This window comes from Luteococcus sp. Sow4_B9, assembly GCF_052116585.1.
Classification (GTDB): Bacteria; Actinomycetota; Actinomycetes; order Propionibacteriales; family Propionibacteriaceae; genus Luteococcus.
On record NZ_JBQKKT010000009.1, the window covers coordinates 1 to 112,059 of the forward strand.

The 112,059-nt window shown below is 66.8% G+C and carries 106 protein-coding genes, 1 tRNA gene and 1 pseudogene (1 of these 108 only partly in view); 68 read left to right on the plus strand and 40 right to left on the minus strand.

Annotation, left to right across the window (positions count from 1 at the left end):
• Nucleotides 1–81 precede the first annotated feature (81 nt).
• From ACTQ49_RS07375 to ACTQ49_RS07390, 4 genes are all read right to left on the minus strand, one after another.
• On the minus strand, nt 82–876 hold the full coding sequence (locus ACTQ49_RS07375) for an amino acid ABC transporter ATP-binding protein (RefSeq protein WP_441827308.1): 795 nt from the start codon (nt 874–876) through the stop codon (nt 82–84).
• Nucleotides 877–899: 23 nt separating this feature from the next.
• A complete protein-coding gene (locus ACTQ49_RS07380) occupies nt 900–1,811 on the minus strand; it encodes an amino acid ABC transporter permease (protein WP_441827203.1) in 912 nt (303 codons plus the stop codon).
• Nucleotides 1,808–2,704, minus strand: coding sequence for an ABC transporter substrate-binding protein (locus ACTQ49_RS07385; RefSeq protein WP_441827204.1), 897 nt, complete (start codon nt 2,702–2,704; stop codon nt 1,808–1,810). Before ACTQ49_RS07385 ends, ACTQ49_RS07380 begins: the two co-directional genes overlap by 4 nt.
• Before the next feature lie 270 nt (nt 2,705–2,974).
• Nucleotides 2,975–4,174, minus strand: a complete 1,200-nt coding sequence (locus tag ACTQ49_RS07390; RefSeq protein ID WP_441827205.1) for a YihY/virulence factor BrkB family protein — start codon at nt 4,172–4,174, stop codon at nt 2,975–2,977.
• Nucleotides 4,175–4,309: 135 nt separating this feature from the next.
• Here ACTQ49_RS07390 and ACTQ49_RS07395 point away from each other — a divergent pair, with 135 nt between their 5' ends.
• The 11 genes from ACTQ49_RS07395 to ACTQ49_RS07445 all read left to right on the plus strand — a co-directional run bounded on the left by ACTQ49_RS07395 (nt 4,310) and on the right by ACTQ49_RS07445 (nt 16,445).
• On the plus strand, nt 4,310–4,801 hold the full coding sequence (locus tag ACTQ49_RS07395; RefSeq protein WP_441827206.1) for a DUF948 domain-containing protein: 492 nt from the start codon (nt 4,310–4,312) through the stop codon (nt 4,799–4,801).
• A complete protein-coding gene (gene alaS, locus ACTQ49_RS07400) occupies nt 4,801–7,485 on the plus strand; it encodes an alanine--tRNA ligase (protein WP_441827207.1) in 2,685 nt (894 codons plus the stop codon). Before ACTQ49_RS07395 ends, alaS begins: the two co-directional genes overlap by 1 nt.
• 3 nt (nt 7,486–7,488) lie before the next feature.
• Nucleotides 7,489–7,953, plus strand: coding sequence for a Holliday junction resolvase RuvX (gene ruvX, locus ACTQ49_RS07405; RefSeq protein WP_441827208.1), 465 nt, complete (start codon nt 7,489–7,491; stop codon nt 7,951–7,953).
• Nucleotides 7,950–9,074: an endolytic transglycosylase MltG gene (mltG, locus tag ACTQ49_RS07410; protein WP_441827209.1), complete on the plus strand. Its 1,125-nt coding sequence runs from the start codon at nt 7,950–7,952 to the stop codon at nt 9,072–9,074. Before ruvX ends, mltG begins: the two co-directional genes overlap by 4 nt.
• Nucleotides 9,071–9,892, plus strand: a complete 822-nt coding sequence (locus ACTQ49_RS07415; RefSeq protein ID WP_441827210.1) for a shikimate dehydrogenase family protein — start codon at nt 9,071–9,073, stop codon at nt 9,890–9,892. Before mltG ends, ACTQ49_RS07415 begins: the two co-directional genes overlap by 4 nt.
• 13 nt (nt 9,893–9,905) lie before the next feature.
• Nucleotides 9,906–11,099 carry a chorismate synthase gene (gene aroC, locus ACTQ49_RS07420; RefSeq protein ID WP_441827211.1) on the plus strand — a complete coding sequence of 398 codons (1,194 nt, stop codon included), beginning with the start codon at nt 9,906–9,908 and terminating at the stop codon, nt 11,097–11,099.
• Nucleotides 11,092–11,646, plus strand: coding sequence for a shikimate kinase (locus ACTQ49_RS07425; protein ID WP_441827212.1), 555 nt, complete (start codon nt 11,092–11,094; stop codon nt 11,644–11,646). Before aroC ends, ACTQ49_RS07425 begins: the two co-directional genes overlap by 8 nt.
• Complete coding sequence (gene aroB, locus ACTQ49_RS07430; protein ID WP_441827213.1) at nt 11,646–12,743, plus strand: 3-dehydroquinate synthase; 1,098 nt, start codon at nt 11,646–11,648, stop codon at nt 12,741–12,743. The genes ACTQ49_RS07425 and aroB overlap by 1 nt, the downstream gene beginning before the upstream one ends.
• A gap of 33 nt (nt 12,744–12,776) precedes the next feature.
• The gene (locus tag ACTQ49_RS07435; RefSeq protein WP_441827214.1) at nt 12,777–13,733 is read left to right on the plus strand and encodes an L-lactate dehydrogenase; all 957 of its coding nucleotides are present in this window, start codon (nt 12,777–12,779) and stop codon (nt 13,731–13,733) included.
• A 93-nt stretch (nt 13,734–13,826) separates the two neighbouring features.
• Nucleotides 13,827–15,533, plus strand: a complete 1,707-nt coding sequence (locus tag ACTQ49_RS07440) for an NAD-dependent malic enzyme (RefSeq protein ID WP_441827215.1) — start codon at nt 13,827–13,829, stop codon at nt 15,531–15,533.
• The gene (locus ACTQ49_RS07445; protein ID WP_441827216.1) at nt 15,534–16,445 is read left to right on the plus strand and encodes a 3-methyladenine DNA glycosylase; all 912 of its coding nucleotides are present in this window, start codon (nt 15,534–15,536) and stop codon (nt 16,443–16,445) included. It begins immediately after the preceding gene.
• 76 nt (nt 16,446–16,521) lie between these two features.
• Here ACTQ49_RS07445 and ACTQ49_RS07450 read toward each other — a convergent pair whose 3' ends face one another.
• A complete protein-coding gene (locus tag ACTQ49_RS07450; RefSeq protein WP_441827217.1) occupies nt 16,522–19,122 on the minus strand; it encodes an ABC transporter permease in 2,601 nt (866 codons plus the stop codon).
• Nucleotides 19,123–19,127: 5 nt separating this feature from the next.
• Nucleotides 19,128–19,910: an ABC transporter ATP-binding protein gene (locus ACTQ49_RS07455; RefSeq protein WP_441827218.1), complete on the minus strand. Its 783-nt coding sequence runs from the start codon at nt 19,908–19,910 to the stop codon at nt 19,128–19,130.
• A gap of 404 nt (nt 19,911–20,314) precedes the next feature.
• On the opposite strand from ACTQ49_RS07455, the gene ACTQ49_RS07460 reads away from it, so the two are divergent.
• A complete protein-coding gene (locus ACTQ49_RS07460) occupies nt 20,315–21,283 on the plus strand; it encodes a L,D-transpeptidase family protein (RefSeq protein WP_441827219.1) in 969 nt (322 codons plus the stop codon).
• A gap of 47 nt (nt 21,284–21,330) precedes the next feature.
• Here ACTQ49_RS07460 and ACTQ49_RS07465 read toward each other — a convergent pair whose 3' ends face one another.
• Nucleotides 21,331–21,990, minus strand: a complete 660-nt coding sequence (locus ACTQ49_RS07465; protein ID WP_441827220.1) for a hypothetical protein — start codon at nt 21,988–21,990, stop codon at nt 21,331–21,333.
• Nucleotides 21,991–22,131: 141 nt separating this feature from the next.
• On the opposite strand from ACTQ49_RS07465, the gene ACTQ49_RS07470 reads away from it, so the two are divergent.
• The 7 genes from ACTQ49_RS07470 to holA all read left to right on the plus strand — a co-directional run bounded on the left by ACTQ49_RS07470 (nt 22,132) and on the right by holA (nt 31,935).
• Complete coding sequence (locus ACTQ49_RS07470) at nt 22,132–23,136, plus strand: DUF4192 family protein (protein WP_441827221.1); 1,005 nt, start codon at nt 22,132–22,134, stop codon at nt 23,134–23,136.
• Between the two features lie 4 nt (nt 23,137–23,140).
• Complete coding sequence (locus ACTQ49_RS07475; RefSeq protein ID WP_441827222.1) at nt 23,141–23,962, plus strand: hypothetical protein; 822 nt, start codon at nt 23,141–23,143, stop codon at nt 23,960–23,962.
• Between the two features lie 9 nt (nt 23,963–23,971).
• Nucleotides 23,972–24,706, plus strand: a complete 735-nt coding sequence (locus tag ACTQ49_RS07480; RefSeq protein WP_441827223.1) for a helix-turn-helix transcriptional regulator — start codon at nt 23,972–23,974, stop codon at nt 24,704–24,706.
• Between the two features lie 94 nt (nt 24,707–24,800).
• Nucleotides 24,801–27,446: a multicopper oxidase domain-containing protein gene (locus ACTQ49_RS07485; RefSeq protein ID WP_441827224.1), complete on the plus strand. Its 2,646-nt coding sequence runs from the start codon at nt 24,801–24,803 to the stop codon at nt 27,444–27,446.
• Between the two features lie 139 nt (nt 27,447–27,585).
• Complete coding sequence (locus ACTQ49_RS07490) at nt 27,586–28,530, plus strand: helix-hairpin-helix domain-containing protein (protein WP_441827225.1); 945 nt, start codon at nt 27,586–27,588, stop codon at nt 28,528–28,530.
• Between the two features lie 73 nt (nt 28,531–28,603).
• Nucleotides 28,604–30,910 carry a ComEC/Rec2 family competence protein gene (locus ACTQ49_RS07495; RefSeq protein ID WP_441827226.1) on the plus strand — a complete coding sequence of 769 codons (2,307 nt, stop codon included), beginning with the start codon at nt 28,604–28,606 and terminating at the stop codon, nt 30,908–30,910.
• A gap of 86 nt (nt 30,911–30,996) precedes the next feature.
• On the plus strand, nt 30,997–31,935 hold the full coding sequence (gene holA / locus ACTQ49_RS07500) for a DNA polymerase III subunit delta (protein ID WP_441827309.1): 939 nt from the start codon (nt 30,997–30,999) through the stop codon (nt 31,933–31,935).
• 134 nt (nt 31,936–32,069) lie between these two features.
• Here holA and rpsT read toward each other — a convergent pair whose 3' ends face one another.
• The 5 genes from rpsT to ACTQ49_RS07525 all read right to left on the minus strand — a co-directional run bounded on the left by rpsT (nt 32,070) and on the right by ACTQ49_RS07525 (nt 36,312).
• The gene (gene rpsT / locus ACTQ49_RS07505; protein ID WP_441827227.1) at nt 32,070–32,330 is read right to left on the minus strand and encodes a 30S ribosomal protein S20; all 261 of its coding nucleotides are present in this window, start codon (nt 32,328–32,330) and stop codon (nt 32,070–32,072) included.
• A gap of 133 nt (nt 32,331–32,463) precedes the next feature.
• A complete protein-coding gene (locus ACTQ49_RS07510; RefSeq protein WP_441827228.1) occupies nt 32,464–33,069 on the minus strand; it encodes a response regulator in 606 nt (201 codons plus the stop codon).
• A 5-nt stretch (nt 33,070–33,074) separates the two neighbouring features.
• Entirely contained in the window at nt 33,075–34,331 is a 1,257-nt protein-coding gene (locus tag ACTQ49_RS07515) for a sensor histidine kinase (RefSeq protein ID WP_441827229.1), read from the minus strand.
• Nucleotides 34,332–34,410: 79 nt separating this feature from the next.
• Nucleotides 34,411–35,301, minus strand: a complete 891-nt coding sequence (locus ACTQ49_RS07520; RefSeq protein WP_441827230.1) for an ABC transporter permease — start codon at nt 35,299–35,301, stop codon at nt 34,411–34,413.
• Between the two features lie 69 nt (nt 35,302–35,370).
• The gene (locus tag ACTQ49_RS07525) at nt 35,371–36,312 is read right to left on the minus strand and encodes an ABC transporter ATP-binding protein (protein WP_441827231.1); all 942 of its coding nucleotides are present in this window, start codon (nt 36,310–36,312) and stop codon (nt 35,371–35,373) included.
• Nucleotides 36,313–36,472: 160 nt separating this feature from the next.
• Here ACTQ49_RS07525 and lepA point away from each other — a divergent pair, with 160 nt between their 5' ends.
• The gene (gene lepA, locus ACTQ49_RS07530) at nt 36,473–38,317 is read left to right on the plus strand and encodes a translation elongation factor 4 (RefSeq protein WP_441827232.1); all 1,845 of its coding nucleotides are present in this window, start codon (nt 36,473–36,475) and stop codon (nt 38,315–38,317) included.
• Nucleotides 38,318–38,459: 142 nt separating this feature from the next.
• Here lepA and ACTQ49_RS07535 read toward each other — a convergent pair whose 3' ends face one another.
• Nucleotides 38,460–39,950 carry an alanine/glycine:cation symporter family protein gene (locus tag ACTQ49_RS07535; RefSeq protein ID WP_441827233.1) on the minus strand — a complete coding sequence of 497 codons (1,491 nt, stop codon included), beginning with the start codon at nt 39,948–39,950 and terminating at the stop codon, nt 38,460–38,462.
• A gap of 134 nt (nt 39,951–40,084) precedes the next feature.
• A complete protein-coding gene (locus ACTQ49_RS07540) occupies nt 40,085–40,588 on the minus strand; it encodes a rhomboid family intramembrane serine protease (protein ID WP_441827310.1) in 504 nt (167 codons plus the stop codon).
• A gap of 281 nt (nt 40,589–40,869) precedes the next feature.
• Here ACTQ49_RS07540 and ACTQ49_RS07545 point away from each other — a divergent pair, with 281 nt between their 5' ends.
• From ACTQ49_RS07545 to ACTQ49_RS07560, 4 genes are all read left to right on the plus strand, one after another.
• The gene (locus tag ACTQ49_RS07545) at nt 40,870–41,973 is read left to right on the plus strand and encodes a C1 family peptidase (protein WP_441827234.1); all 1,104 of its coding nucleotides are present in this window, start codon (nt 40,870–40,872) and stop codon (nt 41,971–41,973) included.
• 106 nt (nt 41,974–42,079) lie between these two features.
• On the plus strand, nt 42,080–42,625 hold the full coding sequence (locus ACTQ49_RS07550) for a hypothetical protein (RefSeq protein WP_441827235.1): 546 nt from the start codon (nt 42,080–42,082) through the stop codon (nt 42,623–42,625).
• 37 nt (nt 42,626–42,662) lie between these two features.
• Complete coding sequence (locus ACTQ49_RS07555; RefSeq protein WP_441827236.1) at nt 42,663–43,124, plus strand: DUF1801 domain-containing protein; 462 nt, start codon at nt 42,663–42,665, stop codon at nt 43,122–43,124.
• Nucleotides 43,125–43,235: 111 nt separating this feature from the next.
• Nucleotides 43,236–44,588 carry a GntP family permease gene (locus ACTQ49_RS07560; RefSeq protein ID WP_441827237.1) on the plus strand — a complete coding sequence of 451 codons (1,353 nt, stop codon included), beginning with the start codon at nt 43,236–43,238 and terminating at the stop codon, nt 44,586–44,588.
• A gap of 3 nt (nt 44,589–44,591) precedes the next feature.
• Here the strand turns inward: ACTQ49_RS07560 and ACTQ49_RS07565 are convergent, their stop codons facing one another.
• Genes ACTQ49_RS07565 through ACTQ49_RS07575 form a run of 3 tightly spaced genes read right to left on the minus strand, consistent with a single transcriptional unit; the run spans nt 44,592 to nt 47,646 of the window.
• Entirely contained in the window at nt 44,592–45,428 is an 837-nt protein-coding gene (locus tag ACTQ49_RS07565) for a carbohydrate ABC transporter permease (protein WP_441827238.1), read from the minus strand.
• Complete coding sequence (locus tag ACTQ49_RS07570) at nt 45,425–46,357, minus strand: carbohydrate ABC transporter permease (protein WP_441827239.1); 933 nt, start codon at nt 46,355–46,357, stop codon at nt 45,425–45,427. Before ACTQ49_RS07570 ends, ACTQ49_RS07565 begins: the two co-directional genes overlap by 4 nt.
• Entirely contained in the window at nt 46,357–47,646 is a 1,290-nt protein-coding gene (locus ACTQ49_RS07575; RefSeq protein WP_441827240.1) for an ABC transporter substrate-binding protein, read from the minus strand. Before ACTQ49_RS07575 ends, ACTQ49_RS07570 begins: the two co-directional genes overlap by 1 nt.
• 101 nt (nt 47,647–47,747) lie before the next feature.
• On the opposite strand from ACTQ49_RS07575, the gene hemW reads away from it, so the two are divergent.
• Complete coding sequence (gene hemW / locus ACTQ49_RS07580) at nt 47,748–48,923, plus strand: radical SAM family heme chaperone HemW (protein ID WP_441827311.1); 1,176 nt, start codon at nt 47,748–47,750, stop codon at nt 48,921–48,923.
• Nucleotides 48,924–49,003: 80 nt separating this feature from the next.
• Here the strand turns inward: hemW and ACTQ49_RS07585 are convergent, their stop codons facing one another.
• From ACTQ49_RS07585 to ACTQ49_RS07595, 3 genes are all read right to left on the minus strand, one after another.
• Complete coding sequence (locus tag ACTQ49_RS07585; RefSeq protein ID WP_441827241.1) at nt 49,004–49,321, minus strand: type II toxin-antitoxin system PemK/MazF family toxin; 318 nt, start codon at nt 49,319–49,321, stop codon at nt 49,004–49,006.
• A 1-nt stretch (nt 49,322) separates the two neighbouring features.
• Nucleotides 49,323–49,556, minus strand: a complete 234-nt coding sequence (locus ACTQ49_RS07590) for a YlcI/YnfO family protein (RefSeq protein ID WP_441827242.1) — start codon at nt 49,554–49,556, stop codon at nt 49,323–49,325.
• Nucleotides 49,557–49,629: 73 nt separating this feature from the next.
• Nucleotides 49,630–50,742 carry an alkene reductase gene (locus tag ACTQ49_RS07595; protein WP_441827243.1) on the minus strand — a complete coding sequence of 371 codons (1,113 nt, stop codon included), beginning with the start codon at nt 50,740–50,742 and terminating at the stop codon, nt 49,630–49,632.
• 307 nt (nt 50,743–51,049) lie between these two features.
• Between ACTQ49_RS07595 and ACTQ49_RS07600 the strand changes: the two genes are divergently transcribed.
• Together ACTQ49_RS07600 and ACTQ49_RS07605 are read left to right on the plus strand one after the other, a co-directional pair.
• The gene (locus ACTQ49_RS07600; RefSeq protein WP_420175212.1) at nt 51,050–51,256 is read left to right on the plus strand and encodes an antitoxin MazE-like protein; all 207 of its coding nucleotides are present in this window, start codon (nt 51,050–51,052) and stop codon (nt 51,254–51,256) included.
• A gap of 11 nt (nt 51,257–51,267) precedes the next feature.
• A complete protein-coding gene (locus tag ACTQ49_RS07605) occupies nt 51,268–51,579 on the plus strand; it encodes a type II toxin-antitoxin system PemK/MazF family toxin (RefSeq protein ID WP_441827244.1) in 312 nt (103 codons plus the stop codon).
• An 84-nt stretch (nt 51,580–51,663) separates the two neighbouring features.
• Here the strand turns inward: ACTQ49_RS07605 and ACTQ49_RS07610 are convergent, their stop codons facing one another.
• Nucleotides 51,664–51,984 (minus strand): Imm51 family immunity protein, encoded by a 321-nt coding sequence (locus ACTQ49_RS07610; RefSeq protein WP_441827245.1) that lies wholly within the window; start codon nt 51,982–51,984, stop codon nt 51,664–51,666.
• 220 nt (nt 51,985–52,204) lie between these two features.
• Here ACTQ49_RS07610 and ACTQ49_RS07615 point away from each other — a divergent pair, with 220 nt between their 5' ends.
• A complete protein-coding gene (locus tag ACTQ49_RS07615) occupies nt 52,205–53,056 on the plus strand; it encodes an alpha/beta fold hydrolase (protein WP_441827246.1) in 852 nt (283 codons plus the stop codon).
• Between the two features lie 117 nt (nt 53,057–53,173).
• Here ACTQ49_RS07615 and ACTQ49_RS07620 read toward each other — a convergent pair whose 3' ends face one another.
• Entirely contained in the window at nt 53,174–53,551 is a 378-nt protein-coding gene (locus ACTQ49_RS07620; RefSeq protein ID WP_441827247.1) for a hypothetical protein, read from the minus strand.
• Between the two features lie 93 nt (nt 53,552–53,644).
• Here ACTQ49_RS07620 and ACTQ49_RS07625 point away from each other — a divergent pair, with 93 nt between their 5' ends.
• Complete coding sequence (locus tag ACTQ49_RS07625; RefSeq protein ID WP_441827248.1) at nt 53,645–54,493, plus strand: DUF3097 domain-containing protein; 849 nt, start codon at nt 53,645–53,647, stop codon at nt 54,491–54,493.
• A 23-nt stretch (nt 54,494–54,516) separates the two neighbouring features.
• Here the strand turns inward: ACTQ49_RS07625 and ACTQ49_RS07630 are convergent, their stop codons facing one another.
• Nucleotides 54,517–55,665, minus strand: a complete 1,149-nt coding sequence (locus ACTQ49_RS07630; protein WP_441827249.1) for a YbfB/YjiJ family MFS transporter — start codon at nt 55,663–55,665, stop codon at nt 54,517–54,519.
• Nucleotides 55,666–55,734: 69 nt separating this feature from the next.
• Between ACTQ49_RS07630 and ACTQ49_RS07635 the strand changes: the two genes are divergently transcribed.
• Nucleotides 55,735–56,580, plus strand: a complete 846-nt coding sequence (locus ACTQ49_RS07635; RefSeq protein ID WP_441827250.1) for a LysR family transcriptional regulator — start codon at nt 55,735–55,737, stop codon at nt 56,578–56,580.
• Between the two features lie 57 nt (nt 56,581–56,637).
• Entirely contained in the window at nt 56,638–57,414 is a 777-nt protein-coding gene (locus ACTQ49_RS07640; protein ID WP_441827251.1) for an inositol monophosphatase family protein, read from the plus strand.
• 9 nt (nt 57,415–57,423) lie between these two features.
• Here ACTQ49_RS07640 and ACTQ49_RS07645 read toward each other — a convergent pair whose 3' ends face one another.
• Entirely contained in the window at nt 57,424–58,296 is an 873-nt protein-coding gene (locus ACTQ49_RS07645) for an MBL fold metallo-hydrolase (RefSeq protein ID WP_441827252.1), read from the minus strand.
• Between the two features lie 114 nt (nt 58,297–58,410).
• On the opposite strand from ACTQ49_RS07645, the gene hrcA reads away from it, so the two are divergent.
• The 5 genes from hrcA to ACTQ49_RS07670 are packed head-to-tail and all read left to right on the plus strand — an operon-like array spanning nt 58,411 to nt 63,714.
• Complete coding sequence (gene hrcA / locus ACTQ49_RS07650) at nt 58,411–59,433, plus strand: heat-inducible transcriptional repressor HrcA (RefSeq protein ID WP_441827253.1); 1,023 nt, start codon at nt 58,411–58,413, stop codon at nt 59,431–59,433.
• An 11-nt stretch (nt 59,434–59,444) separates the two neighbouring features.
• A complete protein-coding gene (dnaJ, locus tag ACTQ49_RS07655) occupies nt 59,445–60,632 on the plus strand; it encodes a molecular chaperone DnaJ (RefSeq protein ID WP_441827254.1) in 1,188 nt (395 codons plus the stop codon).
• Entirely contained in the window at nt 60,632–61,474 is an 843-nt protein-coding gene (locus tag ACTQ49_RS07660) for a 16S rRNA (uracil(1498)-N(3))-methyltransferase (protein WP_441827255.1), read from the plus strand. The genes dnaJ and ACTQ49_RS07660 overlap by 1 nt, the downstream gene beginning before the upstream one ends.
• On the plus strand, nt 61,471–62,745 hold the full coding sequence (tgt, locus tag ACTQ49_RS07665; protein WP_441827256.1) for a tRNA guanosine(34) transglycosylase Tgt: 1,275 nt from the start codon (nt 61,471–61,473) through the stop codon (nt 62,743–62,745). The genes ACTQ49_RS07660 and tgt overlap by 4 nt, the downstream gene beginning before the upstream one ends.
• A 24-nt stretch (nt 62,746–62,769) precedes the next feature.
• Nucleotides 62,770–63,714, plus strand: a complete 945-nt coding sequence (locus tag ACTQ49_RS07670) for a PAC2 family protein (RefSeq protein ID WP_441827257.1) — start codon at nt 62,770–62,772, stop codon at nt 63,712–63,714.
• Between the two features lie 5 nt (nt 63,715–63,719).
• Here ACTQ49_RS07670 and ACTQ49_RS07675 read toward each other — a convergent pair whose 3' ends face one another.
• Nucleotides 63,720–64,055, minus strand: a complete 336-nt coding sequence (locus ACTQ49_RS07675; protein WP_441827258.1) for a hypothetical protein — start codon at nt 64,053–64,055, stop codon at nt 63,720–63,722.
• 283 nt (nt 64,056–64,338) lie between these two features.
• On the opposite strand from ACTQ49_RS07675, the gene ACTQ49_RS07680 reads away from it, so the two are divergent.
• The 4 genes from ACTQ49_RS07680 to ACTQ49_RS07695 are packed head-to-tail and all read left to right on the plus strand — an operon-like array spanning nt 64,339 to nt 67,007.
• Entirely contained in the window at nt 64,339–64,518 is a 180-nt protein-coding gene (locus tag ACTQ49_RS07680; protein ID WP_441827259.1) for a hypothetical protein, read from the plus strand.
• A gap of 9 nt (nt 64,519–64,527) precedes the next feature.
• Nucleotides 64,528–64,893 carry a hypothetical protein gene (locus tag ACTQ49_RS07685; protein ID WP_441827260.1) on the plus strand — a complete coding sequence of 122 codons (366 nt, stop codon included), beginning with the start codon at nt 64,528–64,530 and terminating at the stop codon, nt 64,891–64,893.
• Complete coding sequence (locus ACTQ49_RS07690; protein WP_441827312.1) at nt 64,883–65,938, plus strand: GMC oxidoreductase; 1,056 nt, start codon at nt 64,883–64,885, stop codon at nt 65,936–65,938. Before ACTQ49_RS07685 ends, ACTQ49_RS07690 begins: the two co-directional genes overlap by 11 nt.
• A 46-nt stretch (nt 65,939–65,984) precedes the next feature.
• Nucleotides 65,985–67,007 (plus strand): nucleoside hydrolase, encoded by a 1,023-nt coding sequence (locus ACTQ49_RS07695; protein ID WP_441827261.1) that lies wholly within the window; start codon nt 65,985–65,987, stop codon nt 67,005–67,007.
• Between the two features lie 4 nt (nt 67,008–67,011).
• Here the strand turns inward: ACTQ49_RS07695 and ACTQ49_RS07700 are convergent, their stop codons facing one another.
• A complete protein-coding gene (locus ACTQ49_RS07700) occupies nt 67,012–67,713 on the minus strand; it encodes a queuosine precursor transporter (RefSeq protein WP_441827262.1) in 702 nt (233 codons plus the stop codon).
• Between the two features lie 168 nt (nt 67,714–67,881).
• Between ACTQ49_RS07700 and ACTQ49_RS07705 the strand changes: the two genes are divergently transcribed.
• From ACTQ49_RS07705 to ACTQ49_RS07760, 12 genes are all read left to right on the plus strand, one after another.
• On the plus strand, nt 67,882–68,322 hold the full coding sequence (locus ACTQ49_RS07705; protein WP_441827263.1) for a DUF5709 domain-containing protein: 441 nt from the start codon (nt 67,882–67,884) through the stop codon (nt 68,320–68,322).
• 95 nt (nt 68,323–68,417) lie between these two features.
• Nucleotides 68,418–69,335 carry a prolyl aminopeptidase gene (pip, locus tag ACTQ49_RS07710; RefSeq protein ID WP_441827313.1) on the plus strand — a complete coding sequence of 306 codons (918 nt, stop codon included), beginning with the start codon at nt 68,418–68,420 and terminating at the stop codon, nt 69,333–69,335.
• 133 nt (nt 69,336–69,468) lie between these two features.
• Nucleotides 69,469–70,659 (plus strand): hypothetical protein, encoded by a 1,191-nt coding sequence (locus ACTQ49_RS07715; protein WP_441827264.1) that lies wholly within the window; start codon nt 69,469–69,471, stop codon nt 70,657–70,659.
• Between the two features lie 7 nt (nt 70,660–70,666).
• On the plus strand, nt 70,667–72,334 hold the full coding sequence (locus tag ACTQ49_RS07720) for an ABC transporter transmembrane domain-containing protein (RefSeq protein ID WP_441827265.1): 1,668 nt from the start codon (nt 70,667–70,669) through the stop codon (nt 72,332–72,334).
• 359 nt (nt 72,335–72,693) lie between these two features.
• On the plus strand, nt 72,694–72,870 hold the full coding sequence (locus ACTQ49_RS07725) for a hypothetical protein (RefSeq protein WP_441827266.1): 177 nt from the start codon (nt 72,694–72,696) through the stop codon (nt 72,868–72,870).
• On the plus strand, nt 72,857–74,338 hold the full coding sequence (locus ACTQ49_RS07730; RefSeq protein WP_441827267.1) for a sensor histidine kinase: 1,482 nt from the start codon (nt 72,857–72,859) through the stop codon (nt 74,336–74,338). Before ACTQ49_RS07725 ends, ACTQ49_RS07730 begins: the two co-directional genes overlap by 14 nt.
• Nucleotides 74,335–75,009, plus strand: coding sequence for a response regulator transcription factor (locus ACTQ49_RS07735; protein ID WP_441827268.1), 675 nt, complete (start codon nt 74,335–74,337; stop codon nt 75,007–75,009). Before ACTQ49_RS07730 ends, ACTQ49_RS07735 begins: the two co-directional genes overlap by 4 nt.
• A 221-nt stretch (nt 75,010–75,230) precedes the next feature.
• Nucleotides 75,231–76,208 (plus strand): PhoH family protein, encoded by a 978-nt coding sequence (locus ACTQ49_RS07740; protein ID WP_441827269.1) that lies wholly within the window; start codon nt 75,231–75,233, stop codon nt 76,206–76,208.
• Nucleotides 76,205–76,663: an rRNA maturation RNase YbeY gene (gene ybeY, locus ACTQ49_RS07745; RefSeq protein WP_441827270.1), complete on the plus strand. Its 459-nt coding sequence runs from the start codon at nt 76,205–76,207 to the stop codon at nt 76,661–76,663. Before ACTQ49_RS07740 ends, ybeY begins: the two co-directional genes overlap by 4 nt.
• Before the next feature lie 4 nt (nt 76,664–76,667).
• Nucleotides 76,668–77,981: a hemolysin family protein gene (locus ACTQ49_RS07750; RefSeq protein ID WP_441827271.1), complete on the plus strand. Its 1,314-nt coding sequence runs from the start codon at nt 76,668–76,670 to the stop codon at nt 77,979–77,981.
• Complete coding sequence (gene era, locus ACTQ49_RS07755) at nt 77,974–78,996, plus strand: GTPase Era (RefSeq protein WP_441827272.1); 1,023 nt, start codon at nt 77,974–77,976, stop codon at nt 78,994–78,996. Before ACTQ49_RS07750 ends, era begins: the two co-directional genes overlap by 8 nt.
• Nucleotides 78,997–79,104: 108 nt before the next feature.
• A complete protein-coding gene (locus tag ACTQ49_RS07760; RefSeq protein WP_441827273.1) occupies nt 79,105–79,668 on the plus strand; it encodes a hypothetical protein in 564 nt (187 codons plus the stop codon).
• A 69-nt stretch (nt 79,669–79,737) separates the two neighbouring features.
• Here the strand turns inward: ACTQ49_RS07760 and ACTQ49_RS07765 are convergent, their stop codons facing one another.
• Complete coding sequence (locus ACTQ49_RS07765; protein WP_441827274.1) at nt 79,738–80,589, minus strand: META domain-containing protein; 852 nt, start codon at nt 80,587–80,589, stop codon at nt 79,738–79,740.
• 434 nt (nt 80,590–81,023) lie between these two features.
• On the opposite strand from ACTQ49_RS07765, the gene leuA reads away from it, so the two are divergent.
• The 3 genes from leuA to ACTQ49_RS07780 all read left to right on the plus strand — a co-directional run bounded on the left by leuA (nt 81,024) and on the right by ACTQ49_RS07780 (nt 84,261).
• Nucleotides 81,024–82,703 carry a 2-isopropylmalate synthase gene (gene leuA, locus ACTQ49_RS07770; protein ID WP_441827314.1) on the plus strand — a complete coding sequence of 560 codons (1,680 nt, stop codon included), beginning with the start codon at nt 81,024–81,026 and terminating at the stop codon, nt 82,701–82,703.
• A gap of 118 nt (nt 82,704–82,821) precedes the next feature.
• Nucleotides 82,822–84,132, plus strand: a complete 1,311-nt coding sequence (locus ACTQ49_RS07775; RefSeq protein WP_441827275.1) for a PIN-like domain-containing protein — start codon at nt 82,822–82,824, stop codon at nt 84,130–84,132.
• A 9-nt stretch (nt 84,133–84,141) separates the two neighbouring features.
• A complete protein-coding gene (locus ACTQ49_RS07780) occupies nt 84,142–84,261 on the plus strand; it encodes an alpha-isopropylmalate synthase regulatory domain-containing protein (RefSeq protein WP_441827276.1) in 120 nt (39 codons plus the stop codon).
• 63 nt (nt 84,262–84,324) lie between these two features.
• Here ACTQ49_RS07780 and ACTQ49_RS07785 read toward each other — a convergent pair whose 3' ends face one another.
• The 4 genes from ACTQ49_RS07785 to ACTQ49_RS07800 form a co-directional block, all read right to left on the minus strand.
• Complete coding sequence (locus tag ACTQ49_RS07785) at nt 84,325–85,158, minus strand: isoprenyl transferase (protein WP_441827277.1); 834 nt, start codon at nt 85,156–85,158, stop codon at nt 84,325–84,327.
• Nucleotides 85,159–85,216: 58 nt separating this feature from the next.
• The gene (locus ACTQ49_RS07790) at nt 85,217–86,812 is read right to left on the minus strand and encodes an FMN-binding glutamate synthase family protein (protein ID WP_441827278.1); all 1,596 of its coding nucleotides are present in this window, start codon (nt 86,810–86,812) and stop codon (nt 85,217–85,219) included.
• Between the two features lie 66 nt (nt 86,813–86,878).
• Complete coding sequence (locus tag ACTQ49_RS07795; RefSeq protein ID WP_441827279.1) at nt 86,879–87,229, minus strand: DUF2200 domain-containing protein; 351 nt, start codon at nt 87,227–87,229, stop codon at nt 86,879–86,881.
• 23 nt (nt 87,230–87,252) lie between these two features.
• Nucleotides 87,253–87,408, minus strand: coding sequence for a hypothetical protein (locus ACTQ49_RS07800; protein ID WP_441827280.1), 156 nt, complete (start codon nt 87,406–87,408; stop codon nt 87,253–87,255).
• A gap of 52 nt (nt 87,409–87,460) precedes the next feature.
• Here ACTQ49_RS07800 and recO point away from each other — a divergent pair, with 52 nt between their 5' ends.
• The gene (gene recO / locus ACTQ49_RS07805) at nt 87,461–88,201 is read left to right on the plus strand and encodes a DNA repair protein RecO (RefSeq protein WP_441827281.1); all 741 of its coding nucleotides are present in this window, start codon (nt 87,461–87,463) and stop codon (nt 88,199–88,201) included.
• Between the two features lie 15 nt (nt 88,202–88,216).
• Here the strand turns inward: recO and ACTQ49_RS07810 are convergent, their stop codons facing one another.
• The 4 genes from ACTQ49_RS07810 to ACTQ49_RS07825 are packed head-to-tail and all read right to left on the minus strand — an operon-like array spanning nt 88,217 to nt 91,377.
• Nucleotides 88,217–88,648, minus strand: coding sequence for a Fur family transcriptional regulator (locus tag ACTQ49_RS07810; protein WP_441827282.1), 432 nt, complete (start codon nt 88,646–88,648; stop codon nt 88,217–88,219).
• Complete coding sequence (locus ACTQ49_RS07815; RefSeq protein WP_441827315.1) at nt 88,635–89,609, minus strand: metal ABC transporter permease; 975 nt, start codon at nt 89,607–89,609, stop codon at nt 88,635–88,637. Before ACTQ49_RS07815 ends, ACTQ49_RS07810 begins: the two co-directional genes overlap by 14 nt.
• Nucleotides 89,609–90,412 (minus strand): metal ABC transporter ATP-binding protein, encoded by an 804-nt coding sequence (locus ACTQ49_RS07820; protein WP_441827283.1) that lies wholly within the window; start codon nt 90,410–90,412, stop codon nt 89,609–89,611. Before ACTQ49_RS07820 ends, ACTQ49_RS07815 begins: the two co-directional genes overlap by 1 nt.
• A complete protein-coding gene (locus tag ACTQ49_RS07825; protein WP_441827284.1) occupies nt 90,409–91,377 on the minus strand; it encodes a metal ABC transporter substrate-binding protein in 969 nt (322 codons plus the stop codon). Before ACTQ49_RS07825 ends, ACTQ49_RS07820 begins: the two co-directional genes overlap by 4 nt.
• 26 nt (nt 91,378–91,403) lie before the next feature.
• Between ACTQ49_RS07825 and ACTQ49_RS07830 the strand changes: the two genes are divergently transcribed.
• Entirely contained in the window at nt 91,404–91,754 is a 351-nt protein-coding gene (locus ACTQ49_RS07830) for an antibiotic biosynthesis monooxygenase family protein (RefSeq protein WP_441827285.1), read from the plus strand.
• A 108-nt stretch (nt 91,755–91,862) separates the two neighbouring features.
• On the plus strand, nt 91,863–93,242 hold the full coding sequence (locus ACTQ49_RS07835; RefSeq protein ID WP_441827286.1) for a glycine--tRNA ligase: 1,380 nt from the start codon (nt 91,863–91,865) through the stop codon (nt 93,240–93,242).
• Nucleotides 93,243–93,317: 75 nt separating this feature from the next.
• Here the strand turns inward: ACTQ49_RS07835 and ACTQ49_RS07840 are convergent, their stop codons facing one another.
• Complete coding sequence (locus ACTQ49_RS07840; protein ID WP_441827287.1) at nt 93,318–93,881, minus strand: LURP-one-related/scramblase family protein; 564 nt, start codon at nt 93,879–93,881, stop codon at nt 93,318–93,320.
• A 159-nt stretch (nt 93,882–94,040) separates the two neighbouring features.
• On the opposite strand from ACTQ49_RS07840, the gene ACTQ49_RS07845 reads away from it, so the two are divergent.
• Entirely contained in the window at nt 94,041–94,667 is a 627-nt protein-coding gene (locus tag ACTQ49_RS07845; protein WP_441827288.1) for a hypothetical protein, read from the plus strand.
• 60 nt (nt 94,668–94,727) lie between these two features.
• On the opposite strand, the gene ACTQ49_RS07850 is transcribed toward ACTQ49_RS07845, so the two are convergent.
• Both ACTQ49_RS07850 and ACTQ49_RS07855 read right to left on the minus strand, forming a co-directional pair.
• A complete protein-coding gene (locus ACTQ49_RS07850) occupies nt 94,728–100,274 on the minus strand; it encodes an ATP-binding protein (protein WP_441827289.1) in 5,547 nt (1,848 codons plus the stop codon).
• 163 nt (nt 100,275–100,437) lie between these two features.
• Complete coding sequence (locus ACTQ49_RS07855) at nt 100,438–101,907, minus strand: DUF222 domain-containing protein (RefSeq protein ID WP_441827290.1); 1,470 nt, start codon at nt 101,905–101,907, stop codon at nt 100,438–100,440.
• A 376-nt stretch (nt 101,908–102,283) separates the two neighbouring features.
• Between ACTQ49_RS07855 and dusB the strand changes: the two genes are divergently transcribed.
• The 3 genes from dusB (at nt 102,284) to ACTQ49_RS07870 (ending at nt 105,214) form a co-directional block, all read left to right on the plus strand.
• Nucleotides 102,284–103,456: a tRNA dihydrouridine synthase DusB gene (gene dusB / locus ACTQ49_RS07860; RefSeq protein WP_441827316.1), complete on the plus strand. Its 1,173-nt coding sequence runs from the start codon at nt 102,284–102,286 to the stop codon at nt 103,454–103,456.
• A 109-nt stretch (nt 103,457–103,565) separates the two neighbouring features.
• Nucleotides 103,566–104,633, plus strand: coding sequence for an HD domain-containing protein (locus tag ACTQ49_RS07865; protein WP_441827317.1), 1,068 nt, complete (start codon nt 103,566–103,568; stop codon nt 104,631–104,633).
• A 119-nt stretch (nt 104,634–104,752) separates the two neighbouring features.
• Nucleotides 104,753–105,214, plus strand: a complete 462-nt coding sequence (locus tag ACTQ49_RS07870; RefSeq protein WP_441827291.1) for a hypothetical protein — start codon at nt 104,753–104,755, stop codon at nt 105,212–105,214.
• Between the two features lie 42 nt (nt 105,215–105,256).
• Here the strand turns inward: ACTQ49_RS07870 and ACTQ49_RS07875 are convergent, their stop codons facing one another.
• Nucleotides 105,257–106,015 (minus strand): ABC transporter permease, encoded by a 759-nt coding sequence (locus ACTQ49_RS07875; protein WP_441827292.1) that lies wholly within the window; start codon nt 106,013–106,015, stop codon nt 105,257–105,259.
• A gap of 66 nt (nt 106,016–106,081) precedes the next feature.
• Here ACTQ49_RS07875 and dnaG point away from each other — a divergent pair, with 66 nt between their 5' ends.
• From dnaG to ACTQ49_RS07895, 4 genes are all read left to right on the plus strand, one after another.
• Nucleotides 106,082–107,956 carry a DNA primase gene (gene dnaG / locus ACTQ49_RS07880; RefSeq protein ID WP_441827293.1) on the plus strand — a complete coding sequence of 625 codons (1,875 nt, stop codon included), beginning with the start codon at nt 106,082–106,084 and terminating at the stop codon, nt 107,954–107,956.
• 145 nt (nt 107,957–108,101) lie between these two features.
• A complete protein-coding gene (locus ACTQ49_RS07885; RefSeq protein ID WP_441827294.1) occupies nt 108,102–108,950 on the plus strand; it encodes a sigma factor in 849 nt (282 codons plus the stop codon).
• 15 nt (nt 108,951–108,965) lie between these two features.
• On the plus strand, nt 108,966–109,511 hold the full coding sequence (locus ACTQ49_RS07890) for a hypothetical protein (protein ID WP_441827295.1): 546 nt from the start codon (nt 108,966–108,968) through the stop codon (nt 109,509–109,511).
• A gap of 39 nt (nt 109,512–109,550) precedes the next feature.
• Nucleotides 109,551–109,626: transfer RNA gene (locus ACTQ49_RS07895), tRNA-Asn, on the plus strand.
• Between the two features lie 51 nt (nt 109,627–109,677).
• Here the strand turns inward: ACTQ49_RS07895 and ACTQ49_RS07900 are convergent.
• Nucleotides 109,678–110,546, minus strand: a pseudogene (locus ACTQ49_RS07900) (oxidoreductase).
• 118 nt (nt 110,547–110,664) lie between these two features.
• Between ACTQ49_RS07900 and ACTQ49_RS07905 the strand changes: the two are divergent.
• On the plus strand, nt 110,665–111,177 hold the full coding sequence (locus ACTQ49_RS07905) for a GNAT family N-acetyltransferase (RefSeq protein WP_441827296.1): 513 nt from the start codon (nt 110,665–110,667) through the stop codon (nt 111,175–111,177).
• Between the two features lie 86 nt (nt 111,178–111,263).
• Nucleotides 111,264–112,059, plus strand: the 5' portion of a protein-coding gene (locus ACTQ49_RS07910; protein ID WP_441827297.1) for a pirin family protein. The gene runs 131 nt beyond the window's last position; only the first 796 of its 927 coding nucleotides appear in the window; it begins with the start codon at nt 111,264–111,266; its stop codon lies off the right edge, out of view.

A 112,059-nucleotide genomic window follows, 5' to 3' on the forward strand; every position in this document is an offset into this window, starting at 1 on the left:
CCGCCCGCCCCCCCCCCCCCCCCCCCCCCCCCCCCCCCCCCCCCCACACTCTGCCTCGTCCGCGACCCTCTGCGGGGGGCGTCAGTGCTTGACGCGACCCAGGAAGGCCTTGGTGCGTTCCTCGCGAGGATGGTCGATGACCTGGCTTGCCGGTCCCTGCTCGACCACCACGCCGCCGTCCATGAAGATCACGCGGTCCGCCACCTCCCGGGCGAAGGCGATCTCGTGGGTGACCACGATCATTGTCATGCCCTTGGCCGCGAGGTCCTTCATCACGGTCAGCACCTCGCCCACGAGCTCCGGGTCCAGTGCGCTGGTCGGCTCGTCGAAGAGCATCAGGTCGGGCTCCATGGCCAGCGCCCGGGCGATGGCGACGCGCTGTTGCTGACCGCCGGACAGGTGGCTCGGATAGGAGCTTTCGCGGTCTGCAAGGCCCACCTGGGCCAGTAGCTCGCGGGCGCGGGCCTCGGCCTGGGGCCTGGCGACCTTCTTCACCACGATCGGGGCTTCAGTGATGTTCTCCAGCACTGTCTTGTGCGGGAACAGGTTGAAGCGCTGGAAGACCATGCCGATGCTGGAGCGCTGCCGGGCGATGTCCTTGTCAGTGCGCTGGTAGAGCTTGCCGTCGCGCTCCTCGATGCCGATCAGCTCGCCATCGACGTAGATGCGGCCCGCGGTGATGGTCTCCATCTGGTTGATCAGCCGCAGGAAGGTGGTCTTGCCGGAACCGGACGGGCCCAGCAGGCAGACCACCTCACCGCGATCGACCTCGAGGTTGATGCCCTTGAGCACCTCCAGCGAGCCGAAGGACTTGCGGACGTCGACGGCGCGCACCTGCACGTCGGCCTTGGTGGCGGAGCCCGTGTCCACGGTCACGGGGGGATTTGCTGGGGTGCTCATCAGTGGTCGCCTCCGGTGTAGTTGAGGGGTGCGTGGCCGCGGCCGAAGCGCTTCTCCAGCCAGCTCTGGCCGATCATCAGGATGGTCGTGGTGATCAGGTAGTAGAGGCTGGCCGCCATGTAGACCGGGATCATCTTGTAGTAGTTCGTGCCGATGCTGCGCAGCTGGTAGAGCATCTCGCCCGCCAAGGGGAGGGCGATCAGCAGCGACGTGTCCTTGAACATGGCGATGGTCTCGTTGCCCATCGGGGGGATGATCACGCGCATCGCCTGCGGGAGGATGATGCGACGCATGGCCTGCCCACGGGTCATGCCCAGGGCCGTGGCAGCTTCCATCTGCCCCTTGTCGACGCTGATGATGCCGGATCGGGCGATCTCGCTGAAGTAGGCGGCCTCGCTCATGGCCAGACCCAGGATGGCGCCCAGGTAGCCGGTGAACAGGCGATTGGCGTCCAGGGTGGCGATTCGCAGCGTCCCGTCGATGCCGAACAGCGCCATGATCTCGCGGTCATAGGGGATGCCGATGCCCACGCCGTCGGGGAAGAAGGCGCCGGCGGCACCCAGGATCGAGAGCAGCACATAGCGTGGGATGGATCGGAAGAACCAGGCATAGGCGAAGGCGACGCCGCTGAGCAGCTTGTTCTCGCTCATCCGCATGATGGCCAGCAGGATGCCGCCGACCACGCCCAGGATCATGGCACCGATGGTGACCATGATCACGCCGAGCCAGAAGCCCTTGGCAACCGGGACCTGACGCATGGCGTCCAGGGTGAAGAGCCAGTCGAAGGCCGGGTTGGTGATCAGCTGGTGGACGATCATCACCAGGGCGAGTCCGACGACGACCGCCGCGACGGTGCGCCAGGGATGGCGGACGGGGATGACCTCGACCTGCTCGGGGCTGGTGCTGCTCATGACGGGTTCACCTCGAATGCGTCGATGGCACCGTCGGTCTGGTTCCAGGTGGCCAGGATCTGGTCGTAGTGTCCCGATGCCTTGAGGTCGTCGTAGGCCTGACGGACCGCTTCCGCGAACTCGGGCTGGTCCTTGCGCAGGACGATGCCGTAGGGGGCGGTGTCATAGCTCTCGCCGAGCGGCTCGAGGGTGTCGCCGGACATCTTGATGGCGTACAGGCTGATGGGGGAGTCGGCAGCCATCATGTCGGCGCGTCCGCTGATCAGGGCCGTGGTGGCCTCGCCCTGGTCGGTGAAGCTCAGCAGATTGATCTTCCTCGAGCCGCACTTGGCCTGCATTGCCTTCATCTCCATCTCCTGCACGACGCCGATCTGGACGGCGACGGTGCGGCCGCACGGCGGCTCGTTCGGCGTCACCTGCTTCGGGTTGCCCTTCTGCACCACCCACAGGGAACCGGCGTTGAGGTAGCTGACCATGTTCACCGTCTTGGTTCGCTCCGGCGTGACGGTGAAGGCGGAGACACCGGCGTCGTACTTCTTGGCCTGGATACCGATCAGGATCTGGTCGAAGGGGCTCTCCTTCCACTGCACGCTCACGCCCATCCGGGCGGCGGCGGCATTGAACAGGTCCACGTCCAGGCCACTGACCTTCGAACCCTCGAGGAATTCGACGGGCTTGTAGTTGGGGCTGGTGCCCACGGTGATGGTCTTGCGGGCGCGCACCCCTGCAGGCAGCTTGTCAAAGAGCTCCTGGCTTGCCTCGACGGGCGGCAGGTTCTGCTCCGCCGAGGTGGTGGGCAGCCCGGAGCCACTCAGGTTGGTTGCACAGCCACTGGCAAGCAGTGCGGTGCCGATGGTGGCGGCGAGCACCGACACCCCGAACGGACGCTTCATGCGCGAATTCCTCCCGAATCGAGACAGACGAGACATTCTCCCACCGCAAAATCTTCGGCGCCAAACGTGTCCACCATGGACGGTCAGGAGGCACGCCCGGCTCGGGTGTGCAGTGCCGGTTGCTGGACGCCGACTGCTGGACAACGGAGGGGCTTGCAGAATGACGTGGGCCCCACCCGGATCCGGGTGGGGCCCACGTGGGCAGGCAGTCGGCCTCATCCTGACGCTGTCTGGGGCCTCATCCTGACGCTACCTCGGGCAGGAGTCGGCTCACTCCACGAAACCGTCCTCGTCCAGCTGCTTCTTGCCGGCGTCCTTGCGTCGGCGCTCGGCGATGGCGTCGGGATCACCGCTGGCCTGCAGGCGGATGGCGCGGGCCTCGGCGACGGCCTCGGCCTCCTTCCCCTCGGCCTTGATGATGCCGGTGTCGTCGCGGGGCGGGAGCTGCAGGCTCTCCTCGGCGCGGATCCCAGCCTGCAGCTGGCGGGCCCGCTCCAGCTCGGCATCAACCTGGGCGCCGAACAGCAGGGCCAGATTCGTGAGGTAGATCCACAGCAGCATCACGATGACGCCGGCCAGGGCGCCGTAGGTCTTGGAGTAGTTGCCGGCATTGGTCACGTAGAGGGCGAAGGCGCCGGAGGCGAGCAGCCAGACCAGCAGGGCAACACCCGCGCCCACCGAGAGCCAGCGGAACTTGGGCTGACGCACATTGGGGGTGAAGTGGTAGAGCACGGCAATCATGAGGATGACCAGCGCCAGCATCACCGGCCACTTGGCCCAGCCCCAGACGGTGACGGCGGTGCTGCCCAGACCGACGACGCTCCCGATCGCCTCGGCCACGGGGCCGGAGACCACCAGCGCCACCAGCATCAGGGCGGCCGAGAGCACCAGGAAGAGGGTGATGGCCAGATTGGTGCCGCGCAGCTTCACCATCGGGCGGCCCTCTTCGACCTCGTACACCTTGTTCATGGCCCGTCCGAAGGCGCCCACATAGCCGGAGGCCGACCAGAGTGCGGAGGCGAGACCGATGAACAGCGCCAGACCGGTTCCACGCGAGTTCACCATCTGCTTCAGCGGGCCTTCGATCTGCTGCATCGCGTCCGCCGGGGCGAGTTGCCCCACGACGTCCAGGAGCGCCTGGATGCCTCCCTCGGACTGGCCGAACAGGGCGAGCATGGAGACGATCGCAAGCAGGCCGGGGAAGAGCGCGAGGACGCTGAAGTAGGTCAGGGCAGCACCCAGATCGGTGCAGCCGTCCGCCTGGAATTCTCGAAGCGCATTCTTGAAGGTGAACTTCCATCCGGGCTTGGTGATCTCCGGAGGCGAGGACGGCTTCTTCGGATGGTCCGGGGAAGGCGCGTCGTCGTGCTTCCTCTTCGTCTCGTGGTTGAGGTTCTCGTCGGTCATGGTGGCCTCCGGTGTGCTGGTGCGGCCGGCGCGTGACGACGGGCCACGGCCGCTGGAATTCATCGTCACAGTAGCCGTGGCAACGACCGGACACGCTGTCCGCAGCCGCAGTTTCGCTCAGGACGGATTGAACGGTGCAGTAGGGTTGCCGCGGTCGAGAGGCCGTCCGCGGTGGACGGTTGGTGAGGTGGTGGGCAGATGACCTGGGGTGAGATCGCGGGTCTGGTTGCAGCCGCCGCGGCAGTGGTCTTCGTGGCCTTGAGCGCCATCCCGCTCTGGAAGCTGGGCGGTGTGATGGACGAGCTGCGGCTGGCGGTGCGCAAGCTGGGGGACGGGACCACGCCGATCCTGGACGAGCTGAAGGGCACCGTGAGCACCACCACGGAGGAGATTGCCCGGCTGAGCCTGGTCACCGAGGAGCTGGCGAAGATGAGCCACAATGCCACCACCATGACCGAGCAGGTCGCCAGCGTCTCCACGGTGGTCAGCACACCGCTGGTGAAGACGGCCGAGGTGATGGGCCGTACGGCGACGGCCGCACGAGATGTCGGGCGACGGGTGCAGCAGCGTCGCCCCCGGCGAGACCCGCAGGACCCCAGGGCACTCGCAGCGCAGGGAGCGTCGGATGCACCCGATAGTCTGGGCCGCACCTCAGAACATGATCTGGACCACGAGCAAGGACAACTTTGATGAAAGCCGCTGAGATCGGTCGTCGTTACCTCGACTTCTTCGTAGGCAAGGAGCACGCCGTCGTGCCCAGCGCCTCGCTGCTCTACAACGACCCCACGCTGCTCTTCGTCAATGCCGGCATGGTCCCCTTCAAGCCCTTCTTCACCGGCGAGGAGCCGGCTCCCTGGAAGCGAGCGGTGAGCAACCAGAAGTGTGTCCGCACCCTGGACATCGAGGAGGTGGGCAAGACCACCCGCCACGGAACCTTCTTCCAGATGCTGGGCAACTTCTCCTTCGGTGACTACTTCAAGAAGGAGGCCATCCAGTACGCGTGGGAACTGGTCACTTCGGAGCAGCACAATGGCGGCCTGGGATTCGACCCGGCAAAGGTCTGGGTGACGGTGCTGGGGCCCGGATTCCACCCGGACTACCCCGACGGCGACAAGGAGGCCATCGAGTACTGGCTCGAAGCGGGCATCCCACGCGAGCACATCCAGGGCCGCAGTCTCAAGGACAACTACTGGAACATGGGCGTCCCGGGTCCGGGTGGTCCCTGCTCTGAGATCTACATCGACCGTGGTCCCGAGTTCGGCGCCGACGGGGGTCCCGAGGCCGACGAGGATCGCTTCCTGGAGATCTGGAATCTGGTCTTCCAGCAGGAGGATCTCTCGGCAGTGCGTGCCAAGGATGACTTCGACATCGCCCGTCAGCTGCCCACCCAGAACATCGACACCGGCGCGGGCCTGGAACGCATCGCCTACCTCTTGCAGGGCAAGAACAACATGTACGAGATCGACGAGGTCTTCCCCGTCATCGAACGTGCCGCGGAGATGGCCGGCAAGACCTATGGCAAGGATGCCGAGGACGACGTCCGTCTGCGCGTGGTGGGCGACCACGTCCGCTCCTCGCTGATGCTGATGACCGACGGTGTCACGCCCGGCAATGAGGCTCGCGGTTATGTCCTGCGACGGCTGCTGCGCCGCTCGGTGCGGTCCATGCGTCTGCTGGGTGTCACCGAGCCGGTGCTGCCGACGCTGCTCGAGGTCTCCAAGACTCTGATGGAGGTCTCCTACCCGGACGTGACCGACCAGTGGAGCCGCGTGCTCCCGGTGGCCACCAATGAGGAGGAGTCCTTCCGTCGCACTCTCACCCAGGGAACACAGCTCTTCGACATGGCCGTGGCCGACGTCAAGGGTGCGGGGTCGAGCAAGCTGGCCGGTGACAAGGCCTTCCAGCTGCACGACACCTACGGCTTCCCGATCGACCTGACCCTGGAGATGGCCTCCGAGCAGGGCCTCGACGTGGACGTCGAACAGTTCAAGAGCCTGATGGCCGAGCAGCGAAACCGCGCCAAGGCCGATGCGAAGGCGAAGAAGGGCGGTACCGTCTCCACGGAGGGCTACCGCCAGCTCCGTGAGCAGGGCGAGACACCCTTCCTCGGCTACACCGAGCTGGACCTCCCGACGACGCTGCGCGGCATCATCGCCGACGGTCACGTGGCGGATCGGGCCACGGCCGGCCAGACCGTCGAGCTGGTGCTCGCGGAGACCCCCTTCTATGCCGAGTCCGGTGGCCAGGATTCCGATGCCGGAACCATCGTCGTGGACGGCGTCGGTCTGGACGTGCTGGACGTGCAGCGTCCGGTTCCCGGACTGGTGGTGCACAAGGTGCAGGTGCCCGAGGGGGTCGACTTCGGCGCGGGGGCCCAGGTGCGCGCCACCGTGGACGCCCTGCACCGGCTGGGTGCCTGTCAGGCCCACACCGCGACGCACGTCCTGGGCGCGGCCCTGCGTGAGCTCGTGGGGCCAACCGCAACCCAGGCTGGCTCGTACAACAAGCCCGGATATCTGCGTTTCGACTACTCCAGCCAGCAGTCGATGAGCGAGGCGATGCGTCTGGAGATCGAGGAGCGGTGCAACCAGGCGATCGTGGAGAACCTGGCTTTCAGCGCCACGGAGCTCCCGCTGGCCGAGGCCCGGGCGCGTGGGGCGCAGGCGATGTTCGGCGAGAAGTACCCGGAGATCGTGCGCATGGTCGAGCTGGGCGACGGGAACTGGAGCCGTGAGCTGTGTGGTGGCACGCATGTGGCCGGAACGGCACAGATCGGGATGATCGACATCCTGGCTGAGCAGTCCATCGGGTCCGGAGCCCGCCGTTTCGAGGCGCTGGTGAGCACCGACGCGTTCAAGCACATGGCGGGGGAGCGTGCGCTGGTGCACGGCCTGACCGACATCCTCAAGACCCGACCCGAGCAGCTCACCGACCGTGTGCAGAAGCTCGTGGCAGACCTCAAGGCCGCGGAGAAGCAGATCGCGGACCTGAAGGCCCAGCAGCTGATGGCCGGCATCGGTGACATCCTCGCCAGCGCACATGACGTGAACGGCTACACCGTGGTGACCAGGCAGGTTGCCGGGGTGGGCGGCAACGAGCTGCGCAACCTGGCCACCGAGCTGCGCGGGCGCCTGGGAGACGTTCCCAGCGTCGTGGCCCTGGTCGGCGGAACGGACGAGAAGCCGGCGCTGATCGTTGCGACCAGCCCGGCGGCCCGCGAGAAGGGCGCCAAGGCCGGAGCGCTGGTGCGCGTCGCTGCCGAGAAGCTGGGCGGCAAGGGCGGCGGCAAGGATGACCTGGCCCAGGGTGGTGGCAGCGACGGCACGGCGGCGCCGCAGGCGCTGGCGGCCATCGAGGCAAGCCTCCGGGGCTGAACCGTGGCCTCTCTGACCACTTCGTACGGGGTCCTGCTGGCCCTCGACTGGGGCAAGGCCAGGATCGGCGTTGCTGCCTGTGACGCGCAAAGAATCCTGGCCTACCCGGTGGAGACCGTGCAGAACACCCCGAAGGACCCTGCACAGGTGATGCGTCGCCTGCGCGATCTGGTGGCCGAGTACGAGCCGGTCGAGCTCCTGCTGGGGCTGCCGGTCTCCCTCCAGGGAGACGAGGGCATTGCGGCGCAGGCGATGCGTGAGGTGGCGGAGCGTCTGACCCAGGAATTCGGGGACTTGCGGGTCACACTGGTGGACGAAAGGCTCACGAGCGCAACCGCACACCAGCGGCTAGCTCAGGCAGGCAAGAATTCGCGTCAACGGCGCGGCATGATCGACCAGATGGCGGCAGTTGCCATTCTGGAACAGGCCCTGGCCGAGGGGTCGACCACACCAACGGAGGAATCTTGAGCGGGTTGTTCATGGACAACGACGGCAATCGCGACTGGAAGAAGATCGCCTATCACGCGCGCAGCGCCTTCGCCGTCCTGCTGAGCCTGGCCATTCTTCTGGGCGGGTCATGGTTCGTCTACGACAAGGCGAGTTCCGCGTACAGCGACTGGAAGACCTCCGAGGACTACGCCGCCGGTGCGGGGGTGGAGGACGTACAGATCACCATCCCCGAGGGGGCCAGCGGTAGCGAGATCGGTGGCGAGCTCGTGGACAAGAATGTCGTCAAGTCCCGAAAGGCCTTCCTCAAGGCCTTCAACCGCAATGAGAAGGCACAGAGCATCCAGGCGGGCACCTACAAGCTGCGCACCCAGATCTCGTCCTCCCAGGCGGTGGAGATGTTGCTCGACCCGAAGTCCGTGGTCCGCAACCAGGTCACGATCCCCGAGTCCCTGCGGATGAAGGACCAGTTCGCCCTGCTGAACAATAAGACCAAGATCCCGGTTGCCCAGTTCGAGGCAGCCGCGAAGAATCCGCAGGCCCTGGGGCTGCCGAAGTATGTTGAGAGCGCGGAGGGTTTCCTCTTCCCCCAGACCTACGAGATTGGTCAGCAGCCCACGGCCAAGTCGATCCTGACGCTGATGGCCAAGCAGTACAACACGGTGGCCAAGGACCTGAACCTGGAGGAGGGTGCCGAGGAACTGGACCGTGATCCCGTGGAGATCATGACGGTTGCCTCGATCCTCGAGGCCGAGGCCAGGGCCAAGGACATGCCGATGGTGGCGGGCATCATCTACAACCGGTTGGACAATGGGGAGCGTCTGGAGCTTGACTCGACCAGCTACTACGCCACCGACACGCCTCTGGGCAAGCCCTTGCCGAAGGGCTTCAAGGAGCAGGACAGCCCGTACAACACCTACCGCTCCTACGGACTGCCGCCCGGCCCGATCGGGGCCCCCGGCGCCACCGCCATCAAGGCCGCGCTCAATCCCGTCGAGAGCGACAACAAGTTCTGGGTGACCGTCAACTACGAGACCGGCGAGACGAAGTTCGCCGAGACCTACGACGAACACCTCAAGAATGTGGCGGAGTGGGAGAACTGGTGCAAGACGGCCAAGGACAAGTCGGGTTGCCCGGCGTGACCGTTCGAACCACCTGCGCAGTGATCGGCCACCCGGCCGGTCACTCGCTGTCTCCGGCCCTGCACCGAGCCGCCTATCGGGAGTTGGGGCTCGACTGGGACTATCGTGCGATCGACGTGGCGCCGGCAGATCTGGAGGCCTTCGTCACCGGCCTGGGACCCGAATGGCGCGCGCTGAGCGTGACCATGCCGCACAAGGCGGCGATCCGCCGGTTTGGTGCCACGGACGAGCTCGTTGACCTGGTGGGTGCCGGCAACACACTCCTCCTCGGGGCTGAGCCCATGGTGCGCAATACCGACGTCGGCGGCTTCCTGCTCGCGCTGTCCGTGGTGGGCATCGAGTCGACCGATTCGGCCACCATCATCGGCAATGGCGCCACCGCCACGTCCGCGGCTGTTGCCCTGCGCGAACTTGGCGTCGAGCGCGTGACCGTGCTGGCGCGCCGTCCGGAGCGTGCCAAGGGTCTCAGGACCTTCTGCACCACGACGCTCGGCATGCTGTGTGACGTTCGTCCGTTGGAGGCGGCTTCCGTCGTGCCCGGCGACATCGTTGTCTCCACGGTGCCGGAGGGCGGGGCGGACCACATCGCCAACGAACTGGCCGAGCAGACCCAGGTTCTCTTCGACTCGATCTACGATCCCTGGCCCTCGGCGCTGGCGCTGGCGGCGGAGGCCCGGCGGCGCACCGTGCTCAGTGGACTCGACCTGTTGGCCGGTCAGGCCGTCGAACAGGTGCGCTTGATGACCGGGGGTCAGGTGGCATTCGAGATGTTGAAGTCTGCTGGGCAAGAAGAGCTCAACCGGCGCGCTGGACTCTGAGAGACTAGGGCGCATGTTGCGCTACCTCACCGCCGGTGAATCCCATGGCCAGGCCCTGATCGCCACGATGGAGGGCATCCCGGCCCATGTCCAGGTGTCCACCGATGACATCCGCCAGGCCCTCGCCCGTCGTCGTCTGGGGGCCGGACGCGGCGCCAGGATGAAGTTCGAGGCCGACGAGGTGACCCTGGTGGGCGGTTTCCGTCACGGTGAGACCCTCGGTTCTCCGGTGGCGATCATGGTGGGCAACACCGAATGGCCCAAGTGGACGGAGGTGATGAGCCCCGACGTGGTGGACCAGGAGGTGCTGGACGCCCAGGCCCGCAATGCCAAGCTCACCCGTCCCCGCCCCGGCCACGCAGACCTTGCCGGCATGCAGAAGTACGCCTTCGACGAGGCCCGCCCGCTTCTGGAGCGCGCCAGCGCTCGGGAGACCGCAGCCCGTGTGGCGATTGGCCAGGTGGCGAAGAACTTCCTGCAGCAGGCCTGCGGCATCACGGTGCTCAGCCATGTGGTGGAGCTCGGTCCGGTGAAGGCGCCGCAGACCTTCCCAACCATCGACGATCTGGACCGGATCGATGCCGACCCCCTGCGGTGCAATGATCCGGAGGCGAGCACGGCGATGCAGGCGGAGGTGGAGGCCTGTCACAAGGAGGGTGACACGCTGGGCGGCGTCGTCGAGGTGCTGGCCTGGGGACTGCCCCCGGGTCTGGGCTCCCACTCGCAGGGTGACCGTCGTCTGGACGCCCGGCTCGCCGGGGCCCTGATGGGTATCCAGGCGATCAAGGGCGTGGAGCTGGGCGACGGCTTCGAGCTGGCGCGGGTGCGTGGTTCACAGGCCCACGACGAGATCGCGCCCGGTGCTGACGGCATCCGGCGGCTCACCCATCATGCCGGTGGCACGGAGGCAGGCATGAGCACCGGAGAGGTGCTGCGGGTCAGGGCGGCGATGAAGCCGATCGCGACGGTCCCCAAGGCGCTGCGGACCATCGACGTGACGACTGGCGAGGAGGCCCGGGCCCACCACCAACGCAGCGACGTTTGCGCGGTGCCGGCGGCTGGCGTCGTGGCCGAGGCGATGGTGGCGCTGGTGCTGGCCGAGGCGGTGCTTGAGAAGTTCGGCGGAGACTCGGTGGCCGAAACCCGACGCAATCTCCAGGCCTACCTGGCCGACGTGGCCGAGAGGGGACTGCAGATCCATGACTGACCCGGTCCCTGACACCATCGTGCTGGTCGGTGCGCCCGGTGCCGGCAAGTCAACCGTGGGCAAGCGGCTCGCAAGGGCACTCGGCACGGACTTCGTCGACGTGGACGCCCTGGTGGAGGAGCGCACCGGCATGCCGATCAGCGAGATCTTCCTGACCCAGGGCGAGGCCGCCTTCCGGGAACTGGAGCGTGACCTCACCCTGGAATGCCTCCAGCGGCCCGGGGTCGTCAGCCTGGGCGGTGGTGCCGTGATGGACGACACCACCCGCAGTGCGCTGCGCGACCGCTTCGTCATCTGGTTGAAGGTCAGCGCCCAGCAGGCCAGCCGACGTGTGGGACTGACCGGCAATGACCGGCCGCTGCTGGCGACCAATGTGCACTCCACCATGGTGAAGCTGATGCGTCAGCGGCAGCCGCTCTATGCGGAGGTGGCGACTCTTGAGCTCGACACCGACGGCATGAAGCCCGCCGCGGTGGTGCGGGAACTCCTGCCCCGCTTCGGGCTGGACGCGGGGGTGCCCGATGGTCTCGACGTGGAGGAGGAGTGATGGCGACCCTGACCGTACAGGCCGAGAAGCCCTACGAGGTGCACATCGGACACGGTGTCCTGGACCGGTTGGAGTCGCTGCTGGACGGCGCCTCTCGGGCAGTGGTCATCCACCCCGCCGCGATGGCCGACCGTGCCCAGCAGATCGCCAGCCGAGTGGCGAACCGCGGCCTGCAGGCACACACCGTCGAGGTGCCCGAGGGCGAGGCGGCCAAGACGGGCGGCACCCTGCAGGATTGCTGGGACGAGATGGCTGCTGTCGGCATGACGCGCAATGACCTGGTGATCGGTCTGGGCGGCGGTGCCACCACTGACCTTGCCGGTTTCGTGGCCGCCACCTGGCTGCGAGGTGTGGACTTCATCAGCATCCCGACCACGGTGCTGGCCATGGTGGACGCTGCCGTGGGTGGCAAGACCGGCATCAACATCGACGCTGGCAAGAATCTCGTCGGGGCCTTCCATGAGCCTCGTGGGGTGCTGTGTGACCTGGACCTGCTGGTGACCCTTCCCAGCGCCGAGGTCGTCTCCGGCCTCGCGGAGGTCATCAAGTGTGGGTTCATCGCCGACGAGCGCATCCTGGAACTGGTGGAACAGGATCCGCAGGAGAGTCGGGACGTCACGAGTGTGCGTTTTGCGGAGCTGGTGCGACGCGCGGTGGCGGTCAAGGCGAAGGTGGTCTCGGCGGATCTGAGGGAGTCGACGAGCAGTGGCGATCAGGTCGGCCGAGAAGCCCTGAACTATGGCCACACGCTGGGTCACGCGATCGAGAAGTACCAGCGATTCACCTGGCGCCACGGTGAGGCTGTGTCCATCGGGATGGTCTTCGTGGCAGAAGTGGCCGCACAGACACATGGCCTGGATCCCGCGGTGGTCGAGCGTCATCGTCGTGTCCTTGCCTCGGTGGGTCTTCCCATCCACTACAACGCGGGGGAGTGGGGTGACCTGCGCGCCACCATGAGTCTGGACAAGAAGGCGCGCGGCTCGGCACTGCGGCTGGTGGGGCTGCGGGACGTGGCCGATGTGACCATCATCGAGGCGCCGCCAGAGGAGGTCCTCGAGCAGGCCTGGCACCGGCTGGACCCTCAACGGACGTCGTGAATGCCCGACGGGTGGCGGGTCTAGGCTGGGTGCATGCCGAAGTCGACTCGTCACCCGTCCAAGCTGTCCATCGTCGGTGCCGGGGCGGTGGGCACGTCCCTGGCCTATGCCGCGCTGATTCGCGGATCTGCCAGCGTTGTGAGCCTGTACGACATCGCCACCAAGAAGGTGGAGGCCGAGGTCAAGGACCTGGCGCACGGCACCCAGTTCACCAATTCAGTGGTGATGGGCGGCGACGACATCTCGGTGGTGAAGGACTCCTCCGTCGTGGTGATCACGGCGGGTGCCAAGCAGAAGCCCGGCCAGACCCGGCTGGAGCTGGCGGCGACGAATGCCAAGATCATGGAGTCGATGATGCCGGAGCTGCTGAAGCAGGCTCCGGAGGCTCTCTACGTGCTGGTGACCAATCCGTGTGACGTGCTGACCGTCGTGGCGCAGAAGATCAGCGGTCTGCCGACCGCGCAGATCTTCTCGACGGGCACCATGCTGGACACCTCTCGACTGCGCTATCTGATTGCCCAGCGCACCAAGGTGGCCCAGCGCAATGTGCACGCCACCATTGTCGGTGAGCACGGTGACAGCGAGTTCCCGGTCTGGTCCAGCGCGAACATCTCCTCGGTGCCCATTCGTGACTGGAGCTATGCAGGCAAGAAGGTCTTCACCGACGAGGTGCTCGCAGAGCTGGCCCATGAGGCGGCCTTTGCCGCCTATGACGTGATCGAGGGCAAGGGCGCCACGAACTATGCGATTGGCCTGGCAGGCGCTCGGCTGGTGGAGGCGCTGCTCTCGCCGACGCGTACCGCCCTGCCGCTCTCGAGCGTCCTGCACGGCTACTACGGCATCCACGACGTCGCCCTCTCGCTGCCCACCCTGGTCAGCTCGGCTGGCATCGAGCGGGTCCTGGAGATCCCGATGGATCCCACAGAGGTCTCGTCGCTGCACCGCTCTGCTGAGCAGCTGCGCACCAGTCTGGCGGCCCTCGGCTACTGAGACCCGCCCTCGGCCGGAAAGTCCAGGGGATGGTCGAGGACCGCGGGTCGGCCCGGCAGCCATCGCCCGAGTCCGGGGTCATACGCTTGGCCCATGGCCAACTTCAGCTATGTCAGGGCGTCGGACGGAACCTACACGCTACGGATCGGCGCTCGTGGACGTGAAGTACTGACCAATCCACTGTCGAACTTCGGCACGGCCTTCACTCGAGAGCAGCGGATCGACCTGAACATCAATGGTCTGCTGCCCACCACGGTGACGACCATGGACCAGCAGCTCAAGCGGGTCTACGCGCAGTTCCGCGGGGAGCCGGACGACCTGGCCAAGTACGTGTACCTGAACACGATGCTGGACCGCAATGAGACGCTCTTCCACCGACTGCTGATGGAGCACCTCGACGAGATGCTGCCCATCGTCTACACACCCACGGTCGGCAAGGCGATCGAGACCTACAGCCACTGGTTCCACCGGCCACGCGGTGTCTTTCTGTCCATCGCCGACCCAGATGGCATCGAGCCCGCCCTGCGCTCCTATGGGCATGCTGCGGAAGACGTCGACCTGGTGGTCGTGACCGATTCCGAGGGCATCCTGGGCATCGGGGACCAGGGCGTCGGCGGCGTGGCCATCGCCGTCGGCAAGCTCGGCGTGTACACGGCTGCCGCGGGCATCCATCCGAGCCGGGCGATTCCTGTTGTGCTGGACGTCGGTACGGACAACATCGACCTGCTCAACGACGAGAGCTATCTCGGCTACCGTCATGCCCGGGTGCGCGGCGACGTCTACGACGCCTTCATCGATCGTTTCGTCCGGGCAGTCACGGAGCTCTACCCGCACGCCATGATCCACTGGGAGGACTTCGGGGCCAGCAATGCACACCGCATCCTGGATCGGTACCGCGATGAGGTCTGCACCTTCAACGATGACATCCAGGGCACGGCAGCCGTCGTCGTGGCGGCCATCCTGAGCGCTGTCAGGCGCCAGGGACAGCGGCTCGTGGACCAGCGCATCGTGGTGCACGGGGCCGGGACGGCGGGCATCGGCATCGCAGATCTGCTGGTGCAGCGCATGGTGAATCGGGGCATTCCACGCGAGCAGGCGCTGGCCTGCTTCTGGGGGCTGGGTTCCCGGGGCCTGTTGCGCGAGGGCATCACGATGCGTGACTTCCAGGAGCCCTATGCTCGCGGGGCGGAGGAGCTGCAAGGCTGGCGGCTGGATGACCCGTCGACGGTGGGACTGGCCGACGTCGTGCGCAATGTGCACCCGACGATCATCATCGGGACCTCGGCGCAGCCAGGTGCCTTCGACGAGTCACTCGTGCGTGAGATGGCGGCCCACTGCGAGCACCCGATCATCATGCCCCTGTCCAATCCGACGAAGAAGGCAGAGGCACAACCTGCCGACCTGCTGGAGTGGACCGACGGCAAGGCGCTGATTGCCACTGGTTCGCCCTTTGCCCCCGTGCGGCATGGCGGCACAACGCACGAGATTGCGCAGGCCAACAATGCCCTGGTCTTCCCGGGACTGGGTCTTGGTGTGGCCGCGAGCCGAGCGACGAGGGTCAGCGATGCCATGATCCTGGCTGCGGCGGAGGCCGTGGCCAAGGTTGCCGCGTCGAAGAAGAAGGGCGCCTCCTTGCTCCCCGGCATCGACAGGTTGAGGGCTGTCTCCGCGCGCGTGGCCATCGCCGTGGCCAAGCAGGCGATGTCCGAGGGACTGGCCACCGTCGATCTGGACAACTTGGTCCAGGACATCCACGAGCGCATGTGGCAGCCCGACTACCCGCGGGTGGAGGTTGTCTGAGTGGCAGCGACAGTACTGCCGAGCGATGTCTGGCACGAGTTGGCAGACACGCATCGGGAACGCGCCGGGAAGCTGCTGGCAGGCGTGCAGGAACGGCGCCGCAAGGGTGAGCGCCACCCCGTGGAGGACTTCCTCTTCGACTACTACAACCTGCGTCCGGGCGAGCTGATCGCCTGGCATCCCGGCGTGGGGCAGGCACTGGAAGACCTCGGGGGCGAGTACGCGGGGCGGAGGTTCTACCAGCACGACGGTGGAGTCTCCTGGGCCGACGGGGTGGCCTTCCTCAGCCGTCGACGCTCCACGGTGGAGTGGATCCAGACACTGCTCTCCCGGACCGCGAGCAATCCGTCACGGTTCGGGTGCTTCGGCATGCACGAGTGGGCGATGGTCTACCACCTTGAGCCGGGGCAGACCCGCCACGCCTACCTGCCCTTGCGTTTCCCGCCGGAGCGTATTGCGAAGGTGGTGGAGGAGGTTGGGCTGCGATGCAGCCACTTCGACGCCTTTCGCTTCTTCACGCCCGACGCCGAGCCCCTGAACGAGCTGCAGCCCACGCGGGAACTCCAGCCCGAGCTGGACCAGCCCGCATGCCTGCACGCGAACATGGACCTCTACAAATGGGCGAGCAAGCTGGTTCCGATGGTGGATTCGGCCCTCTTGCTGGACACCTTCGTGCTGGCGCGGGACATCCGGGAGATGGACATGCGCGCGAGCGCCTACGACCTCTCCGACTGGGGCTATCCCGCGGTGCCCGTGGAGACCGCAGCGGGACGTGCCGAATATGTCCGGCACCAGCGCGCCTTCGCACAGCGCGCCGAGGTACTGCGTGAGCGGTTGCTCGCCCTGGTGAACACCGTCCTGCGGGAAGATCCCGCACTGGTGGTAGGTCGGGAGGGGTCCACCGCTCGCTGAGCACGGCATTGGCCCGTCCCCCACGACGAGGGGACGGGCCAATGTTCGTCGACGCGGCCGAGAGCCTGCCGTGGCGCTATTCGCTCGCGATGGCGCGCAGGACATCGGTGCTGGCCGCGCGATGGGCGGGCCAGACGGCGGCCAGCACACCGACGACTCCGGCGGCCACGACGAACAGGGCCAGTTGCCCCCAGGGAATGGACAGCATGTTGATCCCGTCATCGGCCATCAGGCGCTGCAGGACGATGCCGAAGACCGTTCCAAGACCGACGCCGACCACGGCGCCCAGCAGGGCGATCACCACTGACTCAAGGGTGATCATCCGGCGTACCTGGGCTCGGGTCAGGGCGATTGCCCGCAGGAGTCCGATCTCCCGGGTCCGTTCGACGATGCTCAGGCCCAGCGTGTTGACGATGCCCAGCACGGCGATCAGAACGCTGAGCGCCAGCAGGGCGTAGAGCACGGCCATGGTCCGGTCGACATTCTGCAGGATCGTGTCGGTGTACTCCGAGACGTCCATGACGCTGACCAAGGGCATGTCCGACAATGCCTGGTCGAGGTCGGCGCGGGCGGTAGCCGTGTCGGCCCCTGGCTTCAGGTAGATGGCCAGGAAGGCGTCCTTCTGCCCGAGTCCCGCATCGGTGAGCGTCTTGGTGGAGACCCACTTGTCCATGATGGTCTGGCCGTCGCCGGGGGAGTAGATTCCCACCACCTTCACGTCCACGATCCGTTGGGATTCGGGTGCGAAGAGCTTCTGGGTGTGACCCAGTTGGATGCCCTCCTCCTTCGCGGTCTCTTCCGCGACGACCATCTCGCCCTCGCCGGTGAACATCCGACCCTGCACGATCTGCTGCGGGAAGATCTTGTTCACCGATTCCAGTTCCATTCCGCCCAGCGCGACCCAGTACCGGCCGGTGACATCGTTGAAGGCCTCGGGCGTCGGCATCGACCGTCCATCCGGGATCTCCAGGAAGGTGCCGATCTTCATGGCGTGGACCTTGTCCACGGAGTCGACCTTGCCGATCTTCTCCCGGACGGCCAACGGGAACTCCTTGAATCCCTGTTGGCCGATGAGGTAGTTGCCGCGCACGGTGTTCTCGATCTGGGCGGTGACCGATCTGGTCGCGGAACTGCCGAAGATGGCGAGCATGGAGACCAGGGTGAGACCCACCATCAGGGCCGAGGCCGTCGCGGCTGTCCTTCGGGGCTGGCGGATGGAGTTCAGTTCGGCCAGTTTGCCGATCTCGCCGAAGACCACCCGGTTGATGCGACTGACCGCCCAGACGACGGGTCGTCCCACCAGGGGCGACGCGATGGCGACCCCGACCATGGCCAGGGCCATGCCCAGGCCCGACCACACAACGGGCTGTGGCACCTCGGTGAACAAGCCGAGGAGGATGCCGACCACACCGAGGAGGGCCAGGACCACTCCCACGACGGCTCGTCGCCCGAGGCCCTGGTCAGTCTCGGTGCGAGCTGCGGTCATCGCCTCGATGGGGGAGATCCGGGTGGCACGTCGCGCCGGGCCCAGGGCGGCGAGCACGGTGACCACGGTTCCCGTGAGCAGGGACGCGACGATGGCCGGGAGGCCCAGCGTGATTGGGGCGCTGCCCAGGTCCCAACCGCCGGCTGCCATGCCCTGCTTGATCAGCACGGCGATGCCGACTCCCAGGAACAGTCCGATGACGGAGCTGACCAGACCCACGATGAAGGCTTCTGCCAGGACGGTCTGACGCAGCTGGCGCTTGCTGGCGCCCATCGCTCGGAAGAGGGCCAGCTCCCTGGAGCGTTGGGCCACCAGGATCGTGAACGTGTTCACGATCAGGAAGGTGGCCACGAGCAGCGAGATGCCTGCGAAGACCAGGGGGAAGGCATTGACGAACTTGAGCGCGTCGCCAATCGACCCGCTCGTCTCGTCGGCCACCAGTTGTCCGTCCTTGGCCTCGTATCCCCGGGGCAGAACCTTCTGGATCTGGCTGGCCACGGCTGCGCGGTCGGCCTCGGGCGTGGTGACGACCCAGAAGGAGCTGTAGCTGGGAGACCCGTCCAGGAAGATCTCCTGCGCGCGTTCCGTCGTGAAGAAGACATAGCTGGCGCCGGCGGAACTGCCCTCGCCGAAGGTTCCGGTGCCGACGATCGTGAACTGGAGGGTCCCCTTGGTGGGCGTGATCACCTTTGCTCGGTCACCCACCTGGTACCCGGACTTCTTGAGGGACTGGGGATCAACCACCACCTCGTCGCCCGAGCGGGGTTCACGACCCTCGATGATGTTGCCGCCCTTGTTGCCCTTCAGGGCGGGAAGATCGATCCAGCTGAAACCCATCTGGGGCGGGCCGAAGCTGGTCAGGGCCTTGCCATTCTTGCCGATGAGGATCGCGTCCATTCCATAGACGGAACCCCCTACCTCGGACACGCCATCGACGGCCTTGATCTTGGCTGCCACGGCGTCGTCCAGTTTGCTCGTGTTGGCGGCCCCGTCCGTGACCGCTTCGTCGGTCTTCTTGACGACATCGACGTCGGAGACGGTGCCACTGACGATCTGGTCGAAGGAGCCGGTCATCATGTCGCCGAAGATCATCGAGCCGGAGACGAACGAGACGCCCAGGATGATCGCGAGCATCGACATCGCGAGGCGAAGCTTGCGACTCCACAGTGAGGTGAATGTTGCCTTCCACATCGTGATCAGGCCTCTCGGGTCTCGAGGCGATGGGTGGCGTCGAGCTGTTGGCGGGTGCGACGTGGGTCGAGGCGTCCCATCGTCTCCAGGACCTGCTCATGGGTGGGATCGGGGATGTCGTCGACGATGCGGCCGTCGGCGAGGAAGAGGGCACGATCGGCATAGGAGGCGCTGACCGGATCATGGGTGACCATCACGACGGTCTGCCCGAACTCCTCGACACTGCGACGCAGGAAGCCCAGGACCTCGGTGGCGCTGGTGGAGTCGAGGTTGCCGGTGGGTTCATCGGCGAAGACGATGCTCGGACGGCCGACGAGCGCGCGAGCGCAGGCCACACGCTGCTGCTGGCCACCGGACAGCTCCGACGGCTTGTGACCGAGACGGTCCTCGAGATTGACGGCCGAGATGACCTGGTCATACCAGTCCTGGTCGGGCTTGCGCCCGGCGATCGCCAAGGGGAGGAGGATGTTCTCACGGGCGGTCAGCGTGGGGACGAGGTTGAACTGCTGGAAGATGAATCCGATCCGATCACGACGCAGGCGGGTGAGTTCTGCATCCTTGAGGGAGGCGACATCGGTCTCGCCGATCAGGGCGCGACCGGAGGTTGGACGGTCCAGGCCTGCCATGCAGTGCATCAGGGTCGACTTGCCGGAACCGGAGGGGCCCATGACGGCGGTGAGCTGGCCGGGGAACACCTCGACGCTGACATCGTCGAGTGCCTTGACCTGCGCATCCCCCTTTCCATAGGTCTTGACGAGGTGGTGGGCTGTGGCAGCTGCGGTGCTCATCGCGGTGTCCTTCTCGAGGTGGTCTTGACACCCATCGCACCAGCCAAAAGGGTGAGGCGGGCGGCTTGACACCCGGATGTTTCCCTGACCGTCAGCCGGAGGGAGCCCTGAGGGATCGATGCATGATGCATGACATGACAGCCGCGGCACCCCTAAGCTGTCCGGGTTGCAGTCGGCCCCCGCCGGCTGGTTCATGCAAAAGGAGCACGGTGATTCCCCCGAAGCACATCAGCGCTGCGCTGTCCGTCCTGTGTCTGTCCGGTCTGGTTGCCTGCGCAAAGACGCCGCCGGACGCGGTGCCCGGTGCCAGTGAGCAGTCCACGGCGCCGTCGAGCGGCGCCACCAGACAATCGTCGAGTACCTCGGCCCATCCTTCGGTGAGCGCCTCACCGACCCCTTCCTCCATGACGTCCACATTGCCGACGGCCACACCCACCGCGACGGTCACGCACACGCCGAGCGCCACCCCCACCGCCACTCCAGCGCTGCCTGCCCGCTTCAAGCAGGGCGATGAGGGCGACGGCGTCCGGGAGCTGCAGCACCGGCTTCAGCAGCTCGGATGGTTGGAGGGCAAGACCACGGGCCGTTACGGAGAGGCGACGGTGGCCGCGGTCCGCGGCTTCCAGGCCAAGCGAGGCCTGCCCACCACCGGTGCTGTCGATGATCCGACCTGGCAGGCGCTCGTCGAGCGAACCAAGAAGCCCACGCACGACGAGATGTACAACATCCTGCGCCCGGGGCCGGCCCTGTTGAAGGAAGGGGCCAAGGGCGACCTGGTGAAGGACCTGCAGGCGCGCCTGAAGCAGATCGGCTGGTTCTCGGGGAAGGTGACCGAGAACTACGGTCCCACCACGGCTGAGGCCGTCAAGGCCTTCCAGACCAAACGCGGGATCCCGGTCACGGGCGAGGTCGATGCCCGGACCCGGGATCTGCTCAACGGGATGACTCGCAAACCCACCAAGGACGAGTTGGACAATGTCCAACCGAAGGTGGAGACCCCGAAGCTGGACCCACGCTGCATGACGGGCCGTGCCATCTGCATCTCGAAGGCCACCCGCACCTTGAGCTGGGTGGTGGACGGTCAGGTTCGCTCCACCATGGATGTCCGTTTCGGATCGGAGCTGACACCCACCCGCGAGGGCAGTTTCCAGGTCAACTTCAAGTCCCGGGACCACGTCAGTACGCTGTACCACACCAAGATGCCGTTCGCGCTGTTCTTCTCGGGCGGTCAGGCCGTGCACTATTCGGCAGACTTCGCCGCGCGAGGGTACAACGGTGCCTCCCACGGATGCGTCAATGTTCGCAACTACGACGCCGTGGCGGCACTTTTCGACCAGGCACAGCCGGGTGACAAGGTGATCGTCTATCGCTGAGTTCTCGGCGGCGGACCTGTCAGGGCCCGCGTGGAGGGCAGGTTGCCTCAGCCCTCGACGGTGAGGGCCGCAACCTGTCGTCCCGAACTGCCGGAGAGGAAGACCGTGGTGTCGCCGGGCTGCTTGGCGAAGAAGACGGTCCCCGTCACGGTCTCCCCGGCGGTGATGCTGCGACCCTCAAGATCGTCGTCGCCATGACGCGACGGGTTGAACTGTCGTGCGGTCGGTCCATTGTCCAGGGCGAAGAATCCGAGTCGCTGGGATCCCCTGTCGAGGCTCACCTGAACGGTGAGGACGAGCCCCTGTGGTGTCCACCGGTGGCGCAGGATTCGAAAGGTTCCGGCGCTGCCATCCCCGGCATTGGTGAAGGGAATGGAGCTGCGAGCGCCGGTCGCGGGAGTTTCGCGGGAGCCGACCGTCTGGCCGGGGTCGGGGGAGACCTCGACCGTGGCGCTGGGGGTGGACATGGCCAGCGGGTCATCGTCGCCTGCGCTGGAACCCATCCTGAAGGCCAGTGCGATCAGCATGGCGACCAGGGCCAGGACCCCGAGGGAGAGCCACAGCGGGCGGCGACTCGGGGGTGGCGGTGCGAACTGCTCCGCGCTCGTCCGGGGCAGGCTCTGCTGACCGAAGGGCTGGTGGGGATCGCGCTGTGCGGGCGATCCGAACGGCATCCGAGGATCTCGAGGTGGGGGCTGCTGGCTCATGGTGTCACCACAGTACCCAGCCCGCTGGTGGGGTCGGCGGCTGGCGCAGCGAGTTGTCCACAGTTCGTCCTCATGGCGTCAGGCGTAACGATCTGTGGACAGGTGAACATCTGCGCCGGCGGATTTGGACACTGCAGGTGCATGAGCGAAAACCACCTCGCGGTCACGCGACTGCGTCTGAAGGACACACCCGACTTCCTGGCCCTGGCCCCCTACCTGTTGGGTTACGAGCCTGCGGAACAACTCGTCTTCATGGTCGTCGATGACGGACGCGTCGTCCTGACTGGGGCGTTGCCCCTCTCGGCCCTCATGGCTCCAGAACAGGCAGGAAAGTCCCTGGTGGCGGCCGTTGACCGCTTCGAGCATCCGATGGTGCTGCTGGCCTGTTGGTCCGGCTCGGATGCCACCGCGGATGATGCGCTGGCCCTGGCCGAGGTCTGGATCGGACCGGAACAGGTGCTGGACTCGGTTCACGTCGGGCCGCAGCGGTGGCACTCACGGACGGGTCCCGGCGCCGGGCACGGAGGTTCGCGTTCGGAGCTGGAACATTCACCGGTGGTGGCCCAAGCGGTGGTGGCGGGTCTGGAGCGAAGCGAGAGCCGGGCCCTGCGGGTCGCCGTGGTCCAGGGACCGGCCGCGGAGGAGGCTGAGGTGCAGGAGGCGCTGTTCGACGCCGAGCAGGACGAGCTTCGGGGCGTCGACTGGAACGGTTGGCAGGCCGAGGCGCGACATCTGCAACTGCGGCTCATGACATCCGCACACCAGGACTGGCGAGAGGAGGAACTCGCGAGGCTGGGCGTTCTCAGCTCCGACGAGCTCACGCGAGACGATCTCTGTCTGGCGCTGGGGCGTCGCAATGCCCAGAAGGCATACGCCGTCTGGGCGGGGGTGGTCTCCTGTGCTCCCGCCCGATGGGCTGCAGGGCCCCTGTTGATGTTGGCCTTCGCGGCGTGGCTCAACGGAAATGGAGCCATCCTCGTCGCGGCGATCGAACGAGCTCATGCCCTGGGCGATCGAAGCGACCTGCTCGCCTGCCTGGACGGGATCAACCGTGAGGCCGTTCCCCCGTCAGCGTGGGAGGAGGTTCGCGCCCGAGAGGTCTTCGGGGTCGGCATGGAGAGTGCGGAATCCGGCCGGGTAGCGTGAGGGCATGCGATTCGTCGTCTGCGGCGTGGTGGGGGACATGGACGTCCTGGAATGCGAGGCGCCGAAACGGGCCACCGGAAGCCTTGGAGTAGCCATGGCTCTGGCGGAACGCGGAGCGTCGACACATTTCGTCGCCAGACTCGGTCAGGACCACGTGGCAGCCAGGGCTCTCGAGCTGCTGGCGGACGCCGGGGTGGGCAGCGAGTGGTGCGTCCGTACTGAGGGCGCCACCAGCGAGGCGATGTTGGGCTGGCGCCGTCCAGAGCCACCAAGGCTGTCAGAAGACGACTGGCTGCACGTCAGTGGTCCAGTGGCACTCGGGGAACCGGGTCATTCAGCCGTGCTGGGGCGGTTGTCAGGGACGGAGGCGACGATCTCCTGCGACCTCACCCTCGACCACCTCGACGGGCCGCCCGAAGACCTCTGGGAAGAGCTCGATCGCCTGCTCCACGTGGTCGGTGGAGCCGGTGGTCTGGTGATGACCCACCACGTGTCCCTCGGGCTTCTGGGGGGCCTCGACCCGCTGGCCGAGGAGGACCTCAGGGAGCTCGCGCGCTGCTGGGCAGAGGCGTATGGGATCGCACTGGTGGTGGTGGTCTGGCCCCACTACGTCGAGGCCATCAAGGCAGACGGTCGCGTCGTGCACGTGTCGCGGACCAGCATGGATCCGAATCGCCTGAGCGAGGAGTTCGTGGCGGACTTCCTGCGCCGCTATGCGTCCTGCCCGGCGGCCCTTGAAGATGCCCTGAGCCCGCGGCGAGAAGACAAGGCGCTGGCTGAGCCTGTAAGGGGGACCGGAGAAATTTCCACAGGGCACCTCTTGTAAACTTGGCACATGTCTGTCCAAGGTCCGGCGGGGCCCCCGGAGATCCCCACGGCGCTGTCCATGTCGACAGCGCGAGCCGCGGTGCTCGAGGCCGTACGCTCCAGCGGTCGGCTCTGCTCCGTTCGGGAGATCGCTGATCAGTTCCACCTTCACCCGAACACGGTTCGCGAGCACCTTGACTCGTTGCTGGCGCAGGGACTCGTCGCCCGAGAGGCATCCTTACCGACTGGACGTGGCCGGCCCGCGCTGATGTATCGGGCCACCAGTGCCACCCAGGACGTGGCACGTGACTACGAACTGCTGACCGAGGTTCTCGCCGAACAGATCGCATCGATGCCGGACTCCCACGAGATCGCCCGCTCTGCCGGTCGATCCTGGGGCCAACGAACAGCAATGTCCGACGGCGCGCTCAAGGTTGAGGAGATCCACGGTCACGTGGCGCGGCTCGGATTCGACCCAACCGGTCCGGAGGCGGATGGCACCGTCGTCCTGCGCAGCTGCCCCATCCTGGCCGCAGCCAGGCTGCACCCAGACGTGGTGTGCACGGTCCACCTGGGTTTCGTCCAGTCGCTGCTGGAGCGGGCCGGTGCGGACTCAGAGGATGTCGAGCTCCTGCCCATGGCACATGAAACAGGGTGCATCCTGCGCGTCGGGGCCCTGGCGAGCCCTGCCTCTGACGAGGCAGCCACCATCGAGCGTCCGGAGAACAGGCCAGCAGGGGGTGTCGAGGACTCCGTCGCCTGAGGGGCCGGCGGTGGGGCCGCCACGGTCACCAGCTACCGTTTAACACGTTATGTTCAGTGTTAATGGTTTGGCTGGGGTTCAGGGCTCCGACCCGGTGTTGACTCGCCGTGGATGGCATTCGCGCGCGGCGCTGCCGATGCTGTTCTGGATGGTGGCGCTGGTGGGACTCGTGTTGTCCCATCGCTGGGTGCCCAAGGCCACCTGGTTGATGGTCCATCTGGTGACCGTGGGAGTGGCGAGCAATGCGATCGTCGTGTGGAGCAACCACTTTGCTGATGCCGTCCTGCGCACGCAACCACGAGGACACCGCCGTGAGATCGTGGCGCTGACCCTCCTGAACGCCGGTCTCGTGTTCCTGGTGGGTGGAGTGCTCGCGCAGTCGGCGTGGCTGCTGTGGCCTGGCGTGCTGGGGATCGCCCTGGCCGCCGTCGCGCAGCTGGTCGGACTGGCGCAACAGGCCCGCGCCAGCCTCCCGGCGCGTTTCGCGGTGGTGGTCGGGTGGTATCGGTGCGCTGCGGCCTGTCTGGTGGGGGGAGCCATCCTGGGGGGTCTGATGGCGGCGCCCTTCGGAGGAGCCGCCGACGCACTCCTTGCCAGCCATCTGGTGCTCAATGTCCTCGGCTGGGTTGGAATGACAGTCTGGGGAACTCTGGTGACGCTGTGGCCCACGATGCTCCGGACCCGGGCAGCCGAGGGCGCCGGGGAACGGGCTCGGCGCACCTTGCCCTGGGTGATGGTGTGCATCGTGGCAGCCGCCATCGCGCCGGCCCTCCACACGGTGGCACCGCACGGCTGGCGGATCATGGGAGCCCTCGCGCTCGGATGGCTGCTGGTCATCCTCATGGACAGCTGCCTGTCTGGTTTGCGCACCTGGCGTGGTCGCGGAACGCGTTCGTTCGCCGTCCTTTCCGTGGCGGCGGGTCAGCTGTGGCTGCTGGGGTGGCTCGCATGGGCCGTCTGGCAGTGGATGGCCGCCGCGAATCCTGCTGGTCTGGTTGCCGCGCTTCGTGACGGAGTCGTGGTGCTGGTGGTGGGTTTTCTGCTGCAGACCGTGCTGGGGGCGCTCTCACACCTGGTCCCTGTGGTCCTGGGAGGCGGTCCGGCCATGGTGCGCCGCACGAGCGCGGTCTTCGAACGAGGGGGGATTGCCAGGCTCACGGTGGTCAATCTGGGTCTGGTCATCTTCCATCTCCCGATCACTTCGGTGTGGAAGGTCACCAGTTCCACGGCGGTCTTCATCGCACTGGCCCTGTTCATCGGGTGCCTGGTACGTGCGTGGCGAGTGCGCCGCCAGGCCGGCGCAGAGACCGCCCAGCCGGTGGCCTCGCCGAACTCCCTGAAGCGCGGTCTTGCCTGGGGAATGGCATGGTCCGTCTTTGCGGCAGCGGTGGCCGCCGGTGTGGATCCAGTGGCCTTCCGGGCGATGGCAGGCCGTTCCGCTGGGCCGACATCGTCGATTGGTGCGCAAGCCACCACGGAGGTGCGGGTTGTCGCTCGGGACATGCGATTCATCCCCGACACGATCATGGTGCCAGCCGGGAACAGGCTCGTGGTCACTCTGGTCAATGAGGATTCGGGCCTGGTCCATGACCTCATCCTGGACAACGGAGTCACCTCGGGACGCCTGGGCCCGGGGGAGCAGGGCGTCGTCGACGTGGGGATCATCGATGCCCCCACCCAGGGGTGGTGCTCCGTGGCTGGGCACCGGGCCATGGGCATGGAGCTGACCATCGAGACCACGGGGACCGCAACCTCGCACGCCCAGCACCAGGACAACTCGACGCCAACACGGGAAGGCAGCTTCCCATCCGATGGGGACGCGGATGTGCCGACGCCCCAGCTGGACCTGTCGACGGACTACACGCAGGACTGGTCCCCGCGCGACGCGAGCCTGCCACCGGCGCCACAGGGTCGTCTGCACCGCCACACTCTGCGAGTCACTGACGAGGTGGTGGAGGTGGCACCGGGAGTTCGTCAGACCCTGTGGTTGTTCAACGGTCAGGCGCCCGGGCCGGTACTGCGGGGTCGAGTTGGCGATGTCTTCGAGATCACGCTGGTCAATGACTCAGGCATGGGGCACGGGATCGACTTCCACGCCGGTGCGCTGGCCCCGGATCGTCCCATGAGGACCATTGCCCCCGGTGAGCGTCTGGTCTATCGCTTCACGGCGGGCCGCGCCGGGATCTGGCTTTACCACTGTTCCACGGCGCCCATGAGCCAGCACATCGCCAATGGGATGTATGGCGCCGTGGTCATCGACCCACCAGACCTGGAGCCAGTGGACAAGGAATTCCTCATCATCCAGTCGGAGCAGTTCTTTGGCGCGGAAGAGGGGGGAAGACCCGGTGTGGCCGACATGGCGAAGATCCAGGCGGAACAGCCGGACGCCGTGGTCTTCAATGGGCACGCGGGCCAGTACGCCCGCCATCCCCTGGAGGCTCGGGTGGGTGAACGTGTCAGGTTCTGGGTGCTGGATGCGGGTCCGAGCAGGGCGCTTGCCTTCCACATCGTCGGGACACAGTTCGACACTGTCTGGTTCGAGGGAGCCTGGCGGCTCAACCGTGGCAGGACCCCGGGCAGTTCCGGAAGTGACACGGGAGGGAGTCAGACACTGGGCATGCTCGCCGCCCAGGGCGGATTCGTGGAGACCGTCTTCCCGGAGGCGGGGCACTACTCGATGGTCAACCACCAGATGGTGGACGCGGAGCGCGGCGCATCCGGGGTGGTCCGCGTCCGGTGAGACTCTCCGTCCACAGGCAGTCTTCATTCGAGGAACTGTCCACAGGTGAGTGAGCTGCTGATCACGTGCTCGTCCAGATGGACACGCTGGGGACGTGACAAGGCGCCATCCAGAAACCAATGCACAGGAATGCGACCGGTTGGTCCAGCTGATGGCGGGCCAACCGCCGCTGGCAGCTGGTCCGCGACGTGGCCTGTTCGTCGTGGACTCCGACGACCGACACGAGTCCACGCCTTCCGACGAGGTGGGGGAGGCGGACGCGGGGGAATCGGCTGTAGCAGGCGACGAGCGTGCGACGCTCACCTCGGTCTTCGCCGACTGGATCGGAACGATCCGTCGGCCGGATTTTCGTCGTGAGCACGTCAAGGCGATCTGTTTGGTCGTGGTACTCGCAATCCTGGCCACCATGGTGGTCCTCAGCCGTGCTCGCGCCACCTCAGTCCCCGTTGTCCAACAGGCCCCGAGCACCCAGCCGCCGCCCGTGGGAACCGAGACCGCGCCCGTGGCGGATCCACGGACTGCTCCCACGCCCAGGGCGTCCAGTTCCGGACCGTCGGCTGCGGGCGCAGGCACGTCACCGCCCCCCGCTGTGATCGTGCACGTGATCGGGCAGGTACGGCGCCCCGGCGTGGTGCGGTTGCCAGCAGGTGCACGGGTTGTCGACGCGCTGGACAGTGCGGGCGGGTTGGGGCCACGCGCCGACGTGGCAGAGCTGAACTTGGCACAGCCACTCTCCGATGGCGACCAGGTGGTGATTGGCGATCGATCCTCGCCCAGGGGTGAGGTGCGCCGACAGAGCGGCGCCGACTCGCCGTCCAGTGCCGAGCCGGGACGAGCCGTCTCGACGAGCCGGGGTTCCGACGCGGGGGACCGGACCGGTGACGGCAGCGCGGCCCAAGTGGACCTGAACACCGCCAGCCTCCAGGATCTCGACGCACTGCCGGGCGTGGGGCCGGTGACGGCGCAGAAGATCATCGACTGGCGCGAGCAGAACGGGGCCTTCACGCGCGTGGAGCAACTCCAGGATGTTGATGGGATCGGCGAGAAGAGCTTTGCCCGACTGGCCACCCAGGTCCGTGTCTGACCGGGACGTCCGGGGTCCGGCCTCACCTTCCTCTGATTCCACCGCTGACCGGAGCGCTGGGCTGGACCTGAGGATGTTCCCCCTGGCCTTGGCGTGCTGGGCCGGTGCCCGGTGGGGCATCGTGCCAGGAATCGGCTCGTCGCTGGTCGTTGGATCGGTGGCCGTGGCATCAGTGTTGATGGCCCTTGGGGGCCGACGGCGCTGGCTGGCGGTGACCGTCATGCTGTGCCTGGTGATCTCGGGAACCTCCGCGTGGGCACGACAGCACCAGAGAACACAGTCGGTCGCGGGTCTTCTGGCGCAGGGGCAGGCGTCGGGAACAGCACGGGTGATCCTCACCTCGGACGTCCGGGTGCATGAAGCGGATGCCACTCGGCCGGTCACTGCTTCGGTGGCGGCCCGAACGCTGCTGGTTGAGGGCCGCGAGGGCATCGTGCAGCAATCGCTCCCGGTGCGCTTGAGGGTCTCGGGAGAACACGTCGATGACCTGGCTCTGCACGATGCGGGCAGCGTCCTCGACGTACGGGGTCGGTTTCGTGAGCCGCGGCCCGGCCAGCCCTTTACGGCAGATATCACCCTTCGCGCCGCACCAGAACTCGTGAGCGGCCCCCAGGGCTGGCGACGGCAGGTGAACTCCGTTCGGGCAGGGCTGCGCGACGCCATGCGACGTAGCCCGCCAGTGCAGGCAGGCCTGCTACCATCCCTCGTCGTCGGGGACACGAGTCGGTTGGACCCGGCCCTGGAGGAGGATTTCCAAGCGACGGGACTCACCCACCTCACCGCCGTGTCCGGCACGAACCTGACGCTCATGCTGGTCTTCGCGTCAATGCTCGTGCGCTGGATCGGAGTCCGGGGATGGTGGATCCGGGCGATCTGTGCCGTGGCAGTCGTGGCTTTCGTCGTGATCTGCCGGGTGGAACCGAGCGTGCTTCGCGCCGGAGCCATGGGGTTGGTGGCGCTGGCGGGACTCGGCAGAGCGGCCAATCCCGGCCGGGGGCTGCGCCACCTCTGCGTCGGTGCCTTCCTGCTGGTGCTCGCGGACCCCTGGCTGGCGCACTCCATGGGCTTCGCCCTGTCAGTGTGCGCGACGGCAGGGATCCTGTTGTGGGGCGCCCGGTGGACCGCGGCGATGCACTGGGCACCCACCTGGGTGGCGGAGGCGATCGCTGTCCCTCTGGCGGCTCAGTTGGCCACCCAGCCGATCGTGACCGCCCTCAGTGGTCAGGTCTCCGTGGTGGGCCTGGTCGCCAATGCCGCCGCAGGGCCCTTCGTCGGGCCCGCGACCGTCCTGGGTCTGGCCGCCGCCGGGTTGTCCATGGTCTGGGCAGAGCTGTCCGTGCTGCTGGGCTGGCTGGCCGGGTGGTGCGTGCAACCCATCATCTGGACGGCCACTGCCGGCGCGGCACTGCCCGGGGCAACGTGGCCCTGGCCCGCCGGGCCCGGGATGCTGTTGACCTTGACAATTCTCTGCCTCGCGGGCGTTCCGCTGGTGCCGGAAGTCCTGACTCGAGTCTGGGCCTGTCTGCTCGCTGCCGTGATGCTGGTGCTCGGGTGCGTCTGTGCCCCACGACCACCTGGTTACCCAGGAGTGTGGCAAGCCGCCTTCTGCGATGTCGGTCAGGGCGACGCCACAGTGCTGCACGCGGGGCGGAGGGCCGCGGTGCTGGTGGACGTGGGGCCAGACACGGATGACACCATGACCTGTCTGCGTCAGCTCGGCGTGCGACGGATTCCGCTCCTGGTCTTGACGCACTTCCACGATGACCACGTGGGAGGGCTGCGACGGTTGCTGGACCAGCTGCCGGTCCAGGTGGCACAGATCAACCCCGGGGCCGGGCCACAGGGCACCGTCCGCACGGTGACCGACATGCTGGTGGAAGCCGGAGCCACGGTGACAACCGCAGAGCAGGGGAGGGCGATCACCGTCGGCGAGGTCACCTGGACCGTCCTGGGTGCCGGAAATGCGCCAGAAGCACAGGGTGCAGCACAACAGGAGAGCTCCGCGGAGAACGACGCCTCCATCGTCGGTCTTGCAGAGGTGTCGGGAGCCCTGCGGGTGGTGTTGGGGGGTGATGTGGAGCCCGAGGGACAGCGGCGCGTCGTCCAGGCCGGAATGGTTGCGATGGCGGACGTGTTGAAGATGCCGCATCACGGCTCCCGTCGACAGGACGAACCCTTCTGGGAGAGCACCGGAGCCAGTCTTGCCGTCGCGAGTGCCGGCCTCCGCAATCGGCATGGGCACCCTTCCTCCTCGGCCCTTGACCTGGCCGGCCGCCATGGAATGCAGGTGGCAAGAACCGACCACCAGGGCAGTATCGCGGTTCGGATGGCCGACGGTGGCCTGGAGCTGCGGACCACCGGACAGCGGAACCGTCGCTGAGCAGAACTGTCACACCGAGCTGGCATGCTTGCCCCATGGCCGCACGACATGACTCCGCACAGACTTTTGGCAGTTGCATTCTGGTGATGGGGCCCGAGTCACTCGTCGCGGAACGGATCGTGGCCGATCGAGTCGCTTCTGCCCTCAGAGACGTACCCGGAGCCGAAGTGACCAAGGTGACGGCCGTCGAGCTCGAGGGCAACCGATTCGCCGAACTCACCGGCGGGTCACTGTTCGCCGCTGCCAGCGTCGTGGTGGTCGAGGATCTGGCGAACCTCCCGCAGGACCTGTTCGAGCAGGTCCTGGCCACAGCCAAGTCCCCGGGCGATGACCTGTGCCTGACCCTGGTCCACGGAGGTGGTCAGAAGGGAAAAGGGCTGGTGGACAAGCTGAAGAAGGCAAAGGTCCCCGTGGCGGAGGCAGCAGCCATCAAGAGTTGGGAGCTCCCACGCTGGGTAGCCGGCGAGGCCAAGCGCAGCAAGGTCTCGATGGATCCCGAGGCCGCACAGACACTGGTGGACGCGGTCGGCAATGACCTGCGAGCACTGGCGGGCGCGGTCTCCCAGCTGGGAAGTGACTGGCAGGGACAGCATGTCACCGCGGCGATGATCCAGCGATACTTCGCGGGGCGGGCCGATGTGACGAGCTTCGCGGTTGCGGACGACATCATGGCCGGACGGCCGGGGCCAGCGCTGGAGAAGCTCCGTTGGGCACTGTCGACGGGAGTCGCGCCGGTGCTGGTCACCAGTGCCATTGCCTCGTCACTGCGTGGACTGGGCAAGTATCTGGATGCTCGCTCGTCGCGGATGAGTGAGGGGGAGATGGCGCGCGAGGTGGGTGTCCCCCCGTGGAAGATCAAGGACCTGGCTCGGCTTTCGCGGTCATGGAGCCCAGCCGGGGTGTCGCAAGCACTGCGCGCCGTCGCCATCGCCGATGCCCAGGTCAAGGGTGCGGCCAGCGACCCCCACTTCGCGTTGGAAAGGCTGCTGCTGGCGGTGGACAGGGCGCACGCCGTGCAGCGCTGACCTCGGGTGGGGGAAAGGCCTCGAGCAGGCCTACGACGAGACCAGCGTCTCGACCCCCAGTCGGGTCGAGACGCTGGTCTTGTGGAACAGAAGTTCCTCGGTCCTGCGGGGCACTCATGGTGCCTCAAGCAGGATCAGAGAGCGGCAGCCTTGGTGGAGATGGCCGACTTGCGGTTGGCAGCCTGGTTCTTGTGGATGACGCCCTTGGAGACGGCCTTGTCCAGCGCGCGGTTGGCGGCAGCGGCGAGGGTGGTCGCCTTCTCGGTGTCGCCCGCGGCGGCAGCCTCGTTGAAGCGACGCACAGCGGTGCGGAGACCCGACTTGACGGCCTTGTTGCGCTGACGAGCCTTCTCGTTGGTCTTGTTGCGCTTCATCTGGGACTTGATGTTTGCCACGTGGATAACCTTCTTGACTGGATAGCGGTTGAAAAAAGTTCAGTGAAATCCTGATGCGTCGAAAGACGCGACTCGTCACACTACCAGTCGTGGCGGTCGCGACTCAAATCCGGACGAACTCGGTCGGAGCACCTCACAACCATCCCCGACGGCGGGCCAGCGCGATCGCTTCATGCCTGTTCGCGGTCCCCAGCTTGGCGACCGCAGACGACAGGTAGTTGCGCACGGTTCCTGGGGACAGGTGGGCCCGCAGGGCGATCTCTTCGATGGGAGCGCCATCGGCTGCGAGTTCGAGCACATCTGACTCACGTGCCGTGAGGGGGGAGTCACCGGCCGCGATGGCCTCGGCCGCCAACTGCGGGTCGACATGCCGTCCGCCCTCGTGCACCAACTGGATGACCCGAGCCAGTTCCACCGCCGGGGCAGTCTTTGGCAGGAAACCCCGGACTCCCGTGGCCAAGGCCTTCTTGAGATGACCGGGTCGGCCATGACTGGTCACCAGGATGCAGCCGGCGCCGGGATCATTGGCGAGGATCTGGGCAGCCGCCTCAATCCCGTCCAGCCCGGGCATCTGGAGGTCGAGGAGGCAGATGTCGGGCCGGTGGTGTCGAGCGGCTGCCACTGCTTCGGTGCCGCTGGCAGCCACGGCGACGACCTCGAGGTTCTCCTCCAGCCCGAGGAGCCCGGCCAGGGCGTCGCGGATGAGGGTCTCGTCGTCTGCCAGCAGGATGCGAATCACCCGACTCATTCTGCCCCCACCGCCGTGTCCGGGGCATCGAGGGGGACCGACGCGATGAGCAGGAAGTCCTTGCCCTCCTGGCGAACCTCCAGGTGTCCGCCGACGCCGTTGAGTCGTTCCGCGAGCCCGGCCAGGCCGCTGCCGCTCGCGCCACCAGTACGGGGATGGGCTCCATCATTGCTGATGGTGATCCGGGCCTGCCGTCCGGCCTCGAGCGCGATCCGGCAGCGAGTCGCCGCGCTGTGCCGGACGATGTTGGTCACGGCCTCGCGGACCGTCCAGGCCAGGGCCTCCTGACTGGCGGCGGAGATGGCGTCGAGCCGCTCGGTTCCCGTGACCGTGACGCGGGCACCCGCCGATTCCAGCAGGCGCTGGGCCCCGGCGAGCTCGGCCTGCAGGTCAGCCTTGCGATACCCGGCGACGACCGCGCGGATCTCGGCCAACTGCTCTTGGGCGAGGCGGTGCACGGCATCCATCTCCTCGCGTGACTGCTCGTGCCGATCGCGTCGGGAGAGTTCTGCAGCGAGTTGCGACTTGAGGGCGATGGCCGAAAGTCCTCGTCCCACGATGTCGTGCAGGTCACGGCTGAAGCGCAGGCGCTCCTCGGCCACGGCGAGTCGCGCATTCGTCTGGCGGGCTTCGTCGAGGGCACGGATCACTCCGAGCATCCAGGCGGTCAGCCGTCCGGTCCACCCCATGGCCACCAGGTAGAGCGCCGGAGCGAAGCCGACCAGGGTCAACATCAGTGGGTCGAGCCCCCGCAGCAGTGCGATGACCCCGGGCGCCAGGACCGCCATCGCCAGAACGAGATTGGCCTGGCGCCCGGTCAGGAGACAGAGCAGCAGACTCAGCGGCCCGGCCACGGCGAGCATGGCAGAGACAGGAGCCGAACCCCAGGACCTGGTCACCGCCACGGGGAGGAACAGGGCCGGGAGCAGTGCAGCGGCGCCTGTCAGACCCCATGCCAACCAGCCCAGGCGACGGGTGCGTTCGGTCGTTTGCCCCGGGCGGGTGCCAGCGAGCGCGGCGTTCGTCAACAGTCCTGCAACCAGGCAGGCCAGCGCGGTCGCCGCGATGCAGACGACGGTGCGCCACAACGGGATGTCGGCACGCTGGGCCCACAGCGGGGCTGCCTGGATCAACCACGCAGTCGGCGGCAGGAAGACGAAGGAGAACTTCGTGTAACGAACCAGCCGCTCGGTAGGGGTGGCCCCGAGGACCCGAGAGGTCAGCGGTACGGCAGGGGCGCTGTGCTCGTTCACGTCGTGATTCTCCCAGCAGGATCGATCAGGAACCCAACGACGGGCCGACCGCCACCGGCGACGATCGGCCCGACGGAGCTCATCGGCGGGGCTCCCACACCATCGTGCGGCCCAGGAACCACGCACCGGCGCCGATCCAGGCCAGCAGCACCAGCGTCGGACGCACCGCGGCACGCCAGGTCCCGGCAGCAGTCAGCAGCTCACCCTCGAGAGTCACACCATTGAGGCCCATCTGGACCAGATCGGAGACGGGTGCCACGGGCAGGAGTTGGAAGGCCAGAGCCCAGTTCTCGGGGAAGGTGGACAGGGGCATCATGAGACCCGAGATGCCCAGGGCCAGGAACATGCCGGGCATGGTGGTCAGCTGCGAGGACTCCACGGTGCGGGTGATCGCGCTGGTGAGGAAGCTGGCGATGGCGAACAGGATGGCGCCGAGCACCATCGCGAGCACCACCAGCACCGGGTTGGTGAAGGGCGGGGCTCCGAAGACGGCACTGAGGGCGGCCAGCACGAGGGCAACCTGTACCACGAAGATCAGCACATTGGGGCTGGCGATGGCCACCAGGATCTCCATCGGGGTGGCCTCGCCGGTGCGCAGCCTCTTGAGGACCAGGGCCTCGCGTCGTGCCACGGTTGCGGTGGTCAGGTTGTAGTAGATGGCAATGCCCAGTCCGGTGATGACCAGGATGGCGGTGAGCATGGTGGCGATGCCTCCCTTGCCCAACCGCTCGTCGGCCTGTTGGACGGCGGGCAGCTGGGCCAGCATCAAGACCATCAGCGGTGCGATGGTCACGGCGTAGAAGAAGCTCACCTTGCTGCGCAGCAACATCTTCAGCTCGGCACGGGTGAGGCTCCCGATACGGCGCAGCGAGCGACGGACCGGGGACGATCCGGGCAGATCCACCTGGTTGGAGGTGCGGGCAATGGTCGTGTCGGCGGAATCAGACTGGGGGACGGTGAGGCTGGTCATGGTGTTCTCCCGGGGTGTGCGGTTGACGACGTGCGATGGCGAGGGTTGCGGTGGTGGGTGGCCTGGAGCTCAGGCGGCTCGACGTTCGGCATCGGAGATGGCCAGGAAGGCCTGCTCCAGCGACGCGCTACGGGCCTGCAGGCGCCCCAGCCTCAGGTCCTGCCGTTCCGCCTCGTCGAGCAGGGCGGCCAGTGTGACCTGGAGGTTGCTGCTCTGCAGCTGGACGCGTCCTTCGGCGGACGTGTTGATGGGGGCGGCCAGAGCGGGCAGCGAGGCCAGGTCCAGCAGCTCCGTGCCCGAGCACTGGAAGTCGATGCGGGCGTTCTGCGTGGCGACGATGTCTGCGACGGTGCCCTCGGTGTGGATGACGCCGTGGTGCATGATCGCCAGCCGTGAGGCGAGCTCCTCGGCCTCGGCCAGATAGTGGGTGGTCAGCACGACGGTGCAGCCCTCTTCGAGCAGGGAGCGAACCAGCTGCCAGGTGACCTGACGGCTCTGCGGGTCCAGGCCCGTGGTGGGCTCATCCAGGAAGACGAGCTCGGGGCGTCCCATCAGGGCAAGGCCCAGGTCCAGGCGTCGCTTCTCGCCGCCGGAGAGGCTCTTCACCGGGACCGATGCGCGATCGGAGAGCTGGACGTCGGCCAGCACGCTGGCAACCGAGCGCGGATGGGTGAGTGTTCCGTGCCACATGGTTGCGGTCTCGGCCACCGTGAGGCTTTCGGGGAAGCCGGCCGACTGGAGCATGACGCCAATGCGCGAGATGATCCGGGACCGTTGCTTGATCGGGTCATGCCCCAGCACGCGAACGGTCCCGCCGCTCGCGGGAGCAAGCCCCTCCAGTACCTCGAGTGTGGAGGTCTTGCCGGCCCCATTTGTGCCGAGCAGGGCGAACAGTTCGCCTCGGTTGACGTGCAGGTCAATGCCGCGGACGGCCTCGAAGCCGTGACGGCCCGTGCCGTAGCGGCGGCGAAGACCAGTGGCCTGGATGACGGGATCAGCAGTGGTGTTCATGTCTTCGAGTCTTCCGTCGCAATGGACTCGTCCCCAGTGCGGGACCTCATCGGTTCCTCATGACATTTGTCATGCGGTGTGGGGCACCGGACATGAGTTGTGCGGCCGTTCGTGAGAAGATGTCTCGTCCCACCTGAACGACACGACGACGGGGAGTGCATTGAGCGCGCCACAGCCTGGATCGACCGACCCGGCGATCATCCGCAATTTCTGCATCATTGCGCACATCGACCACGGCAAGTCGACCCTCGCCGACCGGATGCTCCAGATCACGGGCGTGGTCGACCAGCGCGCCATGCGCGCCCAGTACCTCGACCGGATGGACATCGAGCGTGAGCGCGGCATCACCATCAAGAGCCAAGCGGTGCGCATGCCGTGGACGGTTGACGGGACCACCCATGTGCTGAACATGATCGACACGCCGGGACACGTCGACTTCACCTATGAGGTCTCACGGTCACTGGCCGCCTGCGAGGGCGCGATCCTGTTGGTGGACGCTGCCCAGGGCATCGAGGCCCAGACGCTCGCCAACCTGTACCTGGCGATGGAGAACGACCTGACCATCATCCCGGTGCTGAACAAGATCGACCTGCCGGGGGCGCAGCCGGAGAAGTATGCGGCCGAGCTCGCTGGCCTGATTGGTTGTGAGCCCGACGACGTCCTGCTGGTCTCCGCCAAGACCGGGCAGGGTGTCGATGACCTGCTCAATGCCATCGTCGCGCAGATCCCCGCGCCTGAGGGTGATGCTGACGCCCCCGCCCGGGCCCTGATCTTCGATTCCGTCTATGACACCTACCGCGGCGTGGTGACCTATGTCCGTGTGGTCGACGGCCGGTTGAGCCATCGCGAGAAGATCCGGATGATGAGCACCAAGGCCACCCATGAGGTGCTTGAGGTGGGCGTCATCAGCCCGGAACCGATGAAGTCCGACGCGATTGGCGTCGGTGAGGTGGGCTACCTCATCACCGGCGTGAAGGACGTGCGCCAGAGCCGGGTGGGAGACACGGTCACCTCGGACGCGCGGCCGGCCGAGAAGGACCTGGGTGGCTACCGGCACCCCAATCCGATGGTCTTCTCCGGCCTGTACCCGATCGACGGCAATGACTTTCCCGTGCTGCGAGAGGCGCTGGAGAAGCTCCAGCTCAATGACGCGGCGCTGACCTACGAGCCCGAGACCTCTGGCGCCCTGGGCTTCGGTTTTCGCGTGGGCTTCCTGGGGCTCCTGCACATGGAGATCACCCGCGAGCGTCTGGAACAGGAATTCAACCTGGACCTGATCAGCACCGCGCCGAATGTGGTCTATCGAGTGGTGATGGAGGACGGCAAGGAATTCACCGTCACCAACCCGTCGGAGTACCCGGACGGGAAGATCGACAAGGTCTACGAGCCGGTGGCGAAGGCCACCATTCTGGCGCCCAGCGAGTACATCGGCACCATCATGGAGCTGTGCCAGCAGAAGCGAGGCATCCAGACCGGCATGGACTACCTCAGCGAGGACCGCGTCGAGATTCGCTATGTCCTGCCGATGGGCGAGATCGTCTTCGACTTCTTCGACGCCCTGAAGAGCCGCACCAAGGGTTATGCCAGCCTTGACTACGACATCTCTGGCGAGGAGGCGGCAGATCTGGTGAAGGTGGACATCCTGCTGCATGGTGATCCCGTCGACGCGTTCAGCGCGATCGTGCACAAGGACAAGGCCTATGCCTACGGCGTGGCGATGGCGAGCAAGCTGAAGGAATTGATTCCCAGGCAGCAGTTCGAGGTCCCCATCCAGGCCGCCATCGGTGCTCGCGTGATCGCTCGTGAGACCATTCGCGCCATCCGCAAGGACGTCCTGGCCAAGTGCTACGGCGGTGACATCTCCCGAAAGCGCAAGTTGCTCGAGAAGCAGAAGGAGGGCAAGAAGCGCATGAAGATGGTCGGGCGCGTCGAGGTCCCCCAGGAGGCCTTCGTGGCTGCGCTGCAGACCGGCGAGGGTGGCAAGGAGAAGGAAGCCAAGAAGTAGGCCGATGTCACGCGGGTGGGGGCGCCCCCCCCCCCCCGCGGGGGGGGGGGCCCCCCGACAGGCGGGGGGAGGGGGGGGCCGCACCCGCGTGTTTTCTCTGCCTGTCCTGTCCCCGGCCGGGGTTCTCCCAGCGGGTCTTCTGTCAATCCGCGACGGTGAGGGCGTCGGCACCCTCGGGCGGGAACCACTTGCCGGCTTCGTGCCCCGGACGCGTGTGCCAGACCTCGCCGGGGATGCCGTCGGGCATGAACTGGTTGTTGTCCAGATTGAACTGGGCCACGACGGGATCCGGCTGGCTGTCGAGGTCGCGGAGCGCAGCCACCGCGTACTTGCCCAAGAAGATGAGCGAGACAAGGTTGGTGATGGCCATCAGGGCCATGGCGACGTCGGCCAGTGACCACACCAGGTCGAGTGCCAGGATGGCGCCGAGGGCAGCGGAGCCGATCGTCATCAGGCGGATGGCGAGCTCGCCGACCTTCCCGCCGCGCAGGAAGTCCATGTTGATCTCGGCATAGGTCTCATTGCCCAGCAGGGTGGAGAAGGCGAAGACGAAGACCAGGACGGTGAAGACCGGGCCAACCCAGCTGCCCAGCGAATGGCTCATGGCGTCCTGGGTGAGGGTGGCGCCAGCCATGGCCTTGGTGGTGACTCCAGGGGTGTAGATGGAGGCGTCGGAGAGCAGGATGACCACGGCCGTCGCGGTGCAGACCATCATGGTGTCGACGAAGACGCCCAACGACTGGATGAGTCCCTGGTGCGCCGGGTGGCTGGTGGTCGCAGCCGCAGCGGCGTTGGGAGCCGAACCCATACCGGCCTCGTTGGAGTACATGCCGCGCTTCACGCCGTTCAGGATGGTGGCCAGCAGGCCGCCGCCGACACCGGCCAGGGTCTGGTCGAGACCGAAGGCGCCCTTCACGATGGACGCGATGGCGTGCGGAACCTCGCCCAGGTTCATGACGATGATGACGGTCGCCAGCAGGACGTAGATGAGCGCCATCAGGGGAGCCATCCACTCGGTCACCTTGGCCACCTGCTTCACACCGCCGAGGACGACGATGCCGACTCCCACGGCAACCAGGATTGCCGTGATGTGCGGCGGGATGCCGAAGGACTTGTCGAAGACTGCGGCGATGGTGTTCGCCTGGACCATCTGGAAGACGAAGCCGAAGGTGAACACGAGAAGCACGGCGAACAGCACGCCCAGCGGGCGGCTGCGCAGGCCACGCTGCATGTAGTACGCCGGGCCACCGCGGAAGCTGCGGTCGGTGTGGGGCACCTTGTAGAGCTGGGCCAAGGTGGCCTCCACGAAAGCCGTGGCCATGCCGAGCGATGCCATGACCCACATCCAGAAGATGGCGCCCGGACCGCCGAGGGCCAGCGCGATGGCCACACCGGCAATGTTGCCAGTACCGACTCGGGAGGCCAGCGAGATGCAGAAGGCCTGGAAGGAGCTGATGCCGTCGCCCGCTCCGGATCGGGAGCCGAGCGCGACCCTGAGCATGGTTGCGAACTTGCGGAACTGGACGCCGCGGGTGGTGATGGTGAAGCCGATGCCGGCCAGGATGACGAGGACGATCAGCACCCAGCTGAGTGAGTCGTTGAGCCATCCGACGATGGAGTTGATGCGGTCCATGGGGGTCCTGCCTGGTAGGGCCGCGGCGGACGACTCAGCCCAACGGTGGGTTCACGTCGCAGGCCGTGGCGATCAAGGGGACAATTTGACCACACGGCAAGGCTTCGGTCGCACTTGCACTTGTCAGGGCGCTGTCAGCGTCGAGGGTGGGCGTGCAGCATCCTCGCTGCGAGCACGCCGCCGATGGCTCCTCCCAGGTGCCCCTGCCAGGAGACGCCCGGATTGCTCGGCAGGACACCCCACAGGATGCTCCCGTAGACCACGAAGACCACAAGGCCCACCAGGACTTGCTTCCAGTCCCTGCTCCACCACCCACGGGTGAGCAGATAGGTCAGCCAGCCGAAGACGACTCCCGATGCCCCCAGGGTCATGGTCCCAGGAGGGCTGAACAACCAGGCCGCGATTCCCGAGGTTGCTGCGACGACGAGGGTGGTCGCGAGCCACCGCCTCGCTCCGGACAGCGCCACCAGGAAGCCGAGCACGAGCAGGGGAACCGAGTTGTTGGCCAGGTGCTGCCAACCGAAGTGCAGCCACGGTGCGGTCAGTAGACCCCACAGCTGACCGGGATCCCAGGAACGAATGCCGAGCTGGTCCAGGGCATGGAAGGTGACCGTGTCGAGGGCTTCGAGTATCCACATGACGCCGACCGGGACGCCGGCCAGGGCCAGGGATGACCGGGTTCGGTCCGGTCCAGGCTTCGGGGGAGCGGGGCTGGGTGACAGGCTCATGCGCCCAGTGTGGCCCGTGCAGGCAAGGAAGGGATGAACAGTTGACCCGATCATGACGATTGGCAGGCATAACCCCAAGTCAGCGGTTAATAGTGAACGGTTCGAAGGGGCCCAGGAGAGCCTGGGGGTGGATACCTTCATGGTGTCCGGACGCTGCCGGACACCCCACTTGCTGAGTTCCGAGGAGAATCGTGAAGCGTGTAGTAGTGAGCGGCCTGGTGGCCGTCTCGATGGCCCTCCTGTCTGCCAACCCACTGGCGGCCCGCGCCGACGTGGACAACGACGGTGTCAGCCAGGGAGCCCGTGGACTTGGCCTCGACGTCAGCACCGTGCCGGAGCTGCCGGCTTCTCCCAGTGTCGGCACGCGTTCCGTCACCACCTTCGGCGTCACGCCCGCGGCGGCCGACAACTCCCGCTGGTTGCTTCCCGCTGGTGACCAGGGGCGCGTCAACTCCTGCGTCGTCTGGGCGCTGGGCTACAGCGCCTACGGCCTGCTGATGACCAAGCAGGGTGTCCAGGGCGCACCCATGGCGCCGATGTTCCCCTACTCGCAGATCTCGCGGGGCAATGACAAGGGCACCAGTGCGGTCCGGGTGCTGCCGATGCTGGCTGCGCAAGGCATCGACACCAAGGCACACTACGCGCCCGGCGACTTCGACTTCACCACCCAGCCCAGCCAGGCCGAACGCGCCAATGCCTACCGTTACCGCTTGAGCGGCTACAACCGACTGCCCAGCTACGGCTACGCCGCCAGGAGTGCCATCCAGACCTCGATCGCGGCGGGCAAGCCCGTGGTGATCGGCATGCACGTGCGCAAGAACTTCTGGGACATCAATGCCACCAATGCCATGGACTACTCCTACCGTCCCGCTGGTGACATCGCAGGTGGCCACGAGATGCTGATCTACGCCTACAACGAGAAGGGCGTCAGCCTTCAGAACTCGTGGTCCTCCAACTGGGCCAATCGCGGAACCTTCACCATCTCCTGGGATGCCCTGCTGAACTCCGGTGACGTCATCGAGGTCCATTCGATGGGCAATGTCATGGCCGATTCGTCCACCAAGCCCGCGCCGGCGGTCACCCCGACGCCGACTCCCACCCCGACTCCCACCCCGACGCCGACTCCCACCCCGACGCCGACTCCCACCCCGACGCCGACTCCCACCCCGACGCCGACACCCGTCGTGACGCCGACTCCGACCCCCACGCCCACTCCGGTCGTGACGCCGACGCCCACCCCGACGCCCGACGCCTACGACAAGTGGAAGGATCGCTACGACAACCTCTTTCGCTGACGTCGTGAACGAAGGTTGAGCGCCCGGGCGTTCGTGCCTTCCGGACCCGACCGGAGGACGGACGCCCGGGCCATGCATCGAGCAGAACACACCAGGAGAAGTGGACATGATTCGACGAACCGGCTGGGCGGCGCTTGCAGCTGCACTGGCGCTGACCGCGACGGCTTGCTCGGGGGAGACCAACGACAGTGCCTCCACCGTCACCGTGCCGGAGGTCACCGCCAACACCCAGGCTCCCGTCTCTGTGCCTCCGCTGGGTCCTGATGTGGCCTGCACAGACCCCATGCACTGCCAGCTCCGCAACCCGGAGCAACTGTCCGATGAACAGTGGATCGAGCGGCTCGCCTCGGTGCCGGGTGGCACCGAGCCGCCCGCCGAACAGATGCGTCCGTGGGCCTTCGTCGTGCTGAACCTGGGGGAGGAGAAGACCGATGCTCGGGACAAGCCGTCCGACGACGCTGACGTCGTGGGCGATCAGTACAGGATCCTCAACCACCGGGTGCTGTTCGCGTACTGCCGCACAGCCGCGAGTGATCCGCATGATGCGTGGTACCTGATCGAGCCGATCACGGATCCGGCGCCCGAGGGCACCTGGATCAGCGGCGAGTACCTGTACGCCTACGGACACGATGGCGCCATCCCCACCTGCTGAGCGGAAATTGTCGGTGGAGCACTCTACGCTTCTTGCCATGCACTCCAAGGCCACCACCCTCGATGAGTTCTGGGCGTCCATCCCGGAGAAGCGTCTGCCCGCCGTCCAGCGTCTCTACGACGAGATCAGCCGCAACATCGATCCGGGCTACGAACTCATCATGTACTGCGGCATGCCCACGTGGGTGGTGCCGCACAGCCGCTACCCGCAGGGATACCACTGCAGCCCCGAGGATGGTGTGGCTCGCTTCAGCCTGGGCAACCAGGGCGGACACGTGGCGGTCTACGACATGGGGATGTATGCCGATCCGGATGTGCTGCAGTGGTTCGTCGACGAGTACGCCAAGACCGGGTGGAAGCCCAACATGGGAAAGTCCTGCATCCGGTTCACGGCGATGACGAAGATTCCGTTCGAGCTGGTTGGGCAGTTGGCGGCGAAGATCCCGATGGAGGAGTTCATCACCCGATACGAGGCGAATGACCCGCGAACCCGTCGCTGACAACCTGCCGGTTGGTCAGTAGGCTGTTCCGGCAGGGTCTGGCACGAGCCTTCCTGCCGCGGCACGTCCAACGGTGGGCGTCCCGACCCACTCCGGCCCCAGGGGGCACCCATGCTCGTCATGCACACGGTCATCGCCATTGCGGCGGTCGTCCTGCTCATCATCAAGTTCAAGATCGATCCGGTCATCAGCCTCGTACTGGGTTCCATCTATCTGGGACTCGCCGGCGGTGTTGGCTTCCCAGGCACGGTGGAGGCGATCACCAAGGGATTCGGCAACATCATGAGCAGCGTGGGCCTGCTCATCGGTTTCGGGGTCCTGATCGGATCCCTGCTGCACACCACGGGCGCCTTCACCAAGATGGTGAGGTTGCTGCTCAAGGCCTTCGGGCCCACGCGCATCCCCTACGGCCTTGCCCTCGCGCTCGCCACCGTGCTGCCCTCGATCTACGTCGACGTGCAGGTTGTGCTGGCCGCTCCGGTCGCACGCCAGGCGTCCAAGCACATGGGACGCAACGGCCTCGCACTGATGGCCGGAGCGCTCGGCATCGGCATCTTCTCCGGCTATGTCTTCGTGGTGCCCGGACTTTCGGCCATCTCGATCGCCGGATTGATGGACATCTCGCTGGGCAAGTACCTGCTCTTCGGCATCGTCGTCGGGCCGCTCACCGCCTTCCTGACCGTCCTGCTCTTCCAGCAGCTGCTGCGCTTCGGGTGGTGGAATCCGGAGAAGGACGAGGAGGAGTCCGAGGCCCTGCTCGAGGCGGAGGCGAATGCCCTGGCCGCCCGCGAGGACGACTCGGTGAGGACTCCGCCGCTGGCCGTGAGTCTGCTGCCGATCCTGGTGCCCCTGGTGATGATCGCCTTCGGTGCCTTCGCCGAGCTGTTCGAGTTCACCAACCAGTTCATCGACTTCATCGGCAATGCCAACATCGCCCTCTTCGTCGGTCTTCTGATGGCCTTCTTCCTCTCCCGTCGCACCGTCGGTGCCGACGCGGCCAACGCGGCCTTCAGCGACGGACTGCAGACCTCTGGCGAGATCCTGCTGGTCACGGGTATCGGCGGTTCCCTGGGGGCAGTCATCAAGGCCACGGGCCTGGCCTCCGTGCTGGGTGGCATGTTCAGTGCCGACGCGGGCGCCCCGGTGGTGGTCTCCATCCTGCTGGCCTGGTTCATCGCTGCGGTCCTGCACTTGGCGATCGGCTCGGTCTCGGTGGCCGCGATCACGGCCGCCGGCATCGTGGCGCCCCTGCTGGGACAGATGGACGTGAACCCGGTGGTGGTGGGTCTGGGTATCGCGTCGGGATCCCTGTTCGCGCTGCATGTCAACAGCAACTTCTTCTGGATGTTCAAGAGCCTGCTGGGGCTGAGCACCCAGGGCAGCCTGAAGACCATGACCACCGTGACAACGATCGGCTCGTTGATCTCCCTGCCGATGGTGATCGGCCTGGGGCTGGTGGTCTGACGGCTACTTCATCCCAGAGGTCTCGACGCCCTCCACCAGATAGCGCTGCAGGAAGAGGAAGACGCCCACCACGGGGATGATCGCCACCAGCGCGCCGGTGAACAGGACGGGGTAGTTCACGCCCTGGCTGGTCATGAACTGGCTCAGCGTGACCTGCACGGTGCGGGTGTTCTCGCGGGCGACGAGCAGCGGCCACAGGAAGGCATTCCAGCTGCCGATGAAGGTGATCGTTCCCACCGCGCCGACGATGCCCAAGGAATTGGGGGCCACCACTCGCCAGAAGGTGCTCCACGGGTTCGCGCCGTCGATCATGGCCGCCTCCTCCAGGTCCTTGGGGAAGCCCAGGAAGTTCTGGCGGAAGAGGTAGACGGCGAAGGCACTGAACATGCCCGGAACCACCAGGCCGCGGAAGGAGTCGATCCATCCCAGCTGGGCGGTCATCACGAACATCGGGATGAAGGTGACCGAGGCGGGCACCATCAGGGTGAACAGGGTGAAGCCCAGCAGGATGCGCGACAGTCGGTTGTCGTAGCGGGCCAGCGCATAGCCGGCCAGCAGCGCGATCAGCACCGTCAGGCTGGTCTGTGCCATGGCCATCACCGCCGAGTGCCACAGAGCCGGCGCCATGCCCACGTTGTCGTCGGCGAACAGGGCGGTGAAGTTGTCCAAGTTCACCTGGTCGGGCAGCCACTGCCAGCGGGGGGCGGTGATCAGTTTCTGCGAGGCGAAGGCATTGCGCACGATCACGTAGAAGGGCAGCAGGAAGACCACGCTGAGCAGCACCAGCACCAGGTAGCGCAGCCCGGTCAGCAGGCTGCTGCGGCGACGTCCGGCCATCATGCGCGTCCCTCCTTGCGCTCCCCGCGGGTGACCAGCCAGTTCTGCAGCAGACCGAAGAAGACGATCAGCGCGGTGATGATCATGGTTCCGGCGCCGCCCAGACCCAGGTCCTGCTGTCCGCCGCCCAGGCTGATCAGGTAGAGGTGGACCAAGGGCGGACGGCCGTAGGGCGGGTAGCTTCCCATGGTGCCCAGCACGTTGAAGAACTCGTCGAAGGCCTGGAAGGCACCGATCAGCAGCAACATCGCCACCGCCACCGAGGTGGCGCGCAGCTGCGGGAGGGTGATGAAACGCAGCCGTCGCCAGCCGGTCGCGCCGTCCAGGGCGGCGGCCTCATAGGTCTCGCGGGGGATCTTGTTGAGCCCGGCGATGAACAGGATCATGTAGAAGCCGGCCTGCAGCCACAGTCGCAGGCTCACCAGCACCAGCCAGTACCAGGAATTGGTGCCACCCAACCAGTTGACGTTCTCCCCGCCGAGTTGGCGCAGCATGGAGTTGACCAGGCCAAAGCGGGTGCCGCTGAAGAAGGCCAGCCGCCAGACCATCGCCGCGATCACGTAGCTCACCGCGGTGGGGATGAAGAAGACCGAGCGGAAGAAGGCCTGTCCGGTCTTGATGCCGTCCAGCAACAGGGCCAGCCCCAGCGAGGCGGTGAAGGTGGCCGGGACGATGAAGGCGCTGAAGCCGATGAAGGTGAGGATTGAGTCGCGGAACAGTTCGTCCCCCAGCAGATAGCGATAGTTGGCCAAGCCCACGAACCGCGTCGGCGTCACCGTGTTGCGCGCATCGAAGAAGGACAGATAGGCGCTCCAGATGATGGGGATGTAGACGAACAGCGCCAGGCCCACCATGAATGGGGCGACGAAGGCCAAGAACCACCAGTTGCTCCCCTGGCGGCCGCCCAGCCTTCGTCGCACGGTGTCGAGCATCAGCCGTTGATGCGCTTCAGCTCGGCAACCACCTTGGAACCGACGGCGGCCATCTCCTTGGCCGGATCGGCATTCTTCTTGACGACATTGCTGACCGCGGCGCCAAAGCTGTCCGCCATGGCACCTGACCACAGGATGTCGGAGGCGGGCTTGCCGAACTCGGTGAAGATCTTGGCGGCGTCAGCACCAGCGCCCTCGGCCAGCTTGGTGCACTCGGGGGCAAGGGCGGGCTGGGCGGGCACGTGGGTGCCGTAGTTGTTGGCGAAGTCCACCTGGTAGTCGGTCTGGTCCACCCAGAGCCACTTGGCGTACTGCTTGGCGGCCTCCACATTCTTGCCCTTCGCCGCGACGCAGGTGCCGAAGGCGCCGAACATCGTGGCCTGCTTGCCCTTGCTGCCGATGGCGGGGAAGGGGAGCACACCGAAGTCGTCGCCCAGCGCCTTCTGGATGTCGGTCATGGACCACAGACCACCCCACTGCATCGCCGTCTCCTCGTTGGCGAAAGGCGAGCCGTCGAACCAGTCCTTGCTGGCGCTCTGCAGCAGTGCACCGGAGTTGAACAGGTCGCGGAAACCCGTCAGCGCGTCGTAGAAACTCTGGTCCAGGAAGCCGGCCTTGGTGCGACTGGCGTCGAACCAGTCATTGCCGGAGGCGTAGAGCAGTGCGGCACCGATCGGGCCAATTCCGTCGTTGCCGACGAACAGGCCTCCCATGTCCTTGGTCTTGACGGCCTTGGCGGCGGCCACCAGTTCGTCGAAAGTCTTCGGCGGCTGCACGCCGGCCTTCTCCAACAAGCTCTTGCGGTAGTACAGCAGGTGCATGTCGGCCACCTGGGGGATGCCGTAGATCTTGCCCTCGTAGCTCATCCGCTCGATGAGTTCCTGGTCGAACTTCTTCGCATCGGCACCGACGACGTCGGTCAGGTCGGCCACCTGACCGGCCTTGATCATGTCGATGCTGGGGCCCATCTCCGACTCGAAGAGGTCCGGGACGTCATTGGTCAGCAGCGCGGCGCTGAGCAGCTTGGCGTAGTCGCCCACATTCCACTTCACCTGGACCGTGGCCTGGTCGTAGGCGGCAGCGTACTTCTTGACGGCCTCCTGGGTACCCGCTTCGCCGTACTCGTGGTACCACTGCGTGAGGGTGGCACCGGCGCCACCAGCGCTGGTGGCGGGGGAGGCGGTCGAGCCCGACTCCAGACCACCCTTGTTGCTGCCGCAGGCGGCAAGCGCACTGGTGGCGACGGCGGCACCAGTCAGGGTGAGCAGATTGCGACGTGAGAGGTTCATGGGTGAATTCTAGGCGGTCATTGACTTGAAGATTCGACTTCTTGCGCTGTGGGCGCAGCTAGGCTGTCTCGGTGCCCTCCACCCTGCCCGACGGCGAAGCCGTGCCCCAGAACGGTGAACTGCCTGCCGCCGCCCTCGTGGAGGCGGCTGGGACGCCCCTGGGCATCTACCTGCACGTGCCCTTCTGCTCCACGCGATGTGGCTACTGCGATTTCAACACCTACACCTCCAGCGAGCTGCAGGGCACCGGCACCGCCGACTACCTGACGGCGGCCCATGCCGAGATCGAGATGGCCGGCCGCGTCCTTGCCGACGCGCCGGCTGCCTCGACGGTCTTCTTCGGTGGCGGCACCCCGACGCTGCTGTCGGGGGCAGAGCTGTCGGGCCTGCTTGCCCACGTCCGCGACGCTTTCGGCCTGCAGGACGACGCCGAGGTGACCACCGAGGCCAATCCCGAGACGATCACCCCGCAACTGCTGGAGGAGCTGCTGGCGGGGGGCTTCACCCGCATCAGCCTCGGGATGCAGTCGTCGAATCCCGGGGTGCTGCGCATCCTGGAACGTCGCCACACCCCCGGCCGGGCCGTGGCGGCGGCCCGGCTGGCCCACGACGTGGGCTTCGGCGACGTGAGCCTGGACCTGATCTACGGAACCCCCGGGGAGAGCCTGGACGACTGGCGCAACAGCGTGCAGTCGGCGTTGGAGGCCGAGCCCGAGCACATCAGCGCCTATGCCCTGATCGTCGAGGACGGCACCAGGCTGGCGAACCAGATCCGTCGGGGGCAGCTGCCCATGACCGACGACGATGACCTGGCCGACAAGTACCTGCTGACCGAGCAATTGCTGGTTGAGGCCGGTTTCGAGGCCTACGAGGTGAGCAACTGGTCGCGCGGCCCCGAGCATCGAGCCCGGCACAACATGGCCTACTGGCTCGGCCACACCTGGTGGGGCATCGGGCCGGGTGCGCACAGCCATGCCGGGGGAGTGCGTTGGTGGAATGTGAAGCACCCCCGAAGCTATGCCGCGGCGCTGGCCGAGGGCCGTACCCCCGGTGCCGGACGCGAGCTGGTGGCCGCCGACGACCGTCGCATCGAGCGGGTCCTGCTGGAGCTCCGCCTGGCCGACGGCCTGCCGCTCGCGGTGCTCACCGACTCCGAACGTGTACGGGTTGACGGGGTGCTCGCGCGCGGACTGGGGGAGCTTCGCGGCGACCACCTGGTGCTGACCCTGCAGGGCCGCCTGCTGGCCGACGCGGTGGTGCGCGACCTGCTGGACTGAGCGTCCGGCAGCGCTGGCGGTGCTGCTAGGCCAGGCTCGGCCAGTCGGCGGGATCTGGGCAACCATGCTCCCCGTGCGTGTCAGTCCTCGAGGACGGAGAGCTCCAGGTCGTAGGCGAGGACCATGGCCACCGCCAGTGCGCGCTCCTGATCCGGGCGAAGGAAGCCTACGGGGCGGCCCAGCGCAGATGTCGGGATCGTCATGACGTTGTCGAGGGAGACTGCGCAGGCATGGTCGACCCCATTACTGGCATCAAGTGGCACTTCGCTGGACAGGCCCTTGATCGTGGAGGTGATGGGTGCGACTGTCACCTTGGTCATTGCTGTCCGTGCTGCTTCTCGGGTCAGGACGAGCACAGGTCGGGTCTTGTCCAGCCTGGCCAGGCAGATCTCGCGCACGTCAGTCCTCGAAGGACGTGTTGGCGGCGGCCCAGATGACCAGTTCGTCAAGGTCGTCCTCGGCTCCCTGAGTGGCTAGGATCGCGGCATCAGCGATGGCGCTCTGGCGCCGCATCTCGCGCTCGACTGCGCGACTCACCAGGGCCGCCCTGCTGGTGACGAGGCCCTCGGCCACGCTCTGGTCCAAGAAGGCGACGAGTTCATCGGGGAGCCGGACCGCAATCTGTGTTGTCATGGCGCCATCATACCGAAGTGAATCCCAATCTGGGATGGCTTCACCTGTTCCTGTCCTGACCGTGGTTGGGTGACTACGCCTCCTGGCCTGCGAACGGGTAGTCGGTGTAACCCTTCGCGCCGGGGGTGTAGAAGGTCAGGAAGTCCGGCGTGTTGAGCTCCAGCCCTTCCTGCCAGCGACGGACCAGATCAGGGTTGGCGATCAGCAGGCGCCCGACCACGGCGGCGTCGGCCAGGTCGTCCTCGACGATGTGGGTGGCCTCCTCCTGGGTGGTGACCGAGCCGAAACCGCTGTTCAGCAGGGTGAATCCGCCGAAGCGGGAGCGCAGGGCCGCCACCAGGTCGCCGTCGAGGTCGGCGTGCAGAATCGACAGGTAGGCGATGTCCAGGTCGGCGATGCCGTCCAGCAGCGCCCCATAGGTCGCCAGAACATCGGCGCGGTCGTCCTCCACGACACCCTGGATGTTGTGCTCCGGCGAGATGCGCAGGCCGACCCGGTCAGCGCCGATCTCGGCGGCGACGGCACGAACCACCTCGATGGACAGCCGGGCGCGGTTCTCGGGCGAGCCGCCGTACTGGTCGGTGCGCTGGTTGCTCGAGGAAGAGAGGAATTCGTGCAGCAGGTAGCCGTTGGCGTTGTGGAGCTCGACGCCGTCCAGGCCGGCCGCGATGGCATTGCGGGCGGCGGTGACGAACTCGTCGACGATGCGGGGCAGTTCGCTGGTTTCCAGTGCGCGGGGCGTGGGGACGTCCTGCCTGCCGTCGGGGCCGTGCAGGGTGATGGGCACCTCACCGCCCTGGGGGTCGCGCATCACCGGGGCGATGGCGCTGGGGGCCTCAGCCGGGTCGCCGTTGTTGATGATGGGCAGGGTGAGGCGGCCACCGTGCATGATCTGCATGACGATGGTGCCGCCGGCGGCGTGGACTGCGTCGGCGACCCGTCGCCAGCCAGCGACCTGCTCGTCGGTGTGGATGCCCGCCTGTCCGATGAAGGCCTGCCCGACGGCGCTGGTGCGGGTGCCCTCGGTCACCACCAGGCCGGCCGTGGCGCGCTGCGCGTAGTACTCGACGTGCAGGTCGGTGGGAACGCCGTCGACACCGGCGCGCGATCGGGTCAGCGCCGCCATCGTGACGCGGTTCTTCAACTGCAGGGCGCCCGCGGTCGCGGGGGCAAAGAGGTCAGTCACTGGTTCGTCTTTCCATCGGTGGTGTCGTCTGGGAGCACAACAGCCGACGTGGTCCGGCCATTCCCGCCCCACCGAAATCAGGCCGGTTTCCGCGCCCACTGTGCACGTCGAAGGATGACTGGGCACGCGGTGCAGCGCCTGCCCAGCGAGCTTTGGACGTGCGGAGTCCGCGAAACCTGGACCGATCACAGGCTGGGTGTAACCGGACGAACGGTCGACGCGCATGGGGACATGCCGTGCAGTCGACCAGGGGCTCTGGTGGAGCATAGGCCTTCCATCCTTCTTTGTTACATGTAACACTTGGATCATGTCAGTCCAGCAGCGTGTCAGTGAGCACCGCCGCCGAATGCGGGAGCGTGGCTATCGTCCGGTCCAGATCTGGCTCCCTGACGTGCGCAGCAGTGCCTTCGCGGAGGAGGCACGCCGGCAGGCGTCGCAGGTGGCCATCCAGGACCGGGAGCTCGACGACCAGGACTTCGTGGAAGCGGTGAGCGTGGATTGGGGTGACGAGTGAGGCGTGGCGAGTTGTGGATGGTCGCCGGTGGTGTTTACGCGAGCAAACCTCGCCCCGCACTGATCCTTCAGGACGACGTGTTCGAGGACACGGATTCGGTCACCGTCCTGCCGCTGTCATCGATGCTGACCGATGCGCCGCTGCTTCGTTACCGGGTCGCGGCCAACGAACTTTCCGGTCTGCGCCAGGACAGTGCCGTCATGGTGGACAAGCTGACGACTGTGCGGCGCAGCAACGTCCAGAACCGTGTGGGACGTCTTGGTAGCCAGCAGATGCTGGACCTGGAACGGCTCGTGGCCACTTTTCTCGGGCTCGCGAGCTGACCTTTCCCAGCGCTGTGTTCCCGCGGCCTCTTGGCAAGGCGCACATGAGGCACGTGGTTCCCTTCGCGCACGGAATGCGGACGATCAGTCCTCGAGTTCTTCTCCTCGGGCCTCAGCGTCATCAATCAGCTTGGTCAAGGCTCGCTCGTCGGAGAGGGCAGGATCGAGCAGCGCCTGCAACTCGATCAGGTCAGCCTGTGACCCGTAGGCGCAGAACATGCTGCCCTCGGAGTCCAGCTCGAGACGCTCGCACAGTTCTGGAGCCAGAAAGGTTGCGACGCTTTCCCAGAAGTGTCCGTTTGCCTCAAAGCCTCTGGAGATCGCCGCCGCGTCCCCAGGAAGCGTGCCGCAGTCGAAGCTCAGGTAGTGATCCCCGTCAATCTGCTGCAAACGCGTGTAGTTCATTGCTCAAGGCTAGAGGGCGGGGCCACCTGTGCGTGGGACATTCGGTTCCGCTGCGCTGTGGGCTGGTCAAGATCCACCAATCCGCTATCGCCGGATGCCTTCAGGGCTCCTTTTGACATGCAAGGCCTTTTCCAGTGCGCACGCGCAAAGATCGAATTGGCCGAGGAATGGGCATTTCCCGCATCCACCCCGTGACCTCGAATCCCCTAGGCTCACGGGAATGGAGCCAGACCACCAGACCGTGCAGACGCCCGACGGCAGGAGCCTTGCCATCCACACCTGGGGCAGCGGCGAGCGGGTGGTCGTCTTCGAGTCAGCACTGGGGCTCAGCGGACTGTGCTGGGCGCCGGTGGCAAACCTGCTGGACGATCGAGTCAGGGCCGTGGCCTACGACCGCGCCGGCTACGGAAGGAGCACGCCGGGCGTTGGAGCCCGAACGCTCGACGCCCTGGCTGCCGACCTGGCGTGCGTGATCGAGGCCCAAGGGGTGCGAGACGTGGTCCTCGTCGGCCACAGCTGGGGCGGGCCAATCGTGCGTCGAGCGGTGGAACTCATGCCCGCTGGAGTCGTGTCCTCGCTGGTGCTCGTGGACCCGTCAGACGAGCGGACCGAGGCCTACTTCACCCGCCGTACCCGGGCCTTGGAGTGGGTCCATGCCGTGATGTTCCCATCACGTGTTCGGGCCAAGCTCCTCAAGGCCGGGTTGCGGAAGGGGTTGGGGCCCGTCCTGGTCGCAGACGAACTTGAGGCCCTGATCAGTGCCTCCGCCAGCACATCCGCATTACGTGCCTGCGCGAAAGAGGGTCGTCGGATCCGCGCGGGGCTGCTGCAGCTCCGCGAGGGCACCCGGTCTGCGACCGTCCCCACCGTGCTCATCTCGGGCACCAAACCAGCTGTCGGCTCAGCGCGTCGCGACCTCCTTGGAGCCCACCAGCGATCCGTCGCGGCAAACCCCGGGTGGCGTCTGGTCGAGGCGCCTGATTCCGGCCACTACGTGTTGTTCACGCAACCGCAGCTCGTGGCGGACGAGATCCTGCGGGCCTGCGGCCTACGCGCCGGGGAGTCTGGCTGACGGTCGGGCGTCAGGACATGGTGACGCCGAGCCGTGCGAGGGCGTGCCTGATTCGGTCCAAGGCATCCTCGGGCGTGCACCACCCGACGAAGACGGCCTGGGTTGCCCCCTCGGCCATCAGGGTGAGGTCCAGTGCCGCGCCTTCAATGTCCTCGATGCCGACTCCTTGCGCTCGAAGGCATCGGCCCACCGCGGACTGGACGCTCCGGCGAGCCTCCACCCATTGGCGTGTGGCGCCTCGTGAAGGAGCCGCGCAGCATCCCGCGCGTCCACCGCCAGCTCCACGACGACGGTCCCGGGAACAGGTGAGGCGGCGCGGGACTGCAGTGCGGCGTTCAGGTCGAGGTACCACTGGTCCCACTCCTGGGGGCCGGGCTGCACGCCGTTGAGGTCTGCCGCGACGCTCCACAGTCCCTGGGTCGCGCTCGGGGTCAGATCGTCGGCCGGCGTGGGCGCCACCAGGCACCACCCCAGACGCAGGTGCTCTGCTTTCATGGCGCGAATGTAGCGGTGCCGAGTCGCTGCAGGGTCCGACGCGCAGGTGCGTCCCGGGGCGGATCTGACGGCGTCGGGGTAACCTCGTGCGACGTGGATCGCTACAACAAGGACGTCCTGAGCGCGGGCTGGCAGAAGGCCGGCCAGAAGCAGACCATTGACATGCCCATGGATCTGGGGATGATCGTCGAGGAGCCGTCGACCGGCTTCACCGGTGAGATCGTCAAGTGGGAGAACGGCGTCGTCGTCCTGGAGAACTACAAGCTGAAGCGGCGCTCCTTCCCGGTGGGGCCCGGCTTCCTGGTGGAGGGCCAGCCGGTGCGGCTGTGTGTGCCGCCGCGCACCGGACGGGCCGAGCAGAAGTACACCGCGTCGGGTTCGCGGGCCGCGGCCAGCACGCCGGCGAAGGTGGCGCTGCCCAGCCGCATCTACGTGGAGGGCCGCCACGACGCCGAGCTGGTGGAGAAGGTCTGGGGCGACGACTTGCGCCACGTCGGCGTGGTCGTCGAGTACCTGGGCGGCATCGACGACCTGGTGGGGATCGTCGCCGAGTTCAAGCCCGAGAAGGGGCGACGGCTGGCCGTGCTGGTCGACCACCTGGTGACCGGCTCGAAGGAGACCCGCATCGCCCGCGAGGTGGCCAAGGGTGGTTACGGCGAGTACGTGATGATCGGCGGCCACCGCTTCATCGACGTCTGGCAGGCAGTCAAGCCCGAGCGCATCGGCATCAAGAAGTGGCCCGAGGTGCCGATGGACGTCGACTGGAAGAAGGGCACGCTGTCCGCGCTCGGCCTGCCCCACAAGGACCAGAAGGACGTCGCGCAGGCCTGGCAGGCCATCCTGGCACGGGTGACGAGCTTCCGGGATCTGGACCCCGCCTTCAACACCGAGGTGGAGAAGCTGATCGACTTCGTCACGCAGGACCACCTGGAGGACTTCTGAGCCTCGGGGTGCCGAAGCCCGGTTCACCCCCTGGGCCTGCGTGCCAGGAGGAAGGCCAGCCCGGAGGCCACGGCAGCCAGCCCGGCGCCGACGAGCAGGGCGCTTCCGTGTCCGTGGTGCAGGAAGGGCGCCACGGCGATGGGTCCGAGGATCTGGCCCAGCGAGTAGCCCACCGAGAGGATCGCCACCGCTCGGGCGGTGCCCAGGTGACGCCCCTCGGCCAAGGCCAGTGTGGTGATCCCCATGAAGGTCCCGCCGAAGAGCACGGCCGAGGCCAAGGCGGCGGACAGGCCATCGTGCAGTGCCGGTAGGGACATCCCGATGGCCTGCAGCCCCAGCGCGATACCGAGGAGCACCGGTCGGGAGATCCGCGTGGAGAGTCTGGCCCACACGACGCAGGACGGCAGTGCTGCCAGACCCACCAGAATCCAGGTCCAGACACCGGCAGAACTCCCGGCCGAGGTCTGGACGGCGGCCACGAGGAAGGTGCCGGCGATGATGTAGCCCGCGCCCTCGAGGAAGTAGAGCGTGCACAGCACCACGAAGCTGGCGGGGGTGCGTTGCCGGGAAGCAGACAGTCGAGGGCCGACAGCGGGGGCGGTGGCCAGATTCCATGACAGTGCCAACAGCGCTGCGGCGGCGGCCGCCGACGCCGCCCATGCCAGCCGCCAGTCTCCGAGCTGCCGGCAGCCCGCCACCAGCAGCCCGGACAGGACGATTCCCACGCCGACACCCCCATAGGCCCAGCCCGCCAGCTGTGGGGAACGCGCCGCAGCCACCTCCAGCACCGAATGGGAGGCCACCAGGAAGAGCAGGGCGCTGAGGGCCCCCGCCACCGTCCGGGCCACCAACCACACCTCGACGCTCCTGGTCAGGGGCATCACCGCCAGGCTGAGGACCAACAGGATCGAGCACGCGCGAAGGGATGCCCTGGACCGTGCCGCACGCTGCCAGAAGGTGCCCAGCACCATGCCGAGGAGGTAGCCGAGGTAGTTGCTGGACGCGAGGAAGGCTCCCAGTGCGGGGGAGAGCGAGGCCTGCTCGGTCATCAGCGGCAGGATGGGCGTGTAGGAGAAACGACCGATGCCCATGGCCGCGGCCAATGCGCACGCGGCTGCGACGATCTGTCGGATGGCCCCGTGCTCGGGCGCCATGGTCTGGTGGCAGGTCATGGCGCAACGCTAGGAGCCTCCGTCGGGAAGCGGGAAATACCTCAAGACCGTGATTTATGCTTCGTGGGCATGAGCGTCGAAGTGCGTCACCTGCGGGCGCTGGTGGCGATCGCGGACCACGGTGGCTTCTCTGCGGCGGCCGACGAGTTGCGGATCTCCCAGCCAGTGGTGTCGCGAACCATCCAGCAGTTGGAGTCCCTGGTGGGTCGCAGCCTGGTGGACCGCAGCACGCGTCGGGTGGAGCTGACCCGGGCGGGGGAGGCCCTGGCCGAGGATGCCCGAGGGCTGTTGGCGCAGCTCGACGGAGCCATCGAACGGGCAGCCGGGCAGACGCTGCTGCGGGTGGGCTTCCACTGGGTGCTCCCGAGCCCCTGGACAGTCCAGCTGCAGACTGCGCTGCGGGACCGCACCGGCATGGAGTTGCGGCTGTTGCGGCGCGACGACGTCTGGTCGGCTCTGCTGACGGGCAGGCTGGACCTGGCACTCGTGCGCACGAAACCTCCGTCCGACGGATTCCAGTTGCACCTGCTCGGTACCGAGCCACGGGTGGCAGTCGTGGCCAGCCGGCACCAGCTGGCCGGACGGGAGTCGCTGGCGTGGGCAGAGTTGCGGCGGCATCCACTGGTCGTCAACACGGTCAGCGGGACGACTACCGCCGAATCGTGGCCCGAGGAGCAGCGTCCGAGCAGGGTCTTGACCTGTGCCAACTACGACGAGTGGATCGAACTGGTGGCCTCCGGGCAGGGAGTGGGGGCCTTGCCCTTGTCGGCGGCGGATGCGCGGCAGCACCCGGGCCTGCGGACCATTGCGCTGGAGGATGCTCCCCAGGTCAGTCTCTGGTTGGCGCACCGGCGCGGCCTGGCGGAGCAGTGGGTGGGGAAGATCGTGGAACTGGCGCGGGCGATGCCACTGTAGGGCGGCGAGTCGCTCCAGGCCTCACGATCCGGTACGAAGCCTGACTAGGCTGGGGGCATGGCGAGTACCCAGGACGTCCTTGATCTCATGCGGCAGGTCGCTGCCGAGGTCATCACCCCCCGATTTCGTGCCCTGAGCACGGGCGAGGTGGAGCAGAAGACCCCGGGTGACTACGTGACCGTCGCCGACCGTGAGGCCGAGGTGCTCCTCACCCGGGAGCTCACCAGGATGTTCCCCGACGCGGTGGTCGTCGGCGAGGAGGCTTGCTTCACCAACCCCAGCCTGGAGTTCAGCCTGCCGGGCACCCGTCACGCCTTCACCGTCGACCCGGTGGACGGCACCCGCAATTTCGTCAAGGGCAGCCCCGACCACGCGGTGATGATCGCCGAGCTGGTGGACGGCATCACCACCAGGTCCTGGATCTGGCAGCCCGAGCACGGCGACGCCTACGTGGCCGAGCGAGGCGCCGGGGTGGAGCTCAACGGCCATGTGCTGGTGCGCGACGAGCAGCCCCGACTGCCGCTGGGAGCCACCAGCAAGGACAGTCGTCACGGCTTCGTCGGCGGGGGAGAGCTGGCACCCGTGGTGGAGAGCGCGTGGAGCTGCGGGATCGACTACCCCTACCTGCTAGAGGGCAAGGTGGACTACCTCGTCTACAAGAACGTGCACCCGTGGGACCACCTGCCGGGCGCGCTGATGGTGACCGAGCTGGGTGGTGCGGTGCGCAACTTCCGCGGCGTCGACTACACCGCGGCCTGGACCGGCCCCGGAGTCATCGCCGCGGCCACCCCCGAGATCGCGGAGACCGTGCAGCGACTGTGGCGCGAGCCCTGATCTTGCCGGTCAGAGCAGGGGCAGCAGGCGACTCTTGGTGACGCCCTTGGCCGCCAGTGCCCGGTAGAGCCAGGGCAGGGCATTGCCCACGGTCTGCGGCGCGAAGGGCCATTCGACCTCCCGCGGACCGTTGAGGTCGGCGACCACGTCCTCGATGGTGAGCCCCTTCTTGACGCAGTCCTCCGCGGTTGCCCAGAGCATGGAGATGTCGGCGCGCTGCTTGGTGACCTCCTCCAGGGTGGCCACCGGGCCGTGCCCGGGGATGAACAGCGTGTCGCTCTTGGCATTGCTCATCACCCCGTCGATGGCCTTGGGCCAGGTGTCGACGTGGGAGTCGGGGCCGACCATGGGATCTGCGGAGGTCTCGAGCATGTCGCCGGTGAAGACCACCCGGGCGTCGGGCACCTGGACGAACAGGTCGGAATCGCTGTGGCCATTGCCCAGATGGACGATCTCGACCGTGCGCCCGCCCAGGTCGACGGCCTTGATCAGCCCCATCGGATCGGTGGGGCCGACCAGTTCGGAGACATCGAAGCCCAGATCGCGCCGAATCACCTCGGGATCGACGTCGGGATCATTGGTCCCGTCCAAGTGGTGCAGCAGGTTCTCGTGCCCGATGCTCACGACGTGCGGGATGCCGGCCAGCCCGTAGAAGTGGTCGAAGTGCGCGTGGGTGACCACCACGTGCGTGACCGGGCGGCCTGCCACCTCGGCCGCGCTGGCCGCCAGCTCCCGTCCCTGACTGGGGGAGGAACCGGTGTCCACCAGCATCACACCGCTGTGGCCGATGATCAGCCCGGCATTGACCGAGGCCGGCTGCAACTGCACCACGTGGATGCCGTCACGGACGAGCTGCCAGTCACCGATCGAGAATTCGCGCATGGCCACGAGCCTAGCCGTCTGCTCGCGGAACGGGACACGCGCTTTGGCACTCCCTTGCCCTGAGTGCCAATATGGAGAGGCCGTGACATGGATGGCGCTGGGAGGGGAGGGATCATGCTGGACGAACGCAAGATGGACGTGCTCAAGGCGATCGTCACCGACTACGTCAGCAGCAAGGAGCCCGTCGGCTCGAAGGCGCTGGTGGAGCGTCACCAGCTCAAGGTCTCTCCGGCGACCGTTCGCAATGACATGGCCGTGCTGGAGGAGGAGGGCTACATCACCCAGCCGCACACCAGCGCGGGACGCATTCCGACCGACAAGGGCTACCGCCTGTTCGTCGACCGGTTGGCCACCGTCAAGCCGCTGTCGGCGGCAGAGAAGCGCGCGATCCAGACCTTCATGGCAGGCGCGCTCGACCTGGACGACATCGTCACCCGCACGGTGAGGTTGCTCGCGCAGGTGACCCAGCAGGTGGCCATCGTGCAGTACCCGATCAGTTCCACCGCCCAGGTGCGCCACATCGAGCTGGTGAGCCTGACCAGCGACCGGGTGCTGGTGATCCTGATCAACTCCACCGGTCGGGTGGACCAGCGTTCCGTGGAACTGCCGATGCACTCCGAACAGTCCCTGGCGGAGCTTCGGACGCGGCTCAACCAGGCGGTGGTCGGCCTGACCCCGGCCCAGGGCGCCGACAAGTTGTCGAGCCTGTTGGGGGAACTGCCGGACACGATCGCGCGCACCAGCGTCAACACCGTGGTGGCCACCGTGTTGGAGATGCTGGCCGACGACCCGTCGACCCGCGTCGCCGTGGCGGGCGTGCCGCACCTGAGTCGCTTCGGCGACCAATTCGAGACAGCCGTGAAGCCCGTCCTCGAAGCACTTGAGGAGCAGGTGGTGCTGCTGCACCTGCTGGGTGAGGCTGCCTCCAGCCCGTCCGATGTCACGGTGCGCATCGGTCAGGAGAATCCCTTTGAACGCCTCCAGTCGACCTCACTGGTGGCCAGCACCTATGGTTCGTTGGACGATTCCTGGGCCACCCTGGGAATCGTCGGGCCAACCCGCATGGACTACCCCTCAACCATGGCCTCGGTTCGTGCCGTGGCCCGCTATGTTGGCCGCTTCCTGGCAGAAGGATGACTTTCACTCCCATGAGTTCTGACTACTACGAGATCCTGGGCGTCGAGCGCGACGCAACGCCCGAGCAGATCAAGAAGGCCTACCGCCGGATGGCCATGAAGATGCATCCCGATGTGTCCAATGAGCCGGATGCCGACGAGAAGTTCAAGCAGATCCAGGAGGCCTATGAGGTCCTCTCCGATCCGCAGAAGAAGGCGATCTTCGACCGTGGCGGAGACCCGATGGGCGGGGGCTTCGGCGGAATGGGTGGCGCGGGTGGATTCGGCGGCTTCCCCGGTGGCGGATTCGGTGGCGGGTTCGACTTCACGAACCTCGTCGATGCGATGTTCGGCCAGCAGGCGCAGCGTGGACCGCGCTCTCGGGTCCGTCGCGGTCAGGATGCCCTGGTGCGGCAGAGCCTGACTCTGGCCGAGGCCGCATTTGGTGTGACCAAGCCGTTGAGCGTGGAGACAGCGGTGGTGTGCCCCAAGTGCACCGGATCTGGCTGCTCTGAAGGCTCCGAGCCGGTCACCTGCAGCACCTGCAGTGGCAATGGGGAGATCACCCAGATCCAGCGTTCCTTCCTGGGAGACATCCGCACCTCGCAGCCGTGCCCCAACTGCCGCGGCTACGGCACCGTGATTCCGCACCCCTGTGGCGAGTGCTCCGGTGAGGGCCGTGTGCGTTCCAGCCGGACCCTGAATGTGAAGATCCCTGCCGGCGTGAGCACCGGCAATCGGATCCATCTGGAGGGTCAGGGTGAGGTCGGTCCCGGCGGTGGTCCGGCCGGCGACCTGTACGTGGAACTCGTCGTTGCCAACCATGAGGTCTTCAAGCGCGACGGGGACAACATCGAGATGGTGCTCCGGGTCCCCATGACGGCAGCGGCCCTGGGCACGAAGCTGACGATCGACACCCTGGAGGCCGAGCGCGAGGACTCCGATCCTTCGGACGCGACGCTTGAGGTGGAGATTCCTGCCGGGACCCAGAGCGGGACCAGAGTGGCAGTCGCCGGTCGTGGTGTGCCTCGTCTGCGCGGCAGCGGTCGCGGCGAGCTGGGCATCACCTTCGTCGTCCAGACGCCGACGAAGGTGGACGGACACCAGCGCGAGCTCCTGCGACAGCTGGCCGAGGCACGCGGTGAGACGAATGTCACGGCCCAGGTGCACAAGGGCAAGCAGGGGGTCTTCGACCGTCTGAAGGAAGCCTTCGGCGGCTGATGAGCGACGCACTCTTCCTGGCCGATCTCACCGGCGCCTCACCTGGTTCCCACATCGCCGTGACGGGGGACGAGGGGCGTCATGCTGCCGTCGTGAAGCGTATCCAGATGGGGGAGTCGGTACTGGTCTCTGACGGTTCGGGGCGCGCTGTTCGGGGCCCGGTCGTGGAGGTGGGCAAGCAGGGCATCGTCGTCGAGGTGGCTGAGCTGCTCGAGACCCCGTCCGGCCGCTACCGCTGGGTCGGGGTTCAGGCGCTGGCAAAGGGGGATCGGTCGGATCTGGCGGTGGAGACGATGACCGAGCTCGGCGTCGACGAGGTGCTGGCCTGGCAGGCGAGCCGCTCCATCGTGCGGTGGACTGCGGAGAAGTGCCGCAAGGGGCTGGCGAAGTGGGAATCCACGGCCCGGGAGGCCACGAAGCAGTCCCGACGATTCCGGATTCCCGAGGTGGGCTTCGTCTCGACGAAGGAGCTCGTCGCCCGGATCGAACGTGCCAGTCTGGCGCTGGTCCTTCACGAGTCCGCGTCCCAGCACATCGCCGAGGTGGGATTGCCCTCGGCAAGCTCGGCGAACAGTGTGAGTGAGCCTGCTGAGCTCCCGGAGGTGCTGTTCATCGTCGGCCCGGAAGGCGGCATCAGCCCGGACGAATTGGATTTCTTCACCCGGGCCGGTGCCCGGCCGGTCCTGATCAGTGATGGGGTGCTGCGCACGTCGACGGCAGGTGTGGTGGCGCTGGCGCAACTGCAGCTGATGGCCTCGACGGGTTCGGTCGACGGATCACCTACGGGCTCGGCCCGCCGACCTCCTCCGTCGCCTGAGCCTGACGAGGGAGGTGCTCGATGAGCGATTTCGGCTACACGCCGCGCACTGTTCTGGACAATGGCCTGGGCCGCACCGGAACGATTCACACCCCGCATGGGGAGATCCAGACTCCGGCCTTCATCGCCGTGGGCACCAAGGCGACGGTGAAGGCCGTGCTTCCTGAATCCGTGCGCGAGTTCGGCGCGCAGGCCGTGTTGGCCAATGCCTACCACCTGTACCTGCAGCCCGGTAGCGACCTGGTGGACGAGGCAGGTGGCCTGGGCCGTTTCATGAACTGGGACGGTCCCACCTTCACGGACTCCGGCGGTTTCCAGGTGATGAGTCTGGGCGCGGGCTTCAAGAAGGTCATCGAGATGGACTCTGTGAAGGCCGCTTCCGACGATGCCGTCGCGCCCGGCAAGGAACGACTCGCCCACGTCGACGACGATGGCGTGACCTTCAAGAGCCACCTCAATGGGGACCTCCACCGGTTCACGCCAGAGGTGAGCATGCGGGTGCAGCACGAACTGGGGGCGGACATCATGTTTGCCTTCGACGAGCTGACCACGCTGCACAACAGTCGCGGCTACCAGGAGGAATCCCTGGAACGCACCCGCCTGTGGGCCGAACGGTGTCTGGCAGAACATCGTCGCCTGACCCAGGAGCGGGTCGGCAAGCCCTACCAGGCCCTCTTCGGCGTGCTGCAGGGCGCCCAGTACGAGGACCTGCGGCGCAAGGCGGCTCGGGACCTGGGCTCGATGGAGGTGGACGGGCAGCGTTTTGACGGCTTCGGCTATGGCGGCGCATTGGAGAAGGAGAATCTCGGCACCATCTGCTCCTGGATGAGCGAGGAACTGCCCTTCGACAAGCCCCGACATCTGCTGGGAATCAGTGAGCCGGACGACTTCTTCGCAGCGGTGGAGGCCGGGGCGGACACCTTCGACTGTGTCAACCCGAGCCGGGTGGCTCGCAATTCGGCCATCTACACCGCGGACGGCCGCTACAACCTGAGCACGGCCGCCAACCGTCGCGCCTTCGTCCCCCTCGAGGACGGTTGTGACTGCTACACCTGCGCCCACTACACCAGGGCCTACCTGCACCACCTGTTCAAGGCCAAGGAGATGCTGGCCTCCACCCTGGCGACGATCCACAACGAGCGCTTCACGGTGCGTCTGGTTGACCAGATCCGGACGTCCATCGAGGACGGCGCCTTGGAGGACTTCCGCACCGACTTCCTGGGGCGCTTCTACGCGCCCAAGGTGCCAGCCGGCGGGAATGCGTCGTCCTCGCCGAGTGTTGACACCAAGAACTGAACTACACGGATGGAGAGCCCTGCGATGAAGGATCCCCGCGAGCTGTACGAACTGTCCGGTGCACCCGTCTACGGAGCCCCGGCCCTGATGGCGTTGTCCGGCTTCATGGACGCGGGACAGGCGGCCCAGCTTGGCGCCCAGCACCTGATCGACACTCGTCCGAGCCGCATCATCGCCCGCTTCGACGTGGACCAGCTCGTGGACCATCGATCGCGGCGTCCGCTGGTCACCTTCGACCGGGACCACTACACGGACTACCAGCCGATGGAACTGGTGGTGCGGGTGGTCACCGATGACGCCGGCAAGGACTTCCTGCTGTTCACCGGTCCGGAACCTGACTACCAGTGGGAGCGATTCTGTGCCGCGGTCGCCATCCTGATGGGAGAACTGGGCAGCACGCTGATGGTGCAGCTGCACGGCATTCCCTGGGGAGCACCGCACACGCGGCCGGTCGGTGTCACGGCGCATTCGTCGGACCCTTCCCTGATCGCGGACCATCCCTCCTTCCACGACCGTCTGCAGCTGCCAAGCTCGGTGGAGGCCCTGTTGGAGATCCGTCTGCCGGAGGCACACATCCGAACTGTCGGGTTCTCCGTGCACGTGCCGCACTACCTGGCCGGTGGGGAATTTCCCGCTGGTTCCGTACGCCTGCTGGACTGTGCCGCCCACGCAGCGGAACTCTCGCTGGCCATCCCGGACCTGCGGAGTCGGGCCGACGAGTACTTGCGGGAGATCGACCAGCTGGTGGCGCAGAATCCAGAGAATGCCGAGGCCATCAGCCAGATGGAGGCGGCCTACGACCAGGCCGTCAAGGGGCGCGAGATCGCTGCTCCAGAAGAGCCACAGGCCGTCGACGAGTCACAGCTGCCCTCGGGAGATGACCTGGCCGCCGAGTTCGAGCAGTTCCTGAAGGACTCGGACAAGGGCGACGGCAAGGGGAAGGAGGGCGGCTTCGGGTTGGGCCGCTGACCCGCTCAGTGGCCCAGTGGCAGGACGTAGACCATCAGGTAGAGCATCATCGCCACGCAGAAGGTGCTGGCCACGATGAGGATCGCTGCCCACAGCTTCGCCTCGCGCCACGCGAAGCGATCGCCCACCAGGATGGCGGCTGCCCCCACGAAGCCAGCCACCATGGGAGAAGCAAGGAAGATGGCGGGCAACAGGTCGTGCTGGATCAGCCGGAAGAAGGCGGTGATCCCCATCAGCACGATGCCAGCCAGGACGGCGAGGATCCAGCCCAGCGGATAGCTACGGTGGCGGCTGGTCGGCCTCGTCGGTGAAACCGAGCCAACAGCGGTGGAACCAGTCATGGCATGCTCCCGTTCGTTCACGATGTCGCCGAGCCTAGTGGTGGGTTGCCGTCGGGCTTCCACTGCCCCTGCCCTTTGCCCGTCGTGGCCCACTCCCGAGGGGGGCGGCAGGATGGTTGAAGACCTGCTGTGGGCTCTGGGTGCGCGGCTGGCGCGGGAGGGTGACAGGAGGGGTCCTGGCGGCCCTGCACCGCTGGTGTCCGCTGGCGCGGGCCGGGTGTGAACAGGGCCGTCAACAGTTTTCGTGACAAGCCTGTCTGGATCGGCCCCCTAGCGTTCAGGCATGACAATCACACATTCTCCGAGCCGCAGGGGGCTGCTCGGGGCCTTGGCCGTCGCGCCTGTCATGACGTCGGTCCCTTCCCTCATTGCTCGCGCCGATGACGAGGTGGTTGACCACCTGGTGATCGGTTCTGGTTACGGCGGAGCCGTGATGGCCGACCGTCTGACCGCGGCCGGCTAGCGGGTCCTGATGCTGGAGATGGGACAGGACTGGTCCCGGCCCGGCAGCGACGGCAAGATCTTCACTCCCATCCTGAAGCCGGATGCCCGCTCCATGTGGTTCCGCACCCGTACCGCGCTGCCCCTGGCTTCTTTCCTGGGCTTCCCGATCGACAAGCGAATCGGCTACGGCCCCGGCGTGGTCGACCGGATGGATTTCGGGGGCATGAGCGTCTACGCCGGCCGGGGCGTGGGCGGTGGTTCGCTCGTCAACGGGGCCATGGCGGTCACGCCTCGCCGTAGTGACATCGAGGAGCGCCTGGGACAGTTGGACGTCGATCGTCTGTTCGACACCTGGCTGCCGCGCGCGGGCGGGTTTGGGCGTGATGGAGCATGACGAGAACTTCCTCAACACGTCGGAGTACTACCGCTTCTCCCGGGTGGCCCGGGCCCACGCCGAGCGTGCAGGCTTGCGCACCCACAGTGTCCCGACCACCTATGACGTGGACCACCTCAAGCGGGAGGCCGTCGGTCAGGCGCCCGCGTCGGCCACCGCTGGCGAGCTGATCTTCGGCAACAACCACGGCAAGAAGAGCGTCGACAAGACCTATCTCGCCCGCGCCCGGGCCACGGGACGTCTGACGGTACGAACCATGACGAAGGCGACGACGATCGCTCGACGCGCTGCGGGTGGATGGACGGTCGGGATGCAGCGGATCAACCAGGACGGCAGCACCACGGATCTGGCGCCGGTCCACGCCCGTCGGGTCTACCTGGCGGCGGGCAGTGTCGGGACGCCCGAGATCCTGCTCCGGTCGAGGTCGCGCGGCACGCTCACCAGCCTTCCGGACGCCGTGGGCCAAGGGTGGGGTCCGAACGGCAATGTGATGATGGCCCGGGCGAACCATGTCTGGGACACCACTGGTGTGAAGCAACCCACCATCGCCGTGCACGGCATCGATGCCTGGACCGGCGTTGCCCGGGAGAACCGCGTCTTCACCGAGGTGGCACCGGTTCCGGCGGGAACCGAGACGTGGATCTCGCTGTACCTGGCGGTCACGGACAACCCGAACCGCGGTCGCTTCGGCTGGGACACCGCTGCCGACCGGCTGACACTGGACTACGGGGCGACGCACGCTGCACCATCCGTGGCGGCCGTGAAGCGGGTCTTCGACCAGATGAACCGGGTCAATGTCACCGTCTACCGTTCGGACCTGTTCGGCAATGGCTCGCCCTTCGCCAGCAATTCCACCTACCACCCGCTGGGTGGTGCGGTGATCGGTCAGGCCACGGAGCTCGACGGACAGCTGAAGGGCCACGAGGGGCTCCACGTCGTGGACGGCTCCCTGGTGCCCGGCGCCCTTGGCGTCAACCCCTTCGTCACCATCACTGCCCTGGCAGAGATGGTGGCGGAAGGCGTGCTGCGCACGATCCAGGCCTGAGCCCCGTCGCCATAGCCGGTGCCGGTGGAGACGGCAGACTGGACCCATGAGGATCCTGGCTGACGTCGACACCGGCATCGATGACGCGTGTGCCCTGCTCTACCTGTGCGGATTGCCCGACGTGGAAGTGGTGGGGGTCACGACGACCAGCGGCAACACCACCGCCCACCAGGCGGCTCTCAACACGCTGGCGGTACTGGACATCGCCGGCCGCCCGGACGTGGAAGTCGCCGTGGGGCAACCGATGCCACTGGTACGGCCGCTGGTCACGACGCCGGAGACCCATGGGCCCGGTGGCATCGGGTACGCGCAGTTGCCGGATCTCACACAACGACTCTCGTCGCGTCCCTGGTTGGAGCTGTGGCGGGAGGCGCTGCAGGACCGGCCGGGGGAGACCACCCTGCTGGTCACGGGACCGATGACCAATCTCGCGACTGCCCTGGAGCAGATCCCGGACCTTCCCGAGCTCGTGGCAGGCATCGTGGTGATGGGCGGGTGCTTCTGGCACCTCGGCAACACCACCCCGACGGCCGAGTGGAACACCTGGTGTGATCCAGATGCAGCCAGTCGGGTCCTGCGAGTCTTCGATGGGTTCGATGCGGACCGGCTGCCCATCCTGTGCGCGACGGAGACCACGGAGCGGATCGAGTACACACCGCAGCTTCTGGATGCCCTGCTCACGGCCTGTGGCGCCGCGCCGCTTGGGCTGCATGCTGAAGCGCCGAGGACCACCCTGCACAGTTCGACGGGTAGCCGGCCCCTGGACCTGCTGAGTGATGCCTTGCGCTTCTACTTCGAATTCCACCACGACTATGACCAGGGCTACGTGGCACACCTGCACGACCTGTTCGCGGCCCAGGTGGCGGCGGGCAGAGCGAGGATCGCCACGGAGGTCACCGTCGTCGACGTCGAGACGACCTCGGATCTGCTGCGCGGCACGACGGTCCGCGACGACCGCGGAATCTGGGGCCGGCAGCACAACGCCCGGGTGGTCGTGCAGAACCACCCGGGCGAGGTCTTCAAGGAGTTCGCCGATGCCCTCGTCACGGTGTCGGGGCAGTCCGGCTGACAGGTCACAGCGAGTAGGTGGGTTCCACCCGCTTGAGCCAACGGATGATGCGCAGGGTGATCGGAACCACACAGATCTCCACCAGGCACTTGTAGAGGTATCCGGTCACGGTGTAGTTGCCCAGCTCGGCCATGGTGATCGTCCCGGCGAAGGCAATGGTGCAGAAGAGCAGCGTGTCCACGAATTCGCCAACCAGCGTCGAGCCGATCAGACGCGCGGCCACATTGTTCTCGCCGGCGCGCGCCTTCAGCTTCACCACGACGAAGGAGTTCAGCAGGTTGCCCGCCAGATAACCCACCAGTCCGGCGATGGCGATTCGGGTCACGGGCGCCAGCACGCTGTCCCACGCCTCGAAGCCCGGCACCGGGGCGGTCATGGCGACGACGCGGTAGGTGATGGCGGCCACCAGCGTCATCGCGAAACCCGTCCAGATCGCACGGCGGGCCCGCTTCCAGCCATAGACCTCGGTGAGGATGTCACCCACCACATAGCTCAGTGGGAACAGGAAGGCGCCGCCGTCGAAGATGAGCTTTCCGCCACCGTAGAACCAGTCGCTGAGTCCGGGAACCCGGGGCCCTTCGAAGAGTTTGGTTGCTGTCACGCCGGAGATGAGCAGCAGGCCGACGAAGATGGCCATCACGATGTCGTAGTGGGAACGCGGTACCTCGGCGTACTGGACGCGTGTCTGGGGCTCGGAAGTTGTCACGAGCAGTCATCGAACCATGCTGCGCGTCAGGGCACCAGCCCTGTCCGAAGCGCAAACCCTGCACGGCCATCCTATCGTGGTGGCGGCCACTTCGTCAGTGTCCAAAGACACTGCGACGTGTGGGTGAAAGTGCTTGTGGAATGCTGGTTGGAGTGGCACTATCGGGTCATGGCAGACCTTGTTGACATCCCGGAAGAGTCGGAGCAGCTAGATCAGCTCCAGAGCGACGACACCCTGGTGCACAGGGGAGTCGATGACGTTCTCGACGAGGGCTACACGGCTCCCGAGAACTGGTCCCCCGCGCAGGGCTTCGGCAACACTGCCCGTGAGATGCGCGAGGGGGAGACCCTGGACCAGCGGATCGCGCAGGAGGTGCCGGACGCGGATCCGGACAAGCCCCTGGAGAAGTGGAATCCGACGGGCGAGAAGCGCGAGGTGGGATCGCGTCGCGCCGGACGTCTGGTGGACCACAACGACGGGTATCCCGGCGAGGACGTGGAGGCGGAGGCCATCGGCTCCGAGGTGGGCATCGACGGGGGAGCCGCCCCGGCCGAGGAAGCTGCCGTCCACGTGATCGACCCCGCGGAAGAGATCGACGAGGAGTCGTGAACCCGATCTTCCAGAAGTCCTCCGACATTGCCGATGGCGCCGTCGTGGTGCCCGAACGAGGCCTCTACCCGCCGATCGAGCCCTATGACACCGGCATGCTCGACGTGGGCGACGGTCAGCGCCTCTACTACGAGCAATGCGGCAATCCACAGGGCAAGCCCGCGGTCTTCCTGCATGGTGGGCCGGGCGGCGGTGGCGGTACGGATCGGCGACGATTCTTCGACCCCGAGCGCTATCGGATCGTGGTCTTCGACCAGCGCAACTGCGGCCAGTCCACGCCGAACGCGGCGGCTGGCGCAGACCTGTCCACCAACACCACCTGGCACCTCGTCGCAGATCTGGAACGGCTGCGGCAGCATGTGGGCATCGAACGGTGGCTGGTCTTCGGCGGCTCGTGGGGGAGCACGCTGGCCCTGGCCTACGCGCAGACACACGCGGAGCGAGTGACTGAGCTGGTCCTGCGCGGCATCTTCACCCTGCGCCGCAGCGAGCTGGACTGGTACTACAACGGCGGGGCGGGCAACATTGCTCCCCAGTGGTGGCAGTCCTTCTGCGCGCCGCTGGTCGAGGCCGGCCATGATCTCTCGCAGTGCAACATGGCCGGTTACCACCGCTTGCTCTTCGGCGATGATCAGCAGGTGGCGCTCAGGGCTGCCCAGGCGTGGACCCGGTGGGAGGCCGCCACCAGCTACCTGCTGTGGAATGAGCATGCACTCCACCAGACTCCCGAGCAGGAGTTGACCTTCGCCAGGATCGAGAACCACTACTTCGTGCACGGGGGATTCCTGCGGGAGGGCCAACTGCTCGACGATGTGGATCGGATTCGGCACATTCCCTGTGTGATCGTCCAGGGCCGTTATGACCTGCCCTGCCCGGCGACCACGGCGCAGGCGCTGGCCGATGCCTGGCCGGAAGCCGAGTTGCGCATGGTGCTGGCCGGTCATTCGGCCTTCGAGCCCAACATTGCGAGCGAGCTGGTCAAGGCCACGGACGAATTCTCCCGGGCGAGCTGACCAACCACAGCGCGCGCCGCGCCCGGGACGTCGAGGCGAAGATGAAGGGGCCCTCATTTTCGCTTCATGATTCGATCACCCACGATCCATAGCTTCAGGACTGTCAACGCTGCTCGACCTTCCTGGAGGCATCATGAGCACCACCCCCGCTGCCAGCACCCTTCCCGCCACCGGTTCCCGGCGGGCCTCCACCGCCGAGGCAGTGAGCGCCGTCGAGCTCGTCGGGCTTCCCAGCGCCGCCATGGCGGAGGAGTCCATCGCGCTGCCCCGCACCCGTCTGGTCCGCGCCAAGATGGCCTACAGCACCCGCTTCTTCCACGAGCAGGTGGCCAATGGTGCCAATGGTCACGAGTTGGTGCGTGGAGACGCTGCGCCCCGCCCGGGCGATCTGGTGCTGGCGCGCATCGTGGAGATCGGCAAGCACGCCCGCTTGGAGAGCCCTCACAGCCGTCGTCAGATGCTCTTCATCGGCGACGAGATCGTCGTGGCCTACGGGCATCGCTATGCCCCGGACCAGTTCGAGGCCGAGGTGCCGGAGGACCTCCAGATCACGAATCTGGTGGCGGCCGGCGGCATGGCGGGGCGCGTGACCGCCCAACACGCGTCCATCGACGCTGCGACGGTGGTGGAGCCGCTCGGCCTGATCGCCCGTGACGGGCAGGTGCTGAACCTCACTGACCTGGCACCCCACCGGGCCCAGGAGGCGCCCCGTCGTCGTGACGGAGAGCGTCCGCGCCTGGTCACCGTGCTGGGCACGTCCATGAATTCCGGCAAGTCGACCACTCTGGCCTGCCTGATCAATGGCCTGACCCGAGCGGGCAAGACCGTCGCGGCCGGCAAGGCGACCGGTACCGGTGCGGGTGGCGATCCACGCATGTTCGCGGACGCGGGCGCCAGCACGGTGCTGGACTTCACCGACTTCGGTCACGGATCCACCTACCGGGTGGGCTATGAGGAGCTCAAGTCCCTGGTCTTGTCGGTGATTTCCGCGCTCACCAATGCCGATACCGACGTGGTGGTCCTGGAGATCGCGGACGGCATCTACCAGGGCGAGACGGCCCGTCTGATCGCCGATCCGGAGGGCCAGGCATGGATCGACACCCTCGTCTTCGCCGCTGGCGATGCCCTGGGCGCGGCCAAGGGCGTCGATCTCCTCCACGAACTGGGCCTGCAGGCCTCCGCAGTCAGCGGCGTGGTCACCGCCTCCCCGTTGGCGACGCGCGAGGCTGACGCGGTACTTCCGGTCAGCCTGATCCCCACCTACGATCTGACCGAGCCCGAGGTGGCACTCGACGTCATCGCCCGCGACGCCCGGAAGGCCTGATCAGCCGATGCAACGACTCCCTGAGCTCTGGCGCGGCCAACGGCGCGGGTTGCTGGTCAGGCTGGCGGCCACGGGCCTCGGCCAGGCGGCGATCGCCGCGGTGACCGCTGTCCTCACACCGCGGCTGTTGAGCGTCCCAGATCGCACCATCCAGCTCCAGCTGGCAACCGCCCTGGTGGCGATGGCTCTGGTGCTGGGCGGCCTGCGGGTCATGGAACGTGTACTCGGGGAGAAGCTGGGGCAGGACTATGTGCACGAAGTGCGCATGCACCTGATCCGCGCGGCGCTGGCCGGTCGCGGGCCATCGGTGGGCGTGACGATCGCGCGGACCACCAATGATCTGAGTTCCGTGCGGAACTGGATCGTGCTGGGGATCGTCCCACTGCTGGTGGGCGTGCCGATGGTGGCCGGATCCCTCCTCGCCCTGCTCTTCCTGTCCCCGCCACTGGCCGCGTCGGTGGCCCTTCCACTGGCCCTGCTGGGCGTGGTCCTGGGACTGCTCGCGCCCAGGGTGAGGGAGCGCGCGGCGGCTCTGCGCCGGACGCGCGGCAAGCTGGCGGGGGTCATCACCGACACCGTCCAGGCCCGGGATTCCGTGGTCACCGCGGGAGGTACGGATCGGGAGATCCGTCGGTTGGCACAGGACAGCCGCGAGCTGGGCCGGCGAGCGGTCTCCCGGGCAGTGCTCTCAGGAGCACTGCGGGGGTCTGCGGCCAGCGTCGCGACGGTCGCGATGGTGGTGGTGGGCGCCACGGGTGCGATCACGCGCGTGGAGCCTGCCACCATTGCCACAGCCTTCATCATCGTCGGCATGTTGGCGACCCCGGTCAGTGACCTGGGGCGGGTCAGTGAATACCGTCAGTCCTTCCGGGTGGCCCAGCGCATCCTGGCGCCGGAGATGGAGCGTTCCCGTCGTCAACGCCAGCACGAGCGGGAGCTCGATCGCAATGGCAACCTGCGGCCCCGCGAGGGCAATGGCATCGGAGTCGTCCACCTGGCAGACCTGGAGCCGGGCGGCCAGCCGGCGCCGGACCTGGTGGCCCATCCCGGGGAAGTGGTGGTGGTGCGCAGCCGCGATCCGCAACGGGTTCGAGAACTCGTCGACCTGCTGGTGCAGCCCGGAAGTCTGCGCGACGAGTGGTTGCTGGTGGATGGCCAGAACCTGTCCGGCATGAGCAGCCTGCAGCGCCGTGACTTCGTCTCCGTCGCGGCCCCCGAGTTTGGGCTGGAGCGATCCACCATCGCCCGGGCCGTCCGTTATCGAGCCCCGCAGTCGGACGAGGACGTGATGGACACCCTCGACGCCGTCGGTCTGGGTGACGACGTTCGACGTCTTGACCGGGGCGAGCGCACCATGTTGAGTCGAGGTGGGGAACCGCTCAACCTGCAGCAGCGGATGCGACTGCTGCTGGCCCGCGCCTGGTACGGCAGTCCGCCCCTGGTGGTTCTCGACCGGATTGACGCCGGTCTCGGTCCCGAGGGGCGTCGGCTGATGGCCGAGGGCCTGAAAAGCACACCCGGCGTCACGCTCCTGATCAGCGACCGTGCTGACCAGTTGGCCCCGGGCCATCGGGTCTGGGATCTGGACGCGGACCCGCAGAGCACTGCGATGGATCCGCAACACCTGGCTGCCGTGACGGGAGCCATCGAGCAGGACAAGGAGGATGACGCATGACCACCCGACGATGGATGATCCTTGGCCTGGCATTGGCCCTCCTGATGGGTCTGGGCGGCGTGGGCAGAGCGCTGGTCTCACGCCCCGGCCCGCCGGAAGTGGACCAGGAACTTGTCCAGATGCCCAGCTCAAGTGTGGGGTCTGCAACACCCAGTGCTTCCGCGACACCGTCGGGAGCTGCCAACGCGTCCCGGACGCCCACCCCGGCGGCATCTGCTTCCTCCGCTGGCTCGACGGCATCCACCACGCCCGCGCCACGACCCACATCGACCCGACCTTCCGTGACCCGGACATCGACCGCAGCCAGGACCACAGCGGCCCCGAAGCGACCGGCAACCACCCGGACCACCGCGGCACCCGTGCGTCGGCCGACGGCCACCCGCAAGGCGGTGCCGGCGCCGGTGCGCACGCGCACCCAGGCGCCGCCCCCGCCGGTCTGGCATGGTGATGACGACGATGACCGCTACGACGACGATGACCGCTACGACGACGATGACGATGACGACGGGGACGATGACGGGGATGACGATGATTGACCGCCTGATGGCCTCGGGGCGCTGGCGCATCGTCGGCTGGATGCTGGCGACCCTGGCCCTGGCGCTGTTCATCGTGGTCGTCGTGGTCCGCAGCCTCCTGCTGGGGCACGTGGCCGAGCGGGCGAACGAGGACGTCACCCTGGAGCTGCAGGAGTTCACCACCTTCGTGGAGGAGGGACGCGACCCCTCAACCGGAAAGGCCTTCACCAACACCAAGGACCTCTTCGCGGTCTATCTCGGCCGCCAGCAGGCCGGTGAGTTCGAGATGATGCTCGGGTGGCACGGAGAGGGCACGTCCTCCTATGAGGTCCGGGGTCAGGGCGTGCCGAGGATCGACGAGTACGACATCGCTCATGACGAATCCCTGCTGAACCAGATCGCCTCCACCAGCTCCGGCGTCCACGAGACCCCGGCCGGAGAACTGCGCTGGGGACGGGCCGTGGTGATCACGGGTGAAGACACCCCCGATGCGCTCCTGGTGGGGGTCTTCACCGGCAGGGCCGAGGAACAGGCACGGGAGACCGTGCGCAGCCTGGCCCTGGTCTCGCTGTGCAGTTTGGGGCTTGCGGGACTGGTGAGCTGGCTGGTTGCCGGTCAGATCTTGCGGCCAGTGCGACTGGTGCGGCAGGCGGCAGCGGAGATCACGGAACGGGATCTCACCCGTCGCATCCCCGTGGAGGGCAAGGACGACGTCTCGGACCTCGCCGTCACCTTCAACCAGATGCTCGACCGGTTGGAGGCCGGTTTCGAGTCGGAGAAGCGATTCGTCGACGATGCCGGCCATGAGTTGCGCACTCCGATCACGGTGATCCGTGGGCACCTGGAGCTGATGGGGGATGACCCGGAGGAACGACGCCAGACGATCGCCCTGGTCACCCAGGAGCTCGATCGGATGGCACGCATCGTGACCGACTTGCTGGCGCTTGCCAAGGTGGACCGACCCGACTTCGTGCAGCTTGTTGAGCCGGTGGACATGACCCAGCTCACCCTGGACATCGACGCCAAGATGCAGACGCTGGCGGATCGTCGCTGGCAGTTGAGCCACATTGCGGAGGGTACGGCGCTGGTGGACGCGCAGCGGATCACCCAGGCCGTCCTCCAGCTGGCCGACAATGCTGTCCAGCACACGCTGCCGGGCGATGCGATCACCCTGATGAGCCGCTTCGCCACCGACGCCGACGGGCAGCGGGTGCTGCAGATCGCCGTCACCGATACCGGTCCGGGCGTGGAGCCGCAGGACCGAGAGCGAATCTTCGAACGCTTCGCCCACGGCACCCCGGCCGACGGCAGCCGTCATGCCGGCGCGGGTCTGGGGCTGCCGATCGTCCAGGCGATCGCCGAGGCGCACGGCGGCCGTGTCCAGGTGGACAGCCCACCCGGCCAGGGCGCCACCTTCACCCTCGTCCTGTCCGTCGACTGTCCGCCCCCGAGCAAGCTGAGGTCCACCATCAAGGAGAAGAACCGATGAGCACAGTCCTGATCGCCGAGGACACGCCCACCATTGCCTCCTTCGTGGAGAAGGGTCTGCGGGCCGCCGGGTACCAGACGGCGACCACCGGCGACGGTCCGACGGCCCTGCTGCTGGCCTCCAATGGAGGATTCGACCTGATGATCCTGGATATCGGTCTGCCGGGCATGGACGGTTTCGAGGTGCTGCGCAAGCTCCGGGAACAGGGCAGCGACCTGCCGGTGGTGATTCTCACCGCCCGCGACTCCGTGCATGACACGGTGCAGGGGCTGGAGGGTGGTGCCAATGACTACGTGACGAAACCCTTCCAGTTCGCCGAACTCCTGGCCCGCGTGCGGCTCCGTCTGGCCGAGCCCGTCGTGCGCGCTGCCAATCCTTCCTCCGAGGTGGTCAGCGGTGGGGTCCGGCTGGACCTGCTCACCCGTCGTGCCCAGGTGGACGGCGGCGACCACATCGATCTCACGTCACGGGAGTTCCGCCTGCTCGAGGTCTTCCTCACGCACGCCGGTCAGGTCCTGAGCAGGGAGCAGTTGTTGGGGATGGTCTGGGAGATGGACTTCGATCCCGGCTCGAATGTGGTCGACGTGTTCGTGCGCTCGCTGAGATCCAAGATTGGTGCCCACCGGATCGAGACGGTCAGGGGCATGGGGTACCGCTTCCGGCAGCAGTGAGTGGTACCCGGCAATTCGTTGGGTGACTGTCGGTGGGGGCCCGTAGACTCTGCCGAGTACAGCACCAGACCAGCACTTGACCGGTCCACGACCCTGGAGGAATCCTGACCACCCCGCACGACCCTTCCCACGAAGCCACCCGGCCCGGCACCGACCGCGGCGGCGAGGAGATTGCCCAGCGCAGCGCCACCCGTCGCCTGACCATTCCGGCGTCAATTCCCATGGTCAATGTCCTGGGCCCGCGGGACGAGTTCCTGCGGCTGATGGAGAACCAGCTGGCGGCCGACATCCTGGTGCGGGGCAATGACGTGACGTTGACCGGCACGGCGGGGGACATTGCCCTTGCGGCCGAGGTCTTCACCGAGCTCGTGACCATCCTGCGCACCGGCCAGGGCCTGACCCTGGAGATGGTGGAACGTGTCGTGGGGATGAGCACCAGCGACGAACAGACCAGTGCCGCCGAGGTGCTCACGCACAACATCCTGTCCAATCGGGGCAAGACCATCCGGGCCAAGACGCTGAACCAGAAGCGCTATGTGGACGCCATCGACCGCAACACGATCGTCTTCGGCATTGGTCCGGCCGGCACCGGCAAGACCTATCTGGCCGTCGCCAAGGCCGTCCAGGCACTGCAACGCAAGCAGGTGAACCGCATCATCCTGACCCGTCCTGCCATCGAGGCGGGGGAGAGGCTCGGATTCCTGCCGGGAACGTTGAACGACAAGATCGATCCGTACCTGCGCCCGCTCTACGACGCGCTGCACGACATGATGGATCCCGAGGCGGTGCCGAAGCTGCTCACCGCCGGCACCATCGAGGTCGCGCCGCTGGCCTACATGCGTGGCCGCACCCTGAACGATGCCTTCATCATCCTGGACGAGGCCCAGAACACGTCCATGGAACAGATGAAGATGTTCCTCACCCGCCTGGGTTTCAACTCCAAGATCGTGGTCACCGGAGACATCACGCAGGTGGACCTGCCCAATGGCCAGCCGTCCGGCCTGCGCGGGGTGCAGCAGATCCTCGACGGGGTGGAGGACATCGCCTTCTGCAACCTGACGAACCGCGACGTGGTGCGCCACAAGCTGGTGGGTCGGATCGTGGCAGCCTATGACCAGTTCGAGTCCCTGGACCAGGTGGGCAACCGCGAGACGCGTCGGGCCATCGAGTTTGGCAACAGGAAGAGGAATCCGCAGTGATCGACCTGAACAACGAGTCGGGGCACCACGCCGACGAGAAGGGCCTCATCCAGCTGGCGACCTTCGCCCTGGACCAGCTGCGGATCCACCCGCAGAGCGACCTGTCGATCGTGCTGGTGGACGAGGCCACGATGAGCGAGTACCACGAACGCTTCATGGGTCTGCCCGGCCCCACCGACGTGCTCAGCTTCCCGATGGACGAGCTTCGCGCGCCCTCCGACGACGAGGAGGAGGCGCCTCGCGGCCTGTTGGGTGACATCGTGCTCTGTCCCCAGGTGACGGAGCGCCAGGCGGCCGAGAATGGTCGTCGGCCCGAGGAGGAGGCCGAGTACCTGCTGGTCCACGGTCTGCTGCACCTGCTGGGCCATGACCATGCCGAGCCTGACGAGAAGGCCGTGATGTTCGGTCTCAATGACCGCATCATTGCCCTGTGGCAGAGCCGCAAGGAGGGCTGACGGGGTGACCCGTACCAACTGGATCGAACTGGCCGTTGCACTGGTCTGCACGGTGCTCGCCTTCCTGCTGGCCGAGGTCGAGACGGCCCTGCGCCAGACCAGCAAGGGCCGTGCCGACGTCCTGCTGGAGGACGAGCGTCCCGGGGCCACGCGCCTGCATCGCATCGCGGAGGACCCGGCGCCCTATGTGAACACGACGCTGCTCGTGCGCACCGTGCTGGAGATCGTCGCGATCGTCCTGGTCTGCCAGGTGACCTTTGCCCACTTCACACTTGGCTGGCAGCGGCTCCTGATCGCGGCGGGCAGCATGACCCTGGTCAGCTACATCCTGTGGGGTGTGGCACCCCTGACCTTGGGACGCCAGCACTCGGACTCCGTCGCCCTGAGGTCCGCCGGACTGGTGCAGTTCCTGACCAGCCTGTTGGGCCCGTTGCCGTCGTTGATGATCCTGATCGGCAATGCGCTGACGCCGGGGCGGGGTTTCGCGGATGGTCCGTTCAGTTCCGAGGCGGAGCTGCGCGACATGGTGGACCGCGCCGAGGCCAGTGACGTGATCGAGGCCAGCGAGTCGAAGATGATCCACTCCGTCTTCGAGCTGGGCGACACCATCGTGCGCGAGGTCATGGTGCCCCGACCGGACATGGTCTTCATCCAGGCAGACAAGACCCTGAGGCAGGGGCTCTCACTGGCGCTGCGTTCGGGATTCAGCCGCATCCCGGTGGTGGGAGAGGGGCTGGACGACATCGTCGGCATGGCCTACCTCAAGGACATGGTGAAGCGCAGCTATGACAATCCCGACGCGGAGCGCAATGAGAGCGTGGCCCAGATCATGCGGCCCGCCCACTTCTGTCCGGATTCCAAACCCGCCAATGAGCTCATGCGCGAGATGCAGCGCAGCCGCAACCACGTCGTCATCGTCGTCGACGAGTTCGGCGGCACCTCCGGCCTGGTCTCCATCGAGGACATCCTGGAGGAGATCGTCGGCGAGATCGTCGACGAGTACGACGCAGAGCCCACCCACACCGAGGAACTGGAGCCCGGGCTCTTCCGGATCTCCGCACGGCTACCGGTCGACGAACTGGGTGACCTGTTCGGGCTGGAACTGGACGACGAGGACGTCGAGACGGTGGGTGGCCTGATGGCCAAGCAGCTGAACGTGGTGCCGATTCCGGGCAGCGTCGTGGAGTGGGAGGGCGTCCGGATCGAGGCCGAGAAGTCGGCTGGCCGACGACACCAGATCGACACCTGCCTGGTGCAGCGCGTGACGGCAGAGACACTTGAGGAAGACCCCGAACAGAGCGAGGAAGACCATGGCTGATGCGGCCGACAAGCAGGATCCGGGCCGGATGCCCACGCTCGACGAGCTGATGAGCGACGACTTCGACCCCGAGACGGACATCGACTGGACCGGCGACAAGACCTTCCGTTCCGGTTTCGCCTGTTTCGTGGGCCGTCCCAATGCCGGAAAGTCGACGCTGACGAATGCACTGGTCGGGTCCAAGATCGCCATCACCTCGTCCAAGCCACAGACCACCCGCCACTCCATCCGGGGGATCGTGGACCGGCCCGATGCCCAGCTGGTCCTGATCGACACGCCTGGTCTGCACAAGCCGCGCACGCTGCTGGGGCAGCGGCTCAATGACCTGGTTCGCGAGACGTGGACCGAGGTGGACATCATCGGCATCTGCCTGCCGTCGAACCAGCGCATTGGTCCGGGCGACACCTTCCTGGTACAGGAGGTGGCCAAGCTCACCAAGAAGCCCAAGCTCGTGGCACTGGCCACCAAGACAGACCTGGTGAGCGGCGAACGGCTCCGTCAGCACCTGGTGGAGATCCAGGGACTCGAGGAGAAGCTGGGCATCCGGTGGGAGACGATCATCCCGTGCTCGGCCGTGAGTGGTGAGCAGGTGGACGTCGTCGCCGACGAGCTGGTCAAGCTGTTGCCCTACGGGCCGGCCTTCTATCCGGATGGCGAGGTGACCGACGAGCCGACCGAGACGCTGGTGAAGGAGCTGATCCGCGAGGCAGCGCTGGAGGGTGTCCGCGACGAGCTGCCGCACTCCATCACCGTGGAGATCGACGAGATGGGTCTGCGTGAGGGTCGTCCGGAGGACAAGCCGTTGCTCGACGTGTATGCCTCCATGATCGTGGAGCGCGAGTCCCAGAAGGGCATCATGATCGGCCACCGGGGCGAGCACCTCAAGGAGGTCGGCACCCGAGCACGTCACCAGATCAGTGCACTGCTCGGGACGCCGGTTCACCTGGATCTCAAGGTGAAGGTGCTCAAGGACTGGCAGCGTGATCCCAAGTTCCTGAACCGTCTGGGCTTCTGACCGTCTGGGCCCGTGAGCGGCCGGGCCCATGACCGGCCGGGCTCGTGGGGATTGCGCCTGCCGGGACGCGCACTTCCCAGGCTTGCCCGTCTCTGCAAGGATCGCGGGATGAACCAGACCGTCGTGACCGAGACCTTCCACAGCGAGGGCGGCATCAAGGTGGGCGCCATTGTGCGCCGCATCGAGCCGACCAGCCTGTCCACCCTGCTGTGCTTCACCAGCCCGGACGGGCTGCACCACGTCGAGAGCCGGATCGAGTTCGACGACGAGAACCCCTTCAACTGGACCCACTACGTGCAGCACGACGACGAGGCCTTCGTCGAGCGCGACAAGCAGCCGGGTGATCCTGCCAATGTGGTGCCGGGCCATGCCGAGTGCCTGCTCGTGAGCCGGCTGCTGGAGTCGGGCGAGGCGGAGCTGGAGTTCACCCTGCTCGACGAGCGCACCGGCCAGATGCGTCCGGCCGTGCTGGTGCACAAGGGTGACGAGGTGGGCCTCTACAGCGAGGACCAGCTGCTCAACCGGCACCGGGTGCTGGGCGACGAGGTGATCGCCTCTGATTGGGAGGGCAATGGCTCGCGGCTGGTGCACGACGTCAACGAGCTGCTCGACGGCCTGGACGATGCGACCTGTGTGCGGGTGCGCAACTTCCTTCGCGGCGGCGAGATCTGAGCCTTCCGGAGACCTGTGACGGGGCCTGCCGATGTTCGGCAGGCCCCGTCGTCATGCGGTGGAAGAAGGTCAGCGCACGAATTCCAGCTTTTCCCCGGCCTCGGTGGTGACGATGAGGCGGGAGCCGGTGGCGATGTAGGTGGCCGTGGTCTCGCTCAGCGAGCCGATCAGCTGCTCGACGGTGCTGGCGTCGATGCTCGTCTGCTCGTCCTCGTGGAAGCAGGCCATCATCGTGGAGCCGAGCGCACCGAAGGTGATGGTGCCCTTGTTGGCGTCGATGGCGGCCTTGCCGAAGATGCGGTTGCACCCATTGCTGCCGGAGAGCTGGCCCTGGGAGTCGATGCGGATCCAGGCACGGTTGGCCAGCTCCGGGCTGATTCCTTCCACACTCAGGTGCCAGTCGCGGTTGGTGACCGCCGAGGCGCTGGTGCGTGCCACGGGCATGGAGGTCACCCAGGTGGAGCTGGTGCCCTCGTCGGAGATGACGGTGGCGGTGCGGCCGCGCACGCTGAAGGTGGCGGTGCCGTCGACCAGTTCGTTCATCAGGGCCGAGGCCTTGACGTAGGCACTGCCGGTGGGCTGCGTGAAGCGGCAGGCGCGACGGGTGGTGCCGACGCCGTCGAAGGTGATGGTGTCCGAGGCGGCGTCCACACTGGCCGAGCCGAAGAAGTTGTTGCATCCGTCGGAGCCGCTCACCGAGCCGTTGCGGTGGATGGTGATCCAGCCGATGTCGTAGACGCTGGGGGAGACGCCGGGCAGGCGCAGGCGCCACTCGCGGTCGCTGAAGCTGTCGCTGGTGGCCTTCACCTGCTTGGCCTCGGCCTGCTGCGGGGTGGCATTGGCCGTGGGGGCCACCAGGGCGGTGCCACCGAGGGTCGCGATGGCCGCGACGGTGAGGGAGATGTTGCGGAGGTTCTTCATTCCGTGTCCTTTCAGACGGTGATCTTCCATGCAGTGGGGTCTGCTGTTCCAGATTAGGGTAGAACGCGCATATTTTCTTGTGTGTAAGGGAATCAGAGGTATCAGCCCTTGATCCCAAGGGATGGTGCGGGAGTCTCAGGAATCCACTGAATCCCGAAATGTGGGCGTTTTCTCTCCTGCTTTGAGACGGTGATGGCTAGAGTCTTCGCCATGGCATTCACCAGAAGGGGGCACGGGCCCGACGAGCTCCTGCTCCTCGTCCGCCGCAACGAGGCCAGCTGACCAGCAGCCACGGCACCCTCGTTGCGGAGTTCGACGACGCCTGGCACGCCCACCCTCCACGACCAGGGAGCCCCCGCATGACCACCCAGCAGAGCCCGAACCAGTTCGGCACCATCCCTCAGGACGGCATCCCCGTCCAGCAGCCCAGCCCGATGCCGTGGCACCGCTACAGCGCCTTCGAACCGATCGACGTCCCCGACCGCACCTGGCCCACCAAGAAGGTGACCCAGGCCCCGCGGTGGCTGTCCACCGACCTGCGCGACGGCAACCAGGCACTGATCGACCCCATGACGCCGGCCCGTAAGCGCAAGATGTTCGACCTCCTGGTCGCCATGGGTTACAAGGAGATCGAGGTCGGTTTCCCGTCGGCTTCCCAGACGGACTTCGACTTCGTGCGCAGCCTCATCGAGGAGGATGCGATCCCCGACGATGTGCAGATCTCGGTGCTGACCCAGGCCCGCGAAGACCTGATCGCCCGCACCACGGAGAGCCTGGCGGGCGCCAAGCGCGCCAACATCCACATGTACAACGCGACGGCCGAGCTCTTCCGTCGCGTGGTCTTCAAGGTGAGCGAGGCCGAGTGCATCGCGCTGGCCACCCGCGGCACCGAGCTGGTGCTGAAGCACGCCGAGGCGAACCTGGGCAGCGTCGAGTTCGGCTACCAGTACAGCCCGGAGATCTTCACCCAGACCCCCACGGACTTCGCCGTCGAGGTCTGCAATGCGGTGATGGACGTGTGGCAGCCGGAGGAGGGTCGCGAGATCATCCTCAACCTGCCGGCCACGGTTGAGATGAGCACCCCCAACACCTACGCCGACCAGATCGAGTACTTCGGCCGCCATGTGCGCAACCGTCAGCACGTCGCCATCAGCCTGCACCCGCACAATGACCGTGGCACGGCCGTGGCGGCCACCGAGCTGGGCATGATGGCTGGCGCCGATCGCGTGGAGGGATGCCTGTTCGGGCACGGAGAGCGCACTGGCAATGTGGACCTGGTGACGCTGGGTCTGAACCTGTTCAGCCAGGGCATCGATCCCAAGATCGACTTCAGTCACATCGACGACGTGCGCCGCACCGTGGAGTACTGCACGGGCCTGCCGGTGCACCCGCGCCACCCCTACGCCGGTGACCTGGTCTACACCGCCTTCTCCGGCAGCCACCAGGACGCGATCAAGAAGGGCCTGGAGGCCCTGCAGGCCAGCGCTGACGAGCAGGGCAAGGGCATTCACGAGATTCCGTGGGAGGCGCCCTATCTGCCGATCGATCCGCACGACGTCGGCCGTTCCTATGAGGCCGTGATCCGGGTCAACAGCCAGTCCGGCAAGGGCGGGATGGCCTACCTGATGAAGACCGACCACAAGCTGGACCTGCCGCGTCGTCTGCAGATGGAGTTCAGCCGCGTCGTGCAGCAGCACACCGACACCGAAGGTGGCGAGGTCAACTCCGAGCAGCTGTGGACCATCTTCTCCGGCGAGTACCTGAACTGCACGGAGCCGCTGGAGCTGGGGGAGACCACGACGGCCAGCAAGGCGGGCGTGCACAGCATCACGGCCGCGGTCACCTGGCAGGGCAAGGCGCAGACCATCTCCGGTGAAGGAAATGGCCCGGTGTCCGCCTTCGTCGATGCCCTGGGTCACCTGGGCCTGGAGCTGCGGGTTCTGGACTACACCGAGCACGCCCTCAGCTCGGGTGGCGACTCGAAGGCCGCCGCCTATGTGGAGTGCGAGGTGGGCAGTGATGACGATGCGCACATCGTGTGGGGCGTCGGGATCGATCCCGACATCATGACCGCCTCCCTGCAGGGAGTGGTGAGCGCGGTCAACCGGATGTGACCTGACACTCCCGGCGCGGTCGGTTGGGGCTCTCCCCAAGCCGACCCGCCTGGGGCCGTGGGCAGGTATTCGTACGATCCGACGGCGGCGGACCCCACTGAGCGATATGCTGATTGGCATGGGGCAACTTAAAGAGCTTTATCCGGAGTATAATGGTGGCGGCGATGATTTCATTGATGACTTCTTGGATAATGCGCTGATCGTCCTCGATACCAATATCTTGCTGCAGGTCTATCGTCAGTCTCCTATGGGGCGAGAGCAGCTTCTTGGTGTCCTCAAGAGGTTCGATGATCGTCTGTGGATTCCCGGTCACGTCGCCTATGAATTCTCGAAGAATCGGGCAGTTGTGATCGACTCAAGGAAGAGTCATGGAACCGCAATTCGAGAAATTATTGAGTCGAGTGAACGCTTGCTGCTGAAGGCGCTCTCTGATCACTTTGCTGGTGGGCAGCAGGGGCGGGATGGGATTCCTGACTACGCCTCTGCGGTTAAGGATGCCTTTGATCATCTACGGCCGTTCGTCAAATCGCAGGTCGATAGCATCTCGGTAACGTTGAATTCGGATCCGATCCTGACGGAACTTGATGAGTTGCTGGATGGAAAGGTGGGCGCTGAGGTGAGCTCAGAAGAGCTGGCTGCCCTCCAGGAAAAGTTCTTCATTCGGGCGGCAGAAGAAATTCCACCGGGGTGGAAAGATAAGGACAAGACCGAGAATCCCGCGGGTGATTACATCATCTGGGTACAGATGATGGAGAAGGCGCGAGAATCGCAGCGAGGAATCCTTTACGTCACCCTGGATGTAAAGGATGACCAGTATTTGAAATTGAAGTCGGGGAAGCTCTCGGGTCCGCAGCCAAGCCTTGTGAGGGAGTTTCAGAGGGAGACGGGGCAGCCCTATTGGCAGGTGCGACTTTCTTCGCTGACGCATCACGTTACGCGGCATTTTGAGGTGGACGCCACAGAAATTGATACGGAAGATCCTCTAGCTTCCCAAATTGCTAGCTCTGTGTCGGAGCACGGCTTGGAAGTGGGGGGGGGGGATCGTGTCGAGCTGCAGAACGGTGTCTGGAGAAAAGTCGTCGGTGAGGCAGACGGCCGTGCCGGTGCTGCACCTTGGAGTTTGGAGGCGTATAAGGTACTCCTCGAACGCCTGACGTTGGAGGGCTCGGACGAGCAGCTGGCCGCGATTCGAACGGCGGCAGGCTCCGGGGGCAGGGTCACTCGCGAGCAGGTCTATGAAGTGACGGAAAGAGACGCGACTCGCACGCTGACCCGGTTCACGATGCCTGCGCGACGTGTAGCCAGCGAACTAATTGAAGATGGTTTGTTGGATGCTGCGGCCGAGCCTCCCCTCGTGGCTGTATATGACGGCCCAGGTCCGGCCATCGGATTCGATGTGCCCTCGGAGTTCATCGACTTCGAACTATGAGGCCGCACCTTGGCCCGGCCAGACCGAGGCAGGGCCACTGGTTTCCCTGCCGCTGAGGGCGTCGGCATCGACCACGACATCACCCAGGCCTCGCTGCAGGGCGTCGTGAGCGCCGTCAACCGCATGTGACCTGATGTGCGAACGGCCGCCGTGGGCATCCACGGCGGCCGTTCTTGCTTTTCTGGGGAGGCGTCAGTGGATGGGCGCCTCGCTGGCGCGGGCCTGGCCGTCCACCTCGTTGGGGATCGCTCCACCGAAGCGACGGTCGCGATTGGCGTAGATCTCGACGGCCCGCCACAGGTCCCGACGGTCGAAGTCGGGCCACAGCTGGTCCAGGAAGACCATCTCGGCATAGGCGGACTGCCAGACCAGGAAGTTGGACGTGCGCTGCTCGCCGGAGGAGCGCAGGAACAGGTCGACGTCGGGCACGTCGGGCTCGTCCAGGTACTCGCGGAAGCGCTTCTCGTCGATCTTGGAGGGGTCCAGACGTCCGGCCTGCACATCCAGGGCGATCTGGCGGGTGGCGTCGACGATCTCGGCGCGGCCACCGTAGTTGCAGCAGAACTGCAGCGTGAGGGTCGTGTTGTCCTTGCTCTGTTCCTCGGCGGCCTCCAGCTCGCGCACCACGGAAGGCCACAGACGTCGCCGCCGGCCGGCCCAGCGAACCCGGACACCCAGCGCATCGAAGTCGTCGCGGCGGCGGTGGATGACGTCTCGGTTGAAGCCCATCAGCCAGCGGACCTCGTCGATCGAGCGTCGCCAGTTCTCGGTGCTGAAGGCATAGGCACTGATGTACGGGATGCCCATTTCGATGGCGCCCTCGATCACATCGAAGAGGGAGGCCTCGCCGCGGGCGTGGCCCTCGGTGCGCTTGAGGCCGCGCTCCTTGGCCCAGCGGCCATTGCCGTCCATGACGATGGCGACGTGCTGGGGTATCAGCTCGGCGGGGATCTGCGGCGGGCGTGCGCCGGACGGGTGCGGGTTGGGGCCACGCTTCGCGGGGCGATCTGTCGTCTTTCGTGCCACGCGACGAGCCTAGCCCGTCACCCGCCCGGCCGCTGCCGTGCTGTCAGCAGCAGCGGAGTCAGCGCTGCTCTTCCTCCTCGACGGGCGCCGGCCTGGCCTCCACCACCTCGTCGGTGCCGGGGTCCTCGTCCAGGGAACGCATGATCCGGGTGATCTCGGCGGTGATCTCTGGCCCGGGCACGCCCCAGCCCTCTTCATAGCCGTAGATCTCGGCAAGGGAACGGTGTCCGGTGCTGCCCTCGACGATGTCGACGTCGCGGGGGCCGAGCAGTGCCGGGTGGTCGACACCGGCTGCCTCGGACACCTTCAGGAGGTCACGACGCAGTGTCTGCACGTACCGGGCCAGGCGAACCGACTTGTCCTGCGGATCGAGACCTCGTGCGAGCCACTTGTCCTGTGTGGCGACGCCCGCCGGACACTTGTCGGTGTGACACTTCTGCGCCTGGATGCAGCCGATGGCCAGCATGGCCTCGCGGGCGACGTGCACCATGTCACAGCCCAGCGCGAAGGCGACCAGCGCGTTCTCGGGCAGGCCGAGCTTGCCCGAGCCGATCCACGTGACGCGATCCGTCAGGCCCTTGGCGGCGAAGATCCGGTAGACCTCGGTGAAGCCGACGCGAAAGGGGTAGGCCACCGAGTCGCTGAAGACCAGGGGAGCTGCGCCGGTACCGCCCTCGCCGCCGTCGATGGTGATGAAGTCGACGCCGCGCTGCCCGTCCTGCATCAGCTCGGCAAGCTCCTCCCAGAAACCAAGGTCACCGACGGCTGACTTGATGCCCACGGGGCGTCCGGTGGCTTCCGCGACCTTCTCGACGAAGTCGAGCATCTCGTCGACGGTGGTGAAGGCCGTGTGGCGCGAGGGGCTGATGACGTCCTTGCCCTCCTCGACACCGCGGATCTGGGCGATCTCGGCGGTCACCTTCGCGCCGGGCAGATGGCCGCCGAGGCCGGGCTTGGCGCCCTGGCTGAGCTTGATCTCGATGGCCTTGACCGGGGCGGAGTCCACGACCGCGCACAGCTTGTCGAGGTCGAAGTTGCCCTCGGCATCGCGGCAGCCGAAGTATCCGGTGCCGATCTGCAGCAGCAGGTCACCACCCTGACGGTGGTGCTCGGACAGGCCGCCCTCACCGGTGTTGTGCATGAAGCCGGCGAGCTTGGCGCCCTGGTTGATCGCCTTGATGGCGGGCTGGCTGAGTGAGCCGAAGCTCATCGCCGAGACATTCACCACCGAGTTGGGGCGGAAGGCGTGGCGACGGCCGCGGGGGCCGCCCATCACCTTCGCGACGGGCAGCGGGCTGGTCGGGTCGGCGTGCAGGGAGGCCGACGGCGTCACCTGGCTGAAGGTGCGGTGCCGCACGATCGGGTAGGTGCTGTTCTCGACGTCATTGTCGGTGCCGAAGCCGAAGTAGTTGTTCTCGCCCTTCGCGGAGCTGTAGACCCAGCGGCGCTGGTCACGGCTGAAGGGGCGCTCCTCGTCATTGCTGGTGACGATGTACTGGCGAAGCTCCGGCCCGATCGCCTCCAGGGCATAACGGGCGCGGGCGACGACGGGGAAGTTGTGCCTCAGGGCGTGCTTGGTCTGCAGGAGGTCCTGGGCGGCGAGTCCGGCGGTGGCGGCGGCCGCCAGCGCGGCGGAGGTCTTCTTGGCGTCCATGGCCCCAAGCCTTTCTGGTGCATCGGGGACACGTCCATGCTGTTCGCGGTGGGCGTGGTGGGTGGTTCAGGCGCGCAGGATCGAGGTCATCTTCTTGCCGCGGGCCACCTCGTCGACGAGCTTGTCCATCCAGCGGATCTGCTGCATCAGCGGGTCCTCGATGTCCTCGACGCGCACGCCACAGATCAGGCCGGTGATCTTGTCGGTGTTGGGATTCATGGCCGGGGCCTGGGTGAAGAACTCGTCCAGGCTGCGACGGTCCTCGACGGCTTCCTGCACCCCGGCCCGGTCGTAGCCGGTGAGCCACTCGATGACGGTGTGCAGCTCCTCGACGGTGTGGCCCTTGCGCTCCACCTTGGCCACATAGTGCGGCCAGATCTCGGCGAAGGGCATGTCGTAAATCTTGTGTCGTGCCATGGGGGCTCCTTGTGGTCGAGCTGTCAGCGGTGCAGGCGCCGGTCGCGCTCCTCGAAGGCGTCACGCACGCCGTGACGCACGCCGAAGCGGATCACGACATAGGCGAGCAAGGGCACGACCACCCATCTGGCGATTGCGAGCACGGCTATCAGGCCGCTTTCGAAGAATCCGAGTCCCATGCCGACATTCCAGCAGGGCAAGGCATTTCGCGCCAGCCTTAGACTGGGGCCCATGCCCACCTATCGAGACGAGGCCGTCGTCCTGCGCACCCACAAGCTGGGCGAGGCCGACCGGATCGTCACGATGCTCACCCGTGAGAACGGCAAGCTGCGGGCGGTCGCCAGGGGGGTGCGACGTACCAGCTCGAAGTTCGGTGGACGGCTGGAACCCTTCAACCACGTGGACCTGCAGCTGGCCCAAGGCCGCGCGCTCGACGTCGTCACCCAGGCCGAGACGATCAACGCCTACGGTGAGCCGCTGCTGGGCGACTACGACGCCTTCTGCGTCGGGCAGGTGATGCTCGAGACGGCCGACCGGCTGGTGGCCGAGGAGCGCGAGCCGGCCCTGCAGCAGTACCGGCTGCTGGTGGGGGCCCTGCGGGTTCTCGGCCAGGGCACCACCGACGGCCCCCGCCCACCGACGATGGTGCTCGACTCCTACTTGTTGCGCGCCCTGGCCATCGCCGGCTACGCGCCGGCACTGGAGGACTGCGCACGCTGCGGCACCGAGGGCCCGCACGACTTCTTCAACCCCTCCGCCGGCGGCATGGTCTGCGTCGACTGTCGCCCTCCGGGCTCGGCACGGCCACGCCCGGGCACCATCGGCTACCTGCAGAGCCTGCTCACGGGCAACTGGGTGGCCACCCGCGACCTGCCAGTGGCCAACCAGCGCGAGGCTACGGGCCTGGTGCAGGCCTTCGTGCAGTGGCATCTGGAGCGCGGTCTGCGCTCCATGCACTACGTCGGCGGCTGAGCGTCTCCAGTCGCCTCAGCAGTTGGAGCAGAGACCGAAGAGCTCGATGTCGTGGCCTGCATCACGGAAGCCGTGCTCGGCGGCCACCTCGTCGGCCCACTTCTCGACGGCCTTGGCGCTGATCTCCACCGTCCTGCCGCAGCTGCGGCAGACCAGGTGGTGATGGTGGCCGTCGTCGGAGCACTGGCGATAGACCATCTCGCCGTCGTCGGTGCGGATTCCGTCCACCTCGCCAGCCTCCGCCATGGCCTGGAGCGTCCGGTAGACCGTGGCGAGGCCGACGGAGTCACCGGCGCTGCGCAGCAACTCGTGGAGCTGCTGGGCGCTGCGGAAGCCGTCCACCTCTGAGAGCAGCGCGCGGATCGCCAGTCGTTGGCGCGTGACACGCTGCGGTGTGCGGACGCGAGCAGTGCCGGTGCCGTGGGCCGAGTGGTCAGTGTTCGTCAAAGTGGTCTCCGTGCGGTGCGTGCCGGTGGCCGTCGTGCAGGTAGTCGACGTGGTCACCATGCTGGATGGCGATGTGGTCCGACGAGTGCGTGTGTGGCGGCTCGTCGCACACGACGTGGTCGTCGTCGAAGTGCTCGTCGTGCACCGAGACGGCATGGTGCCGGTGCAGCAGCGAGGTCAGTGGCCACGTCACCAGGAAGACCACGATGGCGCAGACGACGATGGTCGCACCCGAGGCCGTGTCCCAGTAGTAGGACCCTACCGTCCCGCCGAAGGCGACGAGCGCCCCGATCGCCATGGCGCCGAACAGGCTGTTGCGGAAGCTGACGAACAGGTTCTGGGCGGTGGCCACCGGGATGACCATCATGGCGCTCACCAGGAGCAGTCCCACGGTGCGCATGCTCATCGTCACGGTGATGGCGGCCAGGACCACCACCAGCAGGTTCAGCCACCGCACCCGCAGGCCCAGCACCTGCGCGAAGTCCTCGTCGGCACACACGGCGAAGAGCCGGGGATACAGGCCGACGCACAGGACGAGCACCACGGCGGCCAGGATGGCGACGACCACGACGTCCAGGTCGCTGATGGAGGTCAGCGATCCGAACAGGAACTGGGACAGGGCCCCGGCACCTTGCCCGCCGAGGCCGGCCATCATCACGCCGGAGGCCAGCCCACCGTAGAAGAGGACGGCCAGCCCCACGTCGCCGGTGGCTCGCCCCTGCTGGCGCAGCAGCTCCACGGCGACGGCCCCGGCAACGCAGACCAGGATCGCGAGTGGCAGGGGAGCGGTGCCGGTCAGGAAACTGAGGCCCACGCCGGCCACCGCCACGTGCCCGAGGCCATCGCCCAACAGGCTCAGGCGCCGCTGGACGATGTAGGTGCCGATGGCTGGCGACATCAGCCCGGACAGGAAGGCGGCGAGGACAGCCCGCTGCATGAAGGCTGCGGAGAAGATCTCGATCACCGGCTGGTCCTCGTCCTTCGTGGGGTGGGGTCGGGCAGTCTCATCGGATGGTGCGGCTCCTCGTCGGGCAGGTGGTGCAGCCCGGTGCCGGGCAGCAGGGGACCGTCGTGGATCACGAGGCCGTCGCGCAGGACGATCGAGCGGTCGATCAGGTCGGCCAGCGGACCCAGGTCATGCAGCACCACGAGAATGCCCAGACCCTCGGCCTCCAGACCGTGCAGAACTCGGGACAGGCCGCGCTGGGAGGTGGTGTCCAGCCCCGTCAGGGGTTCGTCGAGCACCAGCAGGTCGGGGCTGGTGCACAGGGCCCGGGCGATCAGGGCACGTTGCTGCTGCCCGCCGGACATGCGCAGGAAGGGCATGTCCTTGCGATCGCTGAGCCGTACGCGTTCCAGGGCGTCCTCGATGGCCTGCTTGTCCTTGCGGCGCTCCGGGATGAAGGGCGGCCGGTGCCCGAGCCGACCAGTGGCAACCACCTCGCGCACCGTCGCATTGGCCAGCTGCAGGCTGCCACGCTGGGGGACGTAACCCACCCGGTGCCAGTCATGGAAGGAGCGCAGCGGCGTCCCGAACAGTTCGCGCCCGCCGCGGGTGACGGGGTTGAGTCCGAGCAGGGCGCGTACCAGCGTGGTCTTGCCCGATCCATTGCCGCCGAGCAGTGCGACGGTCTCACCGGGCATGACTCGGGCGCTGACCCCGTTGAGGATCAGGTGGCCCTGCAGGTTCACGACCAGGTCACGCCCCTCCAGCAGGGGCGTGACCTCATCGTGTGGCTGGTGGGAGTGTGGGGCAGACGTCACTTGCATCCGTTCGCTGTCTTGAGGGCAGCCAGATTGGACTGCATGACCTCAAGATAGTCCTTGCCGCGCGAGGCGTCGGAGATCGTCGCGGTCGGGTCGAGCACGTCGGTCTTGAGCTTCAGGTCACGCGCAATGGCCTTCGAATGGGCTGGGGATGCCTGGTGCTCGTAGAAGATCGTGGTGATGCCGTGTTCCTTGGCCGCCTTCTGGATCTCGGCGATGCGGGCGGGCGACGGCTCGTCCTCGGTGGAGATGCCGGCGATGCCGATCTGCTCCAGTCCGTAGGCATGGGTCAGGTAGCCGAAGGCCACGTGGGAGACGACGATCTCCTTGCGCTGGCAGTTCTCGAGACCGGTGGAGAAGTCCTGGTCCAGGGCGGTGAGCTCCTTGGTGAGGGACTCTGCATTCGTCCTGAAGGCCTCGGCGTGGTCAGCGCTGCCTTCAGCAAGCTTCTTCTCGACGGCCTGGGTGATCTTGACCATGTTCTCGGGGTCCAGCCAGATGTGGGGGTCATAGGCGCCGTGCTCGTGCTCGGCGTGTTGCTCGGCGGTCTCGCCTTCGTGGCCCGCCTCGTCCTCGTGGGCATGCTCCTCGGCTTCCAGGGGCTCGACGAGGGTCATTGCGTCGATGACATTGGCCGGCTTTGACTGCTCCACGGCCTTGTCAATGGAGCTGGAGAAGCCCTTGATGTAGAGCACCAGATCGGCGTCGGAGAGCGAGGCGACCTGCTTGGGAGTCAGTTCGACGCTGTGGGCGTCGGCTCCCGGGTTGGTCAGGCTGACGACCTCGGCCGTGTCGCCGGCGACTCGCTCCGCGGCGAACTGCAGGGGGTAGAAGGCGGTGACCACCTTCAGCTCCTTGTCGTCCTTGCCGGAACCCCCGGAGGAGTCCTGGCCACAGGCAGACATGGCGAGCAGCGCCGTGCAGGCGGTGGCGGTGAGAAGTCGACGGGTCATGGTGCTCATGAGACTGATTATCAACTCTGATGAGAATGATTCCAAATTGGGTCGCGCTGGGTATCCTCGGCACCGTGATCGTGATCAATCGCTTCCGGGTGCCGCGCGCAGCCCGGGCAGGTTTCGAGGCCCAGGCCGCCGCCGCCGTGGAACTCTTCCAGACCAAGGAAGGGCTGATCGGCCTGGACCTGGTGCAGAACCTCGACGACGAGGAGCTGTGGAGCCTGGTGACCCGCTGGGAGAATGTGGGCAGCTACCGTCGGGCACTGGGCGGCTACGAGTCCAAGGTGACCATCGTGCCGCTGCTCAGTCTTTCCATCGACGAGCCCAGTGCCTACGACCAACCCGACGAGGTGGGTTCCAACCTGCCGCGTCTGGCCAACTGACCTGTCTGCACCGGATAGGGTTGCCGCAGCGTTTCCAGCCCGCCCCTGCGGTGCTGCGCGAACCCGACGTCATCCAGGCGTCGGGCCCATTGAGGACATGGAGTAGAAGTGGCACCGAGCACACTCGACAACGTCATCAGCCTGTGCAAGCGACGGGGATTCGTCTTCCCGTGTGGCGAGATCTACGGCGGCACCCGCGCGGCCTGGGACTACGGCCCTCTGGGCGTGGAGCTCAAGGAGAACATCAAGAAGCAGTGGTGGCGCTACATGGTCACGGGTCGTGACGACGTCGCCGGCCTGGACAGCTCGATCATCCTGCCCAAGCAGGTCTGGGTGGCCTCGGGTCACGTGGGCGTGTTCACCGACCCGCTGACCGAGTGCCTCAGCTGTCACAAGCGTTTCCGCGCCGACCACCTCGAGGAGGACTTCGAGGCCAAGCACGGCCGCCTGCCGGAGAACCAGACCGAGATCAACTGCCCCAACTGTGGCAACAAGGGCCAGTGGACCGAGCCCCGCGACTTCAACATGATGCTCAAGACCTATCTGGGCGTCCTGGAGGACGAGTCCGGCCTGCACTACCTGCGCCCCGAGACCGCGCAGGGCATCTTCGTGAACTTCAAGAACGTGGTCCAGACCAGCCGTCGCAAGCCTCCGTTCGGCATCGCCCAGGTGGGCAAGAGCTTCCGCAACGAGATCACGCCCGGCAACTTCATCTTCCGCACTCGCGAGTTCGAGCAGATGGAGCTGGAGTTCTTCGTGAAGCCCGGCGAGGACGAGGACTGGCACCAGTACTGGATCGACGCGCGCACCGCGTGGTACACCGATCTGGGTATCAACCCCGAGAACCTGCGCCACTACGAGCACCCGCAGGAGAAGCTCTCGCACTACTCCAAGCGCACTGTCGACATCGAGTACAAGTTCGGCTTCGCCGGCAGCGACTGGGGCGAGTTGGAGGGCATTGCCAACCGCACCGACTTCGACCTGAAGACCCACTCGGAGCACTCTGGCGTTGACCTGAGCTACTTCGACCAGGCCGCGGGCGAGAAGTACATCCCGTACGTGATCGAGCCCTCGGCCGGTCTGACCCGTTCGCTGATGGCCTTCATGGTGGAGGCCTACACCGAGGACGAGGCTCCCAACACCAAGGGCGGCGTCGACAAGCGCACGGTGCTGAAGCTCGACCACCGTCTGGCGCCGGTCAAGGCCGCCGTGCTGCCGCTGAGCCGCAATGAGGACCTCTCGCCCAAGGCACGCGATCTCGCGGCCCAGCTGCGTCGCAACTGGAATGTGGACTTCGACGACGCACAGGCCATTGGCAAGCGCTACCGCCGTCAGGACGAGATCGGCACCCCGTACTGCATCACCGTCGACTTCGACACCCTCGAGGACAATGCGGTGACGATCCGCGAGCGCGACACCATGACCCAGGAACGCGTGGCGCTCGATCAGGTGGAGGGCTACCTCGCCCAGCGCCTGATCGGCTGCTGACCTGCAGGCCCGGAAGCGGCGCCGTCCCCACTGGGGGGCGGCGCCGTTTGCATCCCCGAGCCCGTCGAGGGTGTCTCAGGAACTGCTGCTGGCGGCTGCGCGCTCCTTCTCGCGAATGAGATCGAGGGCGATCACTGCCCCCAGCGTTCCGGCACGGAGCGCGACGGGCAGGTCGGGCGAGAAGGAGAGCACATAGCGTTCCTTGCCCAGGAAGGCCGCACCGATGCCGGGATAGCTACGTGAGACCTGGGCAGCGACGCCTCCGTCGCCAGTCACCTCGAACTCGCGTTCCCAGAAGCTGCCCTGCAGGCTCAGGTCTCCGAGACTTGTGTGGACCACCAGGTGCTTGGTGAACAGGGTGAACTGCTTGACCACCTCCGCGAAACGCTGGCCCTGTGCGTCGAGCAGGTCGAAGGTGTCGCGCCCGAAGTTGGGCACGTCGTCCACCACCATCACCACCTCGCCGCTCGGTTCGGCAATGCTGAGTTTGCGTGACCCGAGGAAGGCGCGGGCCAGACCGGCATGTTCGGTGAGGATCTGTCCCACCTGTGTGCCGTGGGGGTCCATCAACTGGAAATCATTGCGCAGCCAGCTGGTCACCTGGTCAATCACCAGTACGTCATTGTCGAGGATCGCCATGCCCCATGGTTCCACGCACCAAGCTCACCGGTGGTGGTCACTGAAGGCGATGAATTCTTTGAATCGCTGTACAGCAAGGAAAGTGCAACCAAATACAGGTCTGGGCCGTATTGAGGTCAAGAGGGCAGCAGCCGCGGCCCGACGCCGAAGGAGATCGCCATGACCAGCATCCGCAACCAGCGCAGCACCGTCCTTGCCGCACTTGCCATCATCGCCACGACTGGTCTGGTGGGATGTGGGAGCTCGGCTGCCTCTCCCACACCCAGCGAGACGGAGGCGAGCGTCAGTCAAGCCCGTGAGACCCAGGCGCCCGTGACCCAGGCCCCCGAAACCGAGGCCCCCGAAACCCAGGCCCCTGTGACCCAGGCTCCAGTGTCTTCCGCTCCTGCAGCGAGCAGCGCCGCTCCCGTGACACTCGACGCGACGATCGGCAAGCCGTCGGACGCAGCGACCCAACTGGCGGACACCACGGCTGAGTTCCAGGAGTACATGTCGAAGCGCGTGCAGGAGCTTGGCGCTGACTGCACGCAGCAGGTGAGCGTCACGGTGGACCGCTTCTGGCAAACCGGTCTGGCCACCGGCTCCGTGGGTGGCTGCGACAACGCCCAGGCGCTGTGGTTCCAGGACGAGGCCAGCGGTCAGTGGAAGGAGTACGGATACCAGTCCGTGGACCCGTGCTCCGAGATCGAGGCCAAGGGCGTGCCCGCCAGCGCGTCGGTGACCGGACTGGTGTGCACCGACGAGGGAAGCACTACGCCCGTGCCGTACCCGGGCACCGCGGCCTGAGCGGACCGCACAGCCGCAGTCGCGACCCGACTGGGGGCGGGTCGCGACTGCGGCGCTCGGTCAGTCCCCGGCGGGGGACTGGGCCCTGGGGAACTGGGCCGTGGAGGACTGGGCCTGTCTGAGGATCTGGATGATGCGGGGCCGCAAGGTCTCGACGCTCACCACCTCGTCGATGGAGCCGACCTCGACGGCGCGGTGCACATTGTGCACGCCGTCGAACTCGGCGGCGACGGTGGAGATCATCTCGGCACGCACGGTTTCGCGCAGCTCCGCGAGCTCCGCCTGCAGCGGCACCCGAGCTGCCTCGTCGGCCTGCTCGATGCGCGCCTTCACCTCCACCAGACGTGGGTCGGCCTCGACTCGCTTGGTGACCTCACGGTTGAAGACGACGGCGGCCGCCGGGGCCCCACCGATCACCGAGGCGTAGGAGCCCTCCAGCGCCAGCACGGTCATCTTGTCGTTCAGCGCCTTCGAGAAGACGACGAAGGCGCCGCCGTGATAGCGGCTGATCACTGTGAAGACGATGGGACCGTCGAAGTTCACCATGGCCCGGCCGATCTCGGCGCCATATTCCAACTGGAGGTTGCGCATGCTCTCGGGGGACCCGTCGAAGCCGGACAGGTTGGCCAGCACCACCAGCGGGCGATTGCCGGAGGCGGCATTGATGGCCCGTGCTGTCTTCTTGGAGGACCGGGGGAAGAGGGTTCCGGCGGTGAAGGAGTCCGGCCCGTCGGCGGGAAGCAGGCCCGCACGGGGCGTCGGCTTCGACTCGATGCCCACCAGGCAGATCGGCATGCCACCGATGGTGGTGTCGAAGACCACCGAGGTGTCGGCATCGGCCATGCCCGCCCAACGCTCGAGCGGCTCGTGGTCGAGGTCGGCCACCGCGCGCATCACGGTACGAATGTCGAAGGGCTTCTTGCGGTCGGGATTCCGGTCGGCGCTGAAGATCTCCGCGACGGTGGAGAAGTCGCTGCCCTCGCAGGAATGCGGGGCGAGGCCCATGTTGCGAGAGTCTTCGTCGGTGGTGGGGATCTCCCGCGGACGGCTCTCGCCGGGCGCCACATAGGTGTGTTCGTAGTGACGCATCAGGATCTGCTGGGCCCCGGCAAGGTCGTCGGCCCAGTACTGTGCCTGGCCGTTCGGGCCCATGATGCGGTCGTAGCCACCGATGCCATAGTTGTCCTCGGCCGAGACGCCTCCGGAGAAGTCCAGCGACTGCTTGCCGGTGAGCACCATGGCGCTGTCGGGCGTCATCACCAAGATGCCCTTGGTGTGCATCAGCATGGTGGCCTCGGCATTCCAATAGGGCTGGGCCCCCACATTGATGCCGGCGACGATGACATTGATCTCGCCACCGTCCTGGGTGAAGTTCACGATGCGGCGCAGTGCGTGGGCGACGGCGTCCATGTTCTCGGTGCCGGACTCCATGGAGATGCGCGCGCCGGAGCTGAGGGTGAACCAGTCGACGGGGAGCTGCTCCCGCTCGGCCAGGTCGATGGCGGCCACGATCCGCTCGGCCTCCGCGCCGCCGATGGAGCCCAGCGACTTCAGTGGGTCGCCGAACAGGACGATGCGGCGCACACCCTGCGGGTGGATCGGCGTGGGCGTGGAGACGTCCGCGACGATGATGCCGGCGGTGTTGAGGCCGGGCTCTCGATCGGCCGGCACCAGCGCTCCCGACTCGTCCAGGTCGAGCTCGACGGCGCTTCCCCGTGAACTGGCCACCAGTCCGAACAGCTCGTAGGGGTAGACCAGGCCGCGACGGCGGGCGCGCAAGACCTTCTCGTCATAGGCATTGATCGGTGCGAGCGGCTCGGTGGTGGGGTCCTGGATCTGGAAGCGGACCCCAAAACCTGGCTGCAGGCTGAATCGAACCACGGTGGGAACCGGTTCGCCTCCGGGCGTGCGTGTCACGCGACCCTGGACGCACACCTCGGTGATGCCCGCATCGGCGGTGATCGGTGCCAGGGTCCGTTCCAGCTGGCCGAGATTGCGCAGGTCCAGGTCATGGTCACCCCAGACATGGATCCACACGTGATTGTTGTCCAGCTGCCCCTTGCTCGCGCCGGTGCGGGCACGCCGGATGGCTTCGGTTGCCTGCACCAGGGCACGTTCCAGATGGGGCATGGCGGTGACCTGTCCGGCGTCATCACGCAGCACGCTCAGACGCCGTACCTGGGACAGCGCGACCAGACGCGTGTCATCCGGATTGCTGTGCGCGGTGGCTCGCAGCAGCACGGTGCTGCCGGGTGCCTCCAGCCGTTGCAGATCGAAGTTCGTCAGGCGCTTGAGGTTGAGTTGGCGGCCGACCATGGGGTGCTGGCCGCGCTGCACGCGTTCCTCGGTGAGGTCATCGTCCGTCGGACGCAGGGTGAAGTAGGACACCTCGCCGTCAGTAGGCAGGACGCAGACCACGAGGCGGCGTAGCTCCGTGATGAGTCCGGTGGCCCGGGCCCGGGCCATGATGTCGCTGGCCAGCTCCTCGGTGGGTAGGTCCGTCTCGGTCTGCAGGTACAGGTCAACCACCGCGTCATGGGCCGCAGGCCGTTCGGCGACGAGGTGCTGGAGCAGTGCCGTCAGCGCGGAACCGGAGGTGAACTCGTCGAGGCTTGCGACGGTGGACACCAGCCACGTGGGTTGGTCGTCGATCGTGTACGCGGCGGTGACCAGCGGGCGGCCGTCCCGGGCCGTCTCGGTCACGTCATGAAGCCCGTGCCCGCGGTAGTGCCGCTGCGCCAGGATGCCGAGCAGCGGTTCCTCCCCGGTTTCGGCGATCAGGGCCATCGGCGACATGAATCCAACGAGACGGTCAGGGGCCTGGACGAGCTCCTCGACGACGGCCTGACGGGTGTCGCCGTCGGGAAGCGACCTGAGGTGGCCGAGCAGCTCAGGAACCTGGGACAGTGCGGTGCTGCGCTGCGCCTCCAGAGCGGGCCGGTCGAACCAGGCGAACCGGATGTTGCGCGCCAGGTCGCCGATGCGCGGGAAGCGGCGCTGGGTGGCCACCACCAGGCGATCGAGGACCGTCCTGGTCTGGGTGCCGGCCTCGCGGGGACGCTCGTCGGTGGCCCACTGTTGCAGCAGCCCGGTGACCACCTGCAGCGCGGGCGTCCAGCGCTGTTGCAGCAGGAAGAGGCGGAAGACGGCCTCCTCGAGCTCGGGTGTGGGTTCCAGACTCGTGACGCCATAGTGGGCCAGCACCGTGGTGAGCCGGTCGGCGAAGTCCTGGGGCAGGTGTTCACGCTCCACGTCCAGGCTGTGCAGATAGCGCTGGAAGAACTCGCGAGTGGTGTGCACCCGGTCGGCGGGACGGCCAGGCGCATCGTCGGTGTGTGTTCGGTCGGGTTGGTTGCGGTGCAGTTCCACGACGTCGGAGAAGACCTGCAGCAACTCCGCTTCGGCTGTCACCGCACCGGAACTGTCGGGGCGCTGGGCCAGGTAGCGCTGCAGGGGCAGCGCCGGGTCCTCGACGTCGAAACCCAGCAGGACCTGACGAAGGCTGACGAGGGCTCGGGACGGGGTGTCGGGCTGCTCCTCTGCCGCGGGCAGGTCGAGCGTCACCTCTGGAGTGCCTGGCTCGGCAAGGGGGTCGTCATCCAACGGCTCCAGCCGGACCAGGGGGGCGCCGGTCTCCACCTGACTTCCGGCCCGGACGGCGACCTCCTTGACGCGCGCGGCGAACGGAGCGGCGATGATGGTCTCCATCTTCATGGACTCGAGCACCAGCACGCGATCGCCAGCCGCGACGACATCGCCCTCAGCCACCGGTGTGGCCACCACCAGGGCGGGCGCCTGCGAACGCAGCACACCGCCCTCGTCGCGGCTCACACGGTGCACCTGGCCATCGACCTCGATGGTCTGGACCGGGCCGGGATGGCCGAGCAGCACCCGATGCGTGCGGTCGGCAATCGACAACCGGGCGGTGAACTCGTCCAGACGCACGAAGCCTGTCAGAACGGTGCTGTACTCGTCCGCTGCGCCGAGCCGGACCTCGAAGTCATGCGGGCCCACCCGCAGGACGCGCACCTGATGGGTGGTTCCGCGGAGCTTGAGGTCGATGGGGCGGCCCAGTTCGTGGTTCGCCAGCGGCCGTCCACGGCGTGCGGTGTCCAGGAAGCGTGCGCGTTCCACATCCTCCGCAGCCAGATAGGCCTCGATGCCCGCAATGACGAGCGCCGCGCCGGAATGGGTGGAGCGCTGCAGGCCACCGGCGGCGCGAGTGCGGTCGATCCAGCCGGTGTCGGCCCAGCCGTCGGGTCCGGATCCGTCGACCACGGCGGGCTGGTCGAGCAGGTCGAGCACGAAGGACTTGTTGGTGGTGCCGCCGTCGATCACCACGTGGGTGTCGGCCATGGCACGGCGGAGCCTGGCCAGCGCCTCGTCCCGCGTCGCCCCGTGCGCGATGACCTTGGCGATCATCGAGTCGAAGTCGGCCGGGATCGTGTCGCCTGCCTCGACGCCCGTGTCCACGCGGATCCCCGGGCCCTGGGGGAGCACGAGGTGCTGGATGTGCCCCGGGGCTGGTGCAAAGTCGCGGTCCGGGTCCTCGGCATTGAGGCGGGCCTCGATGGCATGGCCGATCTCGACAGGCTTCTCGCCGTCGAGGGTGCCTCCGCTGGCGACGTGGAGCTGCAGCTTCACCAGGTCGGTGCGGGTGGTCAGCTCGGTGATCGGGTGCTCCACTTGGAGACGGGTGTTCACCTCGAGGAAGGCGAAGAGCTCTTCCTCGGGTTGGTAGAGGAATTCCACGGTGCACGCGCCCCGGTAGCCGACCCGGACGGCAAGGCGTTCGGCGCTGGCCTTCACCTCGGCAACCTTGTCGGCGCTGAGCAGGGGAGAGGTGGACTCCTCGATGACCTTCTGGTTGCGGCGCTGCACGGTGCAGTCGCGCACGCCCAGGGCCCAGGCTGTCCGGCCGTCACTGATCACCTGCACCTCGACGTGTCGGGCACCGGTGACCAAGCTCTCGAGGAAGACAACGCCGGAGCCGAAGGCTCGTTCGGCCTCGCCCCGGGTGCGCTCGAAGACGTCGCGCAGGTCGGCATCGCAGGTGACCTTCTGGATTCCGCGGCCGCCACCGCCCGCCGTGGCCTTCAGCATCAGCGGGTAGCCGATGCGGTTGGCCATCGCGAGGGCCTCGTCGAGGCTGTCGACGGCACCATCGCTCCACGGGGCGACGGGCACGCCCACCTCCTGGGCGATGAGCTTGGAGCCGATCTTGTCGCCCAACTGGCGCATCGCGTCCGCACTCGGACCCACGAAGGTGATGCCGAGCCGGTCGCACAGGTCGGCGAAGGCGGGGTCCTCGGCGACGAAGCCCCAACCAACCCAAGCGGCGTCCGCGTGGGTCTCCCGAAGAGCACTTTCGAGGAGCTGGAGGTTGAGGTACGGGCGCGTGCTCGCAGGGCCCAGGTCATGGGCGATGTCTGCCTCGCGCACGAACATGGCATCGGACTCGGCCGTGGTGTGCAGCGCGATCACCGTGATCTGGTGCTGCCCCGGGTGCTCCGCGTTGAGCTCGCGTACCGCGTGGATCAGCCGCATGGCGGCCTCACCCCGGTTGACGATGGCAAGGCGGCTGATCGTGCGAGTGGGGGTGGGCATGCGTCCTCCGGGCTCAGAAAGTGCGAACACCGCGACGCTAGTCCTGTGGGAGCCTCCAACCACGAATGGAAATCCGCAGAGTCGCAGGGTCATTCTTGGTGGGATCCCTACAAAGACGGGTCGGCGCGGTTCGGTTCGCCCTGCTCCCAGTCAGATTGCCGACTCATGCAGCTTCGGTCCAGACGGATGTCGGTCCGAACACTGGGTCAGCGCACTGCGGCGCGTCGGGGCGGCCCAGCTCCAGCGTGCGGCTGGGCGTGACGAGATACCGGAAACCGAGTGGTGACTGCCACAGGAGGACGCCGGGTAGGGGTTGCTGAACCCGCCATCCGGAATGTGTCTTGGCGCGGTGCGTCGAACGGCTCAGGGGTGCGAGGTTGTCCGGATGCGTTGGGCCCCCGATTCGCCGCCATCGTTCGGGCGGGGACTCGTCGGCATCCCCGGATGGGCCAAGCCAAGGGACCGTGTGATCCAGATCAAGACCGCCCGAGGTTCGGTGGGACCAGGGGAAGGCCTCGAACTCGTTGCGGAGCTCCACTGCCTCACGCATGGTCGGCGGGCACTCGTAGGCATCGCTGGCCACCTGGTGGTTCTGGTCGATGACGGGTCTGATCGTTACCCGGTGGTGCCCGAACAGGTCGTGCGCCCACTCGGCCAGCGTGGCTCCAAGATCGCGGGAGCGCATCAGCCCTTCGCCGTTGGCCAGGGTGAGGTCCGTGAGATGCACCGCAACGTGAGCCCGGGGGAGAAGAGCATCGGGGTCCACGGTGACGGTTCCACAGGCGTGGCCAGCCTGTCCCCGACGATCACAGATCTGCTCGAAGTCCTCGGTCGGTGGCAACTGGTCCAGCAAGGAAGCCTGGATCAGTTGCAGCGCCTGGGCCGGACGGCCGAGGATGCCCAAGGCCCGTGCCCTTCGGGCAGCCTCGGGTTCCTGGCTACCGCCGTCGGCAAGGATGCGCGCCAAACGGTCCACCTGGGCGTCGAGGACGATCGCGTCGGGTGCGTCAAGCACGGCAGTGAGGGCGGTAGTGCCTTCGCCGGCAGCATCAACCCACACACCTCGGGCGTCACGGGCGGCTGCTCGCCGCCGATCGCTCAGTTCGGGATCAAGGCGGTCCAGGACCAGTCCTTCCACCAACCTGCGGATACGGGAAAAGCCCATGCCATCGATCTGTGCGTGCAGCTCACGATCGACCAGGCCCGCCTGCTGCTGATCGAGCTCTTGGGTCCAGGTGGCGATCCGCCGTGCCTGCCAGACGGGCAGTCCACCCGACATCACGCGCGACCACAGACAGGGCATTCGGTGCCGCAGGTCCAAGGCGTTCGAGATCAGACATTGCCCCTCAGACGGGGGCATGTGCAGTGCAGCAGCCAACTCCAGTACGCAGTGTTCGGCAACCTCGGGCGTTCCGTCGGAACCCAGGCGAACAGGACGTTCCCGTCCCGGCAGGCTGGGCGTGCTGTCGTCGGTCCACGAGTACAGATCGGCGAAGTGCGCGGCCAGTGCCAGCTCCCTGGCCTCGGAGGCCAGGCGCGCGGCCCGCTCCTGTCGCATGGCCTCGAGGCAGGACAGGGCATCAACCGGCGTGTCCTCTGCGGTGGTTGGCGTCGTGCCCCACTGTGCCGTCATGTCCACCCCCTGTTCAATTGCGATCTGCTCGATTGCGAGGTCTCACCCCGCTGGCCGTTGTTGGCCAGGGTGCTGACCCCAGAATCGACTCGATCACCTGTTCTAATAATAGTGTCTGTGGGTGACTTGGACAAGTGCCCGCTGAGGTGGGAAATCGCCTGCATCGCACGGTCGCGGCGGGGAGCGGCATTGGTGGGAAAGGCATTGGCTGGTGAATGCGGAGGAGACCGATGAGCTTGGCGGTGCGGTTGGCAGTGCAGCCTGTGGGCGCGCTCGTGGTGAAGTCTCCCGATGTAGCGCGCCATTTTCGATCAGGGTTTTGTCCCAGGCCGCAACTACAGTTGGTCCGGCCGGTGGCGCCCCACCGGTGAGCGAGATCCTGGAAGTGAAATCTGTGAGCGTCTATCCGCCCCTTCGCCTGTCGGCACCCAGCAAGACCGATGCCGTCGTCGTCGAGACTCCCGTGGTGCTGGCCCCGATGGCCGGCATCACCAACCGCGCCTTCCGTCAGCTGTGCGCCGAACAGGGCGCGGGGCTCTACGTGTGCGAGATGCTCACCAGTCGCGGCATCGTCATCCAGGACCGCAAGACCAAGAAGATGCTCGGCTTCGCGCCCAACGAGAAGGTCCGCAGCGTCCAGACCTACGGCGTCGACCCGGAGATGGTGGCCCGCGCCACCCACGTCCTGTGTGACCAGTACGGGGTCGACCACGTCGACCTGAACTTCGGCTGCCCTGTGCCGAAGGTGACCCGCAAGGGTGGCGGAGGCGCCCTGCCGTGGAAGCAGGACCGTTTCCGCGCCATCCTGCGCGCCGTGGTCAAGGCCGCCGACAGCTATGGCGTCCCGGTGACCATGAAGACCCGCAAGGGCATCGACGACGACCACCTGTACTACCTGGATGCGGGGCGGATCGCGCAGGAGGAGGGGGCTGCCGCCATCTGTCTGCATGCCCGCACCGTGGGCGAGGCCTATTCCGGGGAGGCCGACTGGGATGCCATCGCACGCCTGGTGGAACACGTCGACATCCCGGTGCTGGGCAATGGCGACATCTGGGAGGCCAGCGACGCCATGCGCATGATGGAGCAGACCGGCGCTGCGGGTGTCGAGGTCGGACGGGGCTGCCTCGGCCGCCCCTGGCTCTTCCGCGACCTGGCCGATGCCTTCGCCGGGCGCCAGACGCAGACCAGGCCGACGCTGGGTGAGGTCGCGGCGATGGTGCGTCGTCACGGCGAACTGCTCGCGGAGATCATGGGGGAGAAGTACGGTCTCACCGATCTGCGCAAGCACATGGCCTGGTACTTCAAGGGCTTCCCGGTGGGTGGTGAGCTCCGCCACCAGCTGGCGATGATCAGCGACTTCGAGACCTTCGACGGGCTGCTGGCGCAGCTCGACCACGACGCCCCCTTCCCCGAGATGGAGCTGGGCAAGCCCCGTGGCCGCCAGGGGACCCCGCGCGCGAAGGTGATCCTTCCCTACGGCTGGTACGACGACACGAGCGGACTGGACCTCGAACTCGACGAGGATGACGCCGCAGGTTCTGGAGGCTGAGATGTGCAACCAGTGTGACGACCCGAACAGCACGACGCCGCACGCGTCGGACGCGCCCGATGCCCCGGCGCCAGAGGTGATGCCCCGAGCCGTTGCCTGGGCGCAGACCATGCACGGACACGGCGACGAGGACGTCGTGCGGGCCCACCGGGACTCGCACGCCACGATGCAGACCGGTCCGGTGCTCGGGCGCGAGGCGCGTGAGGAACGCGAGGCCCTCACACTCCGCCCAGGCGCCACCTTGGCCCGAGGCGCAGGGGATCGCGCCGTCGAGGAAGAACCGGACAGCGAACGCACCTGCTTCGAGCGCGACCGTGACCGGATCGTCCACTCGCCCGCCTTTCGTCGCCTGGCAGGAAAGACGCAGGTGGTGGTCTACCCGACCGACCACCAGCGCACCCGTCTGACCCATGCGATCGAGGTGGCACAGGTGGCCACGTCCATTGCCCGCGGAGTTGGCGCCAATGTCGCCCTGGCCGATGCCATCGCCCTGGGCCACGACTGCGGTCATGGTCCGGGTGGGCATGCCTCCGAAGATGCCTTTGACGCCTTCATCCTGGAGGGTTATGACCACGGCCCGTGGGGTGCGAACGTCGTGCTCACCGACCTGAACCTCTGTCTGCAGACCCTCGACGGGATCCGCAACCACTCGTGGAGTCGCCCGGCGCCGGGCACGATCGAGGGCGAGATCGTCAGCTGGAGCGATCGGATCGCCTACTGTGCCCATGATCTGGAGGACGCGATCCACGCTGGCATCGTGACCCTCGACGACCTACCTGAGGAGGTTGCGGCGATCGCAGGGGTGGGGCGGCGTGCCCAGCTGGGCACCTTCATCCGAGCCGTGATCCAGACCACCAACCACACCGGCCAGGTCGGGATGGACGCTGAGACCGCCTCGGCTCTGGCCGCGCTGCGCAGATTCAACTACGAACGCATCTACACACGGCCCGACTCAGTGGCCCAGTCCCATGCCGTGGTGGAAGTTCTTCGAGGACTGGTGGAACGCTATGTCGCACGTCCGGAGCTGATGCCCGCGGACTACCGCTGGGATGACATCGTTCGAGGTGCCGTCACCTATGTGGGTGGCATGACCGATCGCTTCGCCTTCGAACAGGCAGAGAACCTCTTGGGGTGGAGCAAGGACCGGCTGCCCCGAGGCATCGGCCGGGGAGCCTGACGGGTCGCAACCATCAAGCAACCCTCAAGGTGATGGGTGCGCGACGCGCCGAACAGGACCTATCGTGATGCCGTGCTGCGATCGGGGGATCGCGGGCAGGACCGAGGGGGTGTGCAGACATGGCGGCCGCGCCGAAGAAGAAGTCCGATCCGACCATCGTGATCGTGTTGATCATCTGCATCCTGGTGGGCATGTGGCAGGGCGCCCGCGGTCTGGTGCACGGCGCCTCCGCAGGGGAGCGGAGCCGATCCGATGTCATCTCGGTGGAGAATGCGCGCACCTTGAATGGCAGTCTGAGGGTCAGCACGTCGATGTGCAGTGACACGTCCGGTCTGGATTCGGTGCGCTACCGGGTGGAGGACTCGACGGGTCGCGAGGTGGCCAAACAGCAGTCCAGCTATGTCGCGGGGCGTCTGCGACAGACGGCGAACCTGGGCACGGGACTACCGGCCGGGCGCTATCGCGTGGAAGTCGCCTGCCTGAGCAATGGCCAGCCCACGGGTGAGACCAAGAGCACGCATGTCACCGTCGGTGAAGCGAAGAACCATCGCCCCGCAGACCTCCCGCGCACGGGAGACTGAACCTCTCAGTCGGTTCGCGCCAAGTGATCGGTTGCCCTCCGATCAGGGATGCAGTCGTTCGCGCAGATCGTCGGGCAGCAGGCGCCCCGCACGCATCAGCCGGTTGGCCATCACCACGGTGAGGTTCTGGCCGGCCATGATGCCCACCAGCACCAGCAGCTGGGCCGCGCCGGCCTGCAAGGCGGATCCGCCGCCCAGCAGGACGCCGACGAAGGCGCCGGGCAGCGTCACCAGGCCCACGGTGCGGGTCGTGTCCAGATTGGGCACCAGCGCGTCGGGGACGGTGCGTCGGGTGACCAGTTCGATGGCCTCGTGCCGCTGAAAGCCCAACGAGAGGGCTGCCTCATAGGTGGGGATGTTCTCGCGCAGAGCCGAGAACTGCCGACGCCCGAACAGGGTGTGCGCCGTCATCATGTTGCCGATCACGATGCCCGCCAAGGGGATCAGCGCGGCACCGGTGAAGGGCGATGCGCCCACGCCGAAGATCACCAGCAGTACGGGTACGACACCACAGGCCATCGCCAGCGCGGTCCAGGGCCAGGACGACCCCACACCAGTGCGCTTCACGGTCGTCCGCACGGCGACGGCGAGCATGACCAGGCTGAAGGCCAGGGCGAGCCAGACATTGCGCAGGGCACCCACGATGATCAGGGAGACCGCGGCGAGTTGCAGTGCTGCGCGGACGGCAGCCACGACGCTCTGCCGGGCCAGCCCAACCCGGCCCCACCAGGATGTGGCTGCGGCCAGCGCCACCAGCAGGACCAGGGCCAGCACCAGTTGCCATCCGGGTTCGACGATCACCGGGCAAGTCTATGACTCGCACACCGGCGGGCGGGCAGGCAGCGCGACGGCGATACACTCCCTCCCATGGCTGGCCGGATCAACGACGAGGACATTGCACTCGTCCGTGAGCGTGCGCGCATCGACGACGTCGTGAGCGCCCACGTCACGCTGAAGCCGGCTGGTGGTGGATCGCTCAAGGGACTGTGCCCCTTCCACGACGAGAAGACGCCCAGCTTCCAGGTGACGCCAGCCCGGGGCTTCTACTACTGCTTTGGCTGCGGCGAGGGCGGCGATGCGATCACCTTCGTCCAGAAGATCTCCAACCTCAGCTTCACCGAGGCCGTGCAGCAGCTGGCTGACCGGACCGGCGTCCAGCTGCGCATCACCGACGACGGTGGTCCTCGCCAGGAACCCGGCCTGCGCGTGAGGATTCTCGAGGCGAATGCTGCCGCCGAGGAGTTCTACCGTCGCCAACTGATGGGACCTGCTGCTCTGGCGGCGCGGCAGATGCTCGACGGGCGCGGTTTCGACCGGGCTGCCGCGGAGCACTTCGGGGTCGGTTATGCCCCGCGCGGTGGGCGGGAACTCAAGAACCACCTGAACCGGATGGGCTTCAAGGACGCCGAGCTGGTCAAGGCCGGGTTGATCCGCGAGCACGGGCACGACTTCTTCCAGGGAAGGGTGCTCTGGCCGATCCGCGACTCCGGCTCGGCCGTGCTGGGTTTTGGCGCGCGCAAGCTCTTCGACGACGACCGGATGCCCGCGAAATATCTGAACACCCCGGAGACGCCGGTCTACAAGAAGTCGCATGTGCTGTATGGGCTGGACCTGGCGCGTCGCAACATCGGCAAGAAGTCCCAGGCCGTGGTGGTGGAGGGCTACACCGACGTGATGGCGGCGCACCTGTCTGGCGTCGACACGGCCGTTGCCTCCTGCGGCACCGCCTTCGGCGATGACCATGCCCGTCTGCTGCAGCGACTGATGGGCAACCAGGGTGCCTTCTCCGGCGAGGTGGTCTTCACCTTCGACGGCGATGCAGCCGGCCAGAAGGCCGCGCTCAAGGTCTTCAGCGGTGACCAGAACTTCATCGCACAGACCTATGTCGCCATCGAACCGTCAGGCCTGGACCCGTGCGACCTGCGTCTGCAGCACGGCGAGGCAGCGGTGCGTGAGCTGGTTGGCCGACGGGTACCGCTGTACCGATTCGTGATGGAGAACACCCTCAAGTCCTATGACCTGGACCGCGTCGACGGCCGGTTGCAGGCCCTTCGTGCCGCGGCACCCCTGGTCACCTCGATTCGTGACACCTCCTTGGTCAACGGATACCTGCGCGAACTGGCGTCCCTGCTGGGGATGGACATCGACGAGGTCCGCGCCGAGGTGACCCGCGCCAGGCGTCGGCAGCAGCACGACCCACAACGCGGCCGCCGTGAGGAACCAGCTCCGGAACCGGTGCAGGAGGATCGGGGGCACGCAGATCAGGCGACTCCGTGGCCAGATCCCCGGGATCGGCTCCTGGGGGTGGAGCGCGGCACCCTGAAGTTGATGCTGCAGCACCCGACGCTCTTCGACACGGCCTGGAACCATGTCCGGCCCGAGGACTTCAGCCACCCCGCTTATCGAGGGGTCTTCGAGGCGATCCAGCAGGTTGCGTGGGTGCCGGAGCACTGGGCTGAGCAGGTGCGCCAGGCCACGGCAGATCCGGTGGTGCAGCAACTGGAGATCGCCCTGCTCGTCGAGCCAGTTCTGCGCACTGCCGACGAGGCCTATGCCACGGCCTACGCGTCGCGTCTGCAACTGTTGGGGGTGGAGCGGGAGATCAAGGATCTCAAGAGCCGGCTGCAGCGAACCAACCCGTTGGAACATGAGGCGGAGCACAAGCGGCTGTTCTCGACACTGCTGGAGCTCGAGGTCAGGCGCAAGCAGCTGCAGCAGGCCTCACTCGGAGCCCTGGAATAGCCGGGCCTGGGGGAATCGGGCACTGGGAGTAGCGGCCGACCCGCATGTGGCAAGGTCAGCGAGGAATCATGTGTTGTCCGGGTGCGGACTCCACAGATTGTCCGTCACCGCCCCGTCCGGGGCCCGGGCGCACGAGGATCGAGTCATGACCCAGATGACGAAATCAGTCCTGCCCAACCTGCTGACTGCCGACGACGAACGAGCCCTGGCTCGACGCATCGAGGCCGGTGTCCTGGCCCAGGCAGTGATCGACGGCAATTTTCCCTGGCCCCTCGGCGCGAGCTCCCGCGAGCTGGAGCTCATCGTGATTGACGGTGAACAGGCCTGGCACCAGTTCATCCTGGCGAACCTGCGGATGGTCTTCCTGCTGGCGGGTCGAGGGGCCCGACGCAGTGGGACCGACAAGGATGAGTTCGTCCAGGAGGGTGCTGCCGCTCTGGCCGAGGCGCTGCGCCGCTTCGATCACCACCAAGGCATTCGCTTCTCGACCTATGCCACCCCTTGGGTGCGCAATGCGATCCATCGGCACGTGATCATGCGAGGCGGCCTGAGTGACCGTCCGGTCTGGCAGGAGCTGTGCGCGCGTCGCGTTGCGCGAAGCAGCAGTGAACTTGCCCTCCGACTGGGCCGCCAACCCAGCGCCCATGAGATTGCGGACGACCTCCAGCTGTCAGTGGAGCTCGTCGAGCGACTCCAGGCCTATCGGGTTCCCGTCTCGCTGGATGACGTCGAACGGGCACTGCAGCTGAGCTGTCACGAAGCGGACCGGGACATGCCCTGGCAGGGCTGCTGGCGTCCCGAATGGTTCAGCCTGCTCGGGTCACGGGAGCGAGAGGTGTTGGCCCTGCGCCACGGCCTCGATGACGGCATCGAGCGGGAACGTCCCGAGGTGGCCCGCGTGATGGGCATCTCCGTGAGCACCGTGCGACGCGCCGAGATGAGTGCCCTGAGGCAGGCCCGCGACCTGCTGGGGGATGGCCGGACTGCGGCCTGACGCTGAGGAGGCACAATGGACGACATGCCCCTGTTCTCCCGCAAGCCCACGTCCAAGGATGAACCCGCCCGACGTCCGGATCCGGCGGTCCTGGCCAGCTACCGGGACCAGACCGGGGACAGGCGCACACCCTTGGCCCAGGCTTCTGGGCCGCGGATCGACCTGCTGGGTTTCACTGACCTCTTTGCCGTGCGATATGCGGCGCAAGATTGGCAGATGATCGGGTGGCACCAGGTTCGTTCGGGCGGTTGGAAGGCTGAACGGGAGGAACTGCACTGGCGCCTGCTCGACGGTTCCGCCGGGGCCTTCCACCTGACCTCGATGGGCGCCTTTCCCGGGCTCTTCCGGGAACGCGTCCAGGCATCGATCGTGGTGGAGGACCGCTTCGAGGTGCCAACCGGCGGAATGGTCCTGCTGGCAGCGCGTCGTGACCTGGGCCAGGCGCAGCCAACCCTCGAGTGGACTGTGGACGCGGTGCGGGGGGCGTCACTGGACGACCCTGAGGTGAAGGATCTGGCCGATCGTGCCCTTGCCAGACTCCGTGCCGATTATGACTTTTGAGGAAAGCTGTGTAATGTTTCATCTCGCGCACGGCGCTGATCCCCTGTAGCTCAATCGGCAGAGCATCTGACTGTTAATCAGAGGGTTACTGGTTCGAGTCCAGTCGGGGGAGCCAACCAAGACCCGCCTCACTAGTGAAAACACTGGTGGAGGCGGGTTTTGTGCGTCACACGGATTCGAGTTCGGCGATGTCCTGTTCGGACAACTCCACCTGTCGTGTGGCGACATTCTCGTCCAGGTGCTCCAGCGAGCTGGTACCCGGGATCAGCAGGATGTTCGGAGCGCGGTGCAGCAGCCAGGCCAGGCCCACCTGCGCCGGTGTGTGGCCAGTTCGTTGAGCGACGGACTGCACCTTCTCGGCCTGGTCCACGCGGGGGAACCAGCCGAAGGCAGAACCCAAGGGGAAGTAGGGCACATAGGCCACGCCCTTGTCCCGGCAGAGAGTCAGGGTGGGCTCATCGCTGCGGTGACGCAGATTGTAGGCATTCTGAACCTGAACCGCTCCCGCGGCGATGCCCTGTTCTGCCGGTCCAGCGTCACGGTTGAGACACCGAAGGCCTCGATGGCGCCCTCGTCCACGAGGCGTCGCATCGCGTCGAGTTGCTCGTCGTAGGGAACGGGAATGTAGTCGGCGGGGGAGTGATCGTCCTTGGGCATCACCCGAAGATTCACCACGTGCAGACGGTCGACGCCCAGGTGCTCGAGGTTCGCGTGGGTGTCCGCGATGAGCGCCTCGGGTGTCTGCGAGGAGAGCCAGGCGCCGGACTCGTCACGGTGAGCGCCCACCTTGCTCACCAGAACCAGGTCGTCGGAATAGGGGTGCAGGGCCTCGCGGATCAATCGATTGCTCACGTACGGGCCGTAGAAGTCGCTGGTGTCGATGTGGTTGACGCCCAGCTCCACTGCTCTGCGCAGGACCGCCAACGCCCCCTTTGGATCGGCGGGCTCGCCCATCACGCCGGGGCCGCAGAGCTGCATCGCCCCGAATCCGATCCGGTCCACGCTGTGGCCGGCCATGGTGAAATGACTGTTCATGCGGGAAATGCTGGCACCGAGCCCTCATCGTGTCATTTCAACCGTCGGGTCAGAACTGCTCCCGGCGTGGCTGGGAAATGCGTTGCGCCATCGGGCACCGGGCCAGCAGACTGCAGCCATGCAACCAGCCGCGTCCAACCTTGTCCTGCGCAAGCCCACGCCGGCCGACGAGCAACCGGTGGCCAACCTGCACCGGCAGCTCGAGGCCGACGAGTTCTCCTTCGTCCTGGCATCCGGGCCGTGGCTGCAGATCCTGGAATGGATCGCCCGGGAATCGGCGGGCGACGACCTTCCACCGGGGCGAGTGCGCTCGGACTTCCTGCTGGCAGAGGTGGATGGACAGGTGGTCGGCCGGGCCTCCATCCGGTATGAACTCAACGACTTCCTGTACCGGATCGGCGGCCACGTCGGTTACGCCGTGGGGCCGGACTTTCGCCGCCGCGGTCATGCGACCGAGATCCTGCGGCAGTGCGTCCAGATCCTCAACGATGCTGGCGTGGATCGTGTCCTGGTCACCTGCGACGACGACAATGTGGCCTCGGCGCGCACCATCGAACGGTGCGGAGGGGTGCTGGAGAATGTCGTCGAGCACGAGGACGGCACGCCCAAGCGGCGCTACTGGATCGGATGAGTCATGCCACGCGTGATCCGCGCGGTGAGGAAGCCACCGGCTGGGTGGTCCACGAGATGGTCAGAGGCGGCTGACATGATGGCGGCATGACCCAGGTACAGGTGATCCGGCCCCGCGGCGTGGCCCTGAGCGACCAGGCGAAGCTGCAGGTGCGACGCACGCTGCCCAACCGGGAGCGGTCCTTCGTCGGGGCCTGGTGTTTCGTCGACCACTACGGTCCTGACCCCATCCGGGAACGCAGCGACGGGATGGACGTGCCTCCGCATCCGCACACGGGCCTACAGACGGTCTCGTGGCTCTTCGATGGCGCGCTGGAGCATCGTGACTCGGGCGGTGTGCATGCCGTCGTGCGGGCGGGCGAGATCAACCTGATGACCAGCGGGCACGGCATCACTCACAGCGAGGTCACCACGCCCGAGACCACCGTCCTGCACGGTGTGCAGCTCTGGATCGCCCTCCCGGAACGCTTCCGCGACACGGCTCGAGCCTTCCAGCACCACGCACCCGTTGCGCAAGCACTTCCCGGCGGGCAAGCGCTGGTCTTCATCGGATCGCTGGCGGGCATCGACGAGTCCCCGATCGTCACCCACACGCCGCTGTTGGGGGCCGAACTGCGTTTGGCGCCCGGCACCGACCTCCGGCTGACGGTTGATCCCTCCTTCGAGCACGCCCTGCTGGTTGACCGGGGCACCGTGACCTTCCAGGGACAGCCGTTGGAGCGCGGAGAGCTCGGCCTGGTCGACGACGGGTTGAGTGCGTTGACCATCACCGTCGGCGACGAGTCGACCCGGCTGGTCCTGCTGGGCGGCGAGCCCTTCGATGACGAGATCGTCATGTGGTGGAACTTCATCGGCGGAGATCACGAGTACGTGGCCCTGGCGC

What these genes read in the sequence shown, in the direction of transcription:
- ACTQ49_RS07795 (WP_441827279.1), bottom strand. Translation starts at nt 87,229, where the DNA reads ATGGCACGACACAAGATTTACGACATGCCCTTCGCCGAGATCTGGCCG.
- ACTQ49_RS07440 (WP_441827215.1), top strand. Translation starts at nt 13,827, where the DNA reads ATGGCCAACTTCAGCTATGTCAGGGCGTCGGACGGAACCTACACGCTA.
- ACTQ49_RS07550 (WP_441827235.1), top strand. Translation starts at nt 42,080, where the DNA reads ATGATTCGACGAACCGGCTGGGCGGCGCTTGCAGCTGCACTGGCGCTG.
- ACTQ49_RS07905 (WP_441827296.1), top strand. Translation starts at nt 110,665, where the DNA reads ATGCAACCAGCCGCGTCCAACCTTGTCCTGCGCAAGCCCACGCCGGCC.
- ACTQ49_RS07740 (WP_441827269.1), top strand. Translation starts at nt 75,231, where the DNA reads ATGGTCAATGTCCTGGGCCCGCGGGACGAGTTCCTGCGGCTGATGGAG.
- leuA (WP_441827314.1), top strand. Translation starts at nt 81,024, where the DNA reads ATGCCGTGGCACCGCTACAGCGCCTTCGAACCGATCGACGTCCCCGAC.
- ACTQ49_RS07735 (WP_441827268.1), top strand. Translation starts at nt 74,335, where the DNA reads ATGAGCACAGTCCTGATCGCCGAGGACACGCCCACCATTGCCTCCTTC.
- ACTQ49_RS07670 (WP_441827257.1), top strand. Translation starts at nt 62,770, where the DNA reads ATGAAGGATCCCCGCGAGCTGTACGAACTGTCCGGTGCACCCGTCTAC.
- ACTQ49_RS07675 (WP_441827258.1), bottom strand. Translation starts at nt 64,055, where the DNA reads ATGACTGGTTCCACCGCTGTTGGCTCGGTTTCACCGACGAGGCCGACC.
- dnaJ (WP_441827254.1), top strand. Translation starts at nt 59,445, where the DNA reads ATGAGTTCTGACTACTACGAGATCCTGGGCGTCGAGCGCGACGCAACG.
- ACTQ49_RS07470 (WP_441827221.1), top strand. Translation starts at nt 22,132, where the DNA reads ATGAGCGAAAACCACCTCGCGGTCACGCGACTGCGTCTGAAGGACACA.
- ACTQ49_RS07705 (WP_441827263.1), top strand. Translation starts at nt 67,882, where the DNA reads ATGGCAGACCTTGTTGACATCCCGGAAGAGTCGGAGCAGCTAGATCAG.
- ACTQ49_RS07830 (WP_441827285.1), top strand. Translation starts at nt 91,404, where the DNA reads ATGATTCCAAATTGGGTCGCGCTGGGTATCCTCGGCACCGTGATCGTG.
- ACTQ49_RS07390 (WP_441827205.1), bottom strand. Translation starts at nt 4,174, where the DNA reads ATGAATTCCAGCGGCCGTGGCCCGTCGTCACGCGCCGGCCGCACCAGC.
- ACTQ49_RS07715 (WP_441827264.1), top strand. Translation starts at nt 69,469, where the DNA reads ATGAGCACCACCCCCGCTGCCAGCACCCTTCCCGCCACCGGTTCCCGG.
- ACTQ49_RS07865 (WP_441827317.1), top strand. Translation starts at nt 103,566, where the DNA reads ATGCACGGACACGGCGACGAGGACGTCGTGCGGGCCCACCGGGACTCG.
- ACTQ49_RS07555 (WP_441827236.1), top strand. Translation starts at nt 42,663, where the DNA reads ATGCACTCCAAGGCCACCACCCTCGATGAGTTCTGGGCGTCCATCCCG.
- ACTQ49_RS07845 (WP_441827288.1), top strand. Translation starts at nt 94,041, where the DNA reads ATGACCAGCATCCGCAACCAGCGCAGCACCGTCCTTGCCGCACTTGCC.
- ACTQ49_RS07590 (WP_441827242.1), bottom strand. Translation starts at nt 49,556, where the DNA reads ATGACAACACAGATTGCGGTCCGGCTCCCCGATGAACTCGTCGCCTTC.
- ACTQ49_RS07800 (WP_441827280.1), bottom strand. Translation starts at nt 87,408, where the DNA reads ATGGGACTCGGATTCTTCGAAAGCGGCCTGATAGCCGTGCTCGCAATC.
- ACTQ49_RS07885 (WP_441827294.1), top strand. Translation starts at nt 108,102, where the DNA reads ATGACCCAGATGACGAAATCAGTCCTGCCCAACCTGCTGACTGCCGAC.
- ACTQ49_RS07765 (WP_441827274.1), bottom strand. Translation starts at nt 80,589, where the DNA reads ATGAAGAACCTCCGCAACATCTCCCTCACCGTCGCGGCCATCGCGACC.
- ACTQ49_RS07645 (WP_441827252.1), bottom strand. Translation starts at nt 58,296, where the DNA reads ATGCGCGAATTCTCGATCGGTGACTGGCAGCTCGTCCGTGACGGCATC.
- ACTQ49_RS07840 (WP_441827287.1), bottom strand. Translation starts at nt 93,881, where the DNA reads ATGGCGATCCTCGACAATGACGTACTGGTGATTGACCAGGTGACCAGC.
- ACTQ49_RS07455 (WP_441827218.1), bottom strand. Translation starts at nt 19,910, where the DNA reads ATGAGCACCGCAGCTGCCACAGCCCACCACCTCGTCAAGACCTATGGA.
- ACTQ49_RS07890 (WP_441827295.1), top strand. Translation starts at nt 108,966, where the DNA reads ATGGACGACATGCCCCTGTTCTCCCGCAAGCCCACGTCCAAGGATGAA.
- ACTQ49_RS07630 (WP_441827249.1), bottom strand. Translation starts at nt 55,665, where the DNA reads ATGACCTGCCACCAGACCATGGCGCCCGAGCACGGGGCCATCCGACAG.
- ACTQ49_RS07435 (WP_441827214.1), top strand. Translation starts at nt 12,777, where the DNA reads ATGCCGAAGTCGACTCGTCACCCGTCCAAGCTGTCCATCGTCGGTGCC.
- ACTQ49_RS07450 (WP_441827217.1), bottom strand. Translation starts at nt 19,122, where the DNA reads ATGTGGAAGGCAACATTCACCTCACTGTGGAGTCGCAAGCTTCGCCTC.
- ACTQ49_RS07690 (WP_441827312.1), top strand. Translation starts at nt 64,883, where the DNA reads ATGGAGCATGACGAGAACTTCCTCAACACGTCGGAGTACTACCGCTTC.
- ACTQ49_RS07870 (WP_441827291.1), top strand. Translation starts at nt 104,753, where the DNA reads ATGGCGGCCGCGCCGAAGAAGAAGTCCGATCCGACCATCGTGATCGTG.
- ACTQ49_RS07575 (WP_441827240.1), bottom strand. Translation starts at nt 47,646, where the DNA reads ATGAACCTCTCACGTCGCAATCTGCTCACCCTGACTGGTGCCGCCGTC.
- hrcA (WP_441827253.1), top strand. Translation starts at nt 58,411, where the DNA reads ATGCTGGACGAACGCAAGATGGACGTGCTCAAGGCGATCGTCACCGAC.
- ACTQ49_RS07520 (WP_441827230.1), bottom strand. Translation starts at nt 35,301, where the DNA reads ATGACCAGCCTCACCGTCCCCCAGTCTGATTCCGCCGACACGACCATT.
- ACTQ49_RS07620 (WP_441827247.1), bottom strand. Translation starts at nt 53,551, where the DNA reads ATGAAAGCAGAGCACCTGCGTCTGGGGTGGTGCCTGGTGGCGCCCACG.
- ACTQ49_RS07615 (WP_441827246.1), top strand. Translation starts at nt 52,205, where the DNA reads ATGGAGCCAGACCACCAGACCGTGCAGACGCCCGACGGCAGGAGCCTT.
- ACTQ49_RS07610 (WP_441827245.1), bottom strand. Translation starts at nt 51,984, where the DNA reads ATGAACTACACGCGTTTGCAGCAGATTGACGGGGATCACTACCTGAGC.
- ACTQ49_RS07480 (WP_441827223.1), top strand. Translation starts at nt 23,972, where the DNA reads ATGTCTGTCCAAGGTCCGGCGGGGCCCCCGGAGATCCCCACGGCGCTG.
- ACTQ49_RS07730 (WP_441827267.1), top strand. Translation starts at nt 72,857, where the DNA reads ATGACGATGATTGACCGCCTGATGGCCTCGGGGCGCTGGCGCATCGTC.
- ACTQ49_RS07660 (WP_441827255.1), top strand. Translation starts at nt 60,632, where the DNA reads ATGAGCGACGCACTCTTCCTGGCCGATCTCACCGGCGCCTCACCTGGT.
- ACTQ49_RS07565 (WP_441827238.1), bottom strand. Translation starts at nt 45,428, where the DNA reads ATGATGGCCGGACGTCGCCGCAGCAGCCTGCTGACCGGGCTGCGCTAC.
- ACTQ49_RS07380 (WP_441827203.1), bottom strand. Translation starts at nt 1,811, where the DNA reads ATGAGCAGCACCAGCCCCGAGCAGGTCGAGGTCATCCCCGTCCGCCAT.
- ACTQ49_RS07850 (WP_441827289.1), bottom strand. Translation starts at nt 100,274, where the DNA reads ATGCCCACCCCCACTCGCACGATCAGCCGCCTTGCCATCGTCAACCGG.
- aroC (WP_441827211.1), top strand. Translation starts at nt 9,906, where the DNA reads ATGTTGCGCTACCTCACCGCCGGTGAATCCCATGGCCAGGCCCTGATC.
- ACTQ49_RS07540 (WP_441827310.1), bottom strand. Translation starts at nt 40,588, where the DNA reads ATGTGGATACTCGAAGCCCTCGACACGGTCACCTTCCATGCCCTGGAC.
- ACTQ49_RS07395 (WP_441827206.1), top strand. Translation starts at nt 4,310, where the DNA reads ATGACCTGGGGTGAGATCGCGGGTCTGGTTGCAGCCGCCGCGGCAGTG.
- aroB (WP_441827213.1), top strand. Translation starts at nt 11,646, where the DNA reads ATGGCGACCCTGACCGTACAGGCCGAGAAGCCCTACGAGGTGCACATC.
- ACTQ49_RS07525 (WP_441827231.1), bottom strand. Translation starts at nt 36,312, where the DNA reads ATGAACACCACTGCTGATCCCGTCATCCAGGCCACTGGTCTTCGCCGC.
- ACTQ49_RS07680 (WP_441827259.1), top strand. Translation starts at nt 64,339, where the DNA reads ATGACAATCACACATTCTCCGAGCCGCAGGGGGCTGCTCGGGGCCTTG.
- ACTQ49_RS07685 (WP_441827260.1), top strand. Translation starts at nt 64,528, where the DNA reads ATGCTGGAGATGGGACAGGACTGGTCCCGGCCCGGCAGCGACGGCAAG.
- ACTQ49_RS07720 (WP_441827265.1), top strand. Translation starts at nt 70,667, where the DNA reads ATGCAACGACTCCCTGAGCTCTGGCGCGGCCAACGGCGCGGGTTGCTG.
- ACTQ49_RS07425 (WP_441827212.1), top strand. Translation starts at nt 11,092, where the DNA reads ATGACTGACCCGGTCCCTGACACCATCGTGCTGGTCGGTGCGCCCGGT.
- ACTQ49_RS07385 (WP_441827204.1), bottom strand. Translation starts at nt 2,704, where the DNA reads ATGAAGCGTCCGTTCGGGGTGTCGGTGCTCGCCGCCACCATCGGCACC.
- ACTQ49_RS07475 (WP_441827222.1), top strand. Translation starts at nt 23,141, where the DNA reads ATGCGATTCGTCGTCTGCGGCGTGGTGGGGGACATGGACGTCCTGGAA.
- ACTQ49_RS07640 (WP_441827251.1), top strand. Translation starts at nt 56,638, where the DNA reads ATGGCGAGTACCCAGGACGTCCTTGATCTCATGCGGCAGGTCGCTGCC.
- tgt (WP_441827256.1), top strand. Translation starts at nt 61,471, where the DNA reads ATGAGCGATTTCGGCTACACGCCGCGCACTGTTCTGGACAATGGCCTG.
- ACTQ49_RS07460 (WP_441827219.1), top strand. Translation starts at nt 20,315, where the DNA reads ATGACGTCCACATTGCCGACGGCCACACCCACCGCGACGGTCACGCAC.
- ACTQ49_RS07495 (WP_441827226.1), top strand. Translation starts at nt 28,604, where the DNA reads ATGTTCCCCCTGGCCTTGGCGTGCTGGGCCGGTGCCCGGTGGGGCATC.
- ACTQ49_RS07775 (WP_441827275.1), top strand. Translation starts at nt 82,822, where the DNA reads ATGGGGCAACTTAAAGAGCTTTATCCGGAGTATAATGGTGGCGGCGAT.
- holA (WP_441827309.1), top strand. Translation starts at nt 30,997, where the DNA reads ATGGGGCCCGAGTCACTCGTCGCGGAACGGATCGTGGCCGATCGAGTC.
- recO (WP_441827281.1), top strand. Translation starts at nt 87,461, where the DNA reads ATGCCCACCTATCGAGACGAGGCCGTCGTCCTGCGCACCCACAAGCTG.
- ACTQ49_RS07695 (WP_441827261.1), top strand. Translation starts at nt 65,985, where the DNA reads ATGAGGATCCTGGCTGACGTCGACACCGGCATCGATGACGCGTGTGCC.
- ACTQ49_RS07825 (WP_441827284.1), bottom strand. Translation starts at nt 91,377, where the DNA reads ATGAGCACCATGACCCGTCGACTTCTCACCGCCACCGCCTGCACGGCG.
- pip (WP_441827313.1), top strand. Translation starts at nt 68,418, where the DNA reads ATGCTCGACGTGGGCGACGGTCAGCGCCTCTACTACGAGCAATGCGGC.
- ACTQ49_RS07600 (WP_420175212.1), top strand. Translation starts at nt 51,050, where the DNA reads ATGTCAGTCCAGCAGCGTGTCAGTGAGCACCGCCGCCGAATGCGGGAG.
- ACTQ49_RS07635 (WP_441827250.1), top strand. Translation starts at nt 55,735, where the DNA reads ATGAGCGTCGAAGTGCGTCACCTGCGGGCGCTGGTGGCGATCGCGGAC.
- alaS (WP_441827207.1), top strand. Translation starts at nt 4,801, where the DNA reads ATGAAAGCCGCTGAGATCGGTCGTCGTTACCTCGACTTCTTCGTAGGC.
- ACTQ49_RS07790 (WP_441827278.1), bottom strand. Translation starts at nt 86,812, where the DNA reads ATGGACGCCAAGAAGACCTCCGCCGCGCTGGCGGCCGCCGCCACCGCC.
- dnaG (WP_441827293.1), top strand. Translation starts at nt 106,082, where the DNA reads ATGGCTGGCCGGATCAACGACGAGGACATTGCACTCGTCCGTGAGCGT.
- ACTQ49_RS07560 (WP_441827237.1), top strand. Translation starts at nt 43,236, where the DNA reads ATGCTCGTCATGCACACGGTCATCGCCATTGCGGCGGTCGTCCTGCTC.
- ACTQ49_RS07760 (WP_441827273.1), top strand. Translation starts at nt 79,105, where the DNA reads ATGAACCAGACCGTCGTGACCGAGACCTTCCACAGCGAGGGCGGCATC.
- ACTQ49_RS07535 (WP_441827233.1), bottom strand. Translation starts at nt 39,950, where the DNA reads ATGGACCGCATCAACTCCATCGTCGGATGGCTCAACGACTCACTCAGC.
- ACTQ49_RS07855 (WP_441827290.1), bottom strand. Translation starts at nt 101,907, where the DNA reads ATGACGGCACAGTGGGGCACGACGCCAACCACCGCAGAGGACACGCCG.
- ACTQ49_RS07465 (WP_441827220.1), bottom strand. Translation starts at nt 21,990, where the DNA reads ATGAGCCAGCAGCCCCCACCTCGAGATCCTCGGATGCCGTTCGGATCG.
- era (WP_441827272.1), top strand. Translation starts at nt 77,974, where the DNA reads ATGGCTGATGCGGCCGACAAGCAGGATCCGGGCCGGATGCCCACGCTC.
- ACTQ49_RS07570 (WP_441827239.1), bottom strand. Translation starts at nt 46,357, where the DNA reads ATGCTCGACACCGTGCGACGAAGGCTGGGCGGCCGCCAGGGGAGCAAC.